At 67.9% G+C, this 111,702-nt stretch carries 112 protein-coding genes and 2 pseudogenes (1 of these 114 only partly in view); 60 read left to right on the forward strand and 54 right to left on the reverse strand.

The genetic code is table 11. From position 1 onward, the window contains the following. The first annotated feature begins 300 nt into the window (after positions 1-300). The 4 genes from GPX89_RS40545 (at position 301) to GPX89_RS40560 (ending at position 3,967) form a co-directional block, all read left to right on the forward strand. Positions 301-648 (forward strand): YrdB family protein, encoded by a 348-nt coding sequence (locus tag GPX89_RS40545; RefSeq protein ID WP_157393107.1) that lies wholly within the window; start codon positions 301-303, stop codon positions 646-648. Positions 649-930: 282 nt separating this feature from the next. Then, on the forward strand, positions 931-2,958 hold the full coding sequence (fusA, locus tag GPX89_RS40550) for an elongation factor G (protein ID WP_198347825.1): 2,028 nt from the start codon (positions 931-933) through the stop codon (positions 2,956-2,958). Between the two features lie 111 nt (positions 2,959-3,069). Further along, entirely contained in the window at positions 3,070-3,504 is a 435-nt protein-coding gene (locus GPX89_RS40555) for an SRPBCC family protein (RefSeq protein ID WP_157393109.1), read from the forward strand. Between the two features lie 49 nt (positions 3,505-3,553). Then, positions 3,554-3,967: a MarR family winged helix-turn-helix transcriptional regulator gene (locus GPX89_RS40560; RefSeq protein ID WP_157393110.1), complete on the forward strand. Its 414-nt coding sequence runs from the start codon at positions 3,554-3,556 to the stop codon at positions 3,965-3,967. On the opposite strand, the gene GPX89_RS40565 is transcribed toward GPX89_RS40560, so the two are convergent. After that, complete coding sequence (locus tag GPX89_RS40565) at positions 3,968-4,795, reverse strand: GNAT family N-acetyltransferase (RefSeq protein WP_198347836.1); 828 nt, start codon at positions 4,793-4,795, stop codon at positions 3,968-3,970. An 85-nt stretch (positions 4,796-4,880) separates the two neighbouring features. Here GPX89_RS40565 and GPX89_RS40570 point away from each other — a divergent pair, with 85 nt between their 5' ends. The 7 genes from GPX89_RS40570 (at position 4,881) to GPX89_RS40595 (ending at position 9,739) form a co-directional block, all read left to right on the forward strand. Next, on the forward strand, positions 4,881-5,519 hold the full coding sequence (locus GPX89_RS40570) for an HAD family hydrolase (RefSeq protein WP_328602884.1): 639 nt from the start codon (positions 4,881-4,883) through the stop codon (positions 5,517-5,519). Positions 5,520-5,656: 137 nt separating this feature from the next. Further along, positions 5,657-6,319 (forward strand): ABC transporter substrate-binding protein, encoded by a 663-nt coding sequence (locus tag GPX89_RS40575; protein WP_157393112.1) that lies wholly within the window; start codon positions 5,657-5,659, stop codon positions 6,317-6,319. A 53-nt stretch (positions 6,320-6,372) separates the two neighbouring features. Continuing rightward, positions 6,373-6,933 carry a hypothetical protein gene (locus GPX89_RS40580; RefSeq protein ID WP_157393113.1) on the forward strand — a complete coding sequence of 187 codons (561 nt, stop codon included), beginning with the start codon at positions 6,373-6,375 and terminating at the stop codon, positions 6,931-6,933. Beyond that, positions 6,926-7,180, forward strand: a complete 255-nt coding sequence (locus tag GPX89_RS45175; protein WP_235949238.1) for a hypothetical protein — start codon at positions 6,926-6,928, stop codon at positions 7,178-7,180. The genes GPX89_RS40580 and GPX89_RS45175 overlap by 8 nt, the downstream gene beginning before the upstream one ends. Next, a complete protein-coding gene (locus GPX89_RS40585) occupies positions 7,105-7,548 on the forward strand; it encodes a peroxidase-related enzyme (protein ID WP_235949240.1) in 444 nt (147 codons plus the stop codon). Before GPX89_RS45175 ends, GPX89_RS40585 begins: the two co-directional genes overlap by 76 nt. Positions 7,549-8,165: 617 nt before the next feature. After that, positions 8,166-8,798 carry a TetR/AcrR family transcriptional regulator gene (locus GPX89_RS40590; protein ID WP_235949243.1) on the forward strand — a complete coding sequence of 211 codons (633 nt, stop codon included), beginning with the start codon at positions 8,166-8,168 and terminating at the stop codon, positions 8,796-8,798. 92 nt (positions 8,799-8,890) lie between these two features. After that, entirely contained in the window at positions 8,891-9,739 is an 849-nt protein-coding gene (locus tag GPX89_RS40595) for an alpha/beta hydrolase family protein (protein WP_157393114.1), read from the forward strand. A 6-nt stretch (positions 9,740-9,745) separates the two neighbouring features. Here the strand turns inward: GPX89_RS40595 and aspA are convergent, their stop codons facing one another. Both aspA and GPX89_RS46410 read right to left on the reverse strand, forming a co-directional pair. Next, positions 9,746-11,152 (reverse strand): aspartate ammonia-lyase, encoded by a 1,407-nt coding sequence (gene aspA, locus GPX89_RS40600; RefSeq protein WP_456237946.1) that lies wholly within the window; start codon positions 11,150-11,152, stop codon positions 9,746-9,748. Between the two features lie 129 nt (positions 11,153-11,281). After that, positions 11,282-11,611 (reverse strand): annotated as a pseudogene (locus GPX89_RS46410) (cyclic nucleotide-binding domain-containing protein); the annotation flags it as partial. A gap of 151 nt (positions 11,612-11,762) precedes the next feature. Between GPX89_RS46410 and GPX89_RS40605 the strand changes: the two are divergent. After that, positions 11,763-13,082: an anaerobic C4-dicarboxylate transporter family protein gene (locus GPX89_RS40605; protein ID WP_198347828.1), complete on the forward strand. Its 1,320-nt coding sequence runs from the start codon at positions 11,763-11,765 to the stop codon at positions 13,080-13,082. Positions 13,083-13,085: 3 nt separating this feature from the next. Here GPX89_RS40605 and GPX89_RS40610 read toward each other — a convergent pair whose 3' ends face one another. Beyond that, the gene (locus GPX89_RS40610; RefSeq protein WP_157393116.1) at positions 13,086-15,137 is read right to left on the reverse strand and encodes a prolyl oligopeptidase family serine peptidase; all 2,052 of its coding nucleotides are present in this window, start codon (positions 15,135-15,137) and stop codon (positions 13,086-13,088) included. Positions 15,138-15,279: 142 nt separating this feature from the next. Between GPX89_RS40610 and GPX89_RS40615 the strand changes: the two genes are divergently transcribed. The 3 genes from GPX89_RS40615 (at position 15,280) to lpdA (ending at position 18,221) form a co-directional block, all read left to right on the forward strand. Then, complete coding sequence (locus GPX89_RS40615) at positions 15,280-16,281, forward strand: dipeptidase (RefSeq protein ID WP_328602885.1); 1,002 nt, start codon at positions 15,280-15,282, stop codon at positions 16,279-16,281. Positions 16,282-16,334: 53 nt separating this feature from the next. After that, positions 16,335-16,640, forward strand: a complete 306-nt coding sequence (locus tag GPX89_RS40620) for a nuclear transport factor 2-like protein (RefSeq protein ID WP_157393117.1) — start codon at positions 16,335-16,337, stop codon at positions 16,638-16,640. A gap of 177 nt (positions 16,641-16,817) precedes the next feature. Next, positions 16,818-18,221, forward strand: a complete 1,404-nt coding sequence (lpdA, locus tag GPX89_RS40625; RefSeq protein WP_328602886.1) for a dihydrolipoyl dehydrogenase — start codon at positions 16,818-16,820, stop codon at positions 18,219-18,221. Positions 18,222-18,643: 422 nt separating this feature from the next. Here lpdA and GPX89_RS40630 read toward each other — a convergent pair whose 3' ends face one another. Further along, entirely contained in the window at positions 18,644-19,123 is a 480-nt protein-coding gene (locus tag GPX89_RS40630) for a nucleoside deaminase (protein WP_157393118.1), read from the reverse strand. 143 nt (positions 19,124-19,266) lie between these two features. Beyond that, a complete protein-coding gene (locus GPX89_RS40635; RefSeq protein WP_157393119.1) occupies positions 19,267-19,665 on the reverse strand; it encodes a winged helix-turn-helix transcriptional regulator in 399 nt (132 codons plus the stop codon). 111 nt (positions 19,666-19,776) lie between these two features. On the opposite strand from GPX89_RS40635, the gene GPX89_RS40640 reads away from it, so the two are divergent. Beyond that, positions 19,777-20,628, forward strand: a complete 852-nt coding sequence (locus tag GPX89_RS40640; RefSeq protein ID WP_157393120.1) for an SDR family oxidoreductase — start codon at positions 19,777-19,779, stop codon at positions 20,626-20,628. Positions 20,629-20,647: 19 nt separating this feature from the next. On the opposite strand, the gene GPX89_RS40645 is transcribed toward GPX89_RS40640, so the two are convergent. From GPX89_RS40645 to GPX89_RS40665, 5 genes are all read right to left on the reverse strand, one after another. Then, on the reverse strand, positions 20,648-21,157 hold the full coding sequence (locus GPX89_RS40645; RefSeq protein ID WP_235949246.1) for an aggregation-promoting factor C-terminal-like domain-containing protein: 510 nt from the start codon (positions 21,155-21,157) through the stop codon (positions 20,648-20,650). Between the two features lie 137 nt (positions 21,158-21,294). Continuing rightward, complete coding sequence (locus GPX89_RS40650) at positions 21,295-22,533, reverse strand: RNA polymerase sigma factor (RefSeq protein ID WP_328602917.1); 1,239 nt, start codon at positions 22,531-22,533, stop codon at positions 21,295-21,297. Between the two features lie 445 nt (positions 22,534-22,978). Next, positions 22,979-23,332: a YciI family protein gene (locus GPX89_RS40655; RefSeq protein ID WP_157393121.1), complete on the reverse strand. Its 354-nt coding sequence runs from the start codon at positions 23,330-23,332 to the stop codon at positions 22,979-22,981. Between the two features lie 15 nt (positions 23,333-23,347). Then, on the reverse strand, positions 23,348-23,923 hold the full coding sequence (locus tag GPX89_RS40660) for a dihydrofolate reductase family protein (RefSeq protein ID WP_157393122.1): 576 nt from the start codon (positions 23,921-23,923) through the stop codon (positions 23,348-23,350). A gap of 109 nt (positions 23,924-24,032) precedes the next feature. Beyond that, on the reverse strand, positions 24,033-24,410 hold the full coding sequence (locus GPX89_RS40665; RefSeq protein ID WP_157393123.1) for a VOC family protein: 378 nt from the start codon (positions 24,408-24,410) through the stop codon (positions 24,033-24,035). Positions 24,411-24,533: 123 nt separating this feature from the next. Between GPX89_RS40665 and GPX89_RS40670 the strand changes: the two genes are divergently transcribed. Together GPX89_RS40670 and GPX89_RS40675 are read left to right on the forward strand one after the other, a co-directional pair. Next, positions 24,534-25,313 (forward strand): TetR/AcrR family transcriptional regulator, encoded by a 780-nt coding sequence (locus tag GPX89_RS40670; protein ID WP_157393124.1) that lies wholly within the window; start codon positions 24,534-24,536, stop codon positions 25,311-25,313. A gap of 102 nt (positions 25,314-25,415) precedes the next feature. Continuing rightward, positions 25,416-26,078, forward strand: coding sequence for a GNAT family N-acetyltransferase (locus GPX89_RS40675; RefSeq protein WP_157393125.1), 663 nt, complete (start codon positions 25,416-25,418; stop codon positions 26,076-26,078). Between the two features lie 9 nt (positions 26,079-26,087). On the opposite strand, the gene GPX89_RS40680 is transcribed toward GPX89_RS40675, so the two are convergent. The 8 genes from GPX89_RS40680 to ramB form a co-directional block, all read right to left on the reverse strand. Then, positions 26,088-26,618: a carboxymuconolactone decarboxylase family protein gene (locus GPX89_RS40680; protein WP_157393126.1), complete on the reverse strand. Its 531-nt coding sequence runs from the start codon at positions 26,616-26,618 to the stop codon at positions 26,088-26,090. Between the two features lie 87 nt (positions 26,619-26,705). Beyond that, entirely contained in the window at positions 26,706-27,617 is a 912-nt protein-coding gene (locus GPX89_RS40685; protein ID WP_407939565.1) for a GntR family transcriptional regulator, read from the reverse strand. Between the two features lie 12 nt (positions 27,618-27,629). Beyond that, the gene (gene urtE, locus GPX89_RS40690; RefSeq protein ID WP_157393127.1) at positions 27,630-28,322 is read right to left on the reverse strand and encodes an urea ABC transporter ATP-binding subunit UrtE; all 693 of its coding nucleotides are present in this window, start codon (positions 28,320-28,322) and stop codon (positions 27,630-27,632) included. After that, positions 28,306-29,097, reverse strand: a complete 792-nt coding sequence (urtD, locus tag GPX89_RS40695) for an urea ABC transporter ATP-binding protein UrtD (protein WP_157393128.1) — start codon at positions 29,095-29,097, stop codon at positions 28,306-28,308. The genes urtE and urtD overlap by 17 nt, the downstream gene beginning before the upstream one ends. After that, positions 29,097-30,257: an urea ABC transporter permease subunit UrtC gene (urtC, locus tag GPX89_RS40700; protein ID WP_157393129.1), complete on the reverse strand. Its 1,161-nt coding sequence runs from the start codon at positions 30,255-30,257 to the stop codon at positions 29,097-29,099. The genes urtD and urtC overlap by 1 nt, the downstream gene beginning before the upstream one ends. Continuing rightward, entirely contained in the window at positions 30,254-31,138 is an 885-nt protein-coding gene (gene urtB / locus GPX89_RS40705) for an urea ABC transporter permease subunit UrtB (protein WP_157393130.1), read from the reverse strand. Before urtB ends, urtC begins: the two co-directional genes overlap by 4 nt. Before the next feature lie 135 nt (positions 31,139-31,273). After that, positions 31,274-32,509 carry an urea ABC transporter substrate-binding protein gene (gene urtA, locus GPX89_RS40710; RefSeq protein WP_157393260.1) on the reverse strand — a complete coding sequence of 412 codons (1,236 nt, stop codon included), beginning with the start codon at positions 32,507-32,509 and terminating at the stop codon, positions 31,274-31,276. A gap of 459 nt (positions 32,510-32,968) precedes the next feature. Beyond that, entirely contained in the window at positions 32,969-34,378 is a 1,410-nt protein-coding gene (gene ramB, locus GPX89_RS40715) for an acetate metabolism transcriptional regulator RamB (protein ID WP_157393131.1), read from the reverse strand. Between the two features lie 106 nt (positions 34,379-34,484). Here ramB and GPX89_RS40720 point away from each other — a divergent pair, with 106 nt between their 5' ends. Further along, the gene (locus GPX89_RS40720) at positions 34,485-36,029 is read left to right on the forward strand and encodes an ATP-dependent DNA ligase (RefSeq protein ID WP_328602887.1); all 1,545 of its coding nucleotides are present in this window, start codon (positions 34,485-34,487) and stop codon (positions 36,027-36,029) included. Positions 36,030-36,284: 255 nt separating this feature from the next. On the opposite strand, the gene GPX89_RS40725 is transcribed toward GPX89_RS40720, so the two are convergent. Beyond that, the gene (locus tag GPX89_RS40725) at positions 36,285-36,725 is read right to left on the reverse strand and encodes a DUF4254 domain-containing protein (RefSeq protein WP_407939566.1); all 441 of its coding nucleotides are present in this window, start codon (positions 36,723-36,725) and stop codon (positions 36,285-36,287) included. Positions 36,726-36,841: 116 nt separating this feature from the next. On the opposite strand from GPX89_RS40725, the gene GPX89_RS40730 reads away from it, so the two are divergent. From GPX89_RS40730 to GPX89_RS40755, 6 genes are all read left to right on the forward strand, one after another. After that, entirely contained in the window at positions 36,842-37,774 is a 933-nt protein-coding gene (locus GPX89_RS40730; protein WP_328602888.1) for a hexose kinase, read from the forward strand. A 95-nt stretch (positions 37,775-37,869) separates the two neighbouring features. After that, positions 37,870-38,280 (forward strand): hypothetical protein, encoded by a 411-nt coding sequence (locus GPX89_RS40735; protein ID WP_157393134.1) that lies wholly within the window; start codon positions 37,870-37,872, stop codon positions 38,278-38,280. A gap of 87 nt (positions 38,281-38,367) precedes the next feature. Then, positions 38,368-39,171 (forward strand): ABC transporter ATP-binding protein, encoded by an 804-nt coding sequence (locus GPX89_RS40740; RefSeq protein ID WP_157393135.1) that lies wholly within the window; start codon positions 38,368-38,370, stop codon positions 39,169-39,171. Between the two features lie 11 nt (positions 39,172-39,182). Then, the gene (locus GPX89_RS40745; protein WP_157393136.1) at positions 39,183-39,938 is read left to right on the forward strand and encodes an ABC transporter permease; all 756 of its coding nucleotides are present in this window, start codon (positions 39,183-39,185) and stop codon (positions 39,936-39,938) included. Beyond that, the gene (locus GPX89_RS40750) at positions 39,938-40,741 is read left to right on the forward strand and encodes an ABC transporter permease (RefSeq protein WP_157393137.1); all 804 of its coding nucleotides are present in this window, start codon (positions 39,938-39,940) and stop codon (positions 40,739-40,741) included. Before GPX89_RS40745 ends, GPX89_RS40750 begins: the two co-directional genes overlap by 1 nt. Before the next feature lie 79 nt (positions 40,742-40,820). Continuing rightward, positions 40,821-41,918, forward strand: coding sequence for an ABC transporter substrate-binding protein (locus GPX89_RS40755; protein WP_157393138.1), 1,098 nt, complete (start codon positions 40,821-40,823; stop codon positions 41,916-41,918). Between the two features lie 16 nt (positions 41,919-41,934). On the opposite strand, the gene GPX89_RS40760 is transcribed toward GPX89_RS40755, so the two are convergent. The 4 genes from GPX89_RS40760 to GPX89_RS40775 all read right to left on the reverse strand — a co-directional run bounded on the left by GPX89_RS40760 (position 41,935) and on the right by GPX89_RS40775 (position 47,502). Then, positions 41,935-42,960, reverse strand: coding sequence for an XdhC family protein (locus GPX89_RS40760; RefSeq protein WP_157393139.1), 1,026 nt, complete (start codon positions 42,958-42,960; stop codon positions 41,935-41,937). 13 nt (positions 42,961-42,973) lie between these two features. Then, entirely contained in the window at positions 42,974-43,885 is a 912-nt protein-coding gene (locus GPX89_RS40765) for a nucleotidyltransferase family protein (protein WP_157393140.1), read from the reverse strand. 36 nt (positions 43,886-43,921) lie between these two features. Further along, on the reverse strand, positions 43,922-46,675 hold the full coding sequence (locus GPX89_RS40770; protein WP_157393141.1) for a tetratricopeptide repeat protein: 2,754 nt from the start codon (positions 46,673-46,675) through the stop codon (positions 43,922-43,924). Positions 46,676-46,836: 161 nt separating this feature from the next. Next, a complete protein-coding gene (locus GPX89_RS40775; protein WP_157393142.1) occupies positions 46,837-47,502 on the reverse strand; it encodes a hypothetical protein in 666 nt (221 codons plus the stop codon). A 212-nt stretch (positions 47,503-47,714) separates the two neighbouring features. Here GPX89_RS40775 and GPX89_RS40780 point away from each other — a divergent pair, with 212 nt between their 5' ends. Further along, entirely contained in the window at positions 47,715-48,050 is a 336-nt protein-coding gene (locus tag GPX89_RS40780; RefSeq protein ID WP_157393143.1) for a hypothetical protein, read from the forward strand. A 76-nt stretch (positions 48,051-48,126) separates the two neighbouring features. Here the strand turns inward: GPX89_RS40780 and GPX89_RS40785 are convergent, their stop codons facing one another. Next, positions 48,127-50,931 (reverse strand): tetratricopeptide repeat protein, encoded by a 2,805-nt coding sequence (locus tag GPX89_RS40785; RefSeq protein ID WP_198347830.1) that lies wholly within the window; start codon positions 50,929-50,931, stop codon positions 48,127-48,129. A 316-nt stretch (positions 50,932-51,247) separates the two neighbouring features. On the opposite strand from GPX89_RS40785, the gene GPX89_RS40790 reads away from it, so the two are divergent. Together GPX89_RS40790 and GPX89_RS40795 are read left to right on the forward strand one after the other, a co-directional pair. After that, the gene (locus GPX89_RS40790) at positions 51,248-51,598 is read left to right on the forward strand and encodes a hypothetical protein (protein WP_157393145.1); all 351 of its coding nucleotides are present in this window, start codon (positions 51,248-51,250) and stop codon (positions 51,596-51,598) included. Then, complete coding sequence (locus GPX89_RS40795; protein ID WP_157393146.1) at positions 51,595-51,843, forward strand: hypothetical protein; 249 nt, start codon at positions 51,595-51,597, stop codon at positions 51,841-51,843. The genes GPX89_RS40790 and GPX89_RS40795 overlap by 4 nt, the downstream gene beginning before the upstream one ends. A gap of 140 nt (positions 51,844-51,983) precedes the next feature. On the opposite strand, the gene GPX89_RS40800 is transcribed toward GPX89_RS40795, so the two are convergent. Continuing rightward, entirely contained in the window at positions 51,984-52,463 is a 480-nt protein-coding gene (locus tag GPX89_RS40800) for a DUF1772 domain-containing protein (protein ID WP_157393147.1), read from the reverse strand. A 526-nt stretch (positions 52,464-52,989) separates the two neighbouring features. Between GPX89_RS40800 and aceA the strand changes: the two genes are divergently transcribed. The 3 genes from aceA to metE all read left to right on the forward strand — a co-directional run bounded on the left by aceA (position 52,990) and on the right by metE (position 57,976). Next, positions 52,990-54,279, forward strand: a complete 1,290-nt coding sequence (aceA, locus tag GPX89_RS40805) for an isocitrate lyase (RefSeq protein ID WP_157393148.1) — start codon at positions 52,990-52,992, stop codon at positions 54,277-54,279. A gap of 313 nt (positions 54,280-54,592) precedes the next feature. Next, complete coding sequence (locus GPX89_RS40810; RefSeq protein WP_040813688.1) at positions 54,593-55,465, forward strand: 3-hydroxybutyryl-CoA dehydrogenase; 873 nt, start codon at positions 54,593-54,595, stop codon at positions 55,463-55,465. Between the two features lie 195 nt (positions 55,466-55,660). Beyond that, positions 55,661-57,976, forward strand: a complete 2,316-nt coding sequence (metE, locus tag GPX89_RS40815; protein WP_157393149.1) for a 5-methyltetrahydropteroyltriglutamate--homocysteine S-methyltransferase — start codon at positions 55,661-55,663, stop codon at positions 57,974-57,976. A gap of 32 nt (positions 57,977-58,008) precedes the next feature. On the opposite strand, the gene GPX89_RS40820 is transcribed toward metE, so the two are convergent. Together GPX89_RS40820 and GPX89_RS40825 are read right to left on the reverse strand one after the other, a co-directional pair. Beyond that, positions 58,009-58,737: a putative quinol monooxygenase gene (locus tag GPX89_RS40820; protein WP_157393150.1), complete on the reverse strand. Its 729-nt coding sequence runs from the start codon at positions 58,735-58,737 to the stop codon at positions 58,009-58,011. A gap of 75 nt (positions 58,738-58,812) precedes the next feature. After that, complete coding sequence (locus tag GPX89_RS40825) at positions 58,813-59,658, reverse strand: SDR family NAD(P)-dependent oxidoreductase (RefSeq protein WP_235949249.1); 846 nt, start codon at positions 59,656-59,658, stop codon at positions 58,813-58,815. Between the two features lie 123 nt (positions 59,659-59,781). Between GPX89_RS40825 and GPX89_RS45710 the strand changes: the two genes are divergently transcribed. From GPX89_RS45710 to GPX89_RS40840, 4 genes are all read left to right on the forward strand, one after another. Then, a complete protein-coding gene (locus GPX89_RS45710) occupies positions 59,782-59,907 on the forward strand; it encodes a hypothetical protein (protein ID WP_268893465.1) in 126 nt (41 codons plus the stop codon). A gap of 32 nt (positions 59,908-59,939) precedes the next feature. Beyond that, positions 59,940-60,644: a helix-turn-helix transcriptional regulator gene (locus GPX89_RS40830; RefSeq protein ID WP_198347831.1), complete on the forward strand. Its 705-nt coding sequence runs from the start codon at positions 59,940-59,942 to the stop codon at positions 60,642-60,644. A gap of 86 nt (positions 60,645-60,730) precedes the next feature. Then, positions 60,731-61,111 carry a VOC family protein gene (locus tag GPX89_RS40835; protein WP_157393152.1) on the forward strand — a complete coding sequence of 127 codons (381 nt, stop codon included), beginning with the start codon at positions 60,731-60,733 and terminating at the stop codon, positions 61,109-61,111. A gap of 73 nt (positions 61,112-61,184) precedes the next feature. After that, complete coding sequence (locus tag GPX89_RS40840; RefSeq protein WP_157393153.1) at positions 61,185-61,376, forward strand: antitoxin; 192 nt, start codon at positions 61,185-61,187, stop codon at positions 61,374-61,376. An 86-nt stretch (positions 61,377-61,462) separates the two neighbouring features. Here the strand turns inward: GPX89_RS40840 and GPX89_RS40845 are convergent, their stop codons facing one another. Both GPX89_RS40845 and GPX89_RS40850 read right to left on the reverse strand, forming a co-directional pair. Next, positions 61,463-61,684 (reverse strand): hypothetical protein, encoded by a 222-nt coding sequence (locus GPX89_RS40845; RefSeq protein ID WP_157393154.1) that lies wholly within the window; start codon positions 61,682-61,684, stop codon positions 61,463-61,465. A gap of 146 nt (positions 61,685-61,830) precedes the next feature. Further along, entirely contained in the window at positions 61,831-62,883 is a 1,053-nt protein-coding gene (locus GPX89_RS40850) for an NAD(P)-dependent alcohol dehydrogenase (RefSeq protein ID WP_157393155.1), read from the reverse strand. 106 nt (positions 62,884-62,989) lie between these two features. Here GPX89_RS40850 and GPX89_RS40855 point away from each other — a divergent pair, with 106 nt between their 5' ends. Both GPX89_RS40855 and GPX89_RS40860 read left to right on the forward strand, forming a co-directional pair. Then, positions 62,990-63,727: a ZIP family metal transporter gene (locus tag GPX89_RS40855; RefSeq protein ID WP_157393156.1), complete on the forward strand. Its 738-nt coding sequence runs from the start codon at positions 62,990-62,992 to the stop codon at positions 63,725-63,727. Positions 63,728-63,789: 62 nt separating this feature from the next. Next, the gene (locus tag GPX89_RS40860; protein WP_328602889.1) at positions 63,790-64,884 is read left to right on the forward strand and encodes a S1C family serine protease; all 1,095 of its coding nucleotides are present in this window, start codon (positions 63,790-63,792) and stop codon (positions 64,882-64,884) included. Here GPX89_RS40860 and GPX89_RS40865 read toward each other — a convergent pair. The 5 genes from GPX89_RS40865 to GPX89_RS40885 all read right to left on the reverse strand — a co-directional run bounded on the left by GPX89_RS40865 (position 64,881) and on the right by GPX89_RS40885 (position 69,052). After that, positions 64,881-65,447: a vitamin K epoxide reductase family protein gene (locus GPX89_RS40865; protein ID WP_157393265.1), complete on the reverse strand. Its 567-nt coding sequence runs from the start codon at positions 65,445-65,447 to the stop codon at positions 64,881-64,883. The genes GPX89_RS40860 and GPX89_RS40865 overlap by 4 nt on opposite strands. Then, positions 65,447-66,241 (reverse strand): DsbA family protein, encoded by a 795-nt coding sequence (locus tag GPX89_RS40870; protein ID WP_328602890.1) that lies wholly within the window; start codon positions 66,239-66,241, stop codon positions 65,447-65,449. The genes GPX89_RS40865 and GPX89_RS40870 overlap by 1 nt, the downstream gene beginning before the upstream one ends. Before the next feature lie 161 nt (positions 66,242-66,402). Beyond that, a complete protein-coding gene (locus GPX89_RS40875; protein ID WP_157393158.1) occupies positions 66,403-67,254 on the reverse strand; it encodes a polyphosphate kinase 2 family protein in 852 nt (283 codons plus the stop codon). Between the two features lie 49 nt (positions 67,255-67,303). After that, on the reverse strand, positions 67,304-68,011 hold the full coding sequence (locus GPX89_RS40880) for an ESX secretion-associated protein EspG (protein ID WP_328602891.1): 708 nt from the start codon (positions 68,009-68,011) through the stop codon (positions 67,304-67,306). A 126-nt stretch (positions 68,012-68,137) separates the two neighbouring features. Beyond that, positions 68,138-69,052, reverse strand: coding sequence for an esterase/lipase family protein (locus tag GPX89_RS40885; RefSeq protein WP_157393159.1), 915 nt, complete (start codon positions 69,050-69,052; stop codon positions 68,138-68,140). Positions 69,053-69,183: 131 nt separating this feature from the next. Between GPX89_RS40885 and GPX89_RS40890 the strand changes: the two genes are divergently transcribed. Beyond that, positions 69,184-69,747, forward strand: a complete 564-nt coding sequence (locus tag GPX89_RS40890; protein WP_157393160.1) for a TetR/AcrR family transcriptional regulator — start codon at positions 69,184-69,186, stop codon at positions 69,745-69,747. Here the strand turns inward: GPX89_RS40890 and GPX89_RS40895 are convergent. Next, a complete protein-coding gene (locus GPX89_RS40895; RefSeq protein WP_157393161.1) occupies positions 69,723-70,358 on the reverse strand; it encodes a TetR/AcrR family transcriptional regulator in 636 nt (211 codons plus the stop codon). The two genes, GPX89_RS40890 and GPX89_RS40895, sit on opposite strands and share 25 nt — an antisense overlap. Before the next feature lie 81 nt (positions 70,359-70,439). Here GPX89_RS40895 and GPX89_RS40900 point away from each other — a divergent pair, with 81 nt between their 5' ends. Beyond that, a complete protein-coding gene (locus GPX89_RS40900) occupies positions 70,440-71,396 on the forward strand; it encodes a hypothetical protein (protein WP_157393162.1) in 957 nt (318 codons plus the stop codon). Positions 71,397-71,441: 45 nt separating this feature from the next. On the opposite strand, the gene GPX89_RS40905 is transcribed toward GPX89_RS40900, so the two are convergent. The 3 genes from GPX89_RS40905 to GPX89_RS40915 form a co-directional block, all read right to left on the reverse strand. Further along, entirely contained in the window at positions 71,442-72,683 is a 1,242-nt protein-coding gene (locus tag GPX89_RS40905) for a saccharopine dehydrogenase family protein (RefSeq protein WP_328602892.1), read from the reverse strand. Between the two features lie 67 nt (positions 72,684-72,750). Next, entirely contained in the window at positions 72,751-74,184 is a 1,434-nt protein-coding gene (locus GPX89_RS40910; protein ID WP_157393163.1) for an ABC1 kinase family protein, read from the reverse strand. A gap of 112 nt (positions 74,185-74,296) precedes the next feature. Beyond that, on the reverse strand, positions 74,297-74,998 hold the full coding sequence (locus GPX89_RS40915; RefSeq protein WP_157393268.1) for a TetR/AcrR family transcriptional regulator: 702 nt from the start codon (positions 74,996-74,998) through the stop codon (positions 74,297-74,299). 291 nt (positions 74,999-75,289) lie between these two features. Here GPX89_RS40915 and GPX89_RS40920 point away from each other — a divergent pair, with 291 nt between their 5' ends. From GPX89_RS40920 to GPX89_RS40945, 6 genes are all read left to right on the forward strand, one after another. Next, entirely contained in the window at positions 75,290-76,507 is a 1,218-nt protein-coding gene (locus tag GPX89_RS40920) for a DUF445 domain-containing protein (RefSeq protein WP_235949266.1), read from the forward strand. A gap of 113 nt (positions 76,508-76,620) precedes the next feature. Beyond that, a complete protein-coding gene (locus tag GPX89_RS40925) occupies positions 76,621-77,154 on the forward strand; it encodes a helix-turn-helix domain-containing protein (protein WP_157393165.1) in 534 nt (177 codons plus the stop codon). Then, the gene (locus tag GPX89_RS40930; RefSeq protein ID WP_157393166.1) at positions 77,151-77,822 is read left to right on the forward strand and encodes a heparin-binding hemagglutinin; all 672 of its coding nucleotides are present in this window, start codon (positions 77,151-77,153) and stop codon (positions 77,820-77,822) included. The genes GPX89_RS40925 and GPX89_RS40930 overlap by 4 nt, the downstream gene beginning before the upstream one ends. A 146-nt stretch (positions 77,823-77,968) precedes the next feature. Next, positions 77,969-78,256: a DUF2516 family protein gene (locus GPX89_RS40935; protein ID WP_235949251.1), complete on the forward strand. Its 288-nt coding sequence runs from the start codon at positions 77,969-77,971 to the stop codon at positions 78,254-78,256. Positions 78,257-78,489: 233 nt separating this feature from the next. Continuing rightward, on the forward strand, positions 78,490-79,458 hold the full coding sequence (locus GPX89_RS40940; protein ID WP_328602893.1) for an alpha/beta fold hydrolase: 969 nt from the start codon (positions 78,490-78,492) through the stop codon (positions 79,456-79,458). Between the two features lie 149 nt (positions 79,459-79,607). Then, positions 79,608-80,606, forward strand: a complete 999-nt coding sequence (locus tag GPX89_RS40945) for an alpha/beta fold hydrolase (protein ID WP_157393169.1) — start codon at positions 79,608-79,610, stop codon at positions 80,604-80,606. A 101-nt stretch (positions 80,607-80,707) separates the two neighbouring features. Here GPX89_RS40945 and purU read toward each other — a convergent pair whose 3' ends face one another. Continuing rightward, positions 80,708-81,589, reverse strand: a complete 882-nt coding sequence (gene purU / locus GPX89_RS40950) for a formyltetrahydrofolate deformylase (protein WP_157393170.1) — start codon at positions 81,587-81,589, stop codon at positions 80,708-80,710. A 162-nt stretch (positions 81,590-81,751) separates the two neighbouring features. Beyond that, entirely contained in the window at positions 81,752-82,300 is a 549-nt protein-coding gene (locus GPX89_RS40955) for a GNAT family N-acetyltransferase (RefSeq protein ID WP_328602894.1), read from the reverse strand. A 72-nt stretch (positions 82,301-82,372) separates the two neighbouring features. Here GPX89_RS40955 and deoC point away from each other — a divergent pair, with 72 nt between their 5' ends. Next, positions 82,373-83,032 (forward strand): deoxyribose-phosphate aldolase, encoded by a 660-nt coding sequence (deoC, locus tag GPX89_RS40960; RefSeq protein ID WP_157393172.1) that lies wholly within the window; start codon positions 82,373-82,375, stop codon positions 83,030-83,032. On the opposite strand, the gene GPX89_RS46415 is transcribed toward deoC, so the two are convergent. Further along, positions 83,029-83,724, reverse strand: coding sequence for an LmeA family phospholipid-binding protein (locus GPX89_RS46415; protein ID WP_235949269.1), 696 nt, complete (start codon positions 83,722-83,724; stop codon positions 83,029-83,031). The two genes, deoC and GPX89_RS46415, sit on opposite strands and share 4 nt — an antisense overlap. Before the next feature lie 550 nt (positions 83,725-84,274). Between GPX89_RS46415 and GPX89_RS40970 the strand changes: the two genes are divergently transcribed. Together GPX89_RS40970 and GPX89_RS40975 are read left to right on the forward strand one after the other, a co-directional pair. Beyond that, complete coding sequence (locus GPX89_RS40970) at positions 84,275-84,880, forward strand: hypothetical protein (protein WP_157393174.1); 606 nt, start codon at positions 84,275-84,277, stop codon at positions 84,878-84,880. Between the two features lie 73 nt (positions 84,881-84,953). After that, the gene (locus GPX89_RS40975; protein ID WP_157393175.1) at positions 84,954-86,444 is read left to right on the forward strand and encodes a hypothetical protein; all 1,491 of its coding nucleotides are present in this window, start codon (positions 84,954-84,956) and stop codon (positions 86,442-86,444) included. A 110-nt stretch (positions 86,445-86,554) separates the two neighbouring features. Here GPX89_RS40975 and GPX89_RS40980 read toward each other — a convergent pair whose 3' ends face one another. From GPX89_RS40980 to GPX89_RS40990, 3 genes are all read right to left on the reverse strand, one after another. Next, complete coding sequence (locus tag GPX89_RS40980; protein ID WP_157393176.1) at positions 86,555-87,253, reverse strand: class I SAM-dependent methyltransferase; 699 nt, start codon at positions 87,251-87,253, stop codon at positions 86,555-86,557. 71 nt (positions 87,254-87,324) lie between these two features. After that, complete coding sequence (locus GPX89_RS40985) at positions 87,325-87,840, reverse strand: DUF2505 domain-containing protein (RefSeq protein WP_328602895.1); 516 nt, start codon at positions 87,838-87,840, stop codon at positions 87,325-87,327. Positions 87,841-87,871: 31 nt separating this feature from the next. Next, positions 87,872-88,357: a DUF2505 domain-containing protein gene (locus tag GPX89_RS40990; RefSeq protein ID WP_157393177.1), complete on the reverse strand. Its 486-nt coding sequence runs from the start codon at positions 88,355-88,357 to the stop codon at positions 87,872-87,874. A 41-nt stretch (positions 88,358-88,398) separates the two neighbouring features. Here GPX89_RS40990 and GPX89_RS40995 point away from each other — a divergent pair, with 41 nt between their 5' ends. From GPX89_RS40995 to GPX89_RS41010, 4 genes are all read left to right on the forward strand, one after another. Beyond that, on the forward strand, positions 88,399-89,520 hold the full coding sequence (locus GPX89_RS40995; RefSeq protein WP_328602920.1) for a UDP-N-acetylmuramate dehydrogenase: 1,122 nt from the start codon (positions 88,399-88,401) through the stop codon (positions 89,518-89,520). Between the two features lie 97 nt (positions 89,521-89,617). Then, entirely contained in the window at positions 89,618-90,826 is a 1,209-nt protein-coding gene (locus tag GPX89_RS41000) for a L,D-transpeptidase (RefSeq protein ID WP_157393271.1), read from the forward strand. A 657-nt stretch (positions 90,827-91,483) separates the two neighbouring features. Continuing rightward, on the forward strand, positions 91,484-93,082 hold the full coding sequence (locus GPX89_RS41005; RefSeq protein WP_157393178.1) for a TROVE domain-containing protein: 1,599 nt from the start codon (positions 91,484-91,486) through the stop codon (positions 93,080-93,082). A gap of 77 nt (positions 93,083-93,159) precedes the next feature. After that, the gene (locus tag GPX89_RS41010; protein ID WP_198347832.1) at positions 93,160-93,873 is read left to right on the forward strand and encodes a DUF6882 domain-containing protein; all 714 of its coding nucleotides are present in this window, start codon (positions 93,160-93,162) and stop codon (positions 93,871-93,873) included. Between the two features lie 5 nt (positions 93,874-93,878). Here GPX89_RS41010 and thrS read toward each other — a convergent pair whose 3' ends face one another. Beyond that, positions 93,879-95,147, reverse strand: coding sequence for a threonine--tRNA ligase (gene thrS / locus GPX89_RS41015; RefSeq protein ID WP_157393180.1), 1,269 nt, complete (start codon positions 95,145-95,147; stop codon positions 93,879-93,881). Positions 95,148-95,918: 771 nt separating this feature from the next. On the opposite strand from thrS, the pseudogene GPX89_RS46140 reads away from it, so the two are divergent. Beyond that, a pseudogene (locus tag GPX89_RS46140) lies at positions 95,919-96,482 on the forward strand (phthiocerol/phthiodiolone dimycocerosyl transferase family protein); the annotation flags it as partial. Between the two features lie 156 nt (positions 96,483-96,638). Here the strand turns inward: GPX89_RS46140 and GPX89_RS41025 are convergent. The 5 genes from GPX89_RS41025 to GPX89_RS41045 all read right to left on the reverse strand — a co-directional run bounded on the left by GPX89_RS41025 (position 96,639) and on the right by GPX89_RS41045 (position 101,787). Then, positions 96,639-98,210 carry a class I adenylate-forming enzyme family protein gene (locus tag GPX89_RS41025; protein WP_328602896.1) on the reverse strand — a complete coding sequence of 524 codons (1,572 nt, stop codon included), beginning with the start codon at positions 98,208-98,210 and terminating at the stop codon, positions 96,639-96,641. Further along, positions 98,207-98,959, reverse strand: a complete 753-nt coding sequence (locus GPX89_RS41030) for a glycosyltransferase (protein WP_157393182.1) — start codon at positions 98,957-98,959, stop codon at positions 98,207-98,209. The genes GPX89_RS41025 and GPX89_RS41030 overlap by 4 nt, the downstream gene beginning before the upstream one ends. A 30-nt stretch (positions 98,960-98,989) precedes the next feature. Next, positions 98,990-99,871, reverse strand: coding sequence for a beta-ketoacyl-[acyl-carrier-protein] synthase family protein (locus GPX89_RS41035; RefSeq protein ID WP_157393183.1), 882 nt, complete (start codon positions 99,869-99,871; stop codon positions 98,990-98,992). Between the two features lie 6 nt (positions 99,872-99,877). Then, positions 99,878-100,912, reverse strand: a complete 1,035-nt coding sequence (locus tag GPX89_RS41040) for a 3-oxoacyl-ACP synthase III family protein (protein WP_157393184.1) — start codon at positions 100,910-100,912, stop codon at positions 99,878-99,880. Positions 100,913-101,052: 140 nt separating this feature from the next. Next, positions 101,053-101,787: an SDR family NAD(P)-dependent oxidoreductase gene (locus tag GPX89_RS41045; protein ID WP_157393185.1), complete on the reverse strand. Its 735-nt coding sequence runs from the start codon at positions 101,785-101,787 to the stop codon at positions 101,053-101,055. Between the two features lie 108 nt (positions 101,788-101,895). On the opposite strand from GPX89_RS41045, the gene GPX89_RS41050 reads away from it, so the two are divergent. The 6 genes from GPX89_RS41050 (at position 101,896) to GPX89_RS41075 (ending at position 108,838) form a co-directional block, all read left to right on the forward strand. Beyond that, a complete protein-coding gene (locus GPX89_RS41050; RefSeq protein ID WP_157393186.1) occupies positions 101,896-102,720 on the forward strand; it encodes an alpha/beta fold hydrolase in 825 nt (274 codons plus the stop codon). Between the two features lie 119 nt (positions 102,721-102,839). Next, positions 102,840-104,207 carry a D-inositol-3-phosphate glycosyltransferase gene (gene mshA / locus GPX89_RS41055; RefSeq protein WP_328602897.1) on the forward strand — a complete coding sequence of 456 codons (1,368 nt, stop codon included), beginning with the start codon at positions 102,840-102,842 and terminating at the stop codon, positions 104,205-104,207. After that, positions 104,204-104,773: a type III secretion system chaperone family protein gene (locus GPX89_RS41060; RefSeq protein WP_157393187.1), complete on the forward strand. Its 570-nt coding sequence runs from the start codon at positions 104,204-104,206 to the stop codon at positions 104,771-104,773. Before mshA ends, GPX89_RS41060 begins: the two co-directional genes overlap by 4 nt. Positions 104,774-104,825: 52 nt before the next feature. Next, complete coding sequence (locus GPX89_RS41065) at positions 104,826-105,713, forward strand: ROK family protein (protein ID WP_157393188.1); 888 nt, start codon at positions 104,826-104,828, stop codon at positions 105,711-105,713. A 75-nt stretch (positions 105,714-105,788) separates the two neighbouring features. After that, entirely contained in the window at positions 105,789-106,526 is a 738-nt protein-coding gene (locus GPX89_RS41070; RefSeq protein WP_157393189.1) for a phosphoglyceromutase, read from the forward strand. A 263-nt stretch (positions 106,527-106,789) separates the two neighbouring features. Then, positions 106,790-108,838, forward strand: a complete 2,049-nt coding sequence (locus GPX89_RS41075; RefSeq protein WP_157393190.1) for a CocE/NonD family hydrolase — start codon at positions 106,790-106,792, stop codon at positions 108,836-108,838. 68 nt (positions 108,839-108,906) lie between these two features. Here the strand turns inward: GPX89_RS41075 and GPX89_RS41080 are convergent, their stop codons facing one another. The 3 genes from GPX89_RS41080 to GPX89_RS41090 all read right to left on the reverse strand — a co-directional run bounded on the left by GPX89_RS41080 (position 108,907) and on the right by GPX89_RS41090 (position 111,274). Then, positions 108,907-109,941 (reverse strand): medium chain dehydrogenase/reductase family protein, encoded by a 1,035-nt coding sequence (locus GPX89_RS41080; protein WP_157393191.1) that lies wholly within the window; start codon positions 109,939-109,941, stop codon positions 108,907-108,909. Positions 109,942-110,021: 80 nt separating this feature from the next. Continuing rightward, entirely contained in the window at positions 110,022-110,585 is a 564-nt protein-coding gene (locus tag GPX89_RS41085; protein ID WP_157393192.1) for a TetR/AcrR family transcriptional regulator, read from the reverse strand. A gap of 44 nt (positions 110,586-110,629) precedes the next feature. Continuing rightward, on the reverse strand, positions 110,630-111,274 hold the full coding sequence (locus GPX89_RS41090; RefSeq protein WP_157393193.1) for an NADPH-dependent F420 reductase: 645 nt from the start codon (positions 111,272-111,274) through the stop codon (positions 110,630-110,632). A gap of 90 nt (positions 111,275-111,364) precedes the next feature. Between GPX89_RS41090 and GPX89_RS41095 the strand changes: the two genes are divergently transcribed. Continuing rightward, positions 111,365-111,702, forward strand: the 5' portion of a protein-coding gene (locus GPX89_RS41095; RefSeq protein WP_157393194.1) for a winged helix-turn-helix transcriptional regulator. The gene runs 49 nt beyond the window's last position; 338 of the gene's 387 nt are visible here — the first part of the coding sequence; the start codon lies at positions 111,365-111,367; its stop codon lies off the right edge, out of view.

A 111,702-nucleotide genomic window follows, 5' to 3' on the forward strand; every position in this document is an offset into this window, starting at 1 on the left:
GGAAGCTAAGGCCACCTGCGCCGATGGTACTGCACTCGACAGGGTGTGGGAGAGTAGGACACCGCCGGAACATCATTCGCGAAGGCCCCCAGCATCAGCTGGGGGCCTTCGGCGTTTCACGGGTACGTTCGTGTGTCTTCGATATCGCACTTCCCCTGAGCGGCAGGGTGATCAGCGGTCGAGCGCACCGACTTCGACCTGTCCGCGCTGCTGAAGGCTCCCCGGTTCACCCTGGGGGCCTTTGCATTTCCGGTGGAGATCGGTACTCTAAAATGAGAGCACTGATCTCGGAGAGTAGCAATGATCCTTAGCGCGTGGACCGCCGTCAACCTGACCCTCGCTTTTGTTTTCGAGCTCGTCGCCGTCGCGGCCCTCGCCTACTGGGCTGCGCGGACCGGCCGCGGCCGTGTGGCGAAAGTCCTGCTGGGCGTGGGCACCGCCGTCGCGGCCATGACCGTCTGGGGATTGTTCGCCGCGCCGCAGGCGAGCTTTTCGATCCCCGCGGCCGCGGTGGCCACCAAGGTCGCTGTCTTCGGCGGCGCGGCGGTCGGGCTCTGGCGGCTGGGGCACCGGACCGCGGCCGTCGCCTTCCCGGTCTTGGTCGTCGCCAACCTGGCGGCGATCCACCTCGGTCACCTCTCGTTCTGATCTCGATTGCCCCGCTGGGAAATTCACGCGACAACGCCGGCGTTGCACTGTTACGTTCACTCGGCGGAGCGGGAGGCTCCGCGAAACTCGGAAAGCAGGAAGGGGCCGGTCATGCGTGAATACCGCACCGCCGTCGTCGCCCGTCCGCGCTTCGAGGTGATCCTGGTGTCTTCGCCGGCTCGGTGCCGGCTGCGCGGCCGGTACTGAGTACCCCCGGACGTTCCTGATCGTCCCGGGGAATCGCGCTGTTCTGTCCCAGATCAGCACGAAGGACGTATGACCGTGCGTACCAATGTTTCCCGACAAGACCTGGCTGTCGTTCGCAACCTCGGAATTCTCGCGCATGTGGATGCCGGGAAGACCACCGTGACCGAACGCATGCTGTTTCTCACCGGTATCACCCACAAGCTCGGCGAGGTGCACGACGGCACCACCGTCACCGATTTCGATCCGCAGGAACGGGATCGGGGCATCACCATTTTCGCGGCGGCCGTGAGCTGCCGCTGGGACGAGCACCGGCTGACCGTCATCGATACCCCCGGGCACGTCGACTTCTCCGATGAGGTCGAGCGTTCCCTGCGGGTATTGGACGGCGCCGTAGCGGTTTTCGACGCCGTCGCGGGCGTCGAGCCGCAGAGCGAATCCGTGTGGCGGCGGGCCGACCGCTACGGCGTGCCGCGCATCGCGTTCGTCAACAAGATGGATCGCGCCGGGGCCGACCTGACGGCCGCGGTCGCCTCCATTCGTGAACGGCTGCACCCGGTTCCGCTGCTCGTGCAGCTGCCGGTGTACGACGGTGACGCGTTTACCGGCGTGGTCGACCTGGTCCGCCCGCGGGCCCTGCACTGGGGCGGCGGCGTGGTCGAGGGCCCGGTGCCCGAATACCTCGCGGACGAGGTGGCGCATGCCCGGCGCGAGCTGGAAGAGGCGGTGGCGGAACGGCATTCGGCGGCGCTCGAGGAGTTCGTGGAACGCTCCGAGCTGTCCGCCGACACCCTGACCGCCGCGCTGCGGGAGCTGACGCTCGTCGGCGAGGTGGTGCCGGTGCTGTGCGGCGCGGCCTACCGCGATATCGGTATCGAGCCGCTGCTGGATGCCGTCGTGGCCTACCTGCCGTCGCCGCTGGACCGCCCCGCGGTCGGTGACGGCGAGGACCGCCGCGGCGCGGATCCGGCCGAACCGCTCGCCGCGTTGGCGTTCAAGGTGCATGCCACGCCGACGGGACGGCTCACCTTCGTGCGTGTCTACTCGGGCGTCCTGGCCAAGGGCGACACCGTGTTCGACGCGAGCGGAGGCCGTCGTGAGCGGGTTGCGCGCATCCTGCGGGTGCAGGCGGACCGGCACGAGGAGGTGGAGCGCGCGATAGCGGGCGACATCGTCGCGCTGGTCGGGCCCAAGGCGGTCCGGGTCGGTGCGACGCTGTGCGCGCCGGACGCCCCGGTCCAGCTGGAGCCGCCGGTTCCGACCGAGCCGGTGGTGTCGGTGGCGATCGAGGCGAAATCCAGCGCCGAGACCGAGAAGCTGGCGCTGGCCCTGGCTCGCCTGGCCGATGAGGACCCGTCCCTCACGGTGCGGACCGATCCGGAGACCGGGCAGACGCTGCTGGCCGGTCTGGGCGAACTGCATCTCGAGGTCGTGGTGGAGAAGCTGCGCCGCGACCGCGGGCTGAGCGTGACGGTCGGCAAGCCGCAGGTGGCGTATCGCGAGACCGTGGTGCGCGGCGTGCGGGGGCTGGTGTACCGGCACGTCAAGCAGGACGGCGGGGCCGGGCAGTGGGCGCACATCGTGCTGGATGTGCGGCCGTTGAACGAATCCGAGCCCGGGGCAACCGGTTTCGAGTTCGAGTCCACGGTGGTCGGCGGCCGGGTGCCGGCGGAGTTCGTGCACGCGGTCGAGGCCGGATGCCGGGACGCTCTGGCCGAGGGCCCGCTCGCGGGTCATCCGGTCACCGGCGTGCGGGTCACGCTCACCGACGGTGCGACGCATTCGAAGGATTCGTCGGACCTGGCGTTCCGCACGGCGGGCCGCCTCGGGCTGCGGGACGCCCTGCGCGCGAGCGTGATGGCGATCCTGGAACCGCTGGTGGAGCTGACCGTCACGGTGCCGGAGGACTATGTCGGTGCGGTGCTCGGTGATCTGGCCGCCCGGCGCGGCCGGGTCGCCGGTTCGGTGAGCCGCACCGGGGTCGTGGTGGTCACCGCTACGGTCCCGCTGGCCGAATTGTTCGGCTACGCAACCCGTTTGCGCAGCCGGACGCAGGGCCGGGGCACGTTCACCACGCGCCCGCTGGGCTACGCGCCCGCACCGTAAGAGGTTCGGTGGCGGCGACTCGGAAGTCGCCGCCACCGGATTCTCCCCAAGGTATTGATTGTTGTCGCGACTACAGTTACTGTTGTCGCAACAACAGAAATTCCGAAGGGGATGACAGCGATGATGTACTCGTTCACCGAAGCAGCCGTGATCAAGGGCGATATCGACAAGATCTGGGCGGTCGCCACCGACACCAACCGTCTGGCCGAGTGGGACCCGCACGAGGAGGCGGCGCGCATTGACGGCGAATTCGTGCCCGGGACCACCGGGTGGGTCAAGCCGAAGGGGGCTCCCGCCGGGCCGTTTACGATCGTGGCCGTGGAGCCGGGAAAGTCGTGGACCAGTGAGGCGGGGATTCCGTTCGGGAAGCTCCGTGGTCACAACACCTTCGAGGACCTCGGCGACGGGACGGTTCGGGTGGCGAAGAATGTGGAGATCCACGGGCCGATGGGGCCGTTGTTCAAGCTCATCTGGGAGAAGGGCATGCGCAGGGACATGCCGCTGTCCTTCGCCGCACTGGAACAGGAGGCGCTGCGGCGTGGCTGAATCGCCCGATGGATCGACGCCGATGCGGGGCGTTCCGCGAGGTCCGCTCATGAGTCCGGGCTTCTGGCTGCATCACGCCGCCCTGGAGTGGCGGAACACGCTGGAACGCAATCTGCGCCCGCTCGGGCTCACCCCCACCCAGTTCAACCTGCTCGCCTCGGCGGGCTGGTTGAGTCGGCAGGGCGAGCTGCCCACTCAGCAGCAGGTGGCCGACATGTCCGGCTCGGACCGCATGATGGCCTCCAAGGTGATTCGCGGGCTGGAGGAGCGCGGCCTGCTGATCCGCCGTCCGGATCCCGCCGACGCCCGCGTCCTGCGCGTCGAACTCGATCCCGCCGGCAGGGAACTGGTCAGCAAGGCGGTGCAGATCGCGGTCGACACCGATGCCCAGCTCTTCGGCGCGGACGGCGACATGTTGCGCGAGCATCTGAAACCCATTGCCGCGCACCGCCTGCCGCAATGATCAGGACTTGACCAGAATGGCGCGGGTGTAGAGCAGCGCGAAGCCCAGCCGCTGCACGTTCTGCTGGGACTTCGAGCCCGGCTGGGTGGTGACGACGGCGATATCGCAGCCCGCCGCGCTCGCCTCGGCCAGCCGGACCGACAGCAGCGAGGACTGCACACCGTGCCGCCGATGCGCGGGATGCGTTGCCGCGCCTGTGAGTTGGGCGATGCCATCGGACATCCGCATGCTCGCCCCGCCCGCGACCGCGCCGTCGTGCCGGGCCAGGTAGCGCCGCACTCCCGCCGAGCCGGTCAGGTCGCGCATGGCGCGGGCGATGATGTCGGCCGGGAACTCTTCGTGGGAGGCGATGCCCTGGGCATCGGGATGCGCGAAACCTTCGGCGACCACGTCGAGCCAGGTATCGAATTCGCCTTCGGCGCTGGGTTTCACCTCGACTCCCTCGGCGATCACCGCGGCTCGCTCGCCGCCGAGTTCGAGACCGAGCACATTCTCGAACGACACCAACCGGTAGCCGCGCGCGGTGAGCAGTTCGCCCACACCGGGATCACCGAGCTGCGACACCTCGGCCTGCACCGGCGTTTTCCGCTCCGCGAAGAGTCGCTCGATCTCGTCGAGTTCCGCCTCGCCGGGCACGCCCGCGAATCCGAGCCCGGCCACCTTGTTCAACGGGGACCCGTCCTCGGCGAAGGACGCCACCCCGCCCGCGACCGAAATCACGAACCCGGCTTCGGCGCCGAGCCGCGCGGCGGCGGCGCCACAGCCCTTGGCGATCAGCTCCGTCTCCGCCCGTTCGATTCGGGCGGCCAACTCCACTCCACAGAACAGCGTTCCGGAATCTCGCATGGATTCGACCCTAGGTCCGGTCCCCGGCCGCGGTCGCGTCATTTTCGCCCGGGGCTAGGGTCGGGGCGTGGCTGTTGATCATTCGAACGGATCCGTGGACGGGCCGGTGGTCGGGTTCGACCTGGATATGACGCTGATCGATTCGCGGCCGGGGATCGCCGCGGTGTGGGATGCGGTGGCCGCGCGGACCGGGGTGCCGATCGATTCCGAGCTGGTGGTGTCGAGGCTGGGACCGCCGCTGGCGCACGAGGCGGCGCACTGGTTTCCCGAGCACGAGGTGCCGGGGATCGTGGCCATGTACCGGGAGCTGTATCCGGATCTGGCGGTGCACGCGTCGGAGCATCTGCCCGGTGTGGTCGACGCGTTGGCCGCGGTGCATCGGGCCGGTGGGCGGGTGCTGGTGATCACGGCCAAGAACGGGCCGCACGCGCAGTTGCATCTGGATCACCTGGGGCTCGAGGTCGACGAGCTGGTCGGTGGGGCGTGGGCCGAGGAGAAGGGGGAGGTGCTGCGGGAGCGCGGGGCCTCGGTCTATGTCGGCGACCATCTCGGGGATGTGCGCGCCGCGAAGGTGGCGGACGCCGTGTCGGTGGCCGTGGCGACCGGTCCGTACACCGGGGAGGAGCTCGCGGCCGCAGGCGCGAACGTGGTGCTGCGGGACCTGACCGAGTTTCCGGCCTGGCTCATGGCGCACCTGGCAGGCTGACTCCGTCATTCCCGCGTGCTTTTGGCGGGAATCTACCCCCGTAGCTGTGGATCCCGGCCAAAAGCACGCCGGGATGACGAGGGATGTTGCCGCCGTTGACATCACGCTGATTCGAATGCTGTCGGCGCTGATCGGGCATGGCTACCGTTGGTCCCGGTCACGTGGTTTCGGTCGGGGCGGTGGGTGTCGCCGCGGTGGCGCTGGTGGCGGGACTGGCCTCGGCCTGCTCCAACGACTCGTCCGGAAGCAACTCGGACACCGTGTATTTCGGTGTTTCCGGGCCGAAGACCGGTGGTTCGGCTGAGTACGGGCGGCTCTGGCAGCAGGGCTTCGACCTGGCGCTGGACGAGATCAACGCGGCGGGCGGGATCAACGGCAAGAAGGTCGCGCTGAAATGGGAGGATTCGCAGTCGGATCCGAAGCAGGCGGTGCCGATCGCCACCAAGTTCGTGGGCGACCGGTCGATCATCGCCGAGCTGGGTGACTTCTCCTCTCCGGCCTCCATCGCGGCGTCGCCGGTGTACAACCGCGGCAAGCTGGTGCAATACGGCTTCACCAACGGCGGACCGGAGGTGGCGAACTCGGTGGCCGATGTGCTGCGCGACATCTATTACGGCACTCCCGACGAGGTCGCCGAGCAGCTCGCCGCGGACACCGCGCTCCGCGACTCCGCCGATTTCATCGTCCAGGTGCATCCGGTCGACCCCGGCCATGCCGCCACCCTGCGCTCCATCGAACTCATCGCCACCAAGGTTGCGCCGCAACTGGGTTGGCGGGCCGACGAAGGAATTCACCCGTGACCCAGGCACCTTCGGCCGACAGCGCAGCCGCGCCTGCGGAATCGCCTACCGCCGTGACCGAATCGACGGCCCCCGCTGGATCGCTTGCCGCCGCGGCGGAGTCTGTCGTCGCCGCTGGACCGGCGGATCCTGCGGAGTCCGGGGCGGAGGCGACCGAATCCGGGGCGCTGGATGACGTCATCGCCGCCGTGCTCGGGGAGGGCGCGGAAGCAGTGCGGGCGCTGCGGGAGACACGCCCGGCGGTGGTCGCGCACACCCAGGGCGTGTACGACGCCCTCCTCGACGGTCCCGCCACCGAGGCCATCGGACGCGAACGGGTGATCGCCGCGGCGGTCGCGGTGGCCGAGTTGGCCGGTGCGCCCGCACTCGCTACGCACTACGCGTCGCTGGGAACCGTTCCCGCGGAAGGCGATCCGGTGCTGGCCGCCATCCTGCGGCACGCGGCTCGCGTCACCACCGCGCCGGCGTCGATCACCCGCGCGGATATCGACGCGCTGGCGGCCGTCGGCCTGTCCGAGCGCGACATCGTGACGGTGGCGCAGCTCATCGGATTCGTGCACTTCCAGGTCCGGCTGCTGGCTGGGCTCGAATTGATCGGAGCGGAACATGAGTGAGCAGGCCACCGGTGAGGTGCGCAGCGTCGAAACCTTCCGTCGGCCCGCGGGATTCACCCGGGAGCGGCTGGACTGGGTGCCCTGGGTGGAGCCGATCGAGCTGGCCGACGCCGACGAGTCGCAGCGGCCGCTGCTCGAGGGGACCGCGGCGTCGGGCCCTATTTCCGGCTATTGGCACGCAACGCCGCGGTCCTCGCGCATCGCAGCGCCAATGACAAAGAGATCTTCTACGGCCGGGAGGGGCTGACCCGAGCTGAGCGCGAACTCGCGGCGACCGTTACCTCGCGGCACAACGGCTGCGAATACTGTGCCTCTGTTCATTCTCGTTTCACTTCGGCGTTGTCCAAGCGCGCCGACGATGTCCAGCGGTTGCTGGACGAAGGCAACGAGGTGCGGATCGACGAACGGTGGGACGCGATCATCGATTTCGTGGACGCGCTGGCCGCCAATCCGCCCCGGGCGGGCCTGGACGAGGTGAAGCGCCTGCGCGAGCTGGGTTTCAGTGAGGTGGAGCTGCACGACCTGGTGTTGTCCGCGGCCTCGTTCTCGTGGGCCAACCGTCTCATGCTCACCCTGGGCGAGCCGGAGGTCCCGGCCGAGGCGAGTGAAATCTAGCGGTCTCTGGAAAAAGTTCTAGAGAGTTCATCCGAAAACTTCCCTGCTTGGGCGCTTGGTCGGTATCGTCCCGATGGCAAACGGCCAGTGACGGCACTGGCAATCTGTTGGATCGGAGCACCACTATGGCGAACCTCCTTTCGGATGTTCTGGTTCAGAGCATCATCAAGCTGTTGCGGACCGGCTCCGCGAGTCTTTCCGCCAAGTAGCCGCGCATGCGCCACCTTTCGGCTACTGCGCGGAAGCCGATTCGATGACGAAGGGCCCGATCCTCGACGAGGGGATCGGGCCCTTCTTGCAGCATGTCACCGCGACACGCCAAATAAAACCTAAAAAACTCCTCGAAAAGTATTCCGTCCAGTTCGCCTGCTCTGTATCGTGTGGAACGGCAAACGATCAGTGACTTTCGGGTCAATGCGACATCGGGCCGCGAGTCTCCCCCCGGACGCGCGTACCGAACCCGGGACGGTTCCCCTGCCTATACCCTCCGTCCCGGGTGCGCCGCATTACCCGAAGGCACTGAGCCAACTTTCGGCTATCGCGCGGTAAGTCGAAGGTACAAACGAAGGGCCCGATCCATGACGAGGGGATCGGGCCCTTCGGTATTGTCTGGCGCAATGTCACAGGAAACGAACGCGGGAAGAATGTACGCCGGGCAGCCCGTAGAAGACCGGCAGCGGCAGCGTCGTGCGCGTTTTCTGGAGTCCGGGCTCACGGTGTTCGCGCGCGACGGATATGCCAATAGTTCCGTCGGGGCCATTTGCAAGGACGCCGGCCTCTCCTCGAGGCAGTTCTACGAGGAGTTCACCGGGCGCGAATCGCTGCTGCTCGAGCTCTACGAGCAGATCGATCGCGAATCCCGGGAGGCCGTGGCGGCCACCATCGCCGAGCACTCCGACGCCAGCGCCATCGACATCATCGACGCCGCCGTCCGCGCCTATATCGAGTCCATTGGGCGCGATCCGCGCAAGGCCAGAGTCGCACTCGTCGAAGTCGTCGGCGCGGGGCCCAAGGTGGAGAAGTTCCGCCTGGAACTGCGCCGTGCCTGGGGCGCGCTGCTGGCCAGCGCCGCCGAGGATGCCGCCCTGCACGGCGAAATCCCGCCCGGTGACTACGAAATGCGCGTGCTGGCCATCATCGGCGCGGTGAACTACGTGGTGGACGCCTGGAGCGGTTCGGAACCGCGCCAGCCGCTCGACGACGTCATCCGCGTGCTGCGCCGCGTCATCATGGGTGCGGTCAGCGCCTGAGGCTCGAAACACCCCCTCCCCCGTCCAATTCCACTTCGCGCCCGTCCGCTGCCTAGCGGACGGGCGCGACCTTTACGGGTAGCGTGCGGCGGATGGAGACCGTGCCTATCCAGATGCCCGACGGGACAATGGTGCCGGTGCGGATGATTCCGGCGAAAGGCCCGCATCGGCATCCGATTACGGCCGACACGCCGAGGCCGGTCGTGGTGATCGTGCCGGGACTGGGGGTTCCGGGCGAGTTCTATTCGCTGTTCGGGAAGCCCTTGGCGGCTCGGGGTTTCGACGTGGCCCTCCTGGAGATCCGCGGAAACGGCGACAGTAGGCCGAAACCCGGAGCGTCCAGTCAATTCGGCTATCAGGAACTGGTCGCCGTGGACTTCCCCGCCATGTTCGAGGCTGTCCGCGAACGGTTTCCGGACAGCACCCCGTATCTGCTCGGCCACAGCATGGGCGGGCAGCTCGGCGTCATGTACGCCGCGCGGATCCGCGGGCGGCTCGGTGGCCTGATCCTGGTGGCGTCCGGAACACCGCACCGGCGCGGCTATTCGGGTCTGGCCGCGCTCGGCAGCGCCGCGCTCTCGCTGACCGCACCGCTCGCGGGTTTCTGGCCGGGCGACACGATCACCGCGGGCGGCTTCGGACGCCAATCCAAGGTGCTGATCGCCGACTGGGCGCGTTTGGCCCGCACGGGCCGATTCGAGCCCGCCGGAGCCGATATCGACTACGAGGAGCGCATCGGGCGGCTGAAGCTGCCGGTGCTGTCGATCACGCTGCGCGGCGACGAACTGACGCCGCAGAACTCGGCGCGGCAGCTGCTGGCGAAGCTGCCCAACGCCGACATCACCACCTGGCACAACCCGGACCCGCTGGGGCACAACGGGTGGATCAGCGATCCCGGCTCCACCCTCGACTACGTCGAAAAGTGGCTGCGGGACCGCTGATTCGCCTCAGATCGCCCGGGAACGGGGCGCGGTCATCTTGTCCGGGCTCAGCAGCTCGTCGAGCTCGTCCTTGGTCATGGCGCTGTCCTGGAGCACCAGGTCGTAGACGCTTTCACCGGTCTTCAACGCCTTCTTGGCGATGGCCGCGGACTGCTCGTAGCCGAGTTTGGGCACCAGGGCGGTGACCAGGCCGATGCTGTGGTTCACCAGATCCCGGCAGTGCTCGCGGTTGGCGGTGATGCCGGTGATGCAGCGGCTGGTGAGGGTGATGGCCGCGTTGCGCAGCATCATGGTGCCCATCATGAGGTCGTAGGCCATGATCGGCTCGGCCATGTTCAGCTCGAGCTGGCTGGCCTCGGCGGCCATGGTGACGGTCATGTCGTAGCCGATGAGCTGGAAACAGACCTGCGACACCACTTCCGGGATGACCGGGTTGACCTTGCCGGGCATGATCGACGAACCCGGTTGCATGGCGGGCAGATTGATCTCGCCGAGGCCCGCCCGCGGTCCGGAGGACAGCAGCCGCAGGTCGTTGCAGATCTTGGACAGCTGCACCGCGGCCCGCTTGAGCGTCGCGGAGATGGCGACGAAATCGCCGGAGTCCTGGGTGGCCTCGACCAGGTTCTCGGCCTGGCAGATGGGCAGTCCGGTGATCTCGGCCAGCTTCTTGGAGACCAGTTCGGCGTAACCGGGCGGTGAGGTGATGCCGGTGCCGATGGCGGTCGCGCCCATGTTCATGGCGAGCAGGTCCTGGGAGATGCGCTTCAGGTGCGCGATGGCCTCGCCGATCATGACCGCGTACGCGGCGAACTCCTGGCCCAGGGTCATGGGGACGGCGTCCTGCAGCTGGGTGCGGCCCATCTTGATGACGTCGCCGAACTCGACGGCCTTGGCCTTCAACGCATTCTGCAGTTCGGCCAGGGCGGCGATCGCGTCCTGCAGGGACAGGTAGACGCCGAGCTTCACCGAGGTGGGGTAGACGTCATTGGTGGACTGCGAGCAGTTCACGTCGTCGTTGGGGTGCAGGTACTGGTACTCGCCCTTCTGATGCCCCAGGAGTTCGAGGCCGCGGTTGGCGATGACCTCGTTGGCGTTCATATTGGTCGAGGTGCCCGCGCCGCCCTGGACCATGTCGACCACGAAGTCCTCGCGGAGCTTGCCCTCCATGATCTCGTCGCAGGCGCCGATGATGGCGTCGGCCTTGGCCTGGGTGATCGAACCGAGCTCCGCGTTCGCGAGGGCCGCGGCCTTTTTCACGTAGGCCAGCGCGTGCACCAGGTGCCCGAACTTGCGCAGCTTGATGCCCGAGATCTGGAAGTTCTCGAGCGCGCGCAGCGTCTGGACGCCGTAGTACGCCTCGGCGGGTATCTCGCGGGCGCCGAGCGAATCGTGCTCGGTGCGGATGCCGCCCAGTTGTTGCTGCGCGGTGATCGCGGCCGACAGCTGCTCGGAGACGCTGCGCATGCGATGCGCGATGAGCTGTGCGACGCGAGAGACCATGCGGTAGTAGCGATCCGGGTGCAGAACCGCCATCTCCTGCAGGGTCTTGCGGGGGACGGTGAGCACGACCGCGCCCTTGGGCGTGTGGCCGGTGGCGGTGTGCGGGGTGTCGTCGATCAACGCGATCTCCGAGACCAGGCTGCCGGGACCGAGGCGGGCCAGTTCGGTCTCGTGGCCGGTGAGCCCGGAACTGATCTTGACCTCGCCCTCCACGACGATGCCCGCCCATTCGCGGGGCGTGGATTCGTGGAAAAGGATGGCGCCGGCGGGGAACTCGCGTCGCTCGGCGGTGGCGGTGAAGGCCCGGACATCGTCCGGATCAAGCCCGGTAGCGGAAGCGGTGATCTTGATCAGGTCGTCCAGCTGGCCCACGTCGACTCCTCGTCAGAAAGGGAAACCCAACACTGGCAAACAAACCGCTATCTTTCCGAATGGTCCGGATATCTTTCAAGAGCGACGCGGTAACAGCATGCCCGGTGCCACCCCAACCTACTAGCCGATTGGCGGGTCGACGATGGTCAAGATGCTGCTCGAGCTCGCGGTCATGCTCGCCATCATCATGATCGGATCCCGAGTCGGCGGCATCGGGCTCGGCGTCTGGGGCGGCATCGGCGTCTTTGCGCTGGCGACCATCTTCGGGGTCGAGCCGACCGTGCCGCCGGTGGACGTCCTGCTGATCATTCTCTCGGTGGTGGTGGCCGCGGCGACCATGGAAGCGGCGGGCGGCGTCGACTACATGGTCCGAATCGCCGAACGGATAATTCGCAGCAACCCCAAGCGGATCACCTTCGTCGCGCCCTTGGTGACCTACGCCTTCACCGTCGGCGCGGGCACCGGGCACCTGCTCTACCCGCTGCTCCCGGTCATCCACGAGGTGGCGCGCGAAGGCGGAATCCGGCCCGAGCGGCCGATCTCCATCGCCACCATCGCCAATCAGATCGCCATCGTGGCCAGCCCGGTCTCGGCCTCCACGGCCGCCTCGGTGGTCATCTTCGGGCCGGACGGCTGGTCCATCGTCAAGATCCTGGCGATCACCGTGCCGTCCACGCTCATCGGTTCCATGGTCGGCGCGCTGTCGGTGATCAAGCTCGGCAAGGACCTCGACGACGACCCCGAGTATCAGCGCCGGCTCGCGGCGGGGGAGATCCCGCCCATCGACCCGACCCACGCCGACCGGCCACCGCTGCCGCCGCGCGCCTCCTGGTCGGCGGGCATCTTCCTGCTCGGCGTGATCGCCATTGTCATCTCGGGCGCGTTCCCGAGCCTGCGACCGGATGTGCACGGCGCCGACGGCAAGGTCGACGCGCTGGCCATGCCCTATGCCATCGAGGTGCTCATGCTGGCCACGGCGGCGGTGATCATGGTGCTGTGCAAGGTGAACGCGGCGAGCGTGCCCGGCATGCCGGTCGCCAAGGCGGGTCTGGTCGCGCTGGTCGGCGTGTTCGGATTGGCTTGGCTCGGTGACTCTTTCGTCGAGGCCAACAAGACGCTGATCGTCGACAAACTCGGCGATGTCGCCAAGGACTACCCGTGGACCTTCGCGATCATCGTGACCGTGGTCGCGGCGCTGATCCTGAGTCAGGCCGCGACCACCAAGACGATGATGCCGCTGGGCATGGCCCTGGGCATTCCGTCGGCACAGCTGGTGGCGATGCTGCCGGCGGTGGCCGCGCTGTTCATCCTGCCCGTCTATCCGACCAGCATCGCCGCGGTGAACTTCGACCTGAGCGGGACGACCCACTTCGGCAAGTACGTGCTCAACCACTCGTTCATGCGTCCCGGTCTGGTCACCCTGGTCGCCTCCATCGCCATCGGCTACGGGCTGGCGGCGATCATCGGCTGAGCCTCACCCACCCATGAGCTGGTGGGCGAAGAACTCGTAGATGAGCGCGGCCTGGAAGGCGGACTGCTTGTTGTCGGCCGCGCCGCCGTGGCCACCCTCGATGTTCTCGTAGTACCAGACGTCGTGGCCCTCGGATTCCAAGAGCGCGGCCATCTTCCGGGCATGCCCGGGGTGCACGCGATCGTCGCGGGTGGAGGTGGTGAGCAGGATCGGCGGGTACCGCCGGTCCGCGCTGGTGTTCTGGTAGGGCGAGTACTTCGAGATGAACTCCCACTCCTCGGGCTTGTCCGGGTCGCCGTACTCGGCGATCCAGGACGCGCCCGCCAGCAGCAGGTGATAGCGCTTCATGTCCAGCAGCGGCACCTGGCACACGATGGCCCCGAACAGCTCCGGGTAGCGGGTGAGCATGACGCCCATGAGCAGGCCGCCATTGCTGCCGCCGACCGCACCCAGCTGCGCGGGCGTGGTGATGCCGCGCGCGACCAGGTCCCGCGCCACCGCCGCGAAATCCTCATAGGCCTTGTGGCGGTTGGCCTTCAGCACCGAGGTGTGCCATTCCGGGCCGTACTCGCCGCCGCCGCGGATATTGGTCATGACGTAGGTGCCGCCGCGCTCGATCCAGCCCATGCCGACCGCGCCGAAATAGCCCGGGGTGCGCGAGACTTCGAAGCCGCCGTACCCGGACATGACGGTCGGGCCGGGCGTGCCCTTGCGATCGCGGTGGCGGATCACGAAATACGGGATCTCGGTGCCGTCGTCGGAGCGTGCGAAGAACTGCTCGGTCTCCACGCCGTCGGCGTCGAAGAACTCCGGCTCCTTCTTGAGCACCTCGATGGGACCGCCGACCGAACCCGCCATCAGCGTGGTGGGGCGGGTGAAACCACTGGTGGACAGCATGAATTCGTCGCCGCCCTCGAGCCGGTCGAGGTTCATGACGCTGGTGGTGGCCATGCGCGGGGAATCGGCCAGCGGCTCGCGGGTCCAGCCGTCGGGGCCGGGGGTGAGCACGTGCAGCTTGGTCTGCACGTCCTCGAGGGTGATCAGCAGCAGGTGGTTCTCGGTCCAGCCGTAGCCGTGCAGCGCGGTGTGCGCGTCGGGGGTGAACAGGGCCTCGAAATCGCGTGCGCCGGAGAGGAATTCCTCGAAGTTCGTGGCCAGCAGCGAACCCGCCGGATAGGTGGTGCCGTTCACCTCCCAGGGGGACTTCAGGCGCACCAGCAGCAGCTCCTTGTACCAGGATTCGGAGGCGTCGCTGGGCACGTCGATGAAGCGCAGCGTGCCGTCGGATTCGAGGAGGTAGACCTCCTCGTTGAAGAAGTCGGTGGCGCGTCCGAGGAAATGCCGCTCGTAGCCCGGGGTGCGGTCGTAGCCCGCGGAGACGGCCACATCGGTGACCTCGCCCTCATAGACGAATTCCGCTGCCTCCAGCGGGGTTCCGCGATGCCAGCGCTTCACCACCCGCGGATAGCCGGAGTCGGTGAGCGAGCCCTCACCGAAATCGGTTCCGACGTAAAGGGTGTCGTCATCGATCCAGGCGAAGTCGGACTTGGCCTCGGGCAAATAGAAGCCGCCGTCCTCCGGGGCGATGAAAGTCTTTGCCTCGATATCGAATTCGCGAACCACCTTGGCGTCCGCGCCGCCGCGCGAAAGGCTGATCAGCGCCCGGCGCTGCTCGGGTCGCAGCACCGCCGCGCTGCCCCACACCCAGTTCTCGCCCTCGGCCGCGGCCAGTGCGTCGAGATCGATGAGGATCTCCCACTCCGGATCGTCCTTGGCGTACTCGGGAAAAGTGGTGCGCCGCCACAGGCCCTTCGGGTGGTCGCGGTCGCGCCAATAGTTGTAGAGCCAGGACCCGCGTCGTCCCGGGTAGGCGATGCGGGTGTCGGTGTCGAGCATGGCGAGCACGCGGGCCTCGAGCTCGCGGAAGCGCTCCGAGGCGGCGAATTTCTCCTTCGCCACCGCATTGCGCTCTTCCGCCCATGCCAGGGCCCGCTCGCTCTCGACCTCTTCGAGCCACAGGTACTGATCCGTCACGCCCTCTCCAACACCGCTCATGCCCTCATTGTTGCCGAGCCGCGCGTTCGCCGGTCGCGAACGTGTCGCCGTGGCACCCCCCGCGGTGCGGGTAATCGGGCAGAGCGCCGCCCGGTCAGTAGGATTGCGATCTCGATAGCGGTCCGATCCAGGAGGTCTCGGCGTGTCGCACAATCCCCGGCTGTGGGAACAGCATTGCTGTCTGCCGTTGCTGCCGACCGCGGACCTCGCCGAGCTGACTCGCTACCCGACCGGTTCGTATCTATCGGTGAATATCGGATATTCGCCGCATTCCACTCGGGACTCGCTGGAGTTGGTGACCCAGTTCCGGCGAGATGCCCTGACGGACGGGCGTTTCCGGCTGGTGCACAGCATCGAGGACGCCTGGCCCGAGACGCCGACCGAGGAGACCGACGCCACGCTGGCGCTGGCGTTCGATCTGGAGGACTCCGGACCGCTGGAGGGCGACCTCGACAATGTCGAGCTGTTCTACGAATTGGGGCTGCGCTCGCTGGGGCCGAGCTACAACTACCGGAACGCGGCCGGATGCGGCTGCCTCGACGCCGAGGACACCGGGCTCACCGGCTACGGTCGCGAGCTCATCCGCAAACTCAACGAGGTCGGCGTTTTCGCCGACGGCTCGCACTGCTCGCGGCGCACCGGCCTCGACATCTCCGAGACGACCAGCGTGCCGATGATCTACAGCCACTCGAATTTCGCGGCGGTGTGGGCGCATCCGCGCAATATCGGCGACGATCAGGCCAAGGCGTGCGCCGCCACCGGGGGCGTCATCGGCATCAACGGAGTCGGAATCTTCCTGGGCCACAATGAGGTTCAGGCGCGGGCCGAGCGCATCGAGGCCATGGCCGACCACATCGTCTACGGTGCGGAACTGGTCGGTATCGAGCACATCGGGGTGAGCTCGGACTTCTCCTTCGACGCGGACGAGTTCAACCAGGCGATCGCCGCCGACCCGTCCAATTTCTCCGCGGACTACACCCGCTACGGCCCGCTGCAATGGGTGCCGCCCGAGGACCTGCTCGGCGTCTCGAATGTGCCTGGGCTGAACCAGGTGCTGGCCGCGCGCGGCCTGTCCGAGGCCGATCGGGCCGCCGTGTTCGGCGGCAACTTCGCGCGCGTCGCCCGGCAGGTGTGGCGGGACTAGACTCGCCACGAGGTTTGCTCGATCAGTGCTCGCCGACCGAGAGGGATGCAGCGATGACAGAGCTCGACCCGACCGTCCAGCAGTTCGTCGACGCGGTGAACGCGGGCGACGCGAACGCCTTCTTCGCCACCCTGACCCCCGACGCGTCCATGACCGACGACGGCCAGGAGCGGAATCTCGCCCAGTGGACCGATTCGGAGATCTTCTCCACCAACGGGCGCATGAAGATCGAATCCGTCTCCGGCCCGACGGAATTCGTGGCCGACTATTCGAACGACCGGTGGGGCGCCATGCGCACGGCGTGGCGGTTTACCGTGCGTGACGGACTGATCAGTCGCTTCCAGACCGGGCAGGCTTGAAAAGCGGTGACCGATTCAGGCGTGACGTGACGACTGATTTGGTGAGGATCCGGGTAACTCCTGGGGTACCCCCAAAATGGGTTCCGGCACCCAGCCGCCGGCACGCAATGCCAATAGGCGACGGCTCTTAGCCGGGCGCTGAGGCGCGGGGAGGCGGGGGAGTCTAGTCTCGAAGCCGTGACTTCCCACTACGATGTCGTCGTTCTCGGCGCTGGTCCCGGCGGTTACGTCGCCGCGATTCGTGCCGCTCAACTCGGCCTGCGAACAGCGATTGTCGAGAAGCAATACTGGGGTGGCGTGTGCCTGAACGTGGGCTGCATTCCGTCCAAGGCGCTGCTGCGCAACGCCGAACTGGCTCATATCTTCACCAAGGAAGCGAAGACCTTCGGTATCTCGGGTAACGCGACCTTCGACTTCGGCGCGGCGTTCGACCGCAGCCGCAAGGTCGCGGACGGCCGGGTCAAGGGCGTCCACTTCCTGATGAAGAAGAACAAGATCGACGAGTTCGACGGGACGGGCACGTTCACCGGTCCGAAGTCGCTGTCGGTCGCGCTGACCAAGGGCGGCACCGAGGAGATCACGTACGACAACGTGATCATCGCGACCGGTACCGAGACCAAGCTGCTGCCGGGCACCTCGCTGTCGGCCAACGTGGTCACCTACGAGGAGCAGATCCTCACCCGCGACCTGCCGGGCTCCATCCTCATCGTGGGCGCGGGCGCCATCGGCATGGAGTTCGGCTACGTCCTCAAGAACTACGGCGTGGACGTGCGCATCGTCGAATTCCTCGACCGCGCACTGCCGAACGAGGACGCCGACGTCTCCAAGGAGATCACCAAGGCGTACAAGAAGCTCGGCATCACCATCACCACCGGTGCGGCCGTGCAGTCCATCGACGACGACGGGTCGAAGGTCACCGTCGCCATCAAGGACAACAAGTCCGGCGCGATCGAGACCGTCACGGTCGACAAGGTGCTGCAGGCCGTCGGCTTCGCGCCCCGCGTCAAGGGCTACGGCCTGGAGGCCGCCGGCGTGCAGCTCACCGACCGCGGGGCCATCGCGATCGACGAGTACATGCGCACCAACGTCCCCGGCATCTACGCCATCGGTGACGTCACCGCCAAGCTGCAGCTCGCGCACGTGGCCGAGGCCATGGGCGTCGTCGCCGCCGAGACCATCGCCGGCGCCGAGACCCAGTCGCTCGGCGACTACCGCATGATGCCGCGCGCCACCTTCTGCCAGCCGCAGGTCGCCTCCTTCGGCCTCACCGAGCAGCAGGCCCGCGACGAGGGCTACGACGTCAAGGTCGCCACCTTCCCGTTCACCGCGAACGGCAAGGCGCACGGCCTCGGCGACGCCCAGGGCTTCGTCAAGCTCGTCTCCGACGCCAAGTACGGAGAACTGCTGGGCGGCCACCTGATCGGCCCGGACGTCTCCGAGCTGCTGCCCGAACTGACCCTGGCCCAGAAGTGGGACCTCACGGTCAACGAGGTGGCTCGCAACGTCCACACCCACCCGACCCTGTCGGAAGCCATCCAGGAAGCGATCCACGGCCTCGCAGGCCACATGATCAATTTCTAACTCGCAGAAGCTCTCAGGGGCTTCGCCCCCGAACCCCCTCGGGATTTCGGGCGCGAGCTCCGGACCCCCAGAGATAGCGGGCGCGAGCTCCGGACTCCGGGGACAGCGGGCGCGAATTCCGGACCCCGGGGATGGTAGGCGCGAGCTCCGGACTCCGGGGACAGCGGGCGCGAGTCTCCGGATCCCGGGGATGGTGGGCGCGAGCTCCGGACTCCGGGGACAGCGGGCGCGAGCTCCGGACCCCGGGGATGGTAGGCGCGAGCTCCGGAGTCCGGGGACAGCGGGCGCGAATTCCGGACTCCGGGGACAGCGGGCGCGAGTCTCCGGATCCCGGGGATGGTGGGCGCGGAGCCCTGCCTTCGAACGACGGCCCTGTGTCAGCGGAAACGCTGGCACAGGGCCTTTTTCATGGCTTTGCGAGGTCAGTCCGCCAGGTGTAGGCGACGGTGGAGGGCGTAGACGCGGTCGGTGAGTTCGGGGAAGGGGCCGGAGACGGGGATGTTGGGGGCGACCTCTCGGATGGAGAGGGGGCGGACCGGGCCCGCGGGGACGCCGAATTCGTTGAGCCACTCCAGAAGTTGAGTGGTGGAGGCGGCGTAGACGATGCGGCCCAGGCCGACCCACGCGTGGGCGGCCGAGCACATGGGGCAGTGTTCGCCGGAGGTGTAGACGGTCGCGGTGGCTCGATCCTCGGGGGTGAGGTTTTCACCGGCCCAGCGGGCCAGGTCGAATTCGGGATGGCGGGTCTGATCGCCGCCGGACACGCGATTACGGTCCTCCGCCAGCACTTTTCCGTTCGCGTCCACGAGCAGCGAGCCGAACGGCTCATCGCCCGCGTCCAACGCCTCTTCGGCCAGTTCGACGCAGCGTTCGAGGTAGTGCAGATCGGTATCGGCGGGCATGGGACTCCTCCATCTCGTAATGGGCCGCTCCCGAGTTCCGGTGGGTCCGGGGCTTGCCCGCGTTCTTGCGGGATCCGGGGGCAGGCCCCCGAAGTCTCGAGGAGGTTCGGGGGCGAAGCCCCTCAGAGTCCCGAGAGTTGGGTCTATTCGCGGTGGTACTTCGTCTGCGCGGTGGTGATGGCGTCGATGTTCGACTCGAGGATGTCGATGAGGCCGAGGAGTTGGTCGGCCACCTGCGCGCCCAGGTCGGTGAGGGTGTATTCGACGACCGGGGGGATGGATTGCTGGACTTCGCGATTGACCATGCCGTCGCGTTCCAGGGTTTGCAGGGTTTGGGAGAGCATGCGCTCGGAGATGCCGTCGACGCGGCGGCGCAGGGCCGAGAAGCGGTAGGGGCCCTCGCGCAGGGCGGCCAGGGCGAGCACACCCCAGCGGCTCGCGACGTCCTGGAGGACGGGGCGGGAGGAGCAGTTGCGGGCGAAGACGTCGGCCTCCAGCGTGGGTTCGACCGCGAACGCCTGGTCGGGGGGCTGGGAGGTCATGAGATTCAGGTTACCTGTCATTCGGGTAGCGGTTTGGGAATGGGATGTGCTTACTATTAGTTAGTACATGTCGAGAGTGCAGTTCATTCCCTGAAACCACTGGAGGAAGTCATGACCGTCGCAGTCACCGGAGCAAGTGGGCAGCTGGGTCGTCTGGTCGTCGAGGCGCTGTTGAAGGACGGATCGCAGCCCGTGGTGGCCGTGGTCCGCGATTCCGCCAAGGTGGCCGATCTGGCCGAGCGCGGCGTCGAGGTGCGGACCGCGAGCTTCGACGATCCGGCGGCGCTGGAGCAGGCGTTCCAGGGTGTGGACCGGGTACTGCTGGTGTCCGGCAACGAATTCGGCAAGCGGGTCGCCCAGCACACCAATGTGCTGCGCGCGGCCGAGGCGGCGGGTGTGAAACTGCTGGCCTACACCAGCATTCCGAAGGCCGAGGCCAACCCGCTGATCCTGGCCCAGGAGCACACCGGCACCGAGGCGGTGCTGGCCGAGGCGAAGATCCCGACGACCCTGCTGCGCAACAGCTGGTACTGGGAGAACTACACCGGCGGGCTGGCCCACGCGGTCGAGACCGGCACGCTCTACGGTGCGGCCCGCGACGGCAAGGTATCCGGCGCGTCCCGTGTCGACTACGCGGAGGCCGCGGCGCGCGTGCTCACGACCGATGGCCACGAGGGCAAGGTCTACGAGCTCGGCGGCGACGAGACGCTCAGCTATGCGGAACTGGCGCAGGTGATCTCGGAGGTCTCCGGCAAGCCGGTGCGCTACCAGGACCTGCCGCAGGCCGATTATGCGGCCGCTCTACAGGGCGCGGGTCTGGACGCCGGGTACGCCGCGGTCCTGGCCGACGCCGACGCCGGTATCGCGGACGGCATCCTGAGCGTCGACTCCGGTGATCTGCAGCGCCTGCTGGGCCGCCCGTCGACCCCGGTCGCCGAGGTCTTCCGGGCCGCGTTGAGCTGAGGATCGGGACCGGCAGGCCCTAGTACCAGTTGTGGGCCTGCCAGAAGTCCCAGGCGGCGTTGGGGCTGCCGTAGCGCGCGACCATGTAGCGGTAGGCCCAGCGGATCTGGGTGAGCGGGTTGAACATCCAGTCCGGGCCCTCGCTGAACATCTTGTGCGCGGGCAGGGCCTGGGCCAGCCCGTAGGCGCCCGAGGTCGGGTTGATCGCGAAGACCTGCCAGTTGCTCTCGTGAGTGATGATCTCGTTGAAGGAATCCCACTGGTCACCGGGCACCACGAAGCGGGCGACGGTCTGCAGGGCGGGCTTGGAGTAGCGCGCGGCCGAGCCGATGAGCTGGATGAGGCCGGCGGGATCCACCGGCAGTGCGGCGGGGATCTCCGAGGACTGCGCGATCGGGTTCGCGATATCGGTGCGCGCGTCGGCGCTGCCGATGGCGACGGTCAGCGGGGTCAGGGCGGCCATGAGCAGTCCGAGGAAAGCGACTCGGAGCGTGGGCTTCCTGAGGTCGGAGTCTTCGAAAACGGGCAACGCCTGGTCCTTCCGTTCTGCGCAACGCCCAATGGTCACAACAAGCACGAAAAAACAGACATATCTTTCGTCAGACGAAACTGACGCTACGCCCTTTCAATTGGTGAGCCCGGGCGACACGCGGACGAAATGCCTGATCAGCGTGGAGTGTCGGGGTGCTCGGCCCGGTCGAGCAGCAGCTTGTGCTCGGTCTCATTGGCCGTCAGTTCGGCCGCGCGGTGAAAGGCGGCCCGCGCCTCGTCGCCGCGGCCCAGCCGTGCCAGCAGATCCCCGCGTACCGCGTGCAGCAGGTGGTAGTCGTCGAGCGCGCCGGTCTCGGCGATCGCGTCGACCAGCTCGAGTCCGGCCGCCGGACCGTGCACCATGGCGACCGCGACCGCGCGGTTCAGCTCCACTACCGGTGACGGAAACCGTTGCGCGAGTATCGCGTACAGTCCGGCGATGCGACGCCAGTCGGTGTCCTCGCCGGTCACGGCCATGGCGTGCACGGCCGCGATGGCGGCTTGCAGCGCGTAGCGCCCCGGCTCACGATCCCGCGTGCGGTTCACCGTGTGCGCGCGGGCGAGGGCGGTGAACCCGCGCTGGATATAGAGCCGGTTCCAGCGGGAGCGATCCTGATCCGGCAGCAGGACCAGGCCGCCGTCGGAGTCGCTGCGGGCCGTGGAGCGTGACGCCTGGAGTTCGATCAGCGCCGCCAGCCCGTGCACTTCGGGCTCGTCGGGCAGCAACCCGGCCAGGATGCGCGCCAATCGCAGTGCGTCCTCGCACAATTCGGTGCGTACCCACCGCTCCCCGGCCGTCGCCGTGTACCCCTCGTTGAAGATCAGGTAGATGACCTCGAGCACCGAGTCCAGGCGCGAGGTCAACTCGGCGCCCTCGGGCACCTCGTAGGGCACCCGCTTCGCCGCGATGGTGCGTTTGGCCCGCACGATGCGTTGCGCCACGGTCGATTCCGGCACCAGGTAGGCGCGCGCGATCTCCGCGGTGGTCAACCCGCCCACCATGCGCAGGGTAAGCGCGGCCCGCGCGGGCGGCGACAGCACGGGGTGGCAGGCCGTGAAGATCATCCGCAGCAGATCGTCGGCAATGGTGGGCTCCGGCTCGCCGGAAGGCTGCTCGGCGGTGAGCACCTCCCGCCCGAGCAGCTCCAGCTTGCGCGCGAAGTTGGCATCGCGCCGAATCCGGTCCACCGCACGGTGTTTCGCGGTCAGCATGAGCCACCCGCCCGGATTCGGCGGGACTCCGTCGCGCGGCCACTGTTCCAGCGCCGCGACGAGAGCATCCTGAGCGAGCTCCTCGGCGGTAGCGATATCCCCGACCAACCTGGTCAGCCCCGCCACCAGCCGGGGCCACTCGATCCGCCACGCCGCCTCCACCGCCCGCCGGGCACGCTCCCCGGGCGAGCGTGGCTCGGCCGCCGCATCCGTGGTCGAGGACCGGTCGGCCGCCGTGGGCTCGGTCGAGGGCTGGTCGGCCACCACGGACCCGGGTAGGTGTTGGTCGGCTGCCGTGGGCTCGGTCGAGGGCTGGTCGGCCACCACGGACCCGGGTAGGCGTTGGTCGGCTGCTGCGGGCTCGGTCGAGGGTTGGTCGGTTGCCGCGGGTCCGGGCAGGGGTTGGTCGGCTGCCGCGGGTCCGGGTAGGCGTTGCTCGGCTGCTGCGGGGGAGGACTGCTCGGGTGCCGCGGACGTGGGTGAAGGTTGCACGGGCGACCGCCGGGCAGGGGTGGGTTGCTCGGCGGAGAGGTGCTCCGGTGGCCAGTGTTCGGGGGTCACGCGCGGGCCGTCCGGTGCGCGTGACCCCCGAGTGCGGGTGGCGGATTCAGCTCTGGCCGCCTTCGACCTTCCGCACCTCGACTTCGATGTTCCATTCGGGTCCGTGGACGCGCAGGAATCGGCTCGCCCATTCCACCGCCTCCTCCGTCGACCGGGTCTGCAGCAGACAGTAGCCGCCGATGATCTCCTTGGACTCGGTGAAGGGGCCGTCGAGGACGGTTTGCGCGCCGGCGGTCTGCCGGATGCGGACGGTCTCCTCGACGCCGAGGCCCGCGGTGTCGAGCAGGACGCCCGCTTTGGTCATCTCCTCGATGAGGGTGTTCATGTCGTTGATCAGCGTCTCGCTCGGACCCTCCGGCGCCTGGGCGGGGTCGAGGCGAATCAGCACCATGTGTCGCATTGTCGAATTCTCCTGTCAGGCAACCTGGTAGCGGGTGTACACGGCACCGGAGTCGAAGATCTTCGTCTCCTGCAGGTTCAGTTCCAGTGTGGGCTTGTCGAGGAACAGCGGGGTGCCCGCCCCGACCGTCACCGGGTGGATGATGATCCGGTACTCGTCGATGAGCCCGGCTTCGGCGAACCAGTGCGTCAGGGTAGGGCTGCCGTAGATGACCAGTGCGCCGCCGTTCTCGGCCTTCAATTCCTTGATCCGCGCGGCCCCGTCGCCCGCGATGATCCGGGTGTTGTGCCACTTCGGGTCGGTGAGCGTCGTCGAGAAGGCGATCTTGTCGACATTGGTGACCCATTCGGCGTGGTTGAGATCGTGTGCCGTGGCGTCCGGATTGTCCGGCACCGACGACCAGTGGTCGCGCATGCCCTCGAAGGTCTTGCGGCCGTAGACGGCGGTCTGGACGTCGGCCCGGATGTGGTCGTCGTGGAACGAGCCCATGTCCGGGCTGTAGCCGCGGTGGGTCCACTCCAGTCCCATGCCGGTGTTCGAGGCCGCGAAGCCATCGAGGGTCATGTGCGAGAAAGCCACTACCTTGCGCATCGGAATCCTTCCGTCGAAGTGCGGGACCCTGGTTGGTCCTCATCTACTCCTCGATCGGGCCCGGCGGGAATCGACACGGTCGGCAGAATTTATTTTTCGCCGGTTTCGATCACACCCACTGAACCAGTTGGATGACGATCCCGTTGGGGTCCAGGGCCTGGAAGTAGCGCTCGCCCCACGGTTCGGTCTCGATGGGCGTCACGATCGGCACGCCCTCCTGCCGGACGCGCTCGTACTCCGCGTCGATGTCGTCGACGACGAAGGCGACCAGCAGGCCCTCGCCCGCGCTGCCCGCGATGCGCTCCGGTTTGAAGCTGCCCAGTCCGGTGCGCAGGTAGACGATGTCGAATCCGGCGTCGTCACGGGTCACGTTGACGAAACCGTCGGCCGACATCTTCTCGGTGAAGCCGAAGTGGTCGATGAGGAACTTCGCCGAGGCGGTCGGGTCGGGCACGTTCAGGGAGAGGCAGGAAGCGGTGATGTTCAAGAGTCCTCCTAGGTGGCATCAATTAACTCTGTACTAAGTACGCTGTACTTTGTACGGAAATTCCGGATCGGGTGCAATGTGGCGACTGTCACACCGATACGATCGGCGGCGGAGGTGAGGCGAATGGCCGGAAAAGGCGGGGAACGCAGCAGCGCGGGCGACCCGGTGCGCACGCTGGAACTGCTGTGGCGCGTGCCCGGATCCGGCGGTCCGGCCCGCGGGCCCAAGCAGCGCACCACCCTGGACGCCGTGATCGCGGCCGCGCTGGAGATCGCCGACGCCGAGGGGCTGGCGGCGCTCACCATGCGGTCGGTCGCCGCGAAGCTGGGGATCACGCCCATGGCCACCTATACCTACGTGCCGGGCAAGGCGGAACTGCTGGACCTCATGCTCGACACCGTCTATCACCGCATGCCGCGCCACGATCTGGACGGAATGTCATGGCGGGAGCGGGTTTCCACCATCGCGGGCGAGAATCGCGCCCTGCTCACCGCGCATCCGTGGGTCGCGTACCTGCCGACCACGCGGCCGCCGCTGGGCCCGGGCGTGGCCGCGAAATACGACCATGAGCTGCGCGCCTTCGACGGTCTGGGACTCGACGACCTCGAGATGGACGCCGCGCTCACCTACGTGCTGGGCTTCGTGACCTCGACCGCGCAGCTCGCCATCGACACCGCGCGCGCCGCGGCCGAGACCGGGCAGTCCGACCACGAGTGGTGGGAGCGCGCCGCGCCCTTGCTCGAGCGGGTCTTCGATACCGACCGCTATCCCTTGGCTGCCCGGATCGGCGCGGCCGCCGGACAGGCGCACGACAGCGCCTACAACGCGGACCATGCCTACGAGTTCGGTCTGTCGCGGGTACTGGACGGATTGGCCGCCTTGATCGAAAACCGCGGGCCCTGAGCATTGTTTGACCGCGCGGACAATTCGCGCGGGACAGACCGATCGGGACGATGGTCTCAATTTCGCCGCGCGGACGGGCCGATCGCGGGCAGAATTCCAGCTATGCCGCGAGCAACCCCGGCAATCGTTGCCGCCGAAACCTTCACTCGGGCAGCGCAGCCGGTTCTCCCGGTGGGGGACGGCCTGGTGCTGCGGCCGTGGCTGCGCCGGGACGGGCCGGAGGTGTACGCGGCCTTCCAGGACCCGGCGATCCGGCGCTGGCACGTGCGCACCGCCGACACCGTCGAGGAGGCCGGCGACTGGGTGGATTCCTGGGCGCGCTCGTGGACCGGGGGCGCCGCCGCCAACTGGGCTGTGGCGGACAGTCGTACCGGCCGGTTGATGGGGCGCGCGTCGCTGCATCACATGGAGCTCTGGCACGGTGAGGCCGAGATCGCCTACTGGGTGGTGCCCGCCGCGCGGGGCCGCGGTATCGCCCCGCGCGCGGTGGACGCGCTGGTGGGCTGGGCCTTCGAGGTGGCCGGATTCCATCGCCTGGAGCTCCGGCATTCGGTCCACAACGCCCAATCCTGCAAGGTGGCACACAAATCCGGCTTCGTGCTGGAGGGCATCAATCGCAGTGCGGGGCTGCACGCCGACGGCTGGCACGACATGCACCTGCACGCCCGCGTGGCCCACCCGGCCGAACCGCCCATCGCCCACCGGCTGCCCCGGGCCGCCATTCCGGTGGCCGCGACCCAGCCGGTCCAGCGTCTCCGCCGCTGACCCGGCTGGTCAGTGGTCGGTTTGGATGCGCAGCGCGGTGATGGTGCTGGCCAGGCCCTCGTATTGGTTTGTGAGCAGCACTATTTCGATGAGGTGGCGCTCGTCGTAGTGGGCGGCGAGCGCGTGCCAGGTGGCGTCGTCCAGGTCACGGGTGGTGACGAGCTGGTCGACCGCGGTGAGCAGGGCGCGCTCCTTGTCGGTCCAGCCCTGGGCCGCGGGGCCCTCGCGGAGCCGGTCCAGGATTTCGGCGGTCACGCCCGCGCGGCGGCCCAGCCGAATGTGATGGTCCATCTCGTAGTCGCACTGGCGCAGGTGGGCGACCCGCAGAATGACCAGCTCCGACTCGTAGCGGCGGAGTTTGCCGCCGGGCATGAGGCGGCCCGAGAAGTGCAGCCACCCCCGGAACAACCCGCCGGTCCGCCCCAATGTGCTGAACAGATGCGCGTCCTCCGTGCCCGCGGCACGGGAGAGCGCCTGCCAGACAACCCAGTTCACCGGCCCCAGCTCGCGCAGGCGACCAGGGGTGATACGTGGCTCCATCGACACCATTCCCCTAGTCAACACCCTGTCTGGGCCACTCGCCAGGCCAGCGCGGCCGGCAATCGCCGACCGGCCTTGCGGCGGAGGTCATTCCCGCACGGCCTGGGCGAGTTTGGTGAGTTCGAGGGCGCGGCGGGCGCGGGTCAGGACGTGGGCGCGGGAGCTGGTGAGGTGGGCCAGCAGGGTGCGCAGAGCCGTGTCCAGGTCACCGGCCAGCAGGTGTTCGGCGATGGCGATGTGGTCGTCGGCCATGGCGGCGATGCGCCCGGGGGTGGGCAGGTCGAGAGCCCGGACCGGCCGCACGCGCGCGTGGACAGTCGAGAGGGCGTCGGCCAGTGCGGAATTCCCGGCCGAGAGCAGCAGCGTGGTGTGGAACTCCTCGTCGGCGGCGATGAGCGCGGTTCCGGACTCCGGCGGATGCTCGCGAATCCGCAGCCAGGTCTCGAGCTCGTGCCGGACCGCGGTCACATCGTGCGGGCGGGTCGGCGGCCGGCGGTCGGATCCGGGGCCGGTGGGCGCGACCCAGGTGATCGAGCCTGTCGAAGCGATGCCGTCCCGGTCCGATGCCGTGTCGCGAGCGGGAATCCGATCCGGGTCGGCCGGGTCGCCGACTGCCGCACCGCGCGATCCGGTGGGGATGACAGCCACCGGTGCCGGTGGTCCGGCGGCGATGGTCAGGGATTCGGGCACCGTGGCCGGGGTGGCCTGAAGGCGTTGAATTCCTCTGGCCTCCAGCACGATTCGGAGCTCGTACAGGTCGCCGAGTTCGTCGACCCGGGGCCGGTACGGGTAGAGGCCGTCGGAGTGCCGCTCCAGCAGGCCGTCGGAGAGCAGGCGGGCCAGCGCTTCGCGGACCGGAGTGCGGGAGACGCCGTAGGTCTCGGCGAGGCGTTCCTCGCCGAGCCGCTCGGTCGGCACCAGCGTCCCGGCCGCGAGATCGCGTTGGAGGCTGCGATAGACCCGCTCGGACAACGGAATACGCCCCCTGCGCGCGTTCACGTCGGCGTCCGGTCAGATCGCCATGGCCAGGCGCACCGCGGGCTCCGCACCGGCGCCGCCCGCACCGGAGGAGGTGACGCGACCCGAGCGCAGCACGTAGAACTGCTGCGCGGCCTGCAACGCGAAACCGATGTGCTGTTCCACCAGCAGCACGCTCAGGCCGCCGCGGGCGGTGAGCTCGATGATGGTGCGTTCGATCTCGGCGACCACCGAAGGCTGGATGCCTTCGGTGGGTTCGTCGAGGATCAGCAGTTTCGGTTCGGTGATCAGGGCGCGGGCGATGGCCAGCTGCTGGCGCTGGCCGCCGGAGAGCAGTCCGGCCTTGCGGGACAGCAGTTCCCGCAGCGCCGGGAACAGGTCCAGCGATTCGGCGACGAGTTCCTTGCCGCGCTTGCGGCCGTCCGCCACCACCTGCAGGTTCTCCATTGTGGACAGCTGTGGAAAACTCTGCTGCCCCTGCGGGACGTAGGCGAGACCGCGTTTGACCCGGCGCGACGGCGACAGCTTGGTGATGTCCGTGCCGTCGAAGCGGATCCTGCCGGATTTGGCGGGCAGCAGTCCGACCGCCGCGCGCAGCAGCGAGGTCTTCCCGGCCCCGTTGTGGCCCATGATGGCCGCGACGCCGTTCTCCGGAACCGTCAGGGACACACCGTGAATCACCTCGGTGCGGCCGTAGCCGGTGTGTAGGTCAACGAGCTCCAGCATCCGCGGCCTCCTCTTCCTGTTCGGTGGTCGGTGGTAGTTCACCCGCCGCGGCGGTGCCGAGGTAGACCTCCTGCACCTTCGGATCGGCCTGCACCGCTTCGACGGTGCCCTCGGACAGGACCCGGCCGCCGGCCAGCACCGTCACCGAGTTCGCGAAGGCGCGCATGAAGTCCATGTCGTGCTCGACGACGATGATCACGCGGTCTTTCCCGATGCGGCGCAGCAGGTTTCCGGTCTCCTCGCGTTCCTCGGCGCTCATGCCCGCGACCGGTTCGTCCAGCAGCAGCACCGCGGCGTTCTGCACCAGCAGCATGCCGATCTCCAGCCACTGCTTCTGGCCGTGCGCGAGCACCCCGGCGGGCTTGTCGCGCAGGTCGGTGAGGCCGGTGATCTCGAGCGCCTCCTCGATGGCCGGGAGCACCGAGGTGCGGCGGCGCAGCAGGGTCAGGGCGGAGCGGCCCGCGCCCGCGGCGATGTCGAGGTTCTGCAGCACCGTGAGCTGTTCGAAGACGCTGGCTGTCTGGAAGGTTCGGCCCACGCCGAGCCGGGCGATCTGGTGCACCTTGCGGCCGATGAGCTCGGTGCCGCTCTTGCGCGCCGAGCCGGTGGCCGGGGTGAGGCCGGTGATGGCGTCGATCAGGGTGGTCTTGCCCGCGCCATTGGGACCGATGAGGAAGCGCAGGTCGCCGGACAGCACGGTGAGGTCGACGTCGGAGACGGCCTTGAAGCCGTCGAAACTGACCGACAGCTTGCTGATTTCGAGATACTCGGCCATCAGGCTTCCACCTTCTCCTCGACGGCGGGCGCGTCGGTCTCGACCGGCTCGGGGCCCGCCTCCGACACCTCGACCGGAACGCCCGCCTCGCGGGCGGGCCGCAGCCGTTCGAGCAATTGCTTTGCCATGGGCCCGAATCCGGCCAGACCGGCCGGGATGAAGCCCACGACCACGACGAACAGCGCACCCTGGAAATAGGTCCACGCCGACGGGAAGTGCTCGGAGAACGTGGTCTGCGCCCACGCCACGCCGACCGCGCCCAGCACCGGCCCCAGCAGGGTGGTGCGGCCGCCGATGGCGACGCCGATCAGGAAGGCGATGGACGGGACCACGCCGATGTCGGCGGGGGAGATGATGCCGACGATCGGCGTGAACAGCGCGCCCGCGATGCCCGCGAAGAAGGCGGCCACCACATAGGCGACGATCTTGATATTGGCGGGGTCGTAACCCAGGAAGCGGACGCGCTCCTCCTGATCGCGCACGGCGACAAGGAGTTCCCCGTACCGGCTGCGCATGAGCTGGCGCGCCACCGCCACCACGACGAGCAGCGTGCCCGCCGCGATGAAGAACAGCATGCGCCGGTTCACCGGGTCGTCGAGGCGGAAGCCGAAGAACGACTTGAAGTCGCTCAGCCCGGTGAAGCCGCCGATGGTCTGCTGCCCGGTGAGCAGGATCGCCAGCGCCGCCGCGAGCGCCTGGCTCAGGATGGCGAAGTACGCGCCCTTGACCCGGCGCTTGAAGACGCCGAAACCCAGCACGGCCGCGATCGCGGCGGGCAGCACCAGAATCGCCAGGATCGCGACCGGCGCGGACTCGAAAGGCTTCCAGTACGAGGGCAATTGGTCCACGCCCGCGATGGTCATGAACTCCGGCACGTCCTCGTGCGCCTTGGCGGCGTCGGCCATCTGCAGGTGCATGGCCATGATGTACGCGCCGATGCCGAAGAACACGCCCTGACCGAGGGTGAGCATGCCGCCGCGCCCCCAGGCCAGGCCGATGCCGACCGCGACGATGGCGAAGCACAGGAACTTGGCCAGCAGGCTCAACCGGAAATCGCTGAGCGCCGCCGGGGCGACGCCGAACAGGACGATGGCGGCGATGACGAAGCCGCCCAGGGCTTTCAGGGACGAGTTGGCGCCGAGGCGCTGGATGGTGGTCATGCCAGACTCCTCGTCCGGACGGTGAACAGACCCTGCGGGCGGACCTGCAGGAAGATGACGACCACGACGAAGACGATCACCTTGGCGACCGTCGCGGTGGTCGAGTACTCGACGAACGAATTCAGCAGGCCCATGGCGAAGGCCGCGATGACGGTGCCCTTGATCTGTCCGAGGCCGCCGATGACGACCACCAGGAAGGCGTCGACCAGGTACGACTGCCCGATGGTGGGGCTGGTGGAGCCGATCAGCGTCAGCGCCACACCGGCCACGGCAGCCAGTCCGGAACCGATGAAGAACGTGCTCACATCGGTGAGACGCGAAGAGACACCGGAGGTTTCGGCAAGACTCCGGTTCTGCACCACCGCCCGGATCCGGCGACCGAGCGGTGTCGTCTTGAGCGCGGTGGCCAGCGCGATCACCGCCGCCACGGCCAGCACCATGATGAAGATGCGGGTCTTGGGCACCACGGTGCCCGCGATGGTGATGCCGCCGGTCAGCCAGTGCGGCGCGACCACGTTCTTGGCGGGCGCGCCGAAGATGTCGCGCACCGCCTGCTGCAGGATCAGCCCGACACCGAAGGTGACGAGCAGGGTGTCCAGCGGCCGGTCGTACATCCAGCGGATGAGCCCCATCTCCAGGGCCGCGCCCAGCAGACCGCCGACCAGGAAGCCGACGAACAGCGACACGATCAGCGCCACGCCCGTCGCCGAGATCGTCTGCTCCACCACGTAGGTCGTGTAGCAGCCGGCCATGATGAATTCGCCGTGCGCCATATTGATGACGCCCATCTGACCGAAGGTCAGCGACAGGCCCAGCGCGGCGAGCAGCAGGATCGAGCCCAGACTCAGCCCCGTGAAGAGCTGTCCGACAGCAGCGTCCATGATCGTTACCTCTTGAGTTCTATTGGTGGAGAACGCCGTACGGCTGGTGCGAGTACAGACCACTGTCGGCCCGCCGACGCGCTGTGAGAGATCACGCGGACCCGCACCAGCCGCCCCTCATCGGCGGCCGCCGAATTACTTGAGGCCCTTGGCCCAGTCGTAGTTCTTCAGGTACGGGTCCGGCTGGATCGGCTTGCCGGAGTCCCAGACCGTGTAGATGAGGCCGTCGGGGTGGATCTCGCCGATGCGCGCGGTCTTGGTGATGTGGTGGTTGGAGCCGTCGATGGTGACGGTGCCCTCAGGCGCGTCGTAGCTGACGCCGTCGGCGGCCTTCTGAATGTCGGCCACCGCGAAGGACTTCGCCTTCTCCACGGTGTTCTTCCACAGGTAGACCGAGGTGTAGGCGGCCTCCATGGGGTCGGAGGTGGGCTTGGCGGCACCGTAGGCGGCCTTGTAGGCGGTGACGAACGCCTTGTTCTGCGGGGTGTCGACGGTCTGGTAGTAGTTCCACGCCGTCAGCTGGCCCGCCACGTTCTGGACGCCGACGCCGCCGACCTCCTCCTCGGCGATGGACACCGAAACCACCGGCATGTCAGCGGCTTTCAGGCCCGCGTTGGCGTACTCGCGGAAGAACGCCACATTGGAGTCGCCGTTGAGGGTGTTGAAGACCGCGCCCGCCTTGGAGTTGCGGACCTTGTTGACGATGGTGGAGAAATCCGTGGAGCCCAGCGGCGCGTAGTCCTCGCCCTTGATCTCGATGCCGTTGGCCTTGGCGTACGCCTTGATCTCGCGGTTGGCGGTCTGCGGGAAGACGTAGTCCGAGCCCACCAGGTAGAGGGACGTGATGCCCTTCTGCTTGAGGTAGTCCAGCGCCGGGATGATCTGCTGGTTGGTGGTCGCGCCGGTGTAGAAGATGTTCTTGGAGTCCTCCAGGCCCTCGTACTGGACCGGGTAGTACAGCAGCGAGTTCAGCGATTCGAACTTGGGCTTCATGGCCTTTCGCGACGCCGAGGTCCAGCCGCCGAACACCGCGGCCACACAGTCGGAGCTGATCAGCTTCTCGGCCTTCTCGGCGAAGGTCTTCGGGTCCGACGCGCCGTCCTCGAGCACGATCTCGAGCTTCTTGCCCATGACGCCGCCCGCGGCGTTGATCTGATCCACCGCCAGCTTGGTGGCATTGGCGACGGTCACCTCACTGATCGCCATGGTGCCGGTCAGCGAATGCAGCGACCCGATCTTGATGGTGTCCTTCGAAGTGTCCACGCAGGACTTGGCATTGGAACCCGACGCGGTGTCGCTGTCGCGCGACCCGCAACCGGCGACCATCACGGCGGACAAGGCCAGTGCGGTCGGAATGGTGATCGCCTTCATCAGGCGGGAAGCCCTGTCCCGGCGGGAAGAGTCGTGCATGGGGCGGATCCTTCACTTCACGATGAGCCGCGACGCCACCTGCGCCGCTTACGAATACCGCCGCGTATACAACGGTTGTATTCGTGGAACGGAACGGTAAACCGGAAGTGTTGCGCCGGAATGTCTCTCGATGAAGCCCGGATATCTACTGTTGCGTAGACGTGAATTTCTGCTCACCGCAGCCTGGTTCATCCCGCCTGCCGGGCATCGCCGCAGGTCCGCGTGACGTAGTCTGCGATCGAAGTGTCGGCAGGGCGAGCGCGCCGCCGCCCATGGTGGCAACCGTGATGCCGATACCCACGACGAGCGCGCCGATCATGCCGGGGACGGCGCCGATACCACTGCCGACCCCGATGCTGCGCCCGCGCGGTGAGCTGGGCGTGCACCCGGGTTTCCGCGCCGGATCAGTCATCGAATCGGTCACTGAATGACATAGGGGGAGATGGAGCTTCGGTGTTCGCTGATGTCGAGGGATTTGCCCAGCGGGGGGAAGGCGCGTTGGGGGCAGTTGGAGCGTTCGCAGACTCGGCAGCCCGCGCCGATGGGGGTGGCCTTGGGCTCGTTGAGGTCGAGGCCGTCGGCGTAGACGGTGCGGCCGGCGTGGCGGAGTTCGCAGCCGAGGCCGATGGCGAAGGTTTTGCTGGGGTCGCCGAAGCGGGTGGCGCGGCGTTCGACGGTGCGGGCGACCCAGAGGTATTTGCGGCCGTCGGGCATCTGGGCGATCTGGGTCATGATCTTCGCGGGGTAGGCGAAGGTCTCGTAGACGTTCCACAGCGGGCAGGTGCCGCCACTGGAGGAGAAGTGGAAACCGGTGGCGGACTGGCGTTTCGACATATTGCCGGCGCGGTCCACGCGGACGAAGGAGAAGGGGACGCCGCGTAGTTTGGGGCGCTGCAGCGTCGAGAGGCGGTGGCAGATGGTCTCGTAGCTCTGGGTGAAGAAGGCCGACAGGCGCTCGATGTCGTAGCGGAAATCCTCGGCCACCTCGTGGAAATGGGCGTACGGCAGAACCGTGGCGGCGGCGAAATAGTTGGCCAGGCCCAGTTTCGCCAGCACGATCGACTCGTGGCCGCTGAAATTGCCCTCGGCGACCAGCTTTTCGATGAGATCGCCGCATTCCAGGTACGCGAGTTCGGCCGCCAGCTTGAATACCCGCTGGCCGCCGGACAGATGCGGTGCGATTTCCAGGCGGCGCGCCTCGGGGTCGAAGCGATGCAGCACGCCGTCGCCCAGATCGATGCGCTCCACGATCTGCACGCCGTGCTCGTCGGCCAGCCGGCGCGGAATCTCGCGTTTCAGGTCGCCGCCGTGGAAACGCATGCGATGGGTGAGTTCCTCGGCGGCGGTATCCAATTCGTGGATGTAGTTCTGCCGCTGATAGAAGTAGTCCCGCACTTCCTCGTGCGGTTTGGAAATGGCCGCCGAGCCGCTGCCGTCGGCGAAGCGATCCTCGGTGGCCGCGGCCAGCTGCGCGGTGGTATTGCGGTAGCGGCGGTGCATGTTCACCATGGCGCGCGCCAAACCCGGGTGCGCGGAGACCATTTCGGCGATCTCCTGCGCGTCGGCCTCCACCCCGAGCTCCTGGTCCATCACGACCTCCTGGAGCTCGGCGATGAGCCGGGTGTCGTCCTGGGAGGAGAAGAAGCCCGCGTCCACCCCGAAGACTTCACTGATCCGCAGCAGGACCGGTACGGTGAGCGGGCGAACGTCGTGTTCGATCTGATTCAGATAACTCGCGGAGATCTCGAGCTTCTTGGCGAGCGAGACCTGACTCAAACCGCGCTCGGTACGCAGCTGGCGGAGCCGCGCCCCGACATAAGTCTTGGCCATGCGTGCAAGTTTATGGACGTATTAGCACGGTTGCCAACGCCAGGATTAACAGACGTGCTGAGCTTTGTGTCACATCCGTGTCGGTGGCACCGGCTACGGTCGACACGTGCTCTTGTCCGATGTGGTTGAGGCGTCACGGGATGTGCGGGCGACATCGTCGCGGAAAAACAAGATCAATGTCTTTGCCGAGCTGCTGAAAAGGGCCGCGCCGCAGGAATTGGCGCAGGTCGTGGCGTGGCTGTCCGGTGACTTGCCGCAGGGCCGGATCGGGACCGGGTGGCGCACGCTGACCACCCTCGAGGTCGAGTCCGCCGCCGAACCCACGCTGTCGGTGGCGGCGGTGGACGACGCCTTCTCCGAACTCGCGGGGGTCGGCGGCAGCGGTTCGACCGCGCGCCGCCAGGAATTGCTGACCGCCCTGTTCGCCCGCACCACCAAGGCCGAACACGACTTCCTGATCCGATTGCTGACCGGCGAGATGCGCCAGGGCGCGCTCACCGCCATCGTCGCCGAGGCGGTCGCGCTGGCCTTCGACGTGCCGATCGCGGCGGTTCGCCGGGCGCACATGCTGTCCGGGCGGCTGCCGGTCACCGCGGTCGCGGCCCGCACCGGCGGCGTGGCGGCGCTGGCGGCCTTCCGCCTCGAGGTGGGCCGTCCGATTCAGCCCATGCTGGCCTCGCCCGGCGCGAGTCTGGACGAGGCGCTGGCCGAATTCGGCGGGGAGGCCACCGTCGAGCACAAGATGGACGGCGCGCGAATTCAGGTGCATCGCGACGGCGACCGAGTGTGGATCTTCACCCGCACGCTGCGCGATATCACCGCGAGCGTGCCCGAATTGGTGGATCTGGTGCGGAATCTGGACTGCACCAGCGTCGTCCTCGACGGAGAAACCCTGGCGCTGAACGACTCCGGCCGTCCCCGTCCCTTCCAGGAGACCATGAGCCGCTTCGGCGCGGCCACCGCCCAGGAACTGCTGCTGCACCCGTACTTCTTCGACTGCCTGCACCTCGACGGCGCGGACCTGCTCGACGCGCCGCTGCGCGAGCGGCGCGCCGCCCTCACCAAGGTGGCGTGCGGCCTGAGCATTCCGGCCCTCATCGCCCCCGATCCCGAAACCGCCGCCGAATACTTCGACGGCGCACTGGCCGCGGGCCACGAGGGCATCATGATCAAGTCGCTCGACGCCCCCTATGCCGCGGGCCGCCGCGGGCGTTCCTGGCAGAAGATCAAACCCACCCACACCCTGGACCTGCTGGTGCTGGGCGCGGAATGGGGCTACGGCCGCCGCACCGGCTACCTGTCCAACCTCCACCTCGGCGCGCGCGATCCCGAGGGCGGCGAGCCGATCATGGTCGGCAAGACCTTCAAGGGCCTCACGGACGCGCTACTGCAATGGCAGACAGCCGAATTCCCGCGTCACGAGCGCGAACGCGACGCGACCACGGTCTACCTGCACCCCGAACTGGTGGTCGAGATCGCCCTCGACGGCGTCCAGGCCAGCCCCCGCTACCCCGGCGGCGCGGCTCTGCGTTTCGCCCGCGTGGTGCGCTACCGCCCCGACAAGGAACCGCATCAGGCCGACACCATCGACACCATCCGCGCCCTGTTACCCGAGGGCATCCGGCTCACAGACGATTCACAGCTGGAATAAGGCGCGCTCCGAGCTTCGGGCGACATGATTCAGAGGTCGACGTTCGACCGGACGGTTGTCAGGTGACGAGTCGCAGGAACTGCCACCGCACTCCCACGCGGATTCCCTGCGAACTCGTGCCGCCCGCTCGAAATCGACGGTGGATTGCGCATGGTCCACCCTTGTGGCCGGTGGTGCCCCGCCCCCTCGCCGGGCACCGCCGGCCGCGGTCAAGATTCGTGCCGGTCTCGAATCACGATTCGTGCCGATCTCGAATCACGATTCATAGTCGTGCGTGCCCATCAGGTTCGGCAGCCGCCGGCGCCCCGCGGCCAGTTCACCGGCTAGATCCTCGTAGGCGATGGCCAATTCGGTGAGCCGCTGGGCGGCATCGTGCATGGCGTCGTCCGGCGACATGGCCAGGGTCAGGTAGGCCAGCGCCGAGAACTGGGCCAGCCGATCCACCACCGTCCCCACGGTCTCGGTGTGCAGGTGTGCGTCGCGCGCGGCCTTGGGGAGTTCGGCCGCCACCCAGCTGTCGATGTCGTGCACCAGCCGCGCCCGGTCGTGGTCGATCCGGTCGGTGCCTCTGGCACTGGTCAGCCGCCGTTCGTGCAGGTCCGCGAGTAAGCCGGCGCAGCGCAGCACCGGATGATCGTCAGGGGGCAGGCCGCGGCAGGCCTGCAGCAGCAGGTGTTTCGGCGGAAGCGGATGCACGGGCGACATATTGCCCCTTGAATATCGCGGAATTGCAACGACATTCGGTGCCACATTGTGTTCCCGGGGTTGCATCCGGTGCCGTGACGTGCAGAGATGGGGAGGTGATCGTCACCGTGACCATGAATCCCGCCTACGACATGACCTACCGGGTCGAGCATTTCGAGCGGGGACGGGCACAACGGGTGCGCTCGGTGGATCAACGACTCGGCGGACGCGGCATCAATGTCACCCGGGTGCTGAACCAGCTCGGCAAATACGCGCGCGCCACCGGATTCTCCGACCACTCCTTCGCGGCCGCCGCCGAACTCGAGATGCCGGTGGATTTCGTGCACGCGCTGCCGTGGGTGCGGCGCACGGTGGTGATCAGCGAATCCGACGACGGCACCGCCACCGCGCTCTGGGAGCCCGGGCCGCGGGTGACCGAACCGCATGCCGTCGACCAGCTTCGGGTGCGGGTCGCGGGACTGCTCTCGGACATGAGCGGCCTGGTCATCGCGGGTTCGCTGCCCGGCGGCGTGAGCGCGGGCCTGCCCGCCGAGCTGGCGCGCGCCGCCATCGCCGCGGGCGTGCCCACCATTTGCGATTTCGACGGTCAGGCGCTGGAATTGGCGGCCGGCGTGCCGGGGGTGGTGCTCACCCCCAATGTCGATGAGCTGGAACGGCTCACCGGCCGCCCGGCCGGCACCATCCCGGAGATCCTCGCCTGCGTGGAGCCGTTGATCGCCGATGGCGTGGGCGCGGTGGTGGTGACCCGCGGTGGTGCGGGCATGGTCGCGGTCACCCCGACCCGCGCCTGGACGGCCGCGCTGCCGAAACCGCTGGCGGGCAATCCCACCGGCGCGGGGGACGCCGCGGTGGCGGCCATCGTGGCCGCGCTCGCCGCGGAATCCGCGCCGGACTGGCCGGCCCTGCTGGTCGACGCGGTGGCCACTTCGGCTGCCGCCGTGGTCATTCCGGTCGCGGGGGAGATCGACCGGGTACTGCGCGACCGCCTGCTGCCCACGGTGCAGGTCCGCGAACTCGAATCCGTCGCCGTCAGGCCGTGAGTATCGCGGCGCCGCCGCCCGGGGTAGCTGTGAACTGAGCCGCGCGGCGGCGTGGTTGGCGGCCTTAGGGGGTGATGCGGGGCTAGGTTGGGGGAGTGTCCGACCTAGATACTCAGCCCGATCCGGGGTCGGGTGTGGGCGACAGATATCGGATGCCGCGGGTGGTACGCGCGGCACAGGTACTCGCGCTGGGGATGGCCGGACTGGGGATCGTGTGCGTGGCCTCGTCGGCGTGGCTGTTCGGGGCGCGGGCGGCGATACCGACCGTGGTGCCCTTCGTCCCCGCATTCCTGCTCGGACTGGTCGCGCTGACCTTCAACTCCGAGGGCCAATCGGTGCGGATCGGGGCGATTCTGGTCTCCGTCATGAACATGCTGTGGACCGTGCCGTCCATCACCGAGGGTCGCCCACCTGGTCCGCTGGGGCCGTTGGTGTCGCTGGCGGTGATCATTCTGCTGTTCCGCAAGGAAGCCCGGGACTGGTTCGAACCACCCGCCTGGTGGTAACAATCCACTCGCCTCGCGGTAACAATGGCGAAATCTGGTCTGCCGATTCGCAATCTGCGTGCAATTCCCGGCCCTTACCGTTGCCCTATGAGTTCGGAAGTCGCCGCGGGAACGGGCATTCACATCAGCGGGCTGAGCAAGACCTTCCGCGCCGGGCGGCGCACGGTGCAGGCGCTCGACGCGGTCGATCTGCACACCGCCCAGGGCGCGTTCCTCTCGCTGCTCGGGCCGTCGGGTTGTGGCAAGTCCACCATCCTGCGCATTCTCGCGGATCTGGAGAAACCGTCGGAGGGCACCGCGAAGATCAACGGTGAGACCCCCGCCGAGCTGCGGCGGCGGCACGAGTTCGGGATCGCCTTCCAGGATTCGGCGCTGTTGCCCTGGCGCAGTGTCGAATCCAATATCAAGCTGCCGCTGCAGGTCGCGGGCCTGCCCGCCGACAAGGAGCTGGTCGCCGATCTGATCCGCCTGGTCGGCCTGGAGGGTTTCGAGAAGGCCAAGCCCGCACAGCTCTCCGGCGGTATGCGGCAACGGGTTTCGATCGCCCGCGCGCTGGTGGTCAAGCCGACCGTGCTGCTGCTGGACGAGCCCTTCGGCGCGCTCGACGACATGACCCGCCAGCGGCTGAACCTGGAACTGCTGCGCATCTGGACCGAGAAACCCGCCACCACCCTGATGGTCACGCACGGCATCAGCGAGGCGGTGTTCCTCTCCGACGTGGTGGCCGTCATGAGCCCGCACCCGGGCCGAATCGTCGAGGTCGTGAACATCGACCTGCCCCGGCCGCGCACACCCGAGATGATGCGCTCCCCGGAGTTCCACAAGCTGCACGACTATCTGTTGGAGCTGCTGTTCGGGCGCAGCGGACACGGCGGGGTGGCGTCGGAATGAACTGGGGCGCAATGAGATTCTGGACCACCCGACTAGGCGGCTTGGTGGGCATCGCGGCTCTGCTGGTCATCTGGACCGTGCTGGCCGAACTGCGGATCGCGGGCGGCACCATCCCCAGCCCGTGGAATGTCGTGCACACCATGTACTCCGACGGGTGGGCGCTGTACGGCCCGAACTTCCGGGTCACGGCCTGGGGCGCGCTGCAGGGGTTCGCATGGGGCAATGCCCTGGCCATCGCGCTCGCGGTGCTGGTGGTGCTGATCCCGCCGATCGAAATGCTGGTCACCCAGCTGGCCATCCTCAGCTACTGCACGCCGTTGCTGGCCTTGGGGCCGATCATCCTGGTGGTGTTCGGCGGTCGCACGCCGACGGTGTTCCTGGCGGCCATGTACTGCTTCTTCACCACCATGGTGGGGACCGTGACCGGCCTGCGGTCGGCCGATCGCACCAGCCTGGACCTGGTGCGGGCCTATGGCGGCGGCCGGTGGGAGCGGCTGCGGCGGGTGCAGTTGATCGCGGCGCTGCCGAATACGCTGGCCGCGTTGAAGATCGCCGCGCCCTCGGCGGTGCTGGGCGCGATCATCGGTGAATACCTGGGTGGCGTGGACAGCGGCATCGGCGTGGCGTTGACGGCCGCGCAGACCGCCTACAACGTGCCGCGCACCTGGGGCATGGCGCTGGCCGCGGCCGCGCTGGCGGGGCTCGGCTACGCCGTGGTCGCGCTGGTGGCGCGGGTGGCGGTGCCGTGGACGCGAGCGGAGGCGTGATGAAAACCTTGAACCTGTTGCGCCCGATCGGGAAATTCCTTTTGCCGCTGTTGGTTTCGCTGATCCTGCTGGTGGCGCTGTGGTACGGCTTCCTGAAGCTCTACCCGCAGGTCGGGCTGGTCGGCAAGAGCCCGGGCGACGTCTGGAAGTACCTGGTGACCGGTCCGACCTCGGACACCGCCCGCCGGGTGATCTTCGACGAAATGCGGATCACGTTGCGGGACGCGCTCATCGGCTTCGGTTCCGGGCTGGGGGCGGCGCTGGTGGTGGCCGCGGCGTTCATCGGCATTCCGGCGGTGGCGCAGGCGTTCATGCCGGTGGCCATGCTGCTGCGGTCGGTGCCGCTGGTGGCCATCACGCCGATCATCGTGCTGGTCTTCGGGCGCGGGCTGCTGGGCGTCACCGTGATGGCGGCCATCGTGGTGTTCTTCCCGGCCCTGGTGATGATCATGACCGGGTTGCGTTCGGCACCGCGCCAGGCGACCGAACTGGTGGTGGCGTACGGCGGTTCGAACTGGACCGCCATGCGTATGGTGGCGATTCCCGCCGCGCTGCCGTCGGTGTTCGCGGCGGCCCGAATCTCGGTGCCGGGCGCGCTGATCGGCGCGTTGCTCGGCGAATGGCTGGGCAGTGGAACCGGATTGGGGGCGGGATTGATCCGCGCGATCCCCACCTTCCAGTACAACCGGCTGTGGGCCTCGATCGCGCTGGTGACGGTGGTGTCGGTGTTCGCCTACGCCGTCGTCGGCGTGCTGGAGAACCTGGTGCTCGCGCGATTCGCGCCGCAGCAGAGCAGGGAATGAGACCAGTAGTTAACATGCCGCACACATATACCTGCGGAAAAGCAAAATATTCGAAATCGAAACCGCCTACATTTCCCGCATGAGTGGTTTGTTCCGGCCGGGTCCGGCCTCGCAGTTGTCCATGGGTCGGCGATCCTTCTTCCGCTATGCGGGATTGGCGGGTGTGGCCGCCGGTGGCGCGGGTGTGCTGGCCGCCTGCGGTTCGAGTTCGTCGGGCGGCGGAAACGGCAGCAGTGCCGACGGTTCCAAGTACGGCACGGTGGCCGTCCAGCTGTCCTGGCTCAAGAACATCGAATTCGCCGGTGAGTACTTCGCCGACTCCAAGGGCTATTACAAGGACGCGGGATTCGGGTCGGTGAACCTGATCGCGGGCGGCGCGGCCAGCACGTCGGTGGAGGCCGGACTGGGCACCGGCAAGATCTGGATCGGCATGTCCGCGCCGCAGACCACCGCGCCCGCCGTCCTGGAGGGGCTGTCCGCCAAGATCGTCGGCACCACGTATCAGAAGAATCCCTTCTGCATCGTGAGCAGTGCGAAGAAGCCCATCGTCAATCCGCAGGACATGAAGGGCCGCAAGATCGGTGTGCAGGACACCAACCAGCTCATCTTCAACGCCCTGCTGACCGCCAACGGCATGTCGCCCAGCGATGTCACCATCGTGCCCGCGCAGTTCGACCCCACCCCGCTGGCCAACGGTGAGGTGGACGGCTGGGTCAGCTATGCCACCAACGAGCCGATCACGCTGGCGTCCAAGGGATTCCAGAATGTGAACTTCCTGTTCGCCGACTACGGGCTGCCGCTGGTGGCGGAGACGCTGACGGTGAGCCAGAAGACCATCGACTCCGAGCGCGAGAAGCTGAAGGCGTTCCTGATGGCCGAGGTCAAGGGCTGGAAGGACGCCGTCGCCAGCGCGGACGAGTCGGCGCGGCTGGCCGTCGAGGTGTACGGCAAGGACCAGCGGCTGGAACAGAAGGAACAGACCATGGAGGCGGCGGCGCAGAACGGGCTGGTGGTCTCGGCCGACACCAAGGCCAACGGGCTGTTCACCATGACCGATGATCTGATCGCGCAGAACATCGCCGCACTGGGCAAGGCCAAGATCGACATCAAGGCGAACCAGCTGTTCGACCTGTCGGTGCTCAAGGAGGTCTTCGCCGAGCACCCGGAACTGAAGTGACCGGAACCGAAGTGGCTCAGCGCACCAGTTGCACGTGCCGCTTGCCCTGACCCGGCGAGGCGGACAGCGGCTCGGCCGAGGTCCCGTTGCGCACCGCCAGCAGTTCGGCGGCGATCGCGACGGCGGTCTCGGCCGGGGTGCGCGCGCCGACATCGAGTCCGGCGGGGGAGTGCAGGCGGGCCAGGATGTCGTCGCTGAAACCGCCCGCTTGCAGCGCCTCCAGTCGATGCGCGTGAGAAGCCGAGGTACCGAGCGCGGCCAGGTACCCCAGCTCGGGTAGTCGCAAAGCCACGGTGAGCAGCGGGATTTCGAACTTCGGGTCGTGCGAGAGCACCACCATCGCGGTGTTGGAGTCGATCTCGCCCGCCGAGGCCAGGGTGTTCAGGTAGCGGTGCGGCCAGTCGACCACCACCTCGCAGCCCGGGTAGGCCGCGGCATTGGCGAAGGTCGGGCGGGCGTCGACGATGGTCACCCGGTAGCCGAGCAGCTTGGCCTGAGTGGCCAGCGCGCCCGCGAAGGTGTTGGCCCCCACCAGGATCAGGTGCGGCGGCCGCGCGAACGAGGACACGAAGACGTCCGAGTCCGGCAGCGACACCAGTTCGGTGCCGTGCTTGCGGTCGGTGATCAGGTGCTGCCCGATCACGTCCGGGTCCGAATGCCACACCACGGTGAAGACGGTCACCTGTCGCTGGGCCGCGACATCGGCTGCCACATCGGGGAATTCGGGGAAATGCCGGCGCGAGAACGGCTCGGTGAACACATCCAGCGTCCCGACGCAGTCCATCTGCGCGTCCAGTCCGCTGCCCGGCCCGAACCGGTGCAGCCCGCGCCGCCCGGTCTGCGCGGACTCCATGGCCGCCTCGTAGGCGGCGGCCTCCGCACAGCCCGCCGAGATCGACCCGAAGGCCCGTCCGTCGGCATCCACCACCATGGCCGAGCCCACCGGCACCGGCGTAGCGCCTTGCGTCCGAACGAGAGTGGCCAACCCGCCGGTTCGCCCGCTGTGCCACACCCGAAGTAGGTCGTCGACGATTTCCCGCATCACACGCTCCCGATCACAGTGCGCCATCCGCCGGATGATCCCGATCGATCCCCGTAGCGAGGTCATCGCACGTGACGCACACCATATCCGCTCGTTGCCTCAAATAAATGCCCGCCCCCGAATTTCCGTCCGCGCTCGCGCGCACCCCCGCCCAGTGCTCCCGCCCCAGCACCACCGGATGCCCCGGCGTCGTCCCGAAGAACGCCCGCGCCAACCGACTCTCACTCGCCCGCGCCGCCGCGATCACCCGGGCCACCACCTCGGGGCCGACATCCGGCGTATCCACCGGCATGATCGCCACGAACGCAGCGGGCGCACGCTCGCCGTCCATCACGCCCGCACCGTCCGCCGCGAGTCCGGTTTCGCCGCAGAGGATCTCGGCCCCGTCCCGCCCCCGGCCATCGGATCCGTCCGCGCCCGCGCTCGCTCCGGCCGGGTGCGCCGAGCCCGGCATCGTGGAACTCCGCACGAGGGAAGTCTCCGTGTCGGAATTCCGCACAGCAGTCTTCCGCATGTCGAAAATCCTCGGTGCGGTGGGCTGATATGCCGCATGACCGGCTGTTTCCTCCATCCCGAGGCCGTGCGTGCGGCCCGCGGGGACGCTGATGCCGGGTGCTGCTGCCGCCGCCAACCCCGCACGCATGGAGGCGCTCACGCCGATCTCCCACTCGGCGGTCCACACCGGGCGAACGTCCGCGGGCAGCGCGATGCCCGCGGACTCCGACACCATCCAGCGCCCATCGGCCGCCCGCCGCGCCGGCCCGGTTGCCCCGAGCACCACGAAGATTCGCTCGCACCCACCCGCCCGCAACGCCGTCACCGCCGTACGCAGCCAAGCACCGCCCTCGGCCAGCACCTTCGGCATCCCATAACGCCGCCCGGCACCGGCCGCGAGCACAATGCCGTCGCAGCGTTCAGGGTTCACGCGAGCAGGGTAATCCCGCCCGCCCGCCTTCGCTGATCAAGCGACTGTTAGGGATTGCTCGTCGGGTCGTCGCCCAGCCGGCGAGGCAACCGAACCCGGGGCATCCATACCGAATTCGTGCAGCTCCCTCTGGACCTCATCGAAGAGCATCACATCGATCGGCTCGTACATTGCCAGCGCCTTGCTCAGGCATTCGCGGGCATGCTCGGCGTCATTGGTCAGCAGGGCGAGGTGGCCCAGCGCTCTCCAAGCGTCGGCTTGGCCGTGCGAATCGTCGGTCTGCTCGGCGAGCGTCAACGAGTCGCTGTAGCGGAGATGGGCGGAGGCGTGCTCACCTCTTTCGCGATGGATGTGCCCCATACCGCGAATCGTGTCGACCTCCAGCCAGGTGTCGTGAAGTTCGGTGGCGATCGTTCTGGCACGTTCGAGCTTCTCCCAAGCCGCCGCGAACATCTCCTGCTCTCGGTCGAGAATGGCCAGCCCCCACAGCGCCCATCCCTCGCCGTATCGATCTCCGATCTGCAGCGCCATGCCCAACGCCTGGATGTAGAGACGGTGGCTGGACTCCGATCTCTTCTCGATTCGTTCGAGGTGGCCGTAATTTCGCAGCGCGTCGCATTCCAGTAGCGGATCGCCCAACGCTCGCGCGAGTTCGAGTACCTGCAGGGACTCGGCGAGCGCAATGTCGAAAAGGCCCTGGTGGCGGCAGACTTCGGCGTGATAGCCGAGAATACTGGCGACTCTGGCCGAATCGCCGATTTCCGTTGCGATATCGAGCGCAGATTCGAACCACCGCGCGGCGCCCGCGTAGTCACAGACCGACCGCAGCACATTCGCCAGGCCGTACATGGCATCGCCCGCACCGACCCGATCGTCCAGGTTCGTGTTGATCAGATGTGCGAGCTCGAACATCTCCCTGGCGTCAGCCCAATATCCGAGTGCGGAAAGCTGAGTTCCGACCAGCAGTGCCAGGGCCGCGGTATCGGCGTCGAGTGCGGCGATTCGAATGCAGGCGAGCAAGGAGTCGTGCTCGTCGACCAACCAGTCACGAGCGCGGGCCACCGCCGGGCGGCGACTCGGTTGTCGTTGCGGTGGAAGGCCTTTGTTCGCGCCGAATGGGCGTGCCGGTTGCGGCGGCTCGATCTCGAGCGCCTCGCCCAGATAGTGCCGCAGCAATCGGCCGATCACGGCGGCATGCTCGGCCGATGTGCCCAGGGCATCGGCGAGGCTGCGTGCGTACAGGCGGGACAGATCGTGAATCCGGTATCGCAGTCGACCGGGACGGCCGGTGACCGGATCGAGCCAACCACCCTCGAACAACTGCCGCAGTTGTACCGCCGGATCCGGCATATTCCATTCCGGGTCCAGCATGGCCGCCAAAGTCTCGGCCGAGATGGCGGAACCAGGGAACCAGCCGAGCAGCCGCAGCGTGCGCTGGGCGGCTTCGTCCGGCAGTTCCCGGTACGAGAGATCCAATGCCGCCCGCACGGATTCGTCCTCGGCTGCGAACTGGTCGAGGATGCGATTCGCCGCCCCGCTGCCAGCGGGATCCGTCGCCAGGTGTCCGGCCAGCCGCTCGGCCTGACTGGCGAAATCGCCCGCGATCGCGGTCAGCATGCCCGGGCCGTGATGAGCGAGCTGTCCTGCCAGCAGCCGAATCGGCAGGGGCAACCCGCCCGAGGTGCGCAGTATTCGATGTACGGCATCGGTGTCGTAGCCGGGACCGAGATTGCCGAGCGTGACGAGCAGCTCCTCGGCCTCCGCCAATTCCATCGGCTCCAAATGCAATCGGCGTACTCCGACCAATCCGGTCAGTGGCCGGCGGCTGGTGACCACTACGAAACAGCCGGCTGACTGCGGCAGCAGCGGCCGGACCTGTCTGCTGTCCAAGGCGTTGTCCAGCACGATCAGCATCCGGCGACGGCCCGCCTCCCAACGCCAGCGCTCCGCGTAGCGGGCCTGCCCGCCTGGAATGGTCGCCGGTTTGACATCGAGCTCCACGAGCAACTGCTCCAGGGCATGCTCGGCGCGACGTGGAACGCATTCCCGATCGTGGCCGTGCAGGTCCAGCCAGACCACGCCATCCGGGAAGCGGTCCGCGAACTCCTGTACGGCTTGGCGGGCGATCGTCGTCTTGCCCACCCCTGCCAGTCCGGTGATCACCAGCGTGCCACGCTCGCCCCGGGAATGGTCGTCGATCGCGCCGCGCAACTCGGCCATCGCCGCCTTGCGGCCAACGAAAGGCACACCCTCGCTTGGGAGAAGGGCAATGGCGCTGCGGGTGGCGAGTCCGGATCGGCTTTGTTTCACCGCGGCCCGATACGCGGCCTGGTCGGCCGTGGACAGCTCCTTCAGGTCGTCGATGTCCACCAGCCGATCCCACGTGGTGTTATAGATGGTGGCCAGGATCGTGAGTGATCGGACGGTCGGCCTCGCCCGTCGCTTGCCCGTGGGGCTGAGCTCGGGCCAGGATTCGAACTCGGAGATACGCGGTGCCTTCATGCCGCCGTCGGTCTTCGTGCCGTTGTCCGTCGAGATCCGGTTGAACTCCTCGGCAACTTGATTCTGGTTGAGGCGATTCGCGAGCCGCCAGGCTTTACGTGGCCGACAGCCGCGTCGGATGAGCTCTGTCGCAAGAGGTTCCAGTAGCTCACGGTCGGCGAGTCCGACGTCGCCGAGCAACGCGGTCAGCCATCGCAGCGCGTCCTCGCCGACACCGCCGGGGTCCGATCCACCACAACCCGGGCCGGAAACTCGCTCACGGACGGAATTGTGATTGTGTGTCACCATCAGATCCTCCCTACCGGTCGCGTTGTAAACTCCCGCGTCCGGCACCTATCTCATTGGTAGGCAATGGCTTTCACTGATGCAAGGACATCACGAGCATCCTCGATTTCGATACGGTGCCGGTATCGGGCCGTGTATATGTCGTTGCCGAACGGCGATCCGGATCAGCAGCCGAAACCGAGGCGGCGGAGGTCTTCCTGAATCCGATCGGGGAGAGGGACGGATTCGCGTGCCTCCGGCAGCAGGGCCCGCACCTGCTTGGAGTCGAGCGCGTTGTCGAACACGATGAGCGAGCGCCGATCCCGCATCTCGTGCCGCCAGCGCGCGGACCGTCCCGAGACGTCGTTGCGGATGGTCTCCGGGGCCACCCAGCGCGCCAGCGCCGTGGTGCGCCGCGACACCACCGCCCGGTAGGCGGCGACCTCCGCGCTGGGCATCTGCGCGAGATCGGCGGTGTCCACCAATCGATCCCAACTGGTCCTATAGATGGCCGCGAGATTCTTCAGCACCTCCAGGGTGGGTCGCGGATGCATGCGTCCGGTCCCCCGGGGCACCGGCCACGACTCGTACTCCGAGATCCGCGCCGCCTTCATGGGCGCGTTCGGCTTCCCCGTCAGCCGGTTGAACTCGGCCGCGACCTGCTGCTGCGTGAATTCGTTCGCCAGACGCCAGGACTTGCGCGGCCGGCAGCCCCGGAACCGCAGCTCGGCGACCAGTGGTTCCAGCAACTCGTTCTCCCGCAACCCGATACCGAGCAGCACCCCGCGCAGCTCTTCGCGGGCCTCCGCCTTGACCTCATCGGTATCCCCGTTCCCCCTGCTCTGCCGCATGCCACGGAACCTTCCCCCGAAGTTGTGAACATTTCCTTGGTACCGCGCATATTTCACCTGGTCAAGGACGCGTGATGCGCCAAGAATTCGCGAAACGCCATGGGATCGAACGGCGCTCGCCTCTTCGCGATCATTGAGAGACCAGCACGGGCGCGGGGGACGGGTCCGCGATCGAGAGAAGGATCTGATCAATGGTGCAGGATTCGAATTGGATGATTACCTCGGACGTAGCACACGAGGTAGCCTTCCGCATCGATGTACCGGAGGAACATCGCGGCCGGTGGGTACTCAGCTATCTGCCCACCTACCGGCGGCTGACTCGCGAGCAGGCAATGGCCGGCGTGGTGCTGGCCGAGATGATCCTGATCGGATTACTCCGCCCCCGAGGCGAATTCGACGAGGAGGTCGCCGCCCTGCACGCGGAAATGCTCGGCCTCAGCGTCACCGACGCCATGTGCCTGCTGGCACTACGCCAAAGCGGCCGCGACCGCCACCCCGACCAGGAGGGTGAATCGGTCCGATCGGCATCGCGGCGAGCGCTGCGCTGACCGACGGACGCGGGCGGGCGCTGAGGATCGGAGGGGGTTCCTCAGCGTCCGCACCTCAGCTCGGTCCGGCAGTTCATCAACAGCCGAGCTTCGCGCGTTCGATGCGCAACAGCTCGGCGCAGGGCGACTCGATCTCGGCGTAGAGCTGGTACGCCCGGTCCAGCATGTCCTTCGCCGTGTCGTGATCGCCGACCCGCACCGCTAGTTTGCCCAGCGCGCGCAGGCCGTCCGCCGTGCCCAGCTGGTCGCCGATCCGCTCGGCGATCGACAGAGACTCTTCGTAATTGCGTTGCGCCATCCGGTAGTTCTCGGTTTCCGTCCGGTCGACCTGCTGGCGATAGGTGTGCCCGAGGCCGCGCAGGGTATGGATCTGGCCGAGCGGGTCGTCGATGAGCTTGGCGATCACATACGCCTCCCGGAAGCAGTCGCGGGCCTCCTCGTGGTCGCCGCGCGCACGCGCCAGATTGCCCAGGCCCCACAGCGACCATTCCGCGCTGTACTGGTCCCCGATGCGACGGCCGATCTCCAGCGCCGACTCGTAGCGCTTGCGCGCGGTATCGACGTTCCCCACCATCCGCTCGACATGGCCGAGCCCGCGCAGGGCATCCCCCTCCATCTTGCGGTGCTCGATGCTGCGCGCGATGCGTTGCGCCATCAGATACCGCTCCTTCGCGGTGTCGAACCGGCCCCACAGCCGGACCACCTCGGCATAGCCCCACTGGGCCGTGCCCAGCCGTTCCAGATCGGTGAGTTCGGCCGCGATGGCCAGCGCCTCCTTCGAGTACGTCTCCGCCATCTGATATCGGCTCGCCATCCGTTCGGCCTGGCTGAGACCCTCCAGCGCATCGCATTCCGTCTGCTTGTGGCCGAACTCCCGCGAAATCCCCAGGGCCTCTTGGAAATGCGCGCGAGCGTCCCCGTAGAGTCCGGTCACCCATTCGGATTGCCCCAGCTCACACAGGGATTCGACTTGTATCCGGCGGTCCGACAACGTCACTCCGGTGCGATGGACCTCCTGGAACAGGATCGCGGCCTTCTCGTGATTGCCGCGCAGCCGCTGAATTCGACCCAGGCCCAGCACCGCCCAGGCCCGGCCGACCGGCTCGGCCAGCTGGTCCGCGATGCTCGCGGCCTGATCGTAGAGCCGGTCCGCGTCCGACCAATATCCCAGGCTGCACAGATGGCAGGCCAGCAGCCGCGCCAATTCGGCGGTGTCCGAGGATATTCCGGCCAGCGGCAGGCAGCCGAGCAGCAGCTCGCGTTCCCGGCTCAGCCACTCCCGGGCATGCGCGGCGGCATCCAGCGAGCTCGTCGCGATGTGGCGGCTGCCCGCGGAGTCGAAGGGCCGCAACGTCGCCGCCTGTCGCGCCACCGACAGGCTGTGGCCGACGATCCGCTCGACCATCACCCGCCGATCCTCGGGCTGGCGTTCCAGTTCGGCCTCCAGCTGCGCGCACAGCCGGTTCAGATCGTGCATCCGATACCGCGACGGGTGGTTGGGTCCGGCGACCGCATCCAGCAGGCCCGCCTCCAACAGCCGGTTGATCAGGTTCTTCGCCTCGTCCAGCGAGATCGCGGCCATCGCGCCCAGGATCTCGGCGGTGATCTCCGAACCGGGGAACGAACCCAGCAGCCGGACCAGGCGTTGCAGGTCCGGATCGCGCAGGCGGCGATACGACATCTCGAAGGCGGTGCGCACCGATTCGTCCTCGGCGCTGAACTTGTCGAGGATGTGGCGGGCGGGTGAGTCCCCGGCCCGTTCCGCGGATTTGTTGCGCTCGGTCAGCTCGGCGAAATCGGTGGCGAAGGAGGCCAGCATGCTCTCGCCGTGGTAGGCGATGTGACCGGCGATGAGCTTGAGGGCCAAGGGCAGATTCCCCGCGGTGCGGACGATCTGGTTGGCGGCCTCCCGGTCGTAGCCCGGAGGCAGACCGGCCAAGCGGACCAGCAGTTGCTCGGCCTCGACGCTGTTCATCGCCTCGAGCGGAAGCGGGTCGGCGCCGGAGAGCTTGGTCAGATGGGTGCGGCTGGTGATGACGACCAGGCTGCCGGGGGACAGGGGCAGCAGGTCGCGGACGTGATCGCTGTCCGGCGCATTGTCGAAGGTGAGGTACATCTGCTTCGCGCGCATGGCGTTTCGCCATTTGTCGGAGCGGCGGGCCAGGTCCGGCGGAATGGTCTCGCGGGGTACGCCGATCTCGAGCAGGAGCTGCTCGAGCACGTCGGCGGGTTCGCGCGGTTCCTGGCCGGGGGTGTAGCCGTGCAGATCGACCCAGATTCGGCCGTCGGGGTAGCGCGGTGCGAACAGGGACTCGGCGAAGCGGGCGAGTGCCGTCTTGCCGACGCCGGGGTGCCCGTGAATGACGTGCACGGACGGCGCGTTGCGGTCGCGGCGGTGGGTGGCTATCCGCTGACCCAGCTCCTCCACCGCCTCCCTGCGGCCGATGAAATTCGGTTCGCGCGGAGGCAGATCCGCGATCGGCGCGCCGGCTCGAATGGTCAGGCGGCGCGCGACGGCGTCCCGGAAGCGGTCCACGTCACCGGGGGCCATGTGTTCCAGATCCTCGGTGTCGACCAGCTCGTCCCAGGTGGTGCCGTAGACCGCGGCCAGGACCTCCAGGATCTCGATGGTCAGCCGCGTGCCGTTGCGCACCGCGGGCCAGCGTTCGAAGTACGAGATCTGGTTGCCCTGAACGCTTCTGCGCCGATCGGTGCGGTGTTCGTTGAATTCCTCGGCCACGTCCTCGAGGGTCAGTTCGGCGATCTCGCGGCGGCCGCAGGTGCGCGCCAGCCCGGCCGCGTAGCGCCACGCCGCCCGCGGCCGCAGTCCCAGCTGCCGCAGCTCGCCGACCAGCAGCGGAAGCAGTTGCGCATCGGACAATCCGGTGTCCGCCAGGCGATCTCGAAGACGACGTCGTTCCGCTCTCGTCGTAGGATGACGTGGACTCATCCCTGCCTCCGATCGGGCCCGGCCCCGTACGCGCAGCGGGGCCGCCGCAGTCCCGGCCACGCCGCCGAGAAATCCGCCCCCGGTAATTGCCAATTCCTTGGTAGCAGCGGTCGTTTCACCAGGTCAAGCATCGTGTCTCAATTGCGAAAGTTCTCGCTGTCCACTTCGTGAACCGGTGACCCGAATTCCGCATTCTGAAAGCAGGTCGACCGGCGGCTCGGTCGATGGGGCAGAAGGGAGTTCCCACATGGCTATTCAGGTGTCGGAGTGGCTGGTCACCAGCGATCTGGTCGATGAAGCGGCGTTCCGGATCGATGTTCCCGGGCCGGACCGGGGCACGTGGATACTGTCCTACCTGCCCACTCACCGGCGGCTGAGCCGGGACCAGGCCCTCGTCGGTGTTCGGCTCGCGGAGCTGATTCTCAGCGAATTCGTCAGCCTGAACTCCGAATCGGATCTTCTGGTCGCGAGATTGTACGCCGAGGAACTCGAATTGGAACTCACGGACGCGATGTGCCTGCTGGCGCTGCGCGGCGGTGAATTCCGGGCGTCGGAGTTCGAGTCGCGGAATTGCGTGGCGCAGCAGGTGATCCGGTGAATATCCACGTCGTCCAGTTCACGGAACTCGGTGTGATCGCGGTGCTGTTGCTGTTCCGGCGGCGCTTCCAGCCGGACTGGTTCCTGATCTGCTTCGGAGCGGTGCTGGCGGCCGGGGCGGCGATCACCCTCGCCGTCGCCACCTCGGGCGGATTCCACGTCGGCACCGACCCGGTCCCGACGCACACCCCGCCCGCCGCGGTCGCCGGAACCTGCGCACCGTTCTGCTACGGCCCGACCGGTTAGAACGTCCCGCCGGTGAGCCGGAGGGGTGCGCATCGGCGGGCGGCCCGGCGATCGCGAGTCGCCGGGAAACACGAGGCCCCGCACCGGATTCGGTGCGGGGCCTTCGCGTGGGCCGGACCCGTCCGGCGGGCGTCCGGTGCTCAGAACAGGACCAGTGCGACGAGCAGCCCGGTCAGCGCCACGGTCTGCAGGGCCACCCGGGCATTGAGGATGCTGTCCCACTTGTTCTGCAGCGCACGGGCATCGGCGGGGATCACTCCGGTCTGGGCGGCGGCGGTCTGCACGGTATTGATCGGCTTGGCGATCAGGACGTAGCAGGCCAGCCAGGAGACCAGCGCGAGGAGCGCGATCCCCGCGGCCACGGCCGCGCCGAGGTGACCCGCGGCGATCGCGAATCCCAGGGTCAGGACCGCGGTGATGACGCCGCCGGCCCCGAAGATCGGGAATCGCTTGTCGCCGTAGTAGTGGCCCCACCCGGCGCTGATCGTCACCGTGGCGTCGTCCAGGTGGTCGCGATAGACCGACCGGGTGACCAGGGCGACGGACCAGTCGGTGCCGTAGACGACGGCATTGGCGAGAACGGCGAGTACGGCGAGGATCTGGCCGGTCAGGATGAGCATCGGTCTGTCTCTTTCCACTGAAATCTAGCATCGCTAGGAACTGAAGCAACGATAACAAGTGAGGCCGACGTTGTCTAGCGTTGCTAGATCTCAAGGTCCAAGTCGACCGGATGGTCTGAATTGCGGACCCCGGTGGCTCGGCTCACAAGCATCAAGATCAGAATGACTGTGAAGGTGCTCACATCTCGGCGGCCGTCGGCGCGTCACGCACCGGTGGCCCCCGTCACGCAAACAGTACGGGCGTTATGCAAAACCGCATGTCAGGCCTACCGGCGAGTAGATTCCACCGCTGCTATTCGCAAGCAAATTTCGCAGCATTAGCAAGATGCAGGCGAAAGCTAGCGGGGATTCACACTTGCAACAGGTAGACGCACATTTTTTCCTGTGCCATCGTGTGGAAGTACACCTCGCGGGCCTAGCAAGTCTGCAAATTGCCGCTCCAGCAGTGGTCGAACATCCGAAGCTCCCAGGCGCCGGGTTCGACTCGCGGGGCTTACCGAGACCGAACGAAGAAGTGGAGTCAGAGATGTCGAAGGTCGGCACCCCGAAGACCGCTGCGGAAATCCAGCAGGACTGGGACACCAACCCCCGCTGGAAGGGCGTCACCCGCAACTACACCGCCGAGCAGGTCGTGAAGCTGCAGGGCACCGTCGTCGAGGAGCACACCCTCGCTCGTCGTGGCGCCGAGATCCTCTGGGATCTCGTCAACAACGAGGACTACATCAACTCCCTGGGCGCCCTCACCGGTAACCAGGCCGTGCAGCAGGTTCGCGCGGGCCTGAAGGCCATCTACCTGTCCGGTTGGCAGGTCGCCGGTGACGCCAACCTGTCCGGCCACACCTACCCGGACCAGTCGCTGTACCCGGCCAACTCGGTTCCGGCCGTGGTGCGTCGCATCAACAACGCGCTGCTGCGCGCCGACGAGATCGCCAAGGTCGAGGGTGACACCTCGGTCGCCAACTGGCTGGCCCCGATCGTCGCCGACGCCGAGGCCGGTTTCGGTGGCGCGCTGAACGCCTACGAGCTGCAGAAGGCCATGATCGCCTCCGGCGCGGCCGGCGTGCACTGGGAAGACCAGCTGGCTTCGGAGAAGAAGTGCGGCCACCTCGGTGGCAAGGTGCTGATCCCCACCCAGCAGCACATCCGCACCCTGACCTCCGCGCGTCTGGCCGCCGACGTCGCCGACGTGCCGTCGGTGATCATCGCCCGCACCGACGCCGAGGCCGCCACCCTCATCACCTCCGATGTGGACGAGCGCGACCGCGAGTTCCTGGACGGCACCCGCACCGCCGAGGGCTTCTTCGGTACCCGCAACGGCATCGACCCCTGCATCGCGCGTGCCAAGGCCTACGCCCCCTACGCCGACCTCATCTGGATGGAGACCGGCGTGCCGGACCTCGAGGTCGCGCGCAAGTTCGCCGAGGCCGTCCGCGGCGAGTTCCCGGACCAGCTGCTGGCCTACAACTGCTCGCCGTCCTTCAACTGGAAGGCGCACCTGGACGACGCGACCATCGCGAAGTTCCAGCGTGAGCTGGGCGCCATGGGCTTCAAGTTCCAGTTCATCACCCTGGCCGGCTTCCACTCGCTCAACTACGGCATGTTCGACCTGGCCTACGGCTACGCCCGCGAGGGCATGACCGCCTTCGTCGACCTGCAGGAGCGCGAGTTCAAGGCCGCCGCCGAGCGTGGCTTCACCGCCGTCAAGCACCAGCGTGAGGTCGGCGCGGGCTACTTCGACACCATCGCCACGACCGTCGACCCCAACACCAGCACCGCTGCGCTGAAGGGCTCGACCGAAGAGGGCCAGTTCCACTGAGCCACCCGAGGCGGCTCACCGGAAACGGCTGAGCCACTTCAGGTTCCGAGGACAAACCCGGAGCGGTAGTCGCATCACACCTTCGGCCGCTGCGGGACCTCAGGACTCGCCGAGAGAGATGGCAAGCCTCTCTCGGCGAGTCCACCCCGCCCTTCCCGTCGACAGCCCCGGCGGGGAGGGCATTTCCTTATAACGTTTTTCGTAACACCGTTTTTCGATAGACGCAGTTCGAGACCTTAAGAAGGCGCAGGGTCGTTCAGTTATACGACGCCTTCATCCACAGCCACGACGGCCAAAGAGCAGGAGCGGGACCGTGAGCACAGAGAAGATTCAGCGTGTCGGCATCATCGGCGCGGGACAGATGGGTGCGGGCATCGCAGAGGTCTGCGCCCGGGCACACGTCGATGTGCTCGTTTTCGAGCAGACCCGTGAACTCGCCGCCGCCGGTCGTGCCCGCATCCTGCGGTCGCTGGACCGCGGGGTGTCCAGCGGCAAGATCACCGAGCGCGAGCGGGAGCAGGCCGCCTGGCGACTGCGCTTCACCAGCGACCTCGGCGACTTCGCCGACCGCCAGCTGGTGGTCGAGGCCGTCGTGGAGAACGAGGAAGTGAAGACCGCGATCTTCGCCGAACTCGACAAGGTCGTCACCGATCCGAACGCGGTGCTGGCCTCCAACACCTCCTCCATTCCGATCATGAAGATCGCCGTGGCCACGAACAATCCGGAACGGGTCGTGGGCATGCACTTCTTCAACCCGGTGCCGGTGCTGCCGCTCGTCGAGCTGGTCACCACTCTCAAGACCACCGATACCGTCACCAAGCGCGCCGAGCAGTTCGCCGCCGACGTGCTGGGAAAGCAGGTCGTGCGCTCCGCCGACCGCTCCGGTTTCGTGGTCAACGCGCTGCTGGTGCCGTACCTGCTCTCGGCCATCCGCATGGTCGAATCCGGTTTCGCCACCAAGGAAGACGTCGACAAGGCCATGGTGCTGGGCTGCGCCCACCCGATGGGCCCGCTGGCGCTGACCGACCTGGTCGGCCTCGACACCGTGAAGTCCATCGCCGACTCCATGTACGAGGAGTTCAAGGAGCCGCTGTACAGCGCGCCCCCGCTGCTCTCGCGCATGGTCGAGGCCGGTCTGCTCGGCAAGAAGGCCGGTGCGGGCTTCTACCAGTACAACCGCGCGTGATCTGAGCCTTTCCATGGCGTTTCGATGCGCTCACGCGGGTGGTCGCGTGAGCGCATCGTGTTTTTCCACCGAAGAGCACCGAAGTCTTTTCCCTTAGGTGCGCGCCGCCGGGCATGTGGCGGCGTCCACCACAACCGGGCATAAGCTGCAATCAGGTCGTTCGGGACCGGCAGCTCGGAAGGAGTGTCCGTTCAGATGGTCAACGTCACCGACGGGTTCGGGTCCAGCATCCTGGGCTACCCGCGCATCGGCGAACACCGGCAACTCAAGCGTGCACTGGAGTCGTATTGGCACGGCACGCTTTCGCGTGACGAGCTGCTGGCCGTCGGTCGCGATATTCAGGACAGCCAGTACCGGGAGCTGGCCGCCACCGGGTTGACGCAGGTCCCCGGCAACACCTTCTCCTTCTACGACCACATCCTCGACAACGCGCTGCTGTTCGGCGCGGTCCCCAAGCGGTTCGAGCCCTATCGAGAAGGCTTGGACCCGTTGGACTTCTACTTCCTGATGGCTCGCGGCCGGCCTGACCTGCCGCCGCTCGAGCTGGTCAAGCTGCTGAACACGCCCTACCACTACCGGCAGCCGGAGCTCGAGACCGACACCGAATTCTCGCTGCACCCCGAGGCGCTGCTCGACGAATTCGACCGGGCCAAGGCCGTCGGCATCGAACTGCGGCCGGTGATCCTCGGCCCGCTGTCGCTGCTGCTGCTGTCCAAGACCGGACACGTCCCCGGCGAGACCGAATTCGACAAGCTGGTGCTGCTGGACAAGCTGCTACCGGTGTACGAGGAACTGTTCGAGATCCTCGCCAAGCGCGGCGCCACCTGCGTGCAGCTGGACGAGCCCTGCTTCACCAGCGACCGCTCGCCGTCCACCCTGGAGCTGTTCGAGAAGACCTACCAGCAGCTGTCCAAGGCCCCGCTGCGCCCGCGCATGCTGGTCACCGGCCAGTACGGCGACTTCGGCGAGGCCATCGAAATCCTGTGCCGCACTTCGGTGGAGGCCATCGGACTCGACCTGGCCAGCCACCGCGTGGTGCCCGAGGAACTGGCGAAGATCCCGGGTATCAAGCGCAAGCGTCTCTACGCGGGCGTCATCAGCGGCACCAATGTGTGGCGCGCCGACCGGTACGTGACCCTGGAGTACCTCAACAAGCTCGCCCAGGTCTGCCCCGACATGGTGGTGTCGACCGGCACCACGCTGCTGCACGTGCCCTATGACGTGCTCGTCGAATACGAGCTCGAGGGCCCCGTCGCCGACCGCCTCGCCTTCGCCAAACAGAAGGTCCTGGAAGTGGTTTCGCTGGCCAAGGCGCTCACCGAGGGCCCCTCGGAGAAGTGGCGCAAGAAGCCGACCTCGGTGCACTTCAAACAGAAGCACGCGGTCCGCCAGCGGGTCTACGCCGTGACCCCGCAGATGCGGGTGCGCGAACCCTACGAGACGCGCAAGCTCGCGCAGCAGGCCAAGCTCGCGCTGCCGCTGGTGCCCGCCACCACGCTGGGCTCCTTCCCGCAGACCGAGGCGGCCCGCCAGGCCCGCCACGATCTCGGCCAGGGCAAGCTGTCCTACGACGACTACCGCAAGCGCATCGAGGCCGAGATCGAGTCGACCATCCGCCTGCAGGAGGACATCGGCCTCGACGTGTTCGTGCACGGCGAGCACGAGCGCAACGACATGATCCAGTACTTCGCGGAGCTGCTCGACGGCTTCGCCACCACCCACTTCGGCTGGGTGCAGGTGTACGGATCGCGTTGCGTGCGACCGCCGATCGTGTACGGCGACGTGTCGCGCCCCGAGCCCATGTCGGTGTCGTGGACCGCCTACGCCCAGTCGCTGACCGACAAGCCGGTCAAGGGCATGGTCACCGGCCCGGTCACCATGCTGGCCCGCTCCTTCGTGCGCCAGGACCAGCCGCTCTACGAGACCGCCGACCAGGTGGCGCTGGCCATCCGCGACGAGGTCGTGGACCTGGAGAAGGCGGGCATCGCCATCATCCAGGTGGACGAGCCCTCCATCCGCGAGCTGCTGCCGCTGCGCAAGAAAGGCCAGGCCGAATATCTGCGCTGGGCCGTGGGCGCGTTCAAGCTGGCCACCTCCGGCGTCAAGCCGGAAACCCAGATCCACACGCACATCGGCTATTCCAGCCGCGGCGACGTGGTGGCGGCCATCGAGGAACTCGACGCCGACGTCACCGCCATCGTGGCCACCCGCTCCATCGAGTGGGTGCTGGAAGCGCTCAAGGAGGACTGTGCCGAGGGCCGCGGCCTCACCCACGGCGTCGGCCCCGGTGTGTACGAGTCCCGCTCGGCCCGCATCCCGGACATCGACGAGCTCGACCAATTGCTCACCGCCGCAGCCGAAGCCGTCACCCCGGAACGCCTGTGGGCCAACCCGGACGGCGGCCTGAAGACCCGTCACCACTGGCAGCTGGACCCGTCCCTGCGCAATATGGTGGCGGCCGCCCGTCGCGTCCGCCGCCGGGCCGAGGCCGCCGCGAGCGAAACCGCCTGAGGCAGTAGGTCTACCGACGGAGCGTCGCGCGCTCAGCGCAGCGCGCTACGCGCCGTCGGGGTCAATCGCAGGACCTTTTCGGGTGCGGCCAGGTATTTGTCCAACCGCGGGCGAATGTCGTTGTTCCACAGCGGGTTACCGGCCAAGGCCGCGAGGCTTTCGGTCCGCTGATCGGCATCGCGGAAAAGCGTGAACCACACGAAAACGGTTTCCCCCTCACGGATCGGCAGCCGGGGGAAGTCGTTGGGCGCGGGCTCGGTCTCGTACCGTCCGAGCGGCTCGATCCCGGCCGCGCGGAGTGCGGGGGTGACGGATTGCTCGAAGAAGTCGGTGAACTCGGCGATCGGGATATTCGGGTGATACACGGTCGCCTGCACGCGACCACTGGCCGGTGTCAGGGTGTCGTCGGCCGCGCGTTCTCCCGGCACCGGCAGCTCGCCGCCGGGGATCGGCCGCAGCAGCAGCACGTCGGTGACGTCGATCATCGTGGCGCTCGCCGCCGCTCCGTGCGTGCGCCAGGTCTCGCTCTCGAGGTAGAAGCGTCGCAGGACGTCCAGCCGCGAGACCATGTCCGTGAACGCGCGCAGCCATACGAAACGATCCGGGTCGTCCTCGTCCCGGAACTGTCCGAGCATTCGGCAGCCGAGGGCCTCCTGCGGCTCGAGGAGTTCCCGGTCGAACAGGTCGATCAAGGTGTCCCGGCCGCCGGGGTGCAGGGTGTATCGGCGCAATTCCAGGACGGGCCAGGTATTTTCGCTCATCACCTCACGATCGCACCGGCCGCCGGGGTGGACGAGTGGCCTGATTGCCGCTTTCCGTGAAGATCCGGCCAGTGCTCAGCCGCGGACGGCCGTGAGGGTGGCGTCGGTGGCCTCGCGCAATCGTCGGCGGGCCTGCGGGTCCTCGGCCTGGGGGAGCGGCCGGGACAGGCTGCGGCCGTTGAAGAATTCGCCGGTGGTGCCCGACAGGGCTGGGTCGGCGATGAGCCGCAGGGTGGCCTCGCCGCCCTCGGCGACCGTGCTCGCCGGGGCGACGCCGGATTCGGTGACCATGGTGGTGGCCATGAAGGTCGCGGGGTGCAGCGCGTTCACCGTGACGCCGGTGCCCGACAGCTCGGCGGCCAGGTCGATGGTGGACATGATCATGGCCAGCTTGCTGCGACGGTACGCGGTGACGCCGTCATAGCCGCGATCGAGGTTGAGATCGTCGAAATCGAGATCCAGCTGGCCCAGCGAGGCGACGTTCACGATGCGCGCCGGAGCCGCGGCGACGAGCAGGGGCAGCAGGCGGCGGCCGAGCCGGTAGGCGGCGAGATAGTTGACGGCCCAGCGCAATTCGATGCCGTCGGGAGTCAGCTCACGGGGCGCCCCGGGACTGCCGAAGCCGATGCCGGCATTGTTGACCAGGACGTCGAGTCGCGGAGTGCGGGCGACGACCTCGTCGGCGAGCCGATCGACCTCGGCGAGCTGGGACAGGTCCGCGGTGATCACCCAGGGTTCCGGGCCGCCCGCCGCGACGATCTCGGCGGCCACCTCGGCGGCCCGGTCGCGATCGCGGCCGTGCACGATCACCCGCGCGCCCGCCGCGCCGAGAGTGGTCGCCAGGTACCGGCCCAGACCGTCGGTGGAACCGGTGATCAGGACGACGCGGTCCTTCAGCTCTGCGATCTCGAAGTCGCTCATGTCCAGTGCCATCGATCGGGGCGGCCCGGATATTCCCGGGGGATCCGGGCCGCGCTCGTCACGAATCGGTCATGAACTGCGGATTAGCGTGCTGTCCACAGGATTTCGAGAAAGGTAGTGGCGATGGACCCGAGCGAAAAAGGCGATCAGCCGGCCGACGATCCGGTGACCGCCAAGCAGTACTACGACTCCTACGACCAGAAGGGCGATCGCCCGAACCAGGAGCCGCCCTGGAAGTCGGGCAACTGAATCTGTCGGTGGGGGTCGTTACGGTGTGGGGCGTGAACCGCACGGATCGGCTCTACGCGATTGTCGAGGAGTTGCGGGCGGTGTCGCCGCGCCTGCGGACCGCACGGGAACTGGCCGCGCGCCACGGGGTGAGCGTGCGCACCGTCGAGCGGGACATCAGCGCGCTACAACAGTCGGGGGTGCCCATCTACGCCGATGTGGGGCGGCGGGGTGGGTATGCCCTGGAGAAGTCGATGTCGTTGCCGCCGTTGAATTTCACGGCGGCCGAAGCGGTGGCGCTCGCGGTGGCCGTGGCGCGGGCCGGTGACGGTCCGTTCGCCGCCGCCGGGCAGAGCGCGCTGCGCAAGATCCTGGCCGCGATGTCGCAGCGGAATGCGGACACCGCACGGGAATTGGCCCGGCGCGTGCGACTGCTGGAGTCGCCGGAGTACATCGCACCGATGCCCGTGCCGCCGGAGGTGGAGCAGGCCGTGGTGGCGCGGCGCGTACTGCGCATCGAGTATCTGGACGCCGCGGGCTCGCTCAGCGAGCGCGAGGTGGAGCCGGTGGCGCTGCTGCACGGCAGCAATGGCTGGTACCTGCTGGGCTGGTGCCGGCTGCGCGACGAACCGCGCAATTTCCGGCTCGATCGCATGAAGGGCATCGAGCTGACGGAGTGGACCGGACCGGAGCGGACCATCGATATGTGCCGGCCCGGCGAGCCGGTGCACGAGGTGCGGATGATTTCCCTCGGATGAGTTCGGAAACACCGACAGGGGGTTGTCGTCGGCCGGAGTGATCGTGGTGTGGCAAGCGAATACACCATGACTCAGGGGAGACAGACATGAGCACTCCGCCCTTCAACACCGTCGCCTGGTTCCAGGTCGGCAGCGACGAGCCCGAGCGGGTGAAGGAGTTCTACGGCAGCCTGTTCGGCTGGAACTTCGCCGCCGACCCGGACGAGGACGGCACCTACGATCTGGTCACGTACCCGGGCAGCGATATGCCCGCGGGCGGAATCGCCCACACCGACGACCCTTCCGGCAACCACGCCATCTTCTATGTCCTGGTCGCGGACGTGCCCGCCGTCCTGGCCGCGGCCGAGCAGGCGGGCGGCAAGGTCGACCAGCAGCCCGTCACCGCCAAGAACGGGCTGGTCTTCGCCAAGATCCTCGACACCTCGGGCAACGCGTTCGGCGTCTTCAGCCCGCCGCCCGCGAACTGATCGCCGGTGCCGCGCACCCGCGCGGTTAGCCTGTCAGCGAAGCGTTTTCGAGACAGGAGTGTGGATCGTGGGCATGTTCGACCAGTTGAAGGATGCGGCGAGCAAGGCGGCGGAGCTGGCGGGCCAGCACGCCGACAAGCTGGAGCCGCTGATCGACAAAGCCGGCGATCTGATCGACGAGCAGACCGACGGCAAGTTCGAGGGCGCGGTGGACAAGGTGCAGGACGCGGCCAAGGCGGCCCTGCGCGAGCAGGCCGGGCAGTAGCGAAAGGCTCGGCCATCGAGCGACCGGCGGCGACACTGCCGCCGGATCCGCTACCGCCACACCGTGGTTCGTGGTGTCATTCGAGGTCAGCGGCGGTCGCGCTGATACCAGTCGCGGTAGTGATCCCAGCAGTAGTACCAGTTGTAGTAGTAGCTGTCGCGATCGCAGTAGTAGTGGTACCACTCATCGTGATCGGCGCGGGCGACACCCGTCCCGGCCGGCACGGCGGAGGCGACACCCGCGCCCACCGGGAGGGCGAACAGCGCGGCCGCGGTGACGGCCACCAGACGCTTGGCAACGGTCGACATGTGATCTGCTCCTTGGGCTTTCATGGTTCCGGGAAGTCGTTACCGTGAAAACAATGGTGCTGATCAGCCGCGATTTTCTCTGTCCGCCGGATGACGCCGCAAGGGTGTTCGCGCCGGCACAGCTCGGCGCGAACACCCGGGCGGTCTCACATGGTGGCGGCGTCGATGACGAAGCGGTAGCGCACGTCGGAGGCGACCACACGGTCGTACGCCTCACCGATGCGGTCCGCGGAGATCACCTCGATCTCCGCGCCGATGCCGTGCGCCGCACAGAAGTCCAGCATCTCCTGGGTCTGCGGTATACCGCCGATCATCGATCCGGCCAGCGAGCGGCGGAAGCCCGCGATGGTGGAAGCCCGCACGGTGTACGGGTTTTCGGGCAGGCCCAGCACCACCAGGCTGCCGTCGAGGCGCAGCAGCCGCAGGTAGTCCTCGATCGGCAGATCGGCGGAGACGGTATTGATGATCAGGTCGAAGGACCCGCGCAGCTTCTTGAAGGTCTCGCGCTCGCTGGTCGCGTAGTAGTGGTGCGCGCCGAAGCGGACCCCGTCCTCCTGCTTGGACAGCGAGTGGCTGAGTACGGTGACCTCCGCGCCCATGGCCGCGGCGATCTTCACGCCCACGTGCCCGAGCCCGCCCATGCCGATGATGGCGACCTTCTTGCCCGGCCCGGCGTTCCAATGCCGCAGCGGCGAGAACAGGGTGATGCCCGCGCACAGCAGCGGCGCGGCCTCGTCGAGCCCGATGCCCTCCGGAATGGACAGCACGAAGCCCTCGGTCACCACGATCTGCGTGGAGTACCCGCCGAGGGTGCGCCCGCCCGCCTGCTGCTCGGCGGGCACCGGGTTGTTGTAGGTCCAGACCGCGCCGTTGAGGCAGTACTGCTGTTCCCCCGCGAGACACGGTTCGCAGTGCCCGCACGAGTCGACCAGGCAGCCCACGCCCACCCGGTCGCCGACCCGGTGCCGGGTGACCTCGGAGCCGACCGCGGCCACGATGCCCGCGATCTCGTGCCCGGGCACGCACGGGTAGGCGGTGCCTCGCCATTCGTTGCGGGCGGTGTGGATGTCGGAGTGGCAGATGCCCGCGTACTTCACGTCGATCAGCACGTCGTGGGGCCCGAGGTCGCGACGTTCGATGGCGATCTTCTCGAAGGTGCCATCCGGGGCGGATACGGCATATGCGGCAGCTGTGGTCATGCACTCATGCCTACTCCCGCATTCGGGCGGGCACCAACCGGGGTCGGATATATCATGCGCGGCGCGGCACGGCGATCGATCGGCAAACGGTCGGCATGCTGGCACGATGGCGATCCTGCTGTCCCTGTTCTCGATGTGCGCCACGCTGATCGGGGGTCTGACCGCGGCCCGCATCGGTGATCGCAAGCGCTTGGTGCTGGGTCTGGCCGCGGGCGTCATGCTCGGCGTGGTGGCCTTCGACCTGATGCCGGAATCCCTCGAGGCCGACGACCGGATCGTGCTCGGCGTCCCGGTTCCGCTGCTGGCCGCGGTAGTCGGCTTCTTCACCGTGCACATTCTCGAGCGGTCGATGGCCATTCACACCGGCTACGAGGACGAATACGCCGCCCATCAGCACGGTCACGACTTCAGTTCGCTGGGCCTGCTGGCCGCGAGCGGCCTGGTCTTCCACAGCATGCTGGACGGTCTGAGTATCGGTTTCGGCTTCCAGGCCGGCGCGGCGGTGGGCGCGGCGGTGGCCATCGCGGTCATCTGCCACGACTTCGCCGACGGCTTCAACACTTTCACCCTCACCACGCTCTACGGCAATGCCCGCAGGCGGGCCGTGGTCATGCTCGTCCTGGACGCCGTCGCCCCGGTGGTCGGCGCGGTGATCGGCACCCTGGTGAGGGTGCCGACGGAACTGGTCGGCCTCTATCTGGGCTATTTCGCGGGTTTCCTGCTCTACCTCGCCACGGCCGATATCCTGCCCGAGGCACATGCCGGCAAACCCGCCAAGGGACCGCTGCTGTGCACACTGGCCGGGGTGCTCGCCATGTTGTTCGTTGCCGCCCTGAGCCACTGAAATACTGGTACACCAATAGATACAGCTCGAGCCGGCGGGCGAACCGCAGTCGGGAGGGGTTCGTGGACGACGGTAGACCTCACGGCCGGGGCCGCCGCTGGCCGGCGTTGCTGATCGCCGCGCTCCTCGGCTTCACCGGATTCCTGTGCTACCGAGGCGAACTGCCACGCTGGCCCTTCGCCGACGACTCCACCAGCGCGAGCCTCGTCGGCCCCTCGCTGCCGCCGCTGGATGTCGACCTGGTCTCGCGGGTGGCCGAGCCGTCGCTGGTGAACATCACCGCCGCCATCCGCCCCTACGGTCTGGGCGCGGCGGGCTCGGGCATCGTGCTCACCGCCGACGGCGAGATCCTCACCAGCCATCACGTCATCAAAGGCGCTGACGCCGTGACGGTTTCGGATGTCGGCACCGGCGCGACCTACACCGCCACCGTCGCCGGATACGACTCCGGGGCCGATATCGCCCTGCTGGATCTGACCGGTGCGGACGGGCTCCCGGTCGCCCACATCGGCAGCTCCGCGCCGCTGCACCTGGGCGACGACGTGCTGGCGATCGGCAATGCGGGCGGCACCGGCTCCCCGACCGCGGTCGGCGGCCCGATCACCAATCTGGACTCGGCCATCGTGGCCCGCAATGCGGCCGACCTGTCGCGAAAGTCGCTGCACGGCATGATCGAGGTGGCGGCCGCGGTGGTCGCCGGGCAGTCCGGGGGCGCGCTGGTGGATCGCTTCGGCGCGGTGATCGGCGTGGTCACCGCCGCCTCGGGGGACCTGCAGAAGTCGCTGGGCAAGGGGCCCAACGGCTATGCCGTCCCGATCGACACCGCCATGAACGTGGTCCGCCAGATCCGTTCCGGCACACCGACCGACACCGTCCACATCGGCCCCACCGCGACGCTGGGCATTCTCACCTCCGACGCGCAGCCCACCGGCGCCCGCATCGACGTCGCGATCTACGGTCTGCCCGCCTACGCGGCCGGCCTGGTCGACGGCGAGACCATCACCGCCCTCGACGACCGCCCGATCACCAATTCGCAAATGCTGAAAGCCGCACTCAACGCCCATAGACCCGACGATGTGGTGCGGCTCGAGGTCAGCGACCAGGGTGGCGTGCGCCGCACGGTGAACGTGACGCTCACCGTGGGCCCGCCCAATTAGAACTTCGCGTTCCAGTACGACTGGAACTGGATGTACACGATCAGGATGACCACCGCGTAGAAGATGGCGACCAGCGTCCACCGCCATTCCACCAGGACCTGCAGCAGTCCGCGGGAACGGCCGAACAGCAGTCCGGTCACGATGGCGAACATGGCCGGCGTGATCGTCCAGACCACCATGCACCACGGGCACAGCGCGTGGATCTCGAAGGTCGCGTCCCACACCAGCCAGCCGACGGCCGCCACACCGACCAGCAGGCCCAGCCACATGCCGCCGAAGAACCAGCGCGGCAAGGAGATTCCGCACACCAGCAGGAGCGCGATGGTGACGAATACCGAGAAGCCGATCACGCCGATGATCGGATTGGGGAATCCGAACATCGACGCGGACTTGGACTCCATCACCGTCGTGCACGAGATGGTGGCGTCGATGGTGCACATCGGCTTGTAGCCCGGCTCGGTGAGCGACTTGAACTTCTCGACCAGCAGCGTCACCGACGCCGCCCAGCCGATCAACGCACCGAGCAGCAGCGGCCAGGCCGAGCGGGGTCCGGCCGAGATCATCACTTGGCCGCGTTATCGATCACCGCGGTCATGCCGCCCTGGGACATGAGCGCCTGCGGATCCTGCACCTGGGTGCCGTTCACGTAGACCGTCGGGGTGGACTTCACGCCGGTGGCGAAGACCTTGTCGGTCTGGGTCTTGATCCAGCTGGTGTACTTGCCGTCCTTGATGGCCTGGGCCACGGCGGGATCGGTGTAGCCGGCGTCCTTGGCGATCTGGATGAGCTTGTCGTCGCTCATGCCGTTGCCGTTCTCCTTCGGCTGCTGCTTGTACATCTCGGCCAGCCAGCCCTGGAACTTCGCCGGATCGGCCTCGTACATGACGTAGGCGGCCGCGCCGGCGCGGGTGGAGAACTGATTGCCGTTGGAGGCACGGTCCAGGAAGGTGATGATGTTGTATTCCACCGCGGCCTTGCCGCTCTGGACCGCCGACTTCAGCGCGTCGGCATTGGCGTTCTCGAACATATCGCACGCCGGGCACTGCATGTCGGCGACCACGCGAACGGTCACCTTCTGCTTGCCGTCGGGCGCGGGGACGGCGGTGTTGTCGATGCGGATGGCGCCGTCGGGGGTGAGGTTCGGGGGTACGAGGTTCACCTGCTCGGCGTTCCAGTGGAAGGTGTTGGCGCCCTCGGACTTGTCGTCGTTGTGCTTGCGCAGCGCCAGGGTGATGCCGATGGCGGCGATCAGTCCGACCAGGACGACGGCCACACCCACCTGGATCAAGATCTTCCGATTGCGCTCGGCCTGCGCCGCGTTCGCCAGCGGATTCTTACCCGTCGGTTTCTTGCTCACCTCTGCGCCACCACGCCTTCCCGTTGTCACGACACATGCGCGCCCATCTTCACCCGCGAACCTGAGAGATTCCTGCATACGGGCACGCCGAGTCGCCACGAGTGTCCGGCCATGAGCGATTTTCCGTGGCTGACGGCGGATTTTCACCCGGAGGGCGTGGATCACGCTCTCACGAGACGCTTTTTCTGCTCGTCGACATCGAAGTTCGCTTCCGGCCAATCCAGCTTCAGCCCCTGCAGCGCGTCGATGAGCAGTTCGGTGATGGCCAGGCGCGAGTACCACTTGGAGTCGCAGGGCAGGACGTACCAGGGCGCGTGATCGGTATTGGTCCGGTCCAGGACCGCCTGGTACGCCTCCTGATACTGCGGCCAGAAGGCCCGCTCGTCGATGTCGTTCGGGTTGAACTTCCAGTACTTGTCCGCCCGATCCAGGCGCTGCTGCAGCCGCTTCTTCTGCTCGTCCAGCGAGACGAACATGGCCACCTTCACCACGACGGTGCCGTCGTCGACCAGCTTGCGCTCGAACCGGTTGATCTCGTCGTAGCGCTTCTCCCACACGTCCGGCGGCACCAGATCGTGCACCCGCACGACCAGCACGTCCTCGTAGTGCGAACGGTCGAAGACCCCGATCTGCCCACCCCGCGGCAGCTTCCTGCGGATGCGCCACAGGTAGTGGTGCTTCTTCTCCTCCGGCGTCGGAACCCCGAAGGCCGCGTGGTCCACGCCCTGCGGGTCGACCGAGCCGATCACGTGCCGGACGATGCCGCCCTTGCCGGCGGTGTCCATGCCCTGCAACACCAGCAGCACACTGCGGGTGTCACCGGAACGGCCGTTGGCGTACAGCTTCTCCTGCAGATCCGAGAGCACTCCGGCGCGCTCGGCGAGCAGCGCCTCGCCGGCCTTCTTGTCGCCCTTGAAACCGGGGGTCGCGGATGTGTTCAGATCGCTCACCTTGACGCCGTCGGCGCGCAGGGCCTTGGTGACCGGTTTCGACCACGATGTCGCCTTCGCCATTCCTCATGCGTAGCACGCGACGCGGTTTCGTGCAGGCAACCGCGCCGAATCAGACGCGCGCCAGCCGCACCAGCTGCGCGGCCAATTCCTCATCGGTGACCGGGGCGAGGGTCAGATCGGCGGCGGTGGTGAGCAGGTAGCGGCCGTCGCCGGAGAAATCCAGCCAGGTGCGGTGCCGGGTCGGCGGGGACAGCGGATTCGCGGGTTCGACCGTGACGGTGATGAATCCGCGTCCGTCCACCGGCTCCCGCAGTTTGCGGCGGAACCGGTCGGCCTCCTCGCCGGTGCCGGCGGCGTCCGGATAGAGCACCGCCTGCTGCGGTTCGCGCAGCGGCTCCAGCTGTCCCGGGGGCGCGGAGCCGATGACCTCCACCAGCTCGCGGCCCAATTGGTCGGCGGGACACAGGGATACGGTCACCGCGTCCGGGAGCGAGACGAGAATGCCCGCGCGCTGCTGGGCGACGGCCGCGAACGCGAGAATGCGCCGCGCCCGCGGCCCGGCCGTGCGCTCGCCGTAGAGGGTCACGGTCGTGGTGTCGGTGCGGGCGCACAGGGCCAGCGCCGCGGCCAGTTCCGGATCGGTGCGGCGCAGGAAGCGCGCCGGGGTGCCGCCCGGGGGAGTCGTCGCGAATCGCGGTGTGGGGTCGGCGTTCTCGGGCGCCGCCGGAGTGGTGTCGAGGGGATAGGGACGACGGGCCAGATCGGTTTCGCGGGTCCAGATCATCGCGAACTCGTCCGGGGTCAGGATCCATTTCACGAGGCCGACCCCCCTTTCTTCGGTACCACCTCCGTCCCGTCCGCGACCCTACCGGAGAGATTCTGCGGGTGCTCGGTGTCGCCGGAGAGCGCAATCTGTGACGTAGCGCACGTCTATGGCAATTCGCTATCGAATTGGACCGGCGAAAGGCAATACGACTGTGCAGGAAACGGGTTCGGCATGCTCGGAATCGAGCGCGTTGAGCACCACGCGCACCGCCACCGGATCCGCGGTCAGCTCGTTGTGTTCGGTGTAGTCGGTCGGGCAGAGATCCTGCAGCACCACATTGTCGACATTCGGGCCGTCCAGCAGGCCGGTGGTCCACGGCGTGGAGATCTCGTCGTAGCGGGTCACCACCGTGGTGAACCGAATATCCGGCGCGATGGCCGCATTCGCGTTCAGATCGACGGAATCCCGTGCGCCGGGCGAGAGTTCGCACGGACCGCACTGTGCGGTCAGCTGCGCGCCGACCGGAGTCGATTCGAGCAGCGGCTGCAGGGTCGCGAGGCCGCTCACCGTCGAACCGTGCAGGGGCGCGGCCAGGGCCACGTAGCGGTCGATCTTCGGGATGCCGCCCAGGTGATTCAGCATGTAGAACGGCACCGCCCCGCCCATGGAATGACCCACCAGATCGACCTTCCCGGACCCGGTGGCGGTGCGGACCCGATCGATGAAGTCGGAGATCTGCGCGGCGCTCTGCGCGATCGGCGTGAGCGCGCCCATCATCGGTCCGAGTGCGCCGACGCCGTAAGTGGTGGTGAAGACGCAGTACCCGGCATTCGTGAGCACCGGCGAGAGCGTGTTCCAGGAGAGGGTGTCGTTGGCGAGCCCGTGCAGCAGGACCACCGGATTCGGGTGTGCGGCAGTCGGTTTGCACGACCAGTCGTTCGCCCCGGGCGGGGCCTGCCCGGGCGCGGTGAGCTCCGCGGCCAGCCCGCCGAAGTAGCTGTAGGACGGATCCGGCTGATCGGCCGCGGCCGACGGGATGGCCAGTGCGGCGAGCAGGAACGCCAGTGTGAGACAGCGGATGGCCGATCGCATGAGTACTCCCCGTTTTCGAGCCGATCGGCCGCCTGGCGCCCCCTGCGCGCCGGGCATGACCGACCGGTCGGTCACAGGCTAGCGGCTGTGTAGGCTCGGGGGAAGTGCCGGTGCAGGAAAGGATTTCGCCCATGCCCCGTCCCGCGGAGCCCGGACGCAACGCCCTCCTCGACGCGGGCGCCGAGATCGCCGGGCGGACCGGATTGCGCGGGCTGTCGGTGAATGCTGTCGTCGCCGCCGCGGGCATGGCGAAAGGCACCTTCTACCACCACTTTCCGGATAGACGCAGCTATGTGGTCGCGCTGCACCGCCGCTATCACGAGGAACTGGCCGCGACCATCCTCGCCGCCGTCGGCGATCGCGCGCCCGGGCGCGACCGCCTGCGGGTCGGCCTCACCGCCTACCTCGACGGCTGCCTGCGCACGCGCGGGACGAAAGCCTTTCTCGCCCAGTCTCGTACGGATACCGACCTGCTCGACGAGGTGAACGCCCGCAATCTGGCCTTCGCGCAGGTGATCGCGCCGGACCTGGCGGCGCTGGGCTGGCCCGACCCGGCGGCCGTGGCGCACCTGGTCATCGCGATGGCGGCCGAGGCCGCCCTGGCCGAACTGTATGCCGCCGCGCCGCGCCCGGATCTGCGCGCCGCCCTCACCGCGTTGATCGAACGTGATCAATCGGGCTGCGGCGCAGGGTAATCGGAGAGCCGGGCGATCGCGGCGTCGAAGCCGAGCGTGGTCGCCCGGGTGATCTCGGTCCGCACGGTCTCCGGATCTTTTCCGGCGAGAATGCCTCGGCGGATCTCGGCGTGCAGAGCGCGGTCCAGGCCCGCCAGGGCCGCGGCGATCAAGCGGGGGGTCGGATCGTCCGCGGAGGCGTTCGATGCCTCCGAAAGCGCCTGTGCCAGTGCCTCTTCGGTTCGTTCGCCGATCTGTCGCAGCCGTGCTTGCAGGGCTGGGCTGTCGTCGATCAGTTTCGAGAAGGCGAGGACGGCGGGAGACAGGCCGAGGGTGGGGTCGTCGCGGCGCACCCTGTCGAGGAAGGCGCGTTGCACCGCCGCGGCCGCCGATTCCCCGTCGGCGCGTTCCCGGACCGCCTTGGCCAGCCGATCGGCGACCTCGTCCTGGCGGTCGAAGAACAGGTCTTCCTTGGTCGGGAAGTAGTTGAACGCGGTATTGACCGAGACGTTCGCGGCCCGCGCGACCTCGGCGACGGTCACCTTGTCGAACCCCTTCTCGGCGAACAGCGCCATGGCCGCGTCGGCCAGCGCGGTCCGGGTGGCGAGCTTCTTCTCCTCGCGAAGTGCCAATGGCCTCTCCTCACTGTCCGAAGCAGTATAGGTGTGACACTAAAATTGGTGTGACACCAAAATTATCGGTACGGTCGGGCCATGACACTCAGATTCGGGATCTACGCCGGTGGCCTAGGGGAAGACGCGCACCGCGAGATCACGCCCGGCCCACCGGAACTGTCCGATCGCATCGCCGCGGCCCTCGACACCCTGCACGGCGCACACCCGTTCGTGGTGCGCGGCTACATCCAATACCGGGACGCGGACGGCGGGCACCGGCACGCTCCGCCGCACCCGTGGCAGTACGCCGCCGAGCATCGGAAGCTCGACCTGGTGCTGTGCTTCCGCGAACCCGGCGACGATCTCAGCGGATGGCTCCAGTTCCTGCGCGACCAGATTCGTGAGCACGGCCCGGTACTCACGTCATTGCAGATCGCCGAGGAGCCCAACCACGCCGGTCCCGGCGGAGACGGCGCTCAGCGGGCTGTTCGGCAGGCCGTCATCGACGGCGTCCGTGCCGCGCGCGCCGAGGTGGACCGGCTCGGCCTCGATGTCCGAATCGGCTGCAATTCCTCGGTGATCATCGATCCGGCGCAGGAGTTCTGGACCGATCTGGGCCGCCGCGGCGGCAGCGAATTCGCCGAGGCGCTCGACTATGTCGGCCTCGACCTGTTTCCGGATGTCTTCCGGCCGATCCCGCCCGAGAACCTGGAAGCCGCGATCACGGCCGTCCTCACCGGGTTCCGCCGCGAAAGCCTGGCCGCCGCGGGCATTCCGGAGGCGACGCCCGTCCACATCACCGAAAACGGCTGGGCCACCGGGCCGAATCGCTCCTACGAACGCCAGGCCGAAGTACTCGAAACCGTGGTCCGCACCGTCGACGGTCTCTCCGCCGACCTCGGCATCACCACCTATGAGCACTTCGCCCTGCGCGACTCCTACAGCGACCAGGGCGACATGAACCTCGAATTCGGGCTCCTGCGTTCGGATTACACGCCGAAGCCCGCCTTCGACCGCTACCGCGAACTGATCGCGAAATACAGCACCCCGGCGTGATTACCCGGACTCTTTGGGGTTCGGGGCGCGCAGCGGGGGTGCGCGTCAGGCCGGTGTGACCTCGATGGTGATGCCCGCGGCGCGCAGCCGATCGGTCAGCGCGTCACCCATGGCCGCGGCCGGGGTGAGAATGCCCGCCAGCTCCGGCAGGGTGTCGAACGCCAGGCACAGTCCGGACTGGCCGAGCATGACGGAGGTGGCCTGATAACCCGGGTCGCCCTTGCCCGCGAACGTGCACAGGTACTTCGCACCCGAGGTGGTGTTGGCGAAGGTGCGCATGGTGAACCAGCCGCTCTTGCGCGACTGCTCGCTCGGCCCGGTGCCCGGCTTGGGCACGATGCGGTCGATCAGCTTGCGGCCCAACGCCGCCCGCGACAGCACCGCACCCGCCGCCATGGTCGCCACGATGCCGCCCGCGATACCGGCGGCGACCAGCGGCGCGGTCGCCGAAGAGCCCGCGCTCATGACCTCGCGGTAGCGGAAGTTCTTGCCGTACGGCCAGCCCAGCAGGCCGTTGGAGCGCCGCACGATCTTGGTGTTGTGCGCGCCCATGATGAAGGTCGCCACCCAGCCGTCCAGGCTCGGATCGATGGCCGAGGCCCGCGAGAGCGCCTGATCGGTCTGGCGGCCGACATCGGGCTCCATGGACTTGTCGGGGCTCAGCGAATACGGGTGCGACATGATCGCGCCCTTCTTCGGATCCTCGGCGATGGCCTCCATCATGGCGCGCCCGGAGTCGATGGTGCCGCCGCTGGCCCCGCCCTTGAGGCTGGCCACCAGGGTGACATCGGTGAGCTCGCCGGTATTGTCCGCGACGCTGCGCTTGTACAGCTGATAGACGCTCAGATCCGACGGAATCGAGTCGTAGCCGCAGGAATTCACGATCTTCGCGCCGGTCTCGGCGGCCTTCTCACCGAAACGGTCGATGCAGTCGCGGATGAACAGCGGCTCACCGGTGAGATCGGCGTAATGCGTGCCGTTCTCGGCGCACGCCTGGACGAGCGGGAACCCGTAACGCAGGTACGGCCCGACGGTGGTGACGACCACCTTGGTACGCGCGGCCAGCGCGTCCAGGCTGGCCTGATCGGTGGAATCCGCCTGCACCAGGGGCCATTCCGCGGCCCCTGCCCCCAGCTCGGCCCGCACGGCGGCCAGTTTCTCCGCCGACCGGCCAGCCAGCGCGATGCGCGCGTCCGCGGGCGCGGCTTCCAGCAGATACTGCGCGGTCAGCTTGCCCACGAAGCCGGTCGCCCCGAATAGGACGATGTCGAATTCCCTTGTGGCCACTTGTCTCACCTGTTCCGTTTCTGGGGTTTCAGGGGAAGCCCCTGAGAGCCACCGAGAGTTGGTGCCTTTACGCCTTGGCGGCGCGCTTGCGGGTCTTCTTGGTCGGCCCCCCGGTGGTCGGCGTCGGAGCCGGGCGGCTCGCGAGCCATTCGTGATGCGCGCGACCGAGTTCGGTCACCGGCTCGTCTCCGTACAGCCACTCCCGCGCGATGCGATGCCAGTTCCCGGTCGCTTCCAGCTGTCCCAGCATGCCGAAGGTGAGGAAGTCGGCGCGGCGCGAGAACAGGTGCTCGGGCGGCAGATTCTGCTGCTTCATGCCCTCGAAATCGCTCGCCCGCGGATCCACCGCCAAAACGAACGCGCCGGAAGCCAATTCGGGTGTGATCGTGAGGTCCTCGTCCACCAGCGCCCACTCGCACGCCGCGAGCACGTACTCCAGGCACTCCTCGGGCGTGATCTCCTCCGGCGACTCGATGACGCCGCGCTTGATCATCAGATCCCGCAGGTCCTCCGCCCGCTCCTCGGCGGCCGCGCGAATGCAGATGGCCTCGAACTGCACATGCTCGGGATCCATCCGGTTGTAGAGCCCGAAGTCCAGGAACGCCACCCGCCCGTCCGCGCCGAGCAGCAGATTGCCCGGATGCGGGTCACCGCAGAACTCGTTGAAGGTGAACAGCGAGCCCACGTAGAAGCGGTAGATGATCTCGCCGATCCGATTGCGTTCGGCCGCGGGCAGTTCCCGGATCTCCTCGAACCCGCGACCCGGGAAGTATTCGCTCACCAGCACACGGGTGGTGGACAGCTCCGGATAGGTGGTCGGCACCACGATGAACGGATGTCCGGTGAAAAGCTCAGAGATCTGCTTCTGGGTGGTGGCTTCCGCGACGTAGTCGAGTTCGCTCTCCAGATTCAGCCGCAGTTCGTCGAGCACCGCCGGGGTCACCCACGGCATGGCCGACTGCAGGATGCGCCGGAACATGGCCAGGTTCTTCAGATCCGCGCGCACCGCCGCGTCGATCCCCGGGTACTGAACTTTCACCGCGACCTCGCGGCCGTCGTGCAGGGTCCCCTTGTAGACCTGCCCGATCGACGCCGCGGCGACCGGTTCCGGGTTGAACTCGGCGAACACGGCTTCCAGGGGCTGCCCGAAGTCCTCCTCGATGACCGCCCGCATCACCTCGAACGACACCGAGGGCGCGCTGTCGCGCAGCACCGCCAGCCGCCGTTGAAAACGCTCCCGATGCTCGGGCGGCACCAGATCCAGGTCCAGCACCGACAGCATCTGCCCGAGCTTCATGGCCACGCCCTTCATGGTGCCCAGCACCATGACCATCTGCTCGGTGGCCCGGATCATGGACTCCTCGGCCATCCGCGCCCGCACGGCCTCGGAGCGGCCGCGCATGGATCTGCGAGTCTTCTGAGCCCGCAAGGCATTCCCCGCGACGGCAATCCCCAGCTTCGTCCCCCGCGCAAGCCTGGATGTGGGCAGCTCTTTCGCCATCAGTGACCCTCCATGGGAGCCAACACCCCCGTTGGTGCCGACACGGCGGAGAAACCCAATGCGTGGTCCGCCGCTGTCAGCCTAACCACTCTGCGAACATTGGTGCTAGCTGTCAGCTAGCAGTATTTTCGGGATCGGGTAGCACGTGCGGCTTGGAGTTGAAGTAGTGCCGATCGCCACCGAAGCGCACCATGCCCTCGATGGCGCTCCACGCCATCATCGTCAGGTAGTCGAGCATTTCCTCGCTGGACATGGTGCGGTTGGAGATCCACCAGTCCGTCGCCAGCTGCACGCCGCCGACCAGCACGTAGGACCACAGCATCGAGCCTTCGGTCTGGATGCCGCGGTCGAAGGACTTGTCGATGATGACCGCCGAGACCACCTGCGCGAACAGCTTCTCGAAGTCGGCGAGGGTGGAGGTGTCGGTGGCCGAGCCGTTGCCCATGATGAACCGGTAGACATCGGTGTCCGAATCCACCGTGTGCACATACGCCGCCAGCGTGTTACGGACCAGTTGGTATTCGTCGAGGTCGTCGCTGATCGCCTCGTAGATGCGCGGCATCAGCGTGGTCTCGATGAACCGCTCCATGGTGGCTCGGGTCAGATCCTGCTTATCCGAGAAGTACCGGTAGAGCACGGTTTTGGAGACGCCGATCTCGGCGGCGATCTCATCCATCCCGGCGTCCCCGCCGCGCTTGCGGATGGCGGCCAGGGTGCCGTCCACCAGCTCCTCGCGGCGATCGATCTTGTGCTGTTGCCAGCGACGTTTGCGGCCGTCGACACGACCACCGCGTGGTCCGGCGGCCGCCTCCATGGCGGCACTCACGGTGCCTTTGGTGGTCACGCTGCGTTGGCTCCTTGTTCGTGTCCTGGGCCTGGGCCTATTCAGCTTAAGCCTCCCATGCTGTGGATCGGCGTCGATCGGGACGGGCCCGGTGACGGGGAGTTCGTCACACCACGCGCCAGAATGGAAGATATGGAGCAATCCACCGGCAGCGCCGGGGTACTCGAAACCATCGAGCCCGGGCCCACGAAGACCACCCCGCCCGGCGGCGCGTTCGCCGACTTCCTCGACGAAGAGGGCAAGAAGCGGGAGCTGTGGCGAATGAAGGCCATCGCCACCGGCTTCCTGGCCGTCGCCACCCTCATCTACATCGTCTGTGCCTGGCTCAGCTCCCGCGGCGACGCCGGGGCCTGGGTCGGCTATGTGAAGGCCGCCTCCGAAGCGGGCATGGTCGGCGCGCTGGCCGACTGGTTCGCCGTCACCGCGCTGTTCCGGCACCCGCTCGGCCTCCCGATTCCGCACACCGCCATCATTCGCAAGAAGAAGGACCAGGTCGGCGCGGGGCTGGGCGAATTCGTGCGCACCAACTTCCTGTCCCCGGACGCCGTTGCGGCCAAGGTGAATTCCGCACAGATCTCGTTCCGCCTGGGCCGGTGGTTGGCCGAACCGGAACACGCCGAGCGCATTTCCGACGAGAGCGCGACGATCCTGCGCGCGGTGATCGGGGTGCTGCGCGACGAGGACGTCGAGCAGATCATCGACAACACCATCGTCAAGCGCATCGCCGAACCGCTGTGGGGCCCGCCCATCGGCAAGGTGCTCAACGAGCTGATCGCCGACAACCGCCAAGCCCCGCTGCTGGACCTGCTGGCCGAGCGCGCCCATCAGTGGGCCCTCGATTCGCAGGACACCCTGGACCGCATCGTCAACCGCGACGCACCGTCCTGGGCCCCCAAATTCGTGAATTCGCTCCTGGCCGAGCGCATTTATCGGGAGCTGGTGGAATTCACCTGGAAGGTGCGCACCCAGCCCGATCACGAGGTGCGGCTGGCGGCCAACAAGTTCCTCGAGGATTTCGCCCACGATCTGCAATACGACGACGCCATGATCGAGAAGGCGGAAAAGATCAAGACCGAGCTCATGGGCCGGCGCGAGGTCACCGGTATGGCGCAGGCCACCTGGCGGGCGGCCAAGCGGGTGATCCTGGAATCGGCGGACGACCCGAATTCCACCCTGCGGCGCAAGGTCTCCGATAACGTCCAGCAGTTGGGCGAGCGGCTCTCGGCGGATCCGGCCATGCGCGACAAGGTGGACGGCTGGCTCGAGCGGGGCGTCCGCTACCTGGTGAGCAATTACGGCGCCGAGTTCGCCTCGCTGGTCAGCGACACCGTTGCCCGTTGGGACGCGGAGGAGGCCAGCCGCAAGATCGAATTGGCGGCGGGCAAGGATCTGCAATTCATTCGCATCAACGGCACGGTGATCGGTTCGCTGGCGGGCCTGGTCATCTACGCGATATCGCATTTGCTGTTCAATGCCTGAACAATTGTCCAGAAAGCGCGCGCCGGCTGTTTGCCGCAATGGTGCTAGCAGAGCGCTTGCAAGAGCTAGCACCCCGTCCTAGAATTGGCCGTACAACCGCCGGAAGGTGAGTGATGAAGCACGATCCCGAGGTTCCCGAACCGATCGAAGGCGACGCAGCGGAGACGTCCGCCGCCGAAGACCGGTCGGGCCGCGTAGCCAGCGCGGCTCACGACATCGGGGGCTTCATCCGGGCGCAACGCGAGGCCGCCCAGGTCTCGCTGCGTCAGCTCGCACAGCTGGCGGGGGTGAGCAATCCGTACTTGAGTCAGATCGAGCGCGGGCTGCGCAACCCGTCCGCCGAGGTACTCGCGCAGATCGCCAAGGGTCTGCGGGTCTCCTCGGAGGTCTTGTACATGCGGGCCGGGTACCTCGAGCAGAGGCCGCACGGCCCTGTCCGGGACGCCTTGCTCGCCGATGTCGGTCTGACCGAACGTCAGAAGCAGGTCCTCCTGGACATCTATGAATCGTTCCGCCGGGAAAACCAGGTGGACGAGGACAGAGGGGACGCAACGGACCTTAAGGGGGGCGTTCCCGGGGGAGACAGGGACAACGAGGTTCCGCACCGCACAACCGAAGTTCCGCCACGCCAGGAGAACGAACCATGACCGAGCCCAAGCTCACCGCCACCGTGACCAAGCCGCTCTACGCCACCGTCGGCGCCGGCGACGCCCTCTACGCCACCGTGCTGGACGTCGTCTCGCAGATCCGTGAGCGCGCGAACTCCGCCGACGTGCAGGGTCGCATCGAAGAAGCCCGCGAGCGCTTCGCCAACCTCCCGGCCGACCTGCAGGAGCAGGCCGAGACCCTGCGCCAGCGCGTGCAGGCGCTGCCGTCCGAGCTGCCCGAGGACCTGGCCGAGCTGCGCGAGAAGGCCACCCCCGAGGAGCTGCGCAAGCTGGTCGACCAGTACTACCACCAGCTGCTGGACCTCTACGCCGACCTGGCCGCCCGCGGCGAGGAGACCGTCGAGAAGCTGCGCGCCAACCCGGCTTTCGAGGAGCGCTTCGAGCAGGTCGAGTCCCGCCTCAACGACATCGTGTCGCAGACCCAGGACATCCTGAACAAGGCGACCGAGCAGGTCGGCCCGTACATCGGCCTGGCCGGCAAGGATGAAGAGGCCCCGGCCGAAGAGGCCGTCGACGCCGAGGTCGTGGACGTGACCACCGAGACCGCCCCGGTCGAGGACGAGGCCCCCAAGAAGGCCGCGCCTGCGAAGAAGGCTCCGGCGAAGAAGGCTCCGGCCAAGAAGGCCGCGCCCGCCGCGAAGAAGTAATTCGCGCCCGACGCGAAAAAGCTTGTGGCCCTCGTGCACTGATGTGCGCGAGGGCCGCAGCCGTTTGTAAGCATTGTATTCGGATGTTCGTGTCGCGGTGAGAAGCCCTGGTAGCCAGTGGCTCTCTCCGTATGATGGGTGGGGTGATGGGAATCCCCGTACTGATTCTGTGGGCGCTGAAGCTGTGTGCGCTCGGCATGACGGCGTTCGCCCTCGTGCACGCGATTCGTCAGCGCCCGGATGCTTTCACGGCGGTGGACAAGCTGACCAAGCCGGTGTGGGTCGGCATCCTGGTGGTTTCCATGCTGGTCTTGTTGATTCCAGGCACCAGTGTCGTCGGTCTGCTCGGTATTGCCGCCGTCGTGGCCAGCGGCGTCTACCTCGCCGATGTGCGCCCCAAGGTCGATGAGATCCAGCGCGGGCCGCGCTGGTAAACCGGCCTCGAGACCTGCGGCCGCCACCCGGATCACCCGGGTGGCGGCCGATTTTTTTCTCACCAACGCCCTGGCCAGGGGTGAAGTCTGTTCCGACTCGGAAACTTTTCGGGTGCTTGCACTAGCAAGCACCCGTGATGCGGGTTACTGTATCGAGCAGTAACACAAAGGAGTGTCCTATGCGGGCAATGCTGCCTCACTCTGCGGACCTCAGCCGGAAGGTTCGCGACCTGGTGCGCACGCACCGGGCGGACCTGCGCACCCGGACCTACGGCAACGCGGATCTGAACCCGCCGACCGGTCCCTGTGCGGTCGTACCGGTCACCGCCTCCGACGGCGCCCGGCTCCGCGTTCACGCCTACGGCCCGTCCGACGGCAATGTCCTCGTGCTGGTGCACGGCTGGACCTGCTGCCTCGAATACTGGAACCCCCAGATCAACGCCTTCGCCGGCGAGTACCGCGTCATCGCCTACGACGTGCGCGGCCACGGCGAGAGCGAACTGGGCACCGCCGCGCTCACCACCGATCAACTCGCCGACGACCTCGCCGAGGTGCTGGACGCCGTGCTGAAGCCGGGGCAGCGCGCGGTGCTGGTGGGACACAGCCTGGGCGGCATGACGATTCAGGCCTGGGCGGGCCGATACCCGCAGCGGGTGCAGCGGCAGCTGCTCGCGGTGCTGCTCACCAATACCGCCGCCGGTGACCTGATCGCCGAGACGACGGTCGTTCCCTTCTTCAATCGCGGCCTGGCCAAGCTGCCCTTCGTGGCCGGCCTGCTCGGGCTGAGCGCGCCGATCCTGTTCCCGCCGATCGCGCCCGTGAAGTGGGTGTTCCGGCGGCAGATCATGAGCCTGGCCGCGGTCGGTGATATCGCCGACTTCGCCCAGAACATCGTGCGCTCGTGCCGGGCCCGGGTGCGCGGCCGGTTCGGAACCCTGCTGTCCTACCTGAACGTCGGGCGCGGGGCGGTCAATCTGACCGTGCCGACCACTGTCATCGCGGGTTCGGCCGATGACATGACCCCGCCCGTGCACGCCGAGCGGATCGTCGAAATGCTCAGCGAGGCGGGCAGTCTGGACGGCTACAAGATCCTGCCGACCGGTCACCTCGGGAATGTCGAGGCGTACCAGGAGTTCAATGTCGAACTCGCCCGGATCGCCAAGTCCGCGTTCGGAATTCCGGCGCGCGTGGTCGGGGCGTGACCGCGGGTGGGACCTTTTCCCACCCTTGGTGCCCTATTGCGCGGCTGTGACCGCGCCCACCCTGAAATGAAGCACAAGATATATGGCGCTTGCACTAGCAAGCACCTCGGCTAGCGCGCTACTGTGGTCTCGAACACAAAGGAGTGCTCATGTTGGTGAAACTGCCGGAGGCGGGCGTGGATGCGCTGACCGCCCCCTTTCGCCCCGGACTGCGGTCCCGCCGCTACAAGACGGCTTCCTTCAACACCCCGCGTCCCGCCGATGTCATCCCCGTGACCACCCGTGACGGCGCGCGGCTGCGCGCGCACGCCTACGGTCCCGCCGACGGCGAGGTCATCGTGCTGGCCCACGGCTGGTCCTGCGCCATCGAATACTGGAACCCGCAGATCAACGCCTTCTCCGGCGAGTACCGGGTGATCGCCTTCGATCAGCGCGGCCACGGCGAAAGCGAAACCGGCGCCCGGCCTTTCAGCGCCGACCAACTGGCCGACGACTTCTCCGACCTGCTCGACGCCGTCCTGCGCCCGGGTCAGCGTGCGGTGCTGGTCGGACACAGCATGGGCGGCATGACCATTCAGGCCTGGGCGGCCAAGTACCCCGAGCAGGTCCAGCGCCGCGCCTCGGCGGTCATGCTGGCCACCACCGCGGCGCGCCAGATTCCCAACCGCGCCACCGTGATTCCGCTCCTCAACGACGTGATCCCGGGCCCGGACTGGCTGGCCACCGCGCTGTTCGGCACTCCGGTTCCGCTGCCCGGCGGCCCGGCGATCAACATGGTCGCCAAGAATCGCCTCACGAATCCGGCGGCCACCCGCGACGAGGTCGCCTTCGGCGTCTCCATCGTCCGCTCCTGCCGCCCGTCGGTTCGCGCGGCCGTGGCCCGCGGCCTGGTCAAACTCGACTTGCACGGCGCCGCGGCCAATCTGACGGTGCCGACCACCGTCCTCGCGGGCTCCTACGACAAGCTGCTGCCGGAGGTGCACTCGCGCGAGATCGCCGACACCCTCGCGGACGCCGGCTATCTCGACCGCTACACCGTTCTGCCGACCGGCCACCTGGTGAACATCGAGGCCCAGCACGCGTTCAATATCGAACTGCACCGGGTCATTCGAGTCGCGCGCCGCGGCTCCATGGCCACCGCGGTCTGAACGGCCACCGCGGTCTGAACGGATACCGCGGTCTGATCCGACCGGAACGACAACGCCCGCCTCCCGTGGAAACGGGGGCGGGCGTTGGCTTTTCGACGGAGTTATTCGAAGACGACGGTGCGGCGGCCGTGTACGAGGACCCGGCCCTCGAGGTGCCAGCGCAGGCCGCGGGCGAGGACTACGCGCTCGATGTCGCGGCCCTGGCGGACCATGTCGTGCACGGTGTCCGAATGGTCGATGCGGGTGACGTCCTGCTCGATGATCGGGCCCGCGTCGAGTTCGGCGGTGACGTAGTGGCAGGTCGCGCCGATCAGCTTCACGCCGCGGGCGAAGGCCTGGTGGTAGGGGCGCGCGCCGACGAAGGACGGCAGGAAGCTGTGGTGGATGTTGATGGCCTTGCCGGCCCAGTGCTCGCACAATTCGGCGGGCAGCACCTGCATGAAGCGGGCCAGCACCACGGCGTGCGGGTCGTGGGCGTCGACGAGTTCGCGCACCTGCTCGAAGGCCGGGCCGCGCTCGGCCGGGTCCTTGGGGAAGGGCACGTAGTGGAATTTGATGCCGTGCGCCTCGGTCATCCCGGCCAGGTCGGGGTGATTGCCGATGACGGCCTCGATGGTGGCGGGCAGCTCGCCGTTGGTGGCGCGGCCGAGCAGGTCGTGCAGGCAGTGGCCGTCCTTGGAGACGAGCAGCACCGCGCGGCGGCGTTCGCCGGTGTCGTGTAGCTGCCAGTCGGTTTCCGGGCCGAGGTCGGCGGCTACCGCGGTGAAACGGTCGCGCAGTTCGGTGAGGCCGAACGGCACGGTCGCGGCCTTGATGGCCTGCCGGGTGAAGAACCACCCGGTCTCCAGATCCGAGTGGTAGCCCGCCTCCACGATCGACCCGCCGAAATCGGCGATGAACGAGGTGATGCGGGCGATGATGCCGGGACGGTCCGGGCAGCCCAGGGTGAGCACGTAGCGACGGTCGTCCGGGGTGGAACTCATCGCAACAGCCTATCCGCCTCCCCGAGCCTTCAGCGCACGGCCGGGTGCCGTCGCCGGTCGGGCATGCGGGCCGGCGGCTGGGTGCCGAACCGATCTTGGGCGTACCCGGTGAGTTACCCCGGGCGGCAACAAATCAGTGGTCGCGCTGGCAATCGAGAGACGTCACAGCCTGTAAAAGGGCTCGGCGTAGTGGAAGTCGCCCTTGATCTCGAGTTCGTAGGCGGTCAGCGGGCGGACCTGGAAGTGGGAGGCCCAGTCCGGGACGTCGGGCACGATGCCGAGCCGGGCGCCGGGGACGAAGCCGAAGCGGGGGTAGTACTCCAGGCTGCCGAGCAGGCCGACGAGGGGTTCGTCGAGGGCGTCGGCCGCGCCGAGGGCGGCGTGCATGAGGGCCGAGCCGATGCCCTTGCCCTGATGGTCGGCGCGGACGCCGATCGGGCCCAGCGCCAGCACCGGGAAGGGACCGATGCCCGCGCGGGTGAGGCAGACGTGGCCGACGACCTGATCCTGGAATTCCGCCACCAGCGATAGGGTCGGTATCCAGGCCGAGCCGTCGTCGCGCAGCAGGTGCACGAGGCCGACTTCGACGGGGTCGCCGCCCGTTGGGGAGGTAGGGGTATCGCCGTCGGCATCCGCAGGGCGATCGAAGGCGCTGCGGTGCACCGCGTCGATCGCTACGGCATCGCCGGTTCGTTCACGACGGATCAGCACGCCTACAAGCATGCGCGACGGCAGCGGCGGCCCGCAACGAAATTCGCGGGCGATGTGCCAAACTCGGTGCTCATGGCACAGATTTCCCGCTCCGACGTGGCGGCGATGATCGATCACACCCTGTTGGCCCCCGAGGCCACGCCCGCCGATGTCGCGGCGCTCATCGAGGAGGCACGTGAGCTGGGGGTGTTCGCGATCTGCGTGTCGCCGTCGATGCTGCCGGTGCGTGCGCCCGGGCTGGCGGTGGCCACGGTCGCGGGTTTCCCGTCCGGCAAACATCATTCGCTGGTGAAGGGCGCGGAGGCGCGGCTGGCGGTGGACCAGGGCGCGGCCGAGGTGGACATGGTCATCGACGTCGGCGCGGCGCGGGCGGGGGATTTCAACGCGGTGCTGGCCGACATCGTCACCGTGCGGGAGGCGATCGGTGACCGGGCCCTGCTGAAGGTCATCCTGGAGTCCGCGGCCCTGAGCGATGAGGCCATTGTCGAGGCGTGCCGGGCGGCCGAGAAGGCGGGCGCGGATTTCGTGAAGACCTCCACCGGGTTCCATCCGGCGGGCGGGGCGAGCGCGCACGCGGTGAAACTCATGGCCGACACCGTCGGCGGGCGGCTCGGGGTGAAGGCCAGCGGCGGCATCCGCACCGCGGCGCAGGCGGCGGAGATGATCGCCGCCGGCGCTACGCGGCTGGGACTGTCGCGGTCTCGTGAAGTGCTGGAAGGGTTTCCGGCCTAGCAGTTGACCGGCGTCTGCTGCTGGTTCTGGTTCTGCGCGGCCTGAAGTTCGGTTTGGCCGCCCTTCAGTGACACGTGCAGGCCGTCCTTGGTGACCTCGACCTTGGTGGGCTGCAGGCCCAGCGGGTAGCTCTGCAGGCTCTCGGTCATGGTTTCCACGATGCCCGAGACCAGGTCGGTGGGCAGGCCGAAGCCGAGCAGGGACGCCTGCAGGGTGTCGACCTCGATCTTGTCGCCCACGATCTTCGGCTTCACCTGCAACTGGGCCAGCCCGCCCAGCACCGCGAAGCTCAGGGTGCCGGAGTTCGGGTCGGAGGTGGTGCCGGAAACCAAGCCGCCCAACGTCTTCGTGATGCCCTCGGTGCTCCAGGTGACCTCGGCGGTGGAGCTGCCGATGGTGCCGCCCTGCTTACCGCTGTCCCTCAGTTCGACGTCGTTGAAGGTGGCGTGCACGACCATGCCCTGGGCCGGGCCGAACTTGGAATCGTCGCTGTCCACCGTCACCGAGGAGACCTTGTTGTCGAACATGGTGAGCAGCAGCGGTTTCCAGCCGATCGACACATCGATCTTGGAGCCCATCTGGGCCTCGAACTGGGAGCTGATGCAGGACTCCACCTTGTGCCGGGCGTAGGCTTCGCCGCCGGCCAGGCCGCCCGCCACCAGCAGCGCCACCACCAGGCCGACGATCAGCAAGGTCTTCTTGCGGTTTCGGCGTTTGCCGGGCGGGCCGCCCTGTCCGCCACCGACATTCACCGGGGGCGGCGGGGTGCCGGGCGGCTGCTGGTCGCCGCCTGGCACGGGCGCGCCGACCGCGTAGGCGGCCTCGCCGGGGTGCAGCGCCTGCGTCGGGTGCTCCTCGAGGATTGCGGTGTGCTGTTCACCGAGTTGCGCGGTCGGGTCGTTCCACCATTCGGACGGCTGGGCGGGTTCGCCCTGCGGTGCGTGCTGTCCGTTGAGTACTTCGGTCTGCCCGTTCAGCACCTCGGTGCGCGAGTCCGGCTGCGTGCCTAGGACTTCGGTGGGAGTGCTGTCCGGTTTGCCGAGCTCCACCGGCTGCGCGGCGGCATCGGCCGGCTGCGCGGGGGCGGCGTCACGGTTGGTCGCATCGTCCGAGGTCGGGTTCGAACTCATGGGGGCGATTCTTCCCGAGCTTTCTGTGCGAGCTCTGAGCTTCCCGTGAGGTGTCGGCTCACAGCGCTGGATTGTGACATAACACACATGAGTGCGGCTTATCCTGAATCTCATGGCTGGGAACGCGGCACCGGAGCCCGATCCGGATAACGGATGGCTGGCGTTGCGGGAAGTGGCCGCGCGGCACGCCGGGTATTTCACCACCCGCCAGGTGTTGCGCACCGGCTGCGAGGTCCGGATCCGGGACGGGCTGCGCGACGGCAGCATTCTGCGTTCCGGGGTCGGGTTGCTGCGGCTGGCGCAGTGGCCGGACGGGCCGCTGGACGAATACGCCATGTGGGCGGCCTGGTTCGACGGGGCGGCCGCGGTCTCCCATCACAGCGCCGCCGAATTGCACGGACTGGGTCGGCTGCGGCCCCGTTTCGTGCATCTGTCGGCGCGGGTCGGGCGGTTTCCGCTCTCGCCGCGGCTGGTGGTGCTGCGGCGCAGCTTCGCTCGCAAGGATGTGGAGTCGGCGGGCACGTTTCTCGTGACGACGCCGCTGCGGACCGTGCTCGATCTGGCCGAGGCGGGCATCGGGCAGGCCGCGCTCGACGAGGTGGTGGCCGACGCGGTGGCCATTCATCGCTGTGCCCGGGCCGAAATTCGTTCCGCCAGTGCCGCTCTGGATCCGGCGACGGCGTCCCGGCTGAATCGGGCGCTGACCCGCACCCGATAGGACTCGCGGCACGGCCTTCGCCCTGCGGGCTTCGAGTTTTGCGGGGGCGAAATTCGTGGCAGGGTGACTGTTCATGGGCAAGGTCGGCGCTGGCGTGTGGGATTTGGTTTTTCCGCCGGGTCCGCCCGATCTGATCGCGGACATGTTCTCGGCGGCGGTGGTCGCCGACGCGATCCGCTCCTATGACGCCGACCTGGCGCAATCGGTGGAGACCTGCCGGGACTGGCGGCGCGACTACCACCGGGTGTTCCGGGGCATGACGGCGCTGGCCATCGGCGCGCCGGAGATCTCGCTGGGCATGGCCGCCGCGGGGCTGCGCTCGGTGCGGCACATGCTCAGATTCGCGGTCGGGCGCACGGTCGCGGCGCTCGACACCGTCGACATGGACGCGCAGGCGGACGCGGTCGTGCTGGAGACCGCCGAGGTGGCCGGTGGGGCCGCGCCGGTGAAACGGCTCGAGCTGCCCTGGCGCGGGCTGCTGCTCGCCGAGGACGCCCTGCGGCTGCGGCTGGCCGAATGGCAGACCCACGGGATTCTGGAAGCGGATTTCGTGGCGGCGATCGAGCGCGTCATCGACCATCCGGAATGGTTGGCGCTGCCCGGTTTCCGGGTGACCGTCACCGGGGCGGGCGCGGAGCTCGGACCGCTGCGGCCGCTGTTGGCCTGGGGCGCGGACGTGCTCGCGGTGGATCGGCCCGGCCGGGCGCGCTGGGACAGGCTGCGATCGGTCGCACAGGCCGGGGCCGGTGTGCTGCGGTTCCCGGTCTCGGAGGGGGAGCCCGGCGTGGACATCGCCAGAAGCTTTCCGGCGCTTGCGCATTGGATCACCGCGCACAGCGACGCCCGCCCGGTGCTCGGCCTCTACGCCGAACTTCCCGGGGCCGCCGGCGTCCGCCTGGCCGCCGCCTCCGACGTGCTCGCCGAGACCCTGCTGCGCCGCCATCCCGACGCCGCCCTCACCCTCCTCGGTTCCCCGACCGACACCTACGCCGTCCCGGCCTCGGTGGTGGCCGCGGCCCGGGATCGGCTGACAATGCGCGGTTTCCGCGGCAACGCCCAGGACCTGCTGCACCGGGTCGCCCCGAACTCCCTGTACCGCCTCAACTACACCCGCCCGATCTTCGACACCGACGGCGGCGCGTGGGGCCTGTTCGACAACCTTCCCGCCCTGTCCGGCCCGAACTACGCTTTGGCCCAACGCCTCCCGCGCTGGCGCGCCGTTGAGGCCTACGGCGCGGGCCGCACCGTCTCTTTCACGGTCGCCCCGCCCGCCTGGACCCGCAGCCTGACCCGGGAAAACGGTTGGCGCACCGCGGCTTACCGCGCGGCCTCCCGCTTCGGCATCGAGGTCTTCGACCCCGCCACGGCCCGCACACTTCTCGCCGCGAAACTGGTCGCGGACCTGCATGCCGAGACCGAGCCTCGAATGTCCAACCCAGAGATGATCTTCGCGACCGGCGCGGCCCACGGTGGCCTGTGGCGGCAGCCCTTCGCGCCGCGTTCATTGCTTGCCCCGGCTGCCCTCTCGGGCACTGTCTCCGAGCTGCTCCACAAGCTCCAATGATCCGCGCGAACGCGCGCGGATCATTGCAGCCTGCGGTCGGCCGGTTACGCCCCACTGAGGGGCCGAGGTGCGGGGACCGTAGGGAGACAGCGTAACTCGCGGGACCCGGCTCAGGGGAGGGGTGCGACCGCGGACCAGGGGACTGTGAGGAGGTTGTCGCGGAGGCGGCGGCGGTAGGGGCGGAGTGGGAAGCCTTGTTCGCGTAGGAGATCCGCGGCGTGCCGCCAGCGGACTCGCGGGCCGTAGGGGGCCAGGGGTGCGGCGACGGCCCAGGCGCGGTCGGCGGCGGTCAGCAGAGTGTGGATGGGTTCGCCGGGGATGTTGCGGTGGATGAGGGCCTTGGGGAGGCGTTCGGCGATGTCGGAAGGGGTTTCGACGGTGAAGGGGTCCCAGGCGAGGGTGAGGGAGAGGGGTTCGGTGCGGTCGAGCAGGACCCACGCGCAGCGGCGGCCGAGTTCGTCGCAGGTGCCGTCGAGGAGCAGGCCGTCGGGGGCCAGACCGGACTGGATGGTCGACCAGGCTTCGGGGACGGCGGATTCCGGGTACTGGCGCAGGACGTTGAAGGCCCGCACCAGGGTCGGGCGCAGCCCCGCGAGCTCGAAGCCGCCGCGGGCGAAGACGACGCCGTCCCGGCCGGGGACGACGCGCTCCGGATCGATCTCCAGGCCCACCACGCGCAGGTCGGGTCGCACCGTGCGCAGGCGGGCCGCCAGCTCCAGGGTGGTGAAGGGCGCGGCGCCGTAACCGAGATCCACGACGAGCGGATCGTCGGCATCCAGCAACCGCTGGGCGACCATGGGGTCGTGCATGAGCCACCGGTCGCTGCGGCGCAGTCTGTTGATGCCGGTGGTGCCGCGGGTGATCGTCCCGATCGGTTTGGTTACCCGACGGGGTGCTGCTGATCCAGCCAGTTCTTCGTCACCTCGGCCTCGGCGCGGAACAGGTCCACCAGGTTCACCAGCATGAGTTGCTCGAGCCGGCGTCCGAAGAACGGCATGTTCACCTGCGCGTGCGAGGAGGTGCGCAGGGTACAGCCGGTCTCGGTGGGGAACAGGCGCATGGTGCCGCCGAGTGTGCCCGGGGCACTGGGGATTTCGGCGGTGTATTCGCCGGTGACCTCGGGGCCGAAGGGGCCGTAGGTCTCCCGGCGGGTGATCACCATGTCCTTGTGCACGACCATCTGCGCCATATCGGGCAGGGTGTCGCGTGGGAGTACGTGCCGCAGTTCGACCGTGATGCCACGGTCGTCGGACTCGAGGCTCACGATGTCGTTCGGGGAGTGCTTGCGTAATTCCGCGATGCGGGCATCCCAGTGCTCACGGTTCATCATCGCCGCGTACACCTCTTGGGTGGTGCGCAACGGATACCGCGCGGAGTAGTCGAGTCGGCGGGCCACGATCGCTCAGGTTACTGCCGAGCGACCCGGGTCAGTGAGAACTCAGCCAATTGTCGGTGAACTCGGCCTCGCGCTCCAGCAGTGCGGAGAGGTGCTCCTGGATCGCGGCCTCGATCTTCTTGCCGAACAACGGGATCTTCACGTCGATGGAGGCGTCCACCACGAAGGTGGAGCCGGTGCCGTCGTCGGTGACCGTCAGCGTGCCGTTCACGTTCGCGGGCGCGCCGTCCACGTGCGCCTCGACGGTGCCGCCGCTGCCGTGCCAGATCTCGGTGCGCGGAATGATCAGACCGTTCGGCTTGATCGCGGTGATCTGCGCGGGCAGCTCCTCGGCCGGGATGGTCTGCACCATGTCGACGCGCACCTGGTCGCCGTTGATGGCCAGGTTCTCGATGCGGGCGTTCGGGCCGCCGACCGCCTCGATGCGGTCCTTCCAGTACTGCTCGTCGGCGAACGCCGCGCGCACCGCGGCCATGGGATGGGTCGAGTGCGCGGTGAAGGCCAAAGGTGTCGCCATGGTCGGACAGGCTACCGTCTGTGCCTGTGCGTACTTCTCGGGTGGTGTCGTTCGACGACCTGCGGGACCTGCTGACGGCGACCGGCGCGCGCCTGCGCGACGCGGTGCCGCTGGCGGAACTGACGACCCTGCGGGTCGGCGGCCCGGCCACGGTCGCCGAGTGCGCGAGCACCGACGCCCTGGTGGCGACCGTGCGCGAGCTGGACGCGGCCGGAATTCCGGTGCTGCTCATCGCCGGTGGTTCCAACCTGCTCATCGCCGACGACGGGTTCGACGGCGTGGTGGTGCGGATCGCGACCGAGGGTGTGGAGATCGTCGGGGACCCCGATCGCGGTGAGGTCGCCGAGTGCTCCGTGATCGCCGAGGCGGGTGCGAACTGGGACGCGGTGGTCGCCGCGACTGTCGAGGCCGGTTACGGCGGGCTCGAATGCCTGTCCGGCATCCCGGGTTCCGCGGGCGCCACCCCGGTGCAGAACGTCGGCGCGTACGGCGTCGAGGTGGCGAGTTTGCTGCGCCGGGTGCGGTTGCTGGACCGCGCGACCGGCGAGATCCGCTGGGTCGAGCCGGCCGAGCTCGGATTCGGTTATCGCACTTCGATTCTCAAGCACAGCGCCGCGGCGGTCGTGCTGGCGGTCGAATTCGCGCTGCGTGCGGACGGTTCCAGCGCGCCGCTGGGCTACCGCGAACTGGCGAACGCCCTGGGCGCGGCGGAGGGCGAGTCGCGTCCGGCCGCGCTGGTGCGGGAGGCCGTGCTGCGGTTGCGGGCGGGCAAGGGCATGGTGCTCGACGCCGCCGATCACGACACCTGGAGTGCGGGCTCGTTTTTCACCAATCCGGTCATTCCGGACGCGGACGTGGCGGCGGTGCGGGCGGCGATCGCATCACATGTGGGCCCGGACGTGGCCGTGCCCACGTTCCCCGCCGAGAACGGGGTAAAGTTCTCGGCGGGCTGGCTCATCGAACGCGCCGGCTTCGCCAAGGGCTTTCCCGGCGAGGGGTCTCCGGCACGTTTGTCGACCAAACACACGCTGGCACTGACCAATCGGGGCGCGGCTACCGCGACCGATCTGGTCACCCTCGCCCGTAGGGTTCGCGACGGGGTTGCTGAGCGCTTCGGCATTCGGCTGGAACCGGAACCTGTGACCGTGGGTGTGAGCCTGTAGCGAGTGGCTTCGGCCACCATTTCAGCGTCCGGGATACACGGTTTGCGGGGGTAGGGTCGACACAGTGAGCAATCGAGGACTGTCCCGTCGCGGGGCCATGCGGGCCGCGCTGGTGGCGTCGACAGCGGTGATCGCGGCGGCGTGTTCGTCGTCCAAGAACGGCGGCGGCGGTTCCGCCAAGCCCGCCGAGCCGGTCGCGACCGTCAAGCTGGAGCCGGGCAATGGCAGCGAGAACGTCAACCCGACCACCCCGGTGACCGCCACGGTCACCAATGGCCGCATCGACCAGCTGACCCTGACCAATGCCAACGGCAAGCAGGTAACCGGCACCTTCGATGCCGCTCGCAGCAAGTTCACGGTGAACGAGGTGCTCGGCTACGGCGTCACCTACACCTGGGCGGGCACCGCCACCGGAACCGACAACAAGCCGGTGGCCATCGACGGCAAGTTCACCACCCTCAGCCCCAAGAGCACCGCTCCGGCCACCATCAATATCGGTGACGGCCAGGAGGTCGGCATCGCGGCGCCGATCATGCTGCAGTTCAAGGGGCATGTGGAGAACAAGGCGGCCGTCGAGAAGGCGCTGACCGTCACGACCACCCCGGCCACCGAGGGTTCCTGGGCCTGGCTGCAGGACCAGGACGGCGGGTCGCGGGTGCACTGGAGACCGCGCGAGTACTGGCAGCCCGGCACCACGGTGCACGTCGGGGCCAAGCTCTACGGCCAGGACATGGGCGGCGGCCTGTACGGCGACTCCGACCTCACCTCCGACTTCAAGATCGGCCGTTCGCAGATCGTGCGGGGCGTCGCGACCAGCCACCGCGTCCAGGTGATCCGCGACGGCCAGACCGTCTTCGACTTCCCGTGCAGCTACGGCGAGGGCAATGAGGACCGCAATGTCACGCGCTCCGGCATCCACGTGGTGACCGAGAAGTACGAGGACTTCGTGATGTCCAACCCGCCGTTCTACACCAATGCCCGCGAACGCTGGGCCGTCCGCATCTCCAACAACGGCGAATTCATCCACGCCAACCCGATGTCCGCGGGCGCGCAGGGCAATTCCAATGTCACCAACGGCTGCATCAACCTGAGCACCGCCGACGCCCAGGCCTACTTCCCGACCGCCCTCTACGGCGATCCGGTCGAGGTCACCGGCACCCGCATCCAGCTCTCCGCCGCCGACGGCGACATCTACGACTGGACCATCGACTGGGAAACCTGGAAGGGCCTCTCCGCCCTCGCGGGCGAACCCAAGAACCAGATCTCGGCCACCCCGCTGCCCCCGCAACCGGTCGGCGGTCGCTGAGAACAGCTGCGCGGCAAGTGAATCGGATCCACCTGCCGCGCACCTGTCATTAATTCACTGGCCGCGCTCGGCCGTGCCTGCGTACAGTCCTTCGAGTACAGCGAACAACGGTGTGAGCGGGCCGATATCGGCCGGTTATCGGACCGGCGGGTTGCGGGTTCGATTCCCGTCGGAGGCGAAAGCCCCCGTAGCTCAACTGGCAGAGCAGCCGGCAAACCCCGTTCGAGCCACCACGACCGCTCACCTGTCGTTCGCTGTGACGAGAAGGACGGGCCGAAGCCAATCGGTTATCGGCATTCCAAGGTTCAACTCCTTGCTGGTCCGCGGAGCGATCCACGGGCCAGTTCCGGTCGGCATCCCACGCCCGTCCCCCTCGTCGACACCAACTTTGGTGGCGGGCCGGAGCCTGTCGGTTATCACTTTCAATGATCACTCCCGGCAGGCACTCGCACGCCCGCCACCTCAGAACAACAGAAGACGGGCCGGAGACGGTCGGTTATCGCCTGCCACGCGGGAGACGCAGGTTCGAATCCTGCCGGGGAGCGCAAGCTCCTCGTGGTCGAGCGGCCCAAGACGCCTCAACACCGGTCGTCACCCTACGCCCGTCTTCTCCACGCCCCAAATCGATTGGGGCCGAACGAGGAAGAGGTGGTGAGCATGGACGTCTATGCCGACATCAACCTCCGCGCCACCCCGCAGACCGAGCGGGCCGAGGCGCGGCAGGTCCCCAACAACGCCGGGGGATTCACCTTCGAGGTGACCCCGCAGGTTCGGCTGCGCCGGTTTCTCACGCTCGGCAGCGAAGGATCGACATACTACACGAGCGCGCGGGACCTCACCAAGGAAAACGCCGCCGTCGTAATCGATTTCGCACAGCACCGCACCGCGGACCTGGTCGCCGAGATCGTCGCCGTGTCCACTGCCGGCCGTGCGCCGAAGCAGAACCCGGCGCTGTTCGCGCTCGCCGCGGCGGCCTCGTTGGGCGATGTGGACGGCCGCCGGACCGCGCTGGACGTGCTGCCGCTGGTGGCGCGCACCGGCACTCACCTGTTCCTGTTCGCGCGGTATGTCGAGCAGTTCCGCGGCTGGGGTCGCGGGCTGCGTCGCGCGGTCGCGCACTGGTATGTCGAGAAGTCCGTCGAGGACCTCGCGTACCAGGCGGTGAAGTACCGGCAGCGAGAAGGCTGGACCCATCGGGATCTGCTGCGCCTGTCGCACCCGGAGACCGATCAGGACGAGCGTCGTCGGCTGTTCGACTGGATCTGCCGCCGCGAGGCTTCGCTGGACGGGCTGCGTCTGGTCGAGGGCTTCCAGCGGGCGCAGAGCGCGTCCGTGGGCGAGCTTCCGGAGCTGGTGCGCGAGTACCGGCTGTCGTGGGAGATGCTGCCGGACGAGGGTCTCGACGAGGTCGCCGTCTGGGAGGCGTTGCTGGACAACGGGATGCCGCAGACGGCTCTGATGCGGCAGCTGCCGCGTCTGACCCGCCTTGGCCTGCTGTCCCCGCTGGGTTCGCGGACGGAAGCCGTCGCCGAGCAGCTGTCCGACCGTGACCGCCTGCGGAAGGCCCGTGTGCACCCGGTGAATGTGCTTGTCGCGCAGCGCACCTACGCCTCCGGCCGGTCGGCGCGCGGTGAAAGCACCTGGGAGCCTTCGCGTCCGATCGTCGACGCCCTCGACGCGGCGTTCTACGCGGCGTTCGAGGCGGTCCAGCCGACCGGGAAGCGGCACCTGATCGCCCTGGACGTGTCCGGGTCGATGACGGTGCGGATCTCGGGTCTGCCGCTGTCGGCTCGCGAGGCGTCCGCGGCGCTGGCGCTGGTGACCGCATCGACCGAATCCGTCTGCGAGATCGTCGGATTCACGGCGGGCGACGGCGGAGGGTACCGTGACGGCGTGCTGACGCCGCTGTCGATCAGTCCGCGCCAGCGGCTCGACGACGCCATTCGCGCGGTCAGCAACCTGCCGTTCGGCGGGACGGATTGCGCGCTGCCGATGCTGTACGCGCTGAAGAACAAGCTGCACGTCGATGTGTTCGAAGTGATAACCGACAACGAGACTTGGGCGGGTCGGATCCACCCGCACCAGGCTTTGGCCCAGTATCGGCGTGAGGTCAACCCGGAGGCGAAGCTGGTGGTGGTCGGCATGACGGCCACCAACTTCAGCATCGCGGATCCGTCCGACGCGGGGATGCTGGATGTCGCCGGGTTCGACTCGGCGGTGCCCACCCTGCTGGCCGACTTCGCGCGAGGGCTCTGAGGCCTGGTGAAATCCGCTCCGGAGCCGCCGCAATCGGTGGATTGGCGGCGGCCCTCGGGTGTGGATACGGTCGCTGGGTGTCCGGAAACCTGACTTTGGCCAATGTGCTCGATGATGCGGCGCTGTTGTCGTTCGAGCATCAGATGCATCTCTCGGAGGTGCTCGGGGAGCATTCCTGGAATGTGAATATCGCCGAGCGCCGCTTCGAATTCCGCTGTGCCGACCGGACTCTGGTCTGCACCGCCATGCACCTGCTGGGCAGCGCCGCCCCGGGGCCGCAGTCCTGGCTGTGGTCGTGGGCGAACCCGACCGGATATCCGGATGAGGTGACCGCGGTCGCGAAGTCGGTGCGGGACTTCGGGTCTCAGCAGGGCATTCCCGAATTGGCGTCGGCCGAGGTGCCGTTCGCGGCGTTCGGGGAGGACGTCGAGCCGCATCAGGTGTCCTGGACCATGATGGAGCTGGCCAAGCCGATCACCGGCCACTGGACCTCCTACCAAGGGCCCGCTGGCAGCGGCACCTTCGTGGCGTTCCTGGTCGAGCACCCCGAACTCCAGTTGCCGCCGCCCTCGGGCCCGCGCGTGATCCGGGTGCTCTCCCAGGGCATCGCCGAACTCGCCCTGACCGATCACCGCCGTGCCGTCCACAGTTACCTGACGCGCCGGGGCCTCTCGGTCACTTTCAAGCCGAACGGCGAGTCCCTGTACTTCGAAGGCGACGCGGTGAACGGCACCGTCGACTTCGACGAGTACGGCCGCATGACGGGCATCAGCGGCGGCATGCAGGGCTGAGCCGCTCAGTCGGTCCAGAGCCGGGTGTCGTGGGATTCGATCAGGCCGCGCACCCGGGCGATAGCGTTCGCGGCCGGTTGTGCGGGCAGTTTGCGCCCGTCGCGTAGCCGGACGGCCACCTCACCGTTCGCGGTCTCGGCTGGACCGACGACGAACTGGTAAGGGACCAAGCGTTTTTCGCGGATCCTCGCGCCCAGGCTGCCCGCCTCCGCGCCGACGACCTCGACGCGGAGGTCGGCGGCCCGGCAGCGGTCGGCCAATTCGGCGGCCGCGGCCTCCTCGGCCGCCGACACCGGGAGCACCACCACTTGAACCGGGGCCAGCCAGGCGGGGAACGCGCCGCCGTGCTGCTCGATCAGGTGGGCGACGGCGCGTTCGACACTGCCGATGATGCTGCGGTGCACCATGACCGGCCGGTGTTTGCCCGCGTCGGGGCCGATGTAGTGCAGATCGAACTGCTCGGGTTGATGAAAGTCGATCTGGACGGTGGACAGGGTGGCCTCGCGGCCCGCGTGGTCGGCGACCTGGACGTCGATCTTCGGACCGTAGAAGGCGGCCTCGCCCGCAGCCGACTCGTAGGGGACGCCCGAGCGGTCCAGGACCTCGATCAGTAGTTTGGTAGCCCGCTGCCACATTTTCGGTGCCGCAACGTATTTGCCGCCTTCGCCCGGCAGGGACAGGCGGTAGCGGGCGGCGGTGATACCCATGGCCCGGTAGGCGGCGGCGATCAGGTCCAGGGCCGCCGCGGCCTCGTCGGCGACCTGGTCCAGGGTGCAGAAGATGTGGGCGTCATTGAGCTGGATGCAGCGCACCCGGGTCAAACCGCCCAGGACGCCGGACAATTCGGAGCGGTACATGCCGCCGAGTTCGGCCAGCCGCAGCGGCAGCTCACGGTAGCTGTGGGACCGGGAGCGGTAGATGAGGGCGTGATGCGGGCACAGGCTCGGGCGCAGCACCACCTGTTCGCCGCCGAGGTCCATGGGCGGGTACATGTCGTCGCTGTAATGCGCCCAGTGACCGGAGATTTCGTAGAGTTCGCGCTTGCCGAGCACGGGCGAGTACACGTGGCGGTAGCCGGCGCGGCGTTCGGCGGTGCGGATGTATTCCTCGAGGCTGTGGCGCACGATCGCGCCGTCGGGCAGCCAGTAGGGCAGGCCCGCGCCGATCAGCGGGTCGGTGTCGAACAGGTCGAGTTCGCGGCCGAGTTTTCGATGGTCGTACATGGTCTTCTCCCGTGACGAGGGCGAATGACCACGCGAAAAAGCCCCGGGCATTCGCCCGGGGCTTTGTCAGAACAAGGTTCAGCGCGCCGGGACGGTATCCGGCGTCGTAGTCATCTGGAAGCGATGCACGGTCGACTGGTAGCGCTGCATGGTCGAGGAACGTACACCGGGCCCGCCCGCACGGCAACTGCGATTCCGGTCGCGCGCGGCTAGGGTCGTCGAATGAGCTCGGCTGCAACACGATTCGGGCGGCGGTTGAGCCCGTCGGAGCGATGGTTCTGGATCATCGACCGGATGTCCCCGTCGAATTGCTGCGGCCGCGTGCGCGTCCACGGCCGCATCGCGGCGGATCGATTGGCGGTCGCCGCCGCGGCATTGATCGCCGAGTATCCACTGCTGCGGATGGCGGTTGTGGACAATTCGGGACGCGACCCGTGGCTGATGCCACTGGATTCGCCGCACATTCCGGTGCGGCAGGTGACAGCCGCGCACAGCGAAGCGTGGATCGGCGAAATGAACGCCGAGTTGGCGCGTCCGTTCGACACCAGGGAGGGCTTGGCCAGAATTGTCGACATCGTCTCCGCCGCGGGGACCGAGGACGAATTCCACGACGTGGTGCTGACGATTTCGCACATCGTCGTCGACGGCCGGTCCTTGATGGCGGTGCTGCGCAAGCTCGTGACGCATGCCGGCGGCAACGCGAATCATCTGGTCGTCGAGCGAGATTCGATTCCGGCCGCCGATGATCTGATCCCACCGGCGGCGCGCGGGGTGTGGCGATATCTGTACACGAATCTCTTCGACCAGGCGGCGGCGATCGTGATGCGGCCGCGCCGATTCGACGTGCGGAATCCGGCGGCAATACCCGTCCGGCAGACCAGGATCGTGCATCGTGTCCTGGATCGCGAGGCGCTGGCCGAATTGGTGTCCGACTGTCGCCGCGCCGGAGTGACGGTCCACGCGGCCATGACCGCGGCGGTGGCCCGGGCGCTGGGCGAGGTGTCGGATCCGGGTTCGGCCGGGGTGGCGGGGATCGGCTCCCCGGTGGATTTCCGGAACCTGCTGCGGCCCTTGCCGGACCGCGACGAGCTGGGCATCTACGCCCCCGTCCTGGTCGGTTTCGTGCGGTTCGGGCCCGCGGTGCCGCTGTGGTCGGCGGCGCGTTCGCTGAAGCGGCAGCTGGATCGCGGTGTCCGGCAGCGCAGGCATCTGTCGACGGTGGCGGGCATGCGGTTCGGCACGCCGAGAGCGTTGGAATCCGGCCGTCGCCTCGCGGAAATGGTGGATCGGCGCGCGCCCTGGAATGTGTCGGTCACCAATCTCGGCCGCGTCGAATTCCCGGCCGAGATCGGCGCGTGGCGGTTCTCGGGATTGCTGCTGGCGGCGTCGAATTCGTGTGTGAGCGTCATGACGGTCGCGATCACGACCGCACACGACGAAATGCACCTCGGCTTCTGCCATCTCGACCGGATCGTGCCCGAGCGGCAGGCCCGCGAATTCGCGGACGCGGTCCTGACCGCTCTGCGCGAGCGGCCGGAACCCTCACCCGAGCCGGTGCTCCAGCAGGCCGCGCAGCGCCGCCCGATCGGGCTTCCTGGTGCGTCCCGTGACGGGGATTTCGTCGACCACCACGATGTCGTCGGGCACCGCGGAAACATCGATCAGGTCCGGTAATTCGCGCCGCAACCGGGATTCGACATCGATCGCGCCGGGATCGGGCACCACGGCCAGCACGATGCGTTCGTCGCCGACATCGTCGGGAATGCCGACCATGATCGCCTGCCGCACCCCGTCGAGCGCGGCGATGGCCGGTTCGTACAGCCCCGGATAGATATTGGTCTTGCCGCGGATCATCATGTCCTTCTTGCGGCCCATGAGCACCAGCGCGTCGCCCTCGAAGCGCGCCAGGTCACCGGTGGCGATCTCCTTGAGCGGCGCTTCGCCCAGATAGCCGTGGCACAGATTCGGGCCGGACAGGATGAGTTCGCCGTCGTCGGCGATGCGCGCGTCCACGCCCTCGACCGGTGGCCCGAGCGGATCGCCGGGACCTTCGAAGGCGAGTTTGTCGGTGCCGGAAATGATTGCCACCGGCAGGATCTCGGTCATGCCGTAGATGGCGAGGAACTCGGTGTCCGGCAGCGCGGCGCGGGCCCGGCGCAGCAGCGCGGTGGTGACGGGCGCGCCGCCGAGGGAGATCTCCTCGATATTGGCCGGCGCGTCGAGCTTCCCCGATTCGATGGCGTCGAGGACCACCGCGAGGTCGGCGGGGGTGAAGAACGTGTGGGTGGCGGTATCCAGGGTCCGCGCGAATCCGACGGGATCGATATGGGTCTCGAAGCGCGGATACCGAGGCATCGACCATCGAGCCCCCTCGAGCACCGCGGGCAGCCCCATCATCAGCTGTTCGGTGTGCAGGTGCGAGCCGGGCATGAGGGTGGTGCAGCCCGCCATGGCCGCCAGTCCCGCGCCCAGCGAACCCCGGGTGTGCACAACGGCTTTGGGCTCGGCGGTGGTGCCGGAGGTGAAGACGATGAGCGCCTCGGCGTCGGGATCCTCCACCGGGGTGTCGACCGTCGAGCCGCTCGCGGGCCCGGACCAGCCCGGTTCCGAACCGACCAGCTGCCGCAGGGGAATCGAACCGCGCGGTGTCCCCGGCAGTCGCAGCCCACAGTGGATGTGCCGCACGGGTAGCTTGCCGAATTCCGGCAGCGACAGCCCGAGTCTTCGCCCGTACCGGCGCAGCGGCCCGCTCAGCAGGTACAGCAGCGTCTCGGTGGCCGCCCAGGTCGGCCGCACCAATTCCAGGCGGCGCGCGAACAATTCGGGTCCGACGCCCGGATCCACGAACACGATGGTGCCGCCCGCCGCGACGGTGCCCAGCACCAGCACGACCGCGTCGACGCACGGGCGGATGGAGAAGAGCATGCGGTCGCCGGGCCGGAAACCCTTGCTGTGCAGCCGTTTCACCACCAGCCGGATGCGGGCGTCCAGTTCGGCGAAGCTGAGCGGCGGCTCGCCGATCATGCCCAGCGCGGGCGCGTCGGGCGTGCGCAGCACCTGTTCCCGCAGCAGGGCGGTGAAATCCTCGCCCGCCGCGTCGTTCTCGGCCGTCACCGGATGTCCACCAGTTCCGGCTTGTAGCGATGATCGGCGTACCAGGCGAGAGTCTTGCGCACGCCCCAGGCTCGCACGCGCCGGTTGGAGCCGTATACCCGGACGTCGCGGCGCAGCCCGTAGTCGGTGGTCAGCATGCGCACCGCGTTGACGAGGGCCCGATCCTCGTGCAGGTCCTCGATGGCGGTGCGCGGGAATCCGCCCGCGGCCTCGTACAGTTCGGCGGTGATGGCCATATTGCAGCCGGGCGTCATGACGTAGGGACCCAGGTAGCGCGGATCCCGATTGCCGGGCCGGATCTTCCCGAAGGCCGTCGCCACCTCCAGCGCGACCCGGATGATGGTGCGGTCCAGCAGGTTCACGCCCTCGTCGGTGCGCGGGACGAGCTGTCCGCTGATCAGTCGCAGCCCGGAATCGAAGCCCGCCCGGATCCGCGCGGTCCAGTCCGGGGCGGGCAGGCAGTCGGCATCGGTGCGGGCCAGCCGCAGCGCACCCGCCGCGATCGCGTGCCGCATGCCGGTGTCGGCGGCCGCGCCGGTGCCCTTCACCGGTTCGACGACGATCTCGATCCGCGGTTGTGGATGCGTGTCGGCGAACTCGCGCACCACCTTCGCGGTGGCGTCGGTCGAGTTGTTGTCCACCACCAGCAGCGTGAAATCGCGGTCCTGCTGTGCGGCCAGGGCGGCCAGCGTGGCGGTGATGCCGTGCTCCTCGTTGTAGGCAGGCACTATCACCCAGAGTTCGTGCATCGTCCCTCCGGTGGAATTCCGCGCCCGGGCTTACGGTTTCGGCAAGCGATAGGCGATGGCGGCAGCCGACGGGCCCGCTCCGGCGGCCACGAACAAGGCTACGTCGGCGCGGTCGAGCTTGCCGCTGTCCCGGGCCGCGAGGTAGGCGACGGGCAGGGCGGAGGTGTGCGCGTCGCTCTCGGTGTCGTCGGCGCTGACCGCCTCCGGGTCGATGCCGAGCCGATGGGCGAGCCGGGCCGGGAAGTCGGCGGTGGGCCGTCCGCAGATGAGCAGCGTGCGGTCGAGGGGGACCTCGGCCACGTCGAGCGCTTCCTCGGCCGCCGAAACCGCGTGGTGGAGCAGCTCTTCGACGTTGCCGGCGCGGTCCACCACGATCGAGGACCGACCGGTCGTGCCCATCTCGGACAGGCGCAGGAAGCCCTCCGCCGCCGGCCGTCCATCGGTGGCGCTGATGTGCAGCGCCCCGAATCCGGCCGGGCCCGGGACCTTTTCCAGCAGCATGGCCGCACCGACCGGTTTGATCGGGAAACCCGGCTGCGGCTCGGCCGATTTCGACGGATGCGCGTCACCCGACACCAGCAGCACGCGGTGCACGGTCGGCGCCTCCAACAGCGCCTGGCTGACCTGAATGGCATTGAGAATGCCGCAGGCCCCGTTCATCAGGTCGAACGACAGGCACGGCACATCACCGCTGTGATATTCCAGCCCGATGCCCGCCTGCTGCTGAATCAGCGCGGACATGGCCGGTTCCACCATGTTCGAGTCGCGATAGACGCCGGTATTGATCAGCGCGTCGATCTGCTCCGGCGTCGCGCCGGCCTCGGCGATGGCGCGTCGCGCCGCCCCCGCGGCCTGCTCGATGGAGCTGCCGCCGCCGATCTCGGTGGTTACGGAAGTAATTACGATTCCCATGCTGCATCACACCCGAAGATCGCCGAGCGTCACCGACAGAAACCCGGCCACGACACCGGAAGCCGCGGGCACCATCAGTACTTTCTCCCCGGACGCTATCCGCTGTTGTTTGAGCGCGTCGTGCAAAACCACGAAATGCGAGGTGGACGCGGTGTTGCCGAAGCGGTCCAGCACCATGAGCGCGGGCGGGATCGGGGCGTCGAATTCGCGTTCGGCGATCTTGGCCACGAAATCCACTGCGGGCGCGCTGAATTGATGATGGATCACATGGTGGTAGCCCTCGGCCGCGAAACTGCTGCCGCGCTCGGTGAGGAAATCGCGCTGCCGGGTGGTCCACAGCAGATACCGGGACTCGTTGTGCATGGCCCGGTTGTCGGTGTACAGCGCGATACCGGAAGTGCGGTCACTGGGCATACCCAGGCACAACTGCGCGAACGAGGCGCTGGTATTGAGTTCGATGTAGTCGATGCAGTCCGTCTCGGTGCCCTCGCCGTCGAGAATCACCGCGGCCGCGCCGTCGCCGACGGTCAGTGAGGCGAACTGCGGATCGTATTTCTGCGACATCTCGCGCACCGCGGTATCGGAGATGGGCGTGATGTACTCCCCGGAAACCACCAGCCCGCGTTTCACGATGCCCGCACGAATCATGCGATCCAGCACCAGAACTCCGCTCATCATGCCGGCGCAGGCATTCGAGACGTCGAAGTGGACGGCGTCGCCCGCACCGAGTTCATTGCGCAGCATGAGCGCGAAGGAGGGCTCGACGCAGAATTCGCCGTCGCGAATACGAGTGATGGAACAGGAGATGACGACATCCAGATCGGCGGCGTCATAGGACGAATTGTCCAGGGCCGTGCGGGCCGCCGCCAATGCGACGGTGAACGAATCCTCGTCCTCGGCGCAGACGCGGCGGTGCCGCACGCCGCTGATGCGCTCCAGGTCGAGCGGGGACTCGATGGCCAGCCGGGCCAGCAACTCCGCGGTCGATATCTCGGCGGCGGGCAGGTACGAACCCACCGCCTCGATTCGTGATCTCAGCATGTTTTCCACTCCCAGCAGCCCCCTCGGTTGCGAGGGACGCTAGCAGTGCGCGTATTTCGGTTTTGAAAAATCTATAATTCAGATCATGTGAGCTGAACTACATTGCGGCGCAACATCTTCTGCATTACCGCAGCGTGGGATCAGCCGCGCCGCGCGAAACGCCCGGACTCGGCCTGGTCACGGGGCTTGACGACGATGCTGTCCAGATTGACGTGCGGCGGGCGCGAGGCCACGAAACCGATGATCTCGGCGATGTCCTGCGCCACAAGCGGATCGATGCCCCGGTACACGCTCGCGGCGCGCTCGGCGTCGCCGCCGAAGCGCACCAGCGAGAACTCCGTCTCCACCGCGCCCGGCAGGATCTCGGTCAAACGCACCGGCTGGCCCAGCAATTCGCCGCGCAGCGTCCGGTGCAGCACCGCCTGCGCGTGCTTGGCGGAGGTGTAGCCGGAGCCGTTGTCGTAGACCGAAATGGCGGCGACCGAGGTGATGGTGACGATGAGGCCGTCGCCGGAGGCGATCAGCTTGGGCAGCAACGCCTTCGTGAGCCGCAACGTGCCCAGCACATTGGTTTCCCACATCCAGCGCCAGTCGTCCAGATCGGCCTCGCTGACCGGCGCCAGGCCCTTCGCGCCACCGGCGTTGTTGACCAGCACATCGCAGCGCTCGACCGCATCGGTGAAGGCCCGCACCGACTCCTCGTCGGTCACATCCAGTTGCAGCGCGGTCCCGCCGATCTCCTCGGCGAGCTTCTCGAGCCGGTCGACGCGCCGCGCGCCGACGTACACGTGGTACCCCTGCTTGGCGAGTTCGCGGGCAGTTGCCTCGCCGATACCCGAACTGGCTCCGGTCACCACAGCGGTACGAGTGCTCATGTCCTGAGCTTAGGCAAGAGCTGTACACCCCGGCCTCTCGCCCCGCGCCCGCCGCGGGCACCGCGGCGGACGCGAGATCCCGGCAGCGCTGCCGGTTAGCCTCACTCCATGGCGATTCGGGATGTAGCAAGCGCGGACGGCACGACCATCGTTTACCGGGTGACCGGTCCGGAAGGGGCGCGGCCCCTGGTCCTCCTGCACGGCTGGGCCGGAAACCTGCGCAACTGGGGTCGCGCCGCCGACCTGCTCGCCGAGCACTTCCGCGTGATCGCCGTCGACCTGCGCGGCCACGGCTACTCCGACGCCCCCGAAGCCGGATACGACGACCCGAAGAACTGGGCCGCCGATATCGCCGCGGTCCTCGGGGCCGAGAACATCACCTCCGGCGCGATCCTGCTCGGCTGGTCCTACGGCGGCATCGTCGCCTCGGACTATCTGACGGCCTATGGCACGGGCGCCGTCGCGGGCGTCGTCTACACCGGTTCACAGGCGAATATCGGCCGCGGCGTCCAGGGCGCGGAGACCGGACCCGGCATGGGCAAGGCCATCCCCGACGTCTTCGACGAGAGCGCGGGCAAGGCCACCCGCGGATTCGCGGCCTTCGGCAATGCCAACACCGGACCCGGCCGCGACAAGGGCGTCGACGCCCAGCGCCTGTTCGGCGGCAGCATCGCCACCCTGCCCCGGGTCCGCAAGGCTTTGTTCTATCGCACAGTCGACAACACCGAGACGCTGCGCGGCCTGGACGTGCCGGTCCTGGTTATGCACGGCACGGATGACCCGGTGGTTCCGATCGCGAACGGCCGCTACATCGCCGAGAATGTCCCGAATGCGCGGACCTCGTACTGGGAGGGCTCGTTGCACGGCCTGTTCATCGAGGACCCAAGCCGTTTCGTCGAGGAGATCACCAATTTCGTTGGCTCACTGGAGTAGTCGTTCATTCCCGGGGCTTCGGGGGCGAAGCCCCTGCGAGTTCACGAGAGTTGTGACCGGCCTCACTTGGGAAGGTAACCAGTGCATGGGGCGTTACCACCCCTGTGCACACTGGAGTGGTGAGTCAACGACCGGACGTACGGCCCAATCGGATTGCCGTGCTATCGGTACATACCTCACCACTGGCCCAGCCCGGGACGGGCGACGCGGGCGGCATGAACGTCTACGTGCTGCAGACCGCCATCGAGCTGGCCCGCCGCGGCACCCAGGTCGAGATCTTCACCCGGGCCACCTCCTCCAATGATGAACCGCTGGTAGAAGCCGCGCCCGGCGTGCTGGTGCGGAACGTGGTCGCCGGACCCTTCGAGGGCCTCGACAAGGGCGACCTGCCCACTCAGCTGTGCCCCTTCGCCGCCGAGGTGCTGCGCACCGAGGCCCGGCATCCGGTCGGTCACTACGACCTCATCCACTCCCACTACTGGCTCTCCGGTCAGGTCGGCTGGCTGGCCCGCGACCGCTGGCGGGTGCCCATGGTGCACACCGCGCACACGCTGGCCGCCGTCAAGAACGCCTACCTCGCCGAGGGCGACTGTCCCGAACCCGCGGTGCGCGAGATCGGTGAGAAGCAGATCGTCGCCGAGGCCGACCGCCTGGTCGCCAATACCGCCGACGAGGCCCGGCAACTGGTCGAGCTGTACGGCGCGAACCCCGACCACATCGATGTGGCGCTGCCGGGCGCGGATCTGACCCGCTACCAGCCCGGCGACAAGCTCGCCGCCCGCATCGAACTCGGTCTGCCCGTGCACGAGCGGATCGTCGCCTTCGTGGGCCGCATCCAGCCCCTGAAGGCCCCCGACGTGCTGGTCCGCGCGGCCGCCAAGGTACTGGCCGACGAGGCCGCGCTGCCGCAGCCGCCGGAACGCCCGCTGCGCGTGGTGATCGTCGGCGGGCCGTCCGGCAGCGGTCTGAAGAAGCCCGAAGCGCTGATCGAACTCGCTGCTGCCCTCGGCATTTCGGATCGGGTCACCTTCCTGCCGCCGCAGCCCGCGCATCGGCTGGTGCAGGTCTATCGCGCCGCCGACCTGGTGGCCGTGCCCAGCTACAACGAATCCTTCGGCCTGGTCGCCATCGAGGCCCAGGCCAGCGGCACCCCGGTGCTGGCCGCCGATGTGGGCGGGCTGAGCACCGCCGTCCACGACGGCGTCTCCGGCCTGCTGGTCCCCGGTCACCGGACCGACGAATGGGCCGCCGCCCTGCACTCGCTGTTCGACGATCCGGGCCGGCTCGAGGCCATGGGCCGGGCCGCGGTCGGCCATGCCGCCAACTTCTCCTGGGCGCACACCGCCGACGCGCTGCTGGACAGCTACGCCGCGGCGCTCGCCCAGTCGCCGATCGTGCGGCCGCGCGGCGGTAACCTGCACACCGACAGCAATCACGCCAGATCGCTGGCGCTATGGCGGCGTCGGACGGGAGCAGTACGCAGATGAGCGAGGTCGAGCGCGCGGACGACTGGACGCCGAGACCCCACGCCAGCACCGGTGGCCTGAACGACGAAACCGCCCGCGCCACCGCGCAACTCATCGACGAGACGCTGCGCGAACGCGAGATCGAATACACCCGCGACGCCCCCGACCTGTTCGTGGTCGTCCTGCCCGGCGAGCGCAAGCTCAAGACCGTCATCGGCGTCAGCGTCGGCAAGCACGGCGTGCGCATGGAGTCCTTCGTCTGCCGCAAGCCCGACGAGAACTTCGAGGGCGTCTACAGGTTCCTGCTCCGCCGCAACCGCCGCCTCTACGGCGTGGCCTACACCATCGACCGCGTCGGCGACATCTACCTCGTCGGCCGCATGTCCAACGACCGCGTCACCCCCGACGAACTCGACCGCTGGCTCGGCCAGATCCTCGAGGCCGTCGACGCCGACTTCAACACCCTGCTCGAGCTCGGCTTCGCCGAATCCATTCGCAAGGAATGGAAATGGCGCGTCTCCCGCGGCGAATCCCTGAAGAACCTGCGCGCCTTCGAACATCTCGTGGACGCGGCCGACAAAGAGTAAACGGCTGGCACAATCGGTCCGGGATTCCATCGACCGAAGGGACCGACCGGCCATGACGGCTCTCGCACTGGATATCGGGGCTACGAAATTCGCGGCGGCATTGGTCGATTCGGCCGGGGCCGTGGGGGAGTCGAAGCGAGTTCAGGTACCTGAATCCGGCGTGTGGGACGCCTGTCGTGGCTTGCTGACCGAGGTAGCCGGGGAGGTGCGCGTGACCGCGGTGGGTATCGGGTCGGCCGGGCCGGTCGATGTCACCACCGGCGTCTGCGGGCCGCTCAATATTCCGGAGTGGGCCGACGGGTTCCCGATCGTGGACTCGGTGCGGAAATTGTTTCCGGAGGCGGAGATTCGGTTCGCCATCGACGGGGTCTGCCTGGTGCTGGCGGAGCAGCGGCTCGGTGCCGCTCGCGGGGCCGGGAACGTGCTGGCGTTGACCGTGTCCTCCGGGATCGGCGGCGGTGTCATCTCCGATGGGCGGGTTGTCATGGGGCGCACCGGGAATGGCGGGCATGTCGGCCATATCGTGGTGCCCGGTCAGGAAGAGCCCTGCGCCTGCGGTGGATTCGGGTGCGTGGAGGCCGTGGCGAGCGGCAAATCGTCGGTGCGCTGGGCTCGGCGGCAGGGATGGGCCGGGACGACCGGGGTGGAACTCGCGGCCGCCGCGCGGGCGGGGGAGCCGATCGCGGTGGCGGCGCTGGAGCGGGCGGGCAGCGCGATCGGCACGGCCGTCGCCTCGGCCGCCGCGCTGCTCGACACGGACCTGGTGGTCATTGGGGGCGGCTTCGCCCAATCCGGGGAACTGCTGTGGCGTCCGCTACGGGCGGCCGCGGCCGCGCACGCACGGCTGACCTTCCTGCGCGAACTGCGCGTCGTGCCGTCCGAATTGACCGATCAGGCCACGCTGCAGGGTGCCGCGATCCTCGCGGTCGAGCACCCATAACCCCAGCGTGCGGCCCGCGGAACCGGGTAATAGGGCCGGAGATGTGGGTATTTCCGCGCGTGGGAGGATGCATTCATGACGTACACCCTCGTGCTGCTGCGCCACGGCGAGAGCGAATGGAATGCCCTGAACCTGTTCACCGGTTGGGTGGACGTTCGTCTCACCGACAAGGGTGTCGCCGAAGGCAAGCGTGCCGGCGAATTGCTGGCCGAGCACGGGATTCTGCCCGATATCGTCTACACCTCGTTGCTGCGCCGTGCCATCAGCACCGCCAACAATGCCCTCGACGCCTGTGACCGGCACTGGATTCCGGTGGTCCGCGACTGGCGTCTGAACGAGCGCCACTACGGCGCCCTGCAGGGCAAGAACAAGGCGGAGATCAAGGAGCAGTACGGCAACGAGCAGTTCATGCTCTGGCGTCGCAGCTACGACACCCCGCCGCCGCCCATCGAGGCCGGCAGCGAGTACGCGCAGGACGGCGACCCGCGCTACGCGGGCATCGAGGTGCCGGCCACCGAATGCCTCAAGGACGTCGTCGCCCGCATGGTCCCCTACTGGGAGGACACCATCGCGACCGACGTGCGCGCCGGTAAGACCGTTCTCGTTGCCGCGCACGGCAATTCGCTGCGCGCGCTGGTGAAGCACCTGGAGAACATCTCCGACGAGGAGATCGCCGAGCTGAACATTCCCACCGGCATTCCGCTCAAGTACGAGCTGGACGAGAACCTGCGTCCCCTCGGCGCGGGCGTCTACCTGGACCCGGAGGCCGCCGCCGCCGGTGCCGCGGCCGTGGCCAACCAGGGTGGCAAATAACAACTCTCGTGGTTCTCAGGGCTTCGCTCTGAAAGCCTCGAAATAATGCCCCGCCCAATGAGATTGGGCGGGGCATTATTTGCTTCTCGTTTCGATGTGATACACATCTCACTACGCGACCGTAGGGTATTCCGAAGTCCCGCAATCGAATTTGCCGATATGTTGCCCGTTTAATCCGGTAACTGTTACCTAGGGTTTGCAACTTACTTTCGAGTAGATATGCTCTGGGCGTTCGACCATTTGCGAGAGGTAGATCACGTTCGATGAAGCACGCGCTACGGGCCACGGTGTTAGCCGCCTCGGCCGCTCTGCTCCTGCCTTTGACCGGCGTCACAGCCGATGCCGACACCCCCACCGGACCTGACGGTGGCGCCGCGGGAGCCGCTTGGACCGCCACCGAGGATGGGCCGCAGCAGTATCCGAACGTCGCCATCGACTGGGACGTCCCGATCACCATGAGTGACGGCACCGTCCTCAAGGCCAACGTCTACCACCCGGCCGACGCCGCGGGCCATCCCATCGACACCCCGACGCCGACCATCGTGAACATGACGCCCTACACCAAGCTGGTGTCGAACGTCGCCGACAGCGCCTTCGCCATCCCGGGACTGGGCGACGCGCTGCTCAACGTCTTCCGCAACATCCGCCTCGACGGCACCCCCATCACCGGCTTCGGTGAACTGCTGAACGCGGCGGGCAACGGCGAACTCCGCAACTTCTCCGTCGACCGCCAGCTCATCAAGTCCGGCTACACGCAGGTCGTCGTGGACGTGCGCGGCACCGGCTTCTCGCAGGGCGAATGGGACATGCTGCGCGGCCGCGAACAGCAGGACACCGTCGAGGTCATCGACTGGGCATCCAAGCAGGGCTTCAGCAACGGCCGCGTCGGCATGAACGGCCTGTCCTACAGCGCCATCAACCAGGTGCAGGCCGCCGAGAAGCAGCCGCCCGCGCTGAAGGCCATCTTCCCCATCGTGCCCGGCAGCGACCTCATCGACGACGTGCTCGCGCCCGGCGGCGGCTTCGGCTTCAACTTCATCCCGCTGTGGCTGAGCGCCATCAACGGCCTCAAATGGGTGCCGGACCTGGCCTCGATCGCCAACGGCACCTTCGATTTCAAGTGGCTGCAGGATCGCGCCAACGATCCCTTCGGCTACCTCGACGTGCTCATGTCGGCCTACACCAGCACGAACCTGAACACCATCGACCCGCGCGTGAAGGACATGCTCAACGGCCTGACCCAGGAGCGTCAGGACTGGCTGGGTGATCCGACCAGGATCCAGGTCCCGACCTTCGTGACCGGCGGCTGGCACGACCTGTTCACCTATTCGGAATCCAAGATCTACAACCAGATTCCGCTGCCCCCGGGCCAGAAGCAGCTGCTCATGGGCAACACCTACCACGTCACCTCGGGCGCGGACGTCAACCGCGTGGGCGCACCGCCGCGCCTGGACGTGCTGCAGCGCGCCTGGTTCGACAAGTGGCTCAAGGGCATCGACAACGGCATCGACCAGTACGGTCCGGTGACCCTCAAGACGCAGGGCGGCGGCTGGAACACCCAGGGCGGATTCGGCCCCACCGCACCGGCTTCCGAGGCCGCGGACTACCGGCGCATGTACCTGTCGTCGCAGCCGTCCGGCACCGCGAACAGCGTCCACGACGGCTCGCTCACCGCGGCCGCCAACGGCGACACCGATCGGCTCACCATCGCGCCCGGTCTGTCCACCCTCTGCTCCAATGACGCGGCCCAGGCCACCATCGGCGTGGTGAACCTGATCGACGCCTGCTCCAAGGACTCTCGCATCGCCGAGACCAACGCGCTCACCTTCACCAGTGCGCCGGTCGCGGACACCACGACCATCTCGGGCCCGATCGCGGTGCACCTCAACACCGTTCAGGACGCCGCCGACGGCTACTGGACCGCCACCGTCAACGATGTCGCCCCCGACGGCACCTCCACCGTCCTGACCTCGGGCGAGCTGATGGCCTCGCTGCGTCAGGTCGACGAGGCCCGCAGCAGCCGCTCGGCCAACGGCGACTACACCGACCCGCGCGCCTTCACCTCCCTGGACAAGCGCCAGGAGACCGTCCCCGGCGAGGCCACCACCCTCGACATCGCCCTCGGCGGCACCCAGGCCGTCCTGCAGCCCGGCCACCGCCTGCGCGTGGACGTCTTCGCGGGCAACTTCCCCAAGGGCCTGCCGATCCTGCCCATGCTCATCGACACCGGTCTGCAGCCCGAGCATCTCCAGCTCGACCCCGACCGCCCGAGCTTCGTGAACATCCCGGTCCGCGGCAATACCGGTTGGTGATTCCGCTCCTCCGGGAGTGAATTCCCCGGATGCGCACAACGGCGTGCGCATCCGGGGTTTTCGCTTTTTCAGGCGGGCTCGCCGACCAGCACGACTTTGCCTGTGACGGTGCCGGATTCGGCGAGGGTGAGCGCCCGCGCCGCCTCCCGCAACGGGATTCGGGCCGCGATCTGCGGATTCAGCACGCCGCGTTCGGCGAGGTCGAACACCGCGGTCAGATCGGCCGCCAGCCGAGCCTGGAACCGGGCGAGCCGACGGCGTCCGGCCCAGATGTTGTAGAAGGACGCGTTCCGCTTGTTGGGCAGCGCATTCCACCACAGCAGCCGCGCGAACAGCTTCAGCACCGGCAGCCGGGAATTGCCCTGCTCGTTCTTGGTGGCCGCGCTGCCGTAGGAGACCAGGGTGCCGCCCGGCGCGAGCAGACCGAACGAGTCCACGATGCCGGGACCGCCGACATGATCGAAGACGGCGTCCACCCCGCCCGGTGCGAGCGCCCGCACCTGGGCCACCACATCCCCGCGATAGTCCACCGGCTCCGCGCCGAGCGCGGCCACCGCGTCCGCGTTGCGCGCCGACGCCGTCCCGATCACCCGGATGCCCGCCGCGCGCGCCAGCTGCACCAGCGTCGAGCCGACGCCGCCGTTCGCCCCGTGCACCAGAATGGTCTGTCCGGCACGGGCGTTCGCCTTCCGGTACAGCATCTGCCAGGCGGTGATGCCGTTGACGACGAAGGTCTCCGCGGCCTCCGCGGACAGCCCGTCCGGCACCGGCACCAGATCACCCGCGGGCACGGTGAGGTGACTGCTCCAGCCGCCGATCTTGGTCAGCGCCGCCACCCGGCGGCCGACCAGCGCCGGATCGACCCCGGGTCCGACCTCGACCACGGTGCCGACGATGTCGTAGCCGGGCACGAACGGGAATGCGGGCTGGTCGTAGTACTTGCCGCGACGCATCTGCTGTTCCGCGAAGGACACCCCGGTCGCCTCCATGCGCAGCAGCGCCCGACCCGCCGCGGGTGCGGGCAATTCGCGGGTGGTGACGGTCAGGCCCTCGGGCTCGACCTGCCCCGGCAGCACGATTTCGGTGGTGATGATGTTCGACATCGGTCGACCCCTTCAAGGTGTGTGACTGGTCAATCACTCTCAGGTTGAAAGAAACGCCCTCGTCGGAGGGTGCGTAAAGCTCAGTTGTAGTGGCGGATTCCCGCCGTCAGCGCGGCGGCCCAGGGGCCCTCCGCGGCATCCAGGCCGAGCGTGGTGATGAGGTGGCACAGCTGTCCGTAGGCCATGAAGTGCTGCACCTGTTCGCCCGTTGCGCCGGAACGGGTTTCGGCGAACTCGGTGATGCGCCGCAGTCCGCGCCGATACGCCGCGGCGATATCGGGCACGTCGGCCGCGGACAGGGCGTGCACCTGCAGCATGAGCAGGCTCTTGTCCGCGATCAATTCGGCGTAGGCGCCGCCCATTTCGTGCAGCACCTGTTCCGGGGTGCCGCCCTCGACGCGGGCGGCGCCGGTGGCCAGCGATTCCTCGACTCGCTCGAAGCACCGATCCAGCGCGGCGACGAACAACTCGATCTTGCTGGGGAACAGCTTGAACACGTATGCGGGGGAGATTCCAGCCGTCGCCGCGACGGTATTGATCGGCGTCCCATGGAACCCGGTCTTGGCGAATTCCGTGATGGCGGCGTCCAATACGGCTTCGCGCCGAACATCCGAAGTCGAGAGTGCGATCCCGCGTCTGCTCATGTGAGTGACTGTACACTCACTCTCGGCGGCCGGGCAACCCCGACCTACTCGTCCTCGACCGCGAAGGCGGCTTCCAAGGGCGGGAACACGGCCCGGGCATCATGACCCGCGAACCAGAGGCCGACCACGAAAGCCGAAGTGGCTTCGAGGTATCGGGCCCGGCTCAGCCCGCCCGCGTGAACCGGGCGCAGCTTCAGATCCTCGGCCAGCCCCGCGACCGTCGCGACCGCGTCCGCGTCATCGCCGCACACGGGCACGGTCAGCGGGCGGCCTTCGAAGACCCGGTCCGATCCCGCCCACACCTCGGCCGCCAGCAGATTGAACGCCTTCACCACCCGCGCGCCCGGTGCGGTCGCCGCGATTCGCTCGGCCACAGCGGGTTCGGAGAGGGCGAACCCGCCCACGTCGGGAGTGAAGGCATTGGTGCAGTCGATGAGGGTTCGGCCCGAGTAGATCTCGGGATCCTCCCGCAAGACGTCGTCGAGCGCCGACACCGGCAGGGCGAGCAAGGTCGCCTCTCCGAATCGCGCCGCCTCGCCGACGGTGACCGCCCGCGCGCCGTGCCCGATGGCCTCAGCCGCCGCGGCGGCGGAAGTCCGCGCCCCGACGACGATCTCGTGTCCGGCCGCGGCCCAGCCGCCGCCGAGCGCCCGCGCCATCGCGCCGGCTCCGATGATTCCGATTCGCATCTCAACTCCTCTAGGTCTGGCTTGCGAATCCGACGCTAGGAATTCCGATACGCACCCGCGGGTGCGCTTCGCGGCTGGCAGGCTGTATTCATGACGGCCGAGATCATCGAACCGGTGGAATTCGCGGAGTACGGCGGGCTCGAATCCGATTGCCCCGCGCGGCTGGCCGTGGACATCTTCGGCAACTCCTGGCTGAGTGTGATCGTTTACACACTCCGCGACGGTCCGATGCGACCGGTGGAGTTGCGGCGGGCGATCGGTGGGATCAGTCAGAAGATGCTCACCCAGACCCTGCGCCGGATGGAACAGATGGGATTGCTGGAACGTCGCCGCTACGCGGAAGCGCCTCCGCGCGTGGAGTATTCGCTGACCTCGGCGGGCGTCGATCTGCTGAATCCGATCTTCGCGCTGGGCGAGTGGGCGGACCG

It is taken from the genome of Nocardia terrae (assembly GCF_009760405.1).
GTDB lineage: Bacteria > Actinomycetota > Actinomycetes > Mycobacteriales > Mycobacteriaceae > Nocardia > Nocardia terrae.

Excerpts from the sequence above, each read along its gene's own strand:
- GPX89_RS40800 (WP_157393147.1), bottom strand. The coding sequence starts at position 52,463 with ATGCTCATCCTGACCGGCCAGATCCTCGCCGTACTCGCCGTTCTCGCC.
- urtE (WP_157393127.1), bottom strand. The coding sequence starts at position 28,322 with ATGCTGGAGCTCGTTGACCTACACACCGGCTACGGCCGCACCGAGGTG.
- GPX89_RS40990 (WP_157393177.1), bottom strand. The coding sequence starts at position 88,357 with ATGGCGACACCTTTGGCCTTCACCGCGCACTCGACCCATCCCATGGCC.
- GPX89_RS41030 (WP_157393182.1), bottom strand. The coding sequence starts at position 98,959 with ATGCACGAACTCTGGGTGATAGTGCCTGCCTACAACGAGGAGCACGGC.
- GPX89_RS40890 (WP_157393160.1), top strand. The coding sequence starts at position 69,184 with ATGCCCCGTCCCGCGGAGCCCGGACGCAACGCCCTCCTCGACGCGGGC.
- GPX89_RS40555 (WP_157393109.1), top strand. The coding sequence starts at position 3,070 with ATGACAGCGATGATGTACTCGTTCACCGAAGCAGCCGTGATCAAGGGC.
- GPX89_RS40920 (WP_235949266.1), top strand. The coding sequence starts at position 75,290 with ATGAAGGCCATCGCCACCGGCTTCCTGGCCGTCGCCACCCTCATCTAC.
- GPX89_RS41070 (WP_157393189.1), top strand. The coding sequence starts at position 105,789 with ATGACGTACACCCTCGTGCTGCTGCGCCACGGCGAGAGCGAATGGAAT.
- GPX89_RS40865 (WP_157393265.1), bottom strand. The coding sequence starts at position 65,447 with ATGATCTCGGCCGGACCCCGCTCGGCCTGGCCGCTGCTGCTCGGTGCG.
- GPX89_RS40980 (WP_157393176.1), bottom strand. The coding sequence starts at position 87,253 with ATGCACGACCCCATGGTCGCCCAGCGGTTGCTGGATGCCGACGATCCG.
- GPX89_RS40545 (WP_157393107.1), top strand. The coding sequence starts at position 301 with ATGATCCTTAGCGCGTGGACCGCCGTCAACCTGACCCTCGCTTTTGTT.
- GPX89_RS40875 (WP_157393158.1), bottom strand. The coding sequence starts at position 67,254 with ATGGCGAAGGCGACATCGTGGTCGAAACCGGTCACCAAGGCCCTGCGC.
- urtA (WP_157393260.1), bottom strand. The coding sequence starts at position 32,509 with ATGAAGGCGATCACCATTCCGACCGCACTGGCCTTGTCCGCCGTGATG.
- GPX89_RS41045 (WP_157393185.1), bottom strand. The coding sequence starts at position 101,787 with ATGAGCACTCGTACCGCTGTGGTGACCGGAGCCAGTTCGGGTATCGGC.
- GPX89_RS40850 (WP_157393155.1), bottom strand. The coding sequence starts at position 62,883 with ATGACCACAGCTGCCGCATATGCCGTATCCGCCCCGGATGGCACCTTC.
- purU (WP_157393170.1), bottom strand. The coding sequence starts at position 81,589 with ATGAGTTCCACCCCGGACGACCGTCGCTACGTGCTCACCCTGGGCTGC.
- GPX89_RS40670 (WP_157393124.1), top strand. The coding sequence starts at position 24,534 with ATGGCCGGAAAAGGCGGGGAACGCAGCAGCGCGGGCGACCCGGTGCGC.
- GPX89_RS40680 (WP_157393126.1), bottom strand. The coding sequence starts at position 26,618 with ATGGAGCCACGTATCACCCCTGGTCGCCTGCGCGAGCTGGGGCCGGTG.
- urtB (WP_157393130.1), bottom strand. The coding sequence starts at position 31,138 with ATGGACGCTGCTGTCGGACAGCTCTTCACGGGGCTGAGTCTGGGCTCG.
- ramB (WP_157393131.1), bottom strand. The coding sequence starts at position 34,378 with ATGGCCAAGACTTATGTCGGGGCGCGGCTCCGCCAGCTGCGTACCGAG.
- GPX89_RS40745 (WP_157393136.1), top strand. The coding sequence starts at position 39,183 with ATGAGATTCTGGACCACCCGACTAGGCGGCTTGGTGGGCATCGCGGCT.
- GPX89_RS40790 (WP_157393145.1), top strand. The coding sequence starts at position 51,248 with ATGGCTATTCAGGTGTCGGAGTGGCTGGTCACCAGCGATCTGGTCGAT.
- GPX89_RS40825 (WP_235949249.1), bottom strand. The coding sequence starts at position 59,658 with ATGAGCGACTTCGAGATCGCAGAGCTGAAGGACCGCGTCGTCCTGATC.
- GPX89_RS40945 (WP_157393169.1), top strand. The coding sequence starts at position 79,608 with ATGTTGGTGAAACTGCCGGAGGCGGGCGTGGATGCGCTGACCGCCCCC.
- GPX89_RS41085 (WP_157393192.1), bottom strand. The coding sequence starts at position 110,585 with ATGAGCAGACGCGGGATCGCACTCTCGACTTCGGATGTTCGGCGCGAA.
- metE (WP_157393149.1), top strand. The coding sequence starts at position 55,661 with ATGGTCAACGTCACCGACGGGTTCGGGTCCAGCATCCTGGGCTACCCG.
- aceA (WP_157393148.1), top strand. The coding sequence starts at position 52,990 with ATGTCGAAGGTCGGCACCCCGAAGACCGCTGCGGAAATCCAGCAGGAC.
- GPX89_RS41060 (WP_157393187.1), top strand. The coding sequence starts at position 104,204 with ATGAGCGAGGTCGAGCGCGCGGACGACTGGACGCCGAGACCCCACGCC.
- GPX89_RS41075 (WP_157393190.1), top strand. The coding sequence starts at position 106,790 with ATGAAGCACGCGCTACGGGCCACGGTGTTAGCCGCCTCGGCCGCTCTG.
- deoC (WP_157393172.1), top strand. The coding sequence starts at position 82,373 with ATGGCACAGATTTCCCGCTCCGACGTGGCGGCGATGATCGATCACACC.
- GPX89_RS41040 (WP_157393184.1), bottom strand. The coding sequence starts at position 100,912 with ATGCTGAGATCACGAATCGAGGCGGTGGGTTCGTACCTGCCCGCCGCC.
- GPX89_RS40925 (WP_157393165.1), top strand. The coding sequence starts at position 76,621 with ATGAAGCACGATCCCGAGGTTCCCGAACCGATCGAAGGCGACGCAGCG.
- GPX89_RS45175 (WP_235949238.1), top strand. The coding sequence starts at position 6,926 with ATGAGTGAGCAGGCCACCGGTGAGGTGCGCAGCGTCGAAACCTTCCGT.
- GPX89_RS40840 (WP_157393153.1), top strand. The coding sequence starts at position 61,185 with ATGTTCGACCAGTTGAAGGATGCGGCGAGCAAGGCGGCGGAGCTGGCG.
- GPX89_RS40775 (WP_157393142.1), bottom strand. The coding sequence starts at position 47,502 with ATGCGGCAGAGCAGGGGGAACGGGGATACCGATGAGGTCAAGGCGGAG.
- GPX89_RS40620 (WP_157393117.1), top strand. The coding sequence starts at position 16,335 with ATGACAGAGCTCGACCCGACCGTCCAGCAGTTCGTCGACGCGGTGAAC.
- GPX89_RS40910 (WP_157393163.1), bottom strand. The coding sequence starts at position 74,184 with ATGGCGAAAGAGCTGCCCACATCCAGGCTTGCGCGGGGGACGAAGCTG.
- GPX89_RS41090 (WP_157393193.1), bottom strand. The coding sequence starts at position 111,274 with ATGCGAATCGGAATCATCGGAGCCGGCGCGATGGCGCGGGCGCTCGGC.
- GPX89_RS40640 (WP_157393120.1), top strand. The coding sequence starts at position 19,777 with ATGACCGTCGCAGTCACCGGAGCAAGTGGGCAGCTGGGTCGTCTGGTC.
- GPX89_RS40915 (WP_157393268.1), bottom strand. The coding sequence starts at position 74,998 with ATGGAGGCGGCCGCCGGACCACGCGGTGGTCGTGTCGACGGCCGCAAA.
- GPX89_RS40675 (WP_157393125.1), top strand. The coding sequence starts at position 25,416 with ATGCCGCGAGCAACCCCGGCAATCGTTGCCGCCGAAACCTTCACTCGG.
- GPX89_RS40575 (WP_157393112.1), top strand. The coding sequence starts at position 5,657 with ATGGCTACCGTTGGTCCCGGTCACGTGGTTTCGGTCGGGGCGGTGGGT.
- GPX89_RS40780 (WP_157393143.1), top strand. The coding sequence starts at position 47,715 with ATGATTACCTCGGACGTAGCACACGAGGTAGCCTTCCGCATCGATGTA.
- GPX89_RS40595 (WP_157393114.1), top strand. The coding sequence starts at position 8,891 with ATGGAGACCGTGCCTATCCAGATGCCCGACGGGACAATGGTGCCGGTG.
- GPX89_RS41080 (WP_157393191.1), bottom strand. The coding sequence starts at position 109,941 with ATGTCGAACATCATCACCACCGAAATCGTGCTGCCGGGGCAGGTCGAG.
- GPX89_RS40760 (WP_157393139.1), bottom strand. The coding sequence starts at position 42,960 with ATGCGGGAAATCGTCGACGACCTACTTCGGGTGTGGCACAGCGGGCGA.
- GPX89_RS45710 (WP_268893465.1), top strand. The coding sequence starts at position 59,782 with ATGGACCCGAGCGAAAAAGGCGATCAGCCGGCCGACGATCCGGTGACC.
- GPX89_RS40855 (WP_157393156.1), top strand. The coding sequence starts at position 62,990 with ATGGCGATCCTGCTGTCCCTGTTCTCGATGTGCGCCACGCTGATCGGG.
- GPX89_RS40660 (WP_157393122.1), bottom strand. The coding sequence starts at position 23,923 with ATGCGCAAGGTAGTGGCTTTCTCGCACATGACCCTCGATGGCTTCGCG.
- GPX89_RS41000 (WP_157393271.1), top strand. The coding sequence starts at position 89,618 with ATGCGGGCCGCGCTGGTGGCGTCGACAGCGGTGATCGCGGCGGCGTGT.
- GPX89_RS40630 (WP_157393118.1), bottom strand. The coding sequence starts at position 19,123 with ATGCCCGCCGATACCGATCTGCACTACCTCGAACGCTGCGTCGAACTG.
- GPX89_RS40820 (WP_157393150.1), bottom strand. The coding sequence starts at position 58,737 with ATGAGCGAAAATACCTGGCCCGTCCTGGAATTGCGCCGATACACCCTG.
- GPX89_RS40610 (WP_157393116.1), bottom strand. The coding sequence starts at position 15,137 with ATGAGCGGTGTTGGAGAGGGCGTGACGGATCAGTACCTGTGGCTCGAA.
- GPX89_RS40755 (WP_157393138.1), top strand. The coding sequence starts at position 40,821 with ATGAGTGGTTTGTTCCGGCCGGGTCCGGCCTCGCAGTTGTCCATGGGT.
- GPX89_RS40835 (WP_157393152.1), top strand. The coding sequence starts at position 60,731 with ATGAGCACTCCGCCCTTCAACACCGTCGCCTGGTTCCAGGTCGGCAGC.
- GPX89_RS40635 (WP_157393119.1), bottom strand. The coding sequence starts at position 19,665 with ATGACCTCCCAGCCCCCCGACCAGGCGTTCGCGGTCGAACCCACGCTG.
- GPX89_RS40740 (WP_157393135.1), top strand. The coding sequence starts at position 38,368 with ATGAGTTCGGAAGTCGCCGCGGGAACGGGCATTCACATCAGCGGGCTG.
- GPX89_RS40900 (WP_157393162.1), top strand. The coding sequence starts at position 70,440 with ATGACACTCAGATTCGGGATCTACGCCGGTGGCCTAGGGGAAGACGCG.
- GPX89_RS40560 (WP_157393110.1), top strand. The coding sequence starts at position 3,554 with ATGAGTCCGGGCTTCTGGCTGCATCACGCCGCCCTGGAGTGGCGGAAC.
- thrS (WP_157393180.1), bottom strand. The coding sequence starts at position 95,147 with ATGCCCGGGGCTTTTTCGCGTGGTCATTCGCCCTCGTCACGGGAGAAG.
- urtD (WP_157393128.1), bottom strand. The coding sequence starts at position 29,097 with ATGGCCGAGTATCTCGAAATCAGCAAGCTGTCGGTCAGTTTCGACGGC.
- urtC (WP_157393129.1), bottom strand. The coding sequence starts at position 30,257 with ATGACCACCATCCAGCGCCTCGGCGCCAACTCGTCCCTGAAAGCCCTG.
- GPX89_RS40885 (WP_157393159.1), bottom strand. The coding sequence starts at position 69,052 with ATGCGATCGGCCATCCGCTGTCTCACACTGGCGTTCCTGCTCGCCGCA.
- GPX89_RS40975 (WP_157393175.1), top strand. The coding sequence starts at position 84,954 with ATGGGCAAGGTCGGCGCTGGCGTGTGGGATTTGGTTTTTCCGCCGGGT.
- GPX89_RS40845 (WP_157393154.1), bottom strand. The coding sequence starts at position 61,684 with ATGTCGACCGTTGCCAAGCGTCTGGTGGCCGTCACCGCGGCCGCGCTG.
- GPX89_RS40930 (WP_157393166.1), top strand. The coding sequence starts at position 77,151 with ATGACCGAGCCCAAGCTCACCGCCACCGTGACCAAGCCGCTCTACGCC.
- GPX89_RS41005 (WP_157393178.1), top strand. The coding sequence starts at position 91,484 with ATGGACGTCTATGCCGACATCAACCTCCGCGCCACCCCGCAGACCGAG.
- GPX89_RS40970 (WP_157393174.1), top strand. The coding sequence starts at position 84,275 with ATGGCTGGGAACGCGGCACCGGAGCCCGATCCGGATAACGGATGGCTG.
- GPX89_RS40655 (WP_157393121.1), bottom strand. The coding sequence starts at position 23,332 with ATGCGACACATGGTGCTGATTCGCCTCGACCCCGCCCAGGCGCCGGAG.
- GPX89_RS40770 (WP_157393141.1), bottom strand. The coding sequence starts at position 46,675 with ATGGTGACACACAATCACAATTCCGTCCGTGAGCGAGTTTCCGGCCCG.
- GPX89_RS41065 (WP_157393188.1), top strand. The coding sequence starts at position 104,826 with ATGACGGCTCTCGCACTGGATATCGGGGCTACGAAATTCGCGGCGGCA.
- GPX89_RS41050 (WP_157393186.1), top strand. The coding sequence starts at position 101,896 with ATGGCGATTCGGGATGTAGCAAGCGCGGACGGCACGACCATCGTTTAC.
- GPX89_RS40605 (WP_198347828.1), top strand. The coding sequence starts at position 11,763 with ATGCTGCTCGAGCTCGCGGTCATGCTCGCCATCATCATGATCGGATCC.
- GPX89_RS40750 (WP_157393137.1), top strand. The coding sequence starts at position 39,938 with ATGAAAACCTTGAACCTGTTGCGCCCGATCGGGAAATTCCTTTTGCCG.
- GPX89_RS40590 (WP_235949243.1), top strand. The coding sequence starts at position 8,166 with ATGTCACAGGAAACGAACGCGGGAAGAATGTACGCCGGGCAGCCCGTA.
- GPX89_RS41035 (WP_157393183.1), bottom strand. The coding sequence starts at position 99,871 with ATGGGAATCGTAATTACTTCCGTAACCACCGAGATCGGCGGCGGCAGC.
- GPX89_RS40935 (WP_235949251.1), top strand. The coding sequence starts at position 77,969 with ATGGGAATCCCCGTACTGATTCTGTGGGCGCTGAAGCTGTGTGCGCTC.